Source organism: uncultured Serinicoccus sp. (genome assembly GCF_947487915.1).
Taxonomy (GTDB): domain Bacteria; phylum Actinomycetota; class Actinomycetes; order Actinomycetales; family Dermatophilaceae; genus Ornithinicoccus.
Window position 1 is genome coordinate 1 of sequence record NZ_CANKYH010000010.1, and the last position, 112,269, is coordinate 112,269.

A 112,269-nucleotide genomic window follows, 5' to 3' on the forward strand; every position below is an offset into this window, starting at 1 on the left:
GCGCACGATTGGAAATCGTGTTGGGATAAAACCCTCGGGGGTTCAAATCCCCCATCCTCCGCCAGCCGGGCAGGCCCGGGCGACCGGGCCGTCTTGGTCAGGTCCGGCCCAGCACCTAGACTGGTCGGCGGACCCCTCGTGCGGTGGTACCTCGGTGAACTCCCCCAGGGCAGGAATGCAGCAAGGGCAATCGAGCTCTTCCAGGTGCGCGAGGGGTTCTTCATGCCCTGCTGCCGTCGCGCCCGCGCCGTCCCTCTCCCGTGGCAGGATGTCCGCACCCCTGCGAAAGGACACGCCATGCCGTTCCACGTCGGATCCGAGGTCGGCCGCCTGCGTCAGGTCATCGTGCACCGGCCCGGGCTGGAGATGCACCGGCTGACCCCCGACAACAAGGAGCGCTACCTCTTCGACGAGATCCTGTGGGTGGAGAAGGCGCAGGAGGAGCACGACTACTTCGTGCAGGTCATGCGCGAGCGCGGGGTCACGGTGCACCACTTCGACACCCTGCTGCGCGAGACGCTGGCCGTCCCCGAGGCCCGCGCCCACGTCCTCGCCCACTCGCTGGACGAGCGGCACGTCGGCCCCCAGGCGGCCGAGGACCTGCGCGCGATGTTCGACGGGATGGACGACGCCGAGCTCACCACCCACCTCATCGGCGGTATCACCAAGGCCGAGGTGCTCGAGCGCATCGGCAGCCCGAGCTCGGTGGTCATCGACCAGTTCGGCCTGCACGACTCGGTGCTCGCGCCGCTGCCGAACCACCTCTTCACCCGGGACACCTCCGCGTGGGCCTACGGCGGGGTGGCCGTCAACTCGATGCACAAGAAGGCCCGTCGCCGGGAGACCGTGCACTACGACGCGATCTACCGCTACCACCCGATGTTCGCCGAGGCCGGTATGCAGTGGTGGAGCCACGGCGTCGACGACGGCCCCGCGACGGCGGAGGGCGGGGACATCCTCGTGCCGGGCAACGGGATGGTCCTCGTCGGGCTCTCCGAGCGCACCACGGCGACCGGGGTCGAGCGCCTGGCCCGCGGGCTGCTCGCCTCCGGCCAGGCCGAGCGGGTCGTCGCGCTGGACATGCCCAAGGCGCGCGCGGTCATGCACCTCGACACGGTGATGACGATGCTCGACGAGCAGACCTTCACCCGCTACCTCGGGCTGCCCGACCTCACGTCCTGGACCATCACGGCCGGGGACCAGGACGCCTCGACCGGCGAGCTGCGGCTGGCGATCGAACGGCACGAGCCGGAGCAGATGATGCAGGTCATCGCGCGCGGCCTCGGGCTGGACTCGGTGCGGGTGCTCGCCGCCGAGCAGGACCCGCGCGCGGCGGCCCGCGAGCAGTGGGACGACGGCTGCAACGTGCTCGCGCTCGAGCCCGGGGTCGTCGTGGGCTACCAGCGCAACACGGTGACCAACGCCTACCTGCGCGAGCAGGGCGTGGAGGTGCTGGAGATCGCCGGCTCCGAGCTGGGGCGGGGGCGGGGCGGCCCGCGGTGCATGTCCTGCCCGATCGAGCGGGACCCGATCACCTGATGCCCGCCCGCCGCCGGGTCGACCCGGCTGCCGGCGAGCAGGCGCTCGCGGCCTGGGAGGCCGGGCAGGCCGGTGGCTCGGGCGGCGCCCCGGAGGTCTCCCGCAGCCAGCTGGCCACCGCTGTCCGCTACCTGCTCGAGGACCTCGTCGAGCGCGCCCCCGGGAGGTCGGTCGAGGTGCGGATCCCGCCGTATGCCGCCGCCCAGGTCGTCGAGGGCCCGCGGCACACGCGCGGGACACCGACCAACGTGGTCGAGACCGACCCGCAGACGTGGCTCGCGCTGGCGACCGGACGGACCACCTGGGCCGAGGCGACGGCGAGCGGCGCGGTGCGCGCGTCGGGGCAACGGGCCGACCTCACGGCATACCTGCCGCTGCGCTGAGCCGGGCTCAGGCCCCGGTGGGCTCCTCCGGCGGCAGCGGGAAGAGCAGCTGGTAGAGCTTGACCCGTCGGGCGCCCTCCTCGCCGTGCTCGGCCCGCGCGGCCTTCGCCCGCTCCAGGTGCTCGGTCATCGTGGCGGCGATCGCGTCGCCGAGGGCGTCGGCCTCCTCGACGGTGAGCATGGCCGTGGCCTCGTTGGAGGTGGCGATGCCGGCCCACGCCTCGTCCTCGGACTCCATCCGGGTGATCCACTCCTGCACCCGCGCGTTGCGCATCTCCATCTGGTGGAGCATGACCGTCTGCGCAGCGGTGCGCGCGGCGTCGTCCTGCGCGACCGCGTCCAGGCCGAAGGAGAAGCCGACGCTGGTCCACCACCGCTCCCGCGCCGAGCCCCGCGCGGTGTCCTCCTCGACCAGCCCGTGCCGCTCCAGCTGGCGCAGGTGGTAGCTGGTCTGCCCGGTGTTCTCGCCCATGGCCCGCGCCAGCATCGAGGCGGTCGCCGCGCCGTGGTCCTTGAGGTAGTCGTACATCCGCAGCCGCAGCGGGTGGGCGAACGCCTTGAGCGTGGCGGCGTCGACGGCACGGGCGATGTGGGGGGAGGGGTTGCGCTTCGGCATAGTCCAGAGATACCTTTGCAGAGGTTAGTTTGCACAACATCTTCTGCACCCAGGATAGGGGACCGGCCATGACGGCATCCACCACCAGGTCCGCGGCGACCCAGCCCGGCGCCGCCACCACGCCCCTGGGGCGACCCTTCGGTGCCCACCTCGGTGCCGTCGGTCTGGCGAACCTCGCCGACGGGGTCGTCCAGATCGGGGTTCCCCTGCTGGCCGTGACCCTGACCCGCTCACCCCTGCTCATGGGGGTGCTGACGGCTGCGGTGTGGCTGCCGTGGCTGGTCTGCGGCATCCCCGCCGGCGTGCTGGTGGACCGGTGGGACCGGCGACGCACGATGGTGGTCGCCCTCGGCGTCCGGGCCGCCCTCCTGGGCGCGGCCGGGGTCCTCGCGCTGTCCGACCGGCTGACCATCTGGGTGCTGGTCGGGCTGGCGCTGGGCTACGGCGTCACCGAGGTCTTCGCCGACCTCGCCGCCGCGGCACAGGTGCCGGCCCTGGTCGGGCGCACGGCCGGCCCGCTGCGCCGGGCGAACTCCCGCCTCCTCGCCGTGGAGCAGGTGTGCAACGGCTTCGTCGGCCCGCCGCTCGCCGGGGTGCTGGTCGCGCTCGGCGCGGCGTGGCTCGTGGGCTCCTCCGCGCTGGTGGTGGTGGGCGCCGTCCTGGTCCTCGCCCTCGGGCTGCGCGGGAGGTATGCCCCGGTGGTCCCGGAGGTCGAGAGCGTGGGCTCGCGGTGGTCCGAGCTGACCTCCGGGATGCGCACCCTGTGGACCCACCCCGTGCTGCGCCCCCTGGCCATCGCCGCGGGGCTGTGGAACTTCGCCTCGACCGCCCTCAGCGCGGTCCTCATCCTCTGGCTCGTCGGACCGGAGTCGGAGGGCGGCCTGTCACCCCAGCTCTTCTCCCTCGCCATGGTGGCGCTCCCCGTCGGCGCCCTGCTGGGCAGCGTGGTGGCCAGCCGGGTCATCGAGCGCTTCTCGGAGATGTCCGTCCTCGTCGCGTGCTGGGGCCTGAACGCCGTCTTCAACCTGGCCCTGCTCATCTGGCCCTCGGCGTGGGGCCTGGCCCTGTTCCTCCTGGCGGCCGGGCCGCTGGGGGTGATCGGCAACGTCGTCTCCGGCTCCATCCGGCCCCGCCTCGTGTCCGGGGACCAGCTGGGACGGGTCGGGGGTGCCTCCCGGGTGCTGGTCTTCGGGGCGATGCCCCTCGGCGCCCTGGTGGGCGGGCAGGTCGCGGCGCTCTTCGGCATACCGGCGGTGCTGCTCGGCGTCCCCGTGGTGATGCTCCTGGCCACCGCCATGGTCGCCGTCGGTGTCCCGCAGGCGCTGGTGGACGCGCACGAGCTGGCCCCCGACCCGGAGCCGGTCGGCTGAGGGCGGCCGGCGCGCGTTAGCGTCCTGCCCATGAGGATCGGTGTCTGCATCCTGCCCGAGCACCCCTGGCGGGAGGCCGAGCCGCTGTGGCGGCAGGTGGAGGAGTGGGGGTTCGAGCACGCCTGGACCTACGACCACCTCGTCTGGGCCGGGCTGCCGCAGGCCCCCTGGCACTCCACGGTCGCGACCCTCGCGGCGGCCGCCGTCGTGACCGACCGGGTCCGGCTCGGCACCTTCGTCGCCTCCCCGAACTTCCGGCACCCGGCGCTGCTGGCCAAGGACGTCACCACCCTGGACGACCTCAGTGCGGGGCGCGTCCTCCTCGGCCTCGGGGCCGGCGGCGACCTGGACAGCCGGCTGCTCGGCGACCGGCACACCCGCGGGGAGCGCACCGCGCGGTTCGAGGAGTTCGTGCCTCTGCTGGACCGGTTGCTGACCGAGGACGACGTCGAGGTCGAGGGCGAGTTCTTCACGGTGGCCGGGGCGGGCGCCCGCCCGCGCTGCGTCCAGCAGCCCCGGACCCCCTTCGTGGTCGCCGCCAACGGTCCGCGCGCCATGCGGCTGGCGGTGTCACACGGCGCCGGCTGGCTCACCACGGGCCCTCCCGGCGCCGCCGACGACGGGCTGGACGACTGGTGGCGCGGCGTGCGCGAGCTCGGCGCGCGCGTGGACGCGCTGGAGGCCGAGGCAGGTCGGGCCCGGCCGCTGGACCGCTACCTGTCCCTGGACGCGGGGTCGCCCGCCCTGGGCAGCCTGGAGGAGGTCCAGGACCGCATCGGCCGCGCCGCGGAGGCCGGGTTCACCGACGTCGTGGTGCACTGGCCGCGTGCGGAGGCGCCCTACCGCGCCGACGTGCGCGTCCTGGAGGCGCTCGCGGCCTCCCGTTCCTGACCGAGGGGCGGCGCTGCACACCTGACCGAGGGGCGGCGCCGCACACCGCCGATGTATCCCGGCGGGGCAGGGGTGCTCTGAGCCCCCGACGCCCCGGCGGAGGCGAGGGGCCTCCTGGCGTCACCGGCCCGTGACGGCCGGCTCCCGAAGGAGACCCGCATGACCCCCACCACCAGACCCCTGCGCAGGGCAGGGCTCGCGACAGGGACGGCGCTGGCGCTCGGCACCACGGTCCTCGCCGGCGCCGTCCCGGCCCTCGCCGCCACGCTCGGCGACTACGAGATTAGCGGGGTGCAGTTCGTCAACGACGACTGCAGCCGCAACGAGTACGCCATCTCGGCCAGCATCACCGGCACCACCGACGACATCGGCGGCTTCGACCGCGTCCAGTTCGAGGTCTGGGACGACGGCACGCTCAAGGACAGCCGCATCCTCGAGGTCGGGGTCGGGACGACCCGCGAGGTCAACGCGTTCCTCTCCTTCGTCGGGCTCTACGGCACCGGGGCGCCCGGGGTCGGCATCGTCATCAGCGACGTGGACGCCGGCGGCGACGTCGTCGGCACCCTCGAGACCGTCGACCCGTTCTTCCCCGACGACGTCGACGGCCCGTGCACCTTCGACGTCGAGCGGATCGGCGGGCCGACCCGGATCGAGACCGCCGCCATGCTCTCGGAGCAGAAGTTCGTCATGGCCGACACGGTGGTCATCGCGACCTCGCGGACCTACCCGGACGCCCTCGCTGCGGCTCCGTGGGCCGCACAGCTCGGTGCCCCGCTCCTGCTCACCACCCCGGGCGGACTGTCCCCGGCGACCCTCGACGAGCTGCTGCGGCTCGTGCCCGACGACGTCTACGTCGTCGGTGGCCCGGCAGCGGTGGGCGGCCAGGTCCTCACCGACGTGCAGGCGGCCCTCCCGGGGGCCGACGTCGAGCGGGTGTCCGGGCCCGACCGCTACGGGACCGCCGGCGAGATCGCGCAGCGCGTGGTCCAGGACAGCTCGGCCGAGCTCTTCGTCGCCTCCGGGCAGGACTTCCCGGACGCCCTGGTGCTCAGCGCCCTGGCCGCCCGCCACCAGGCCCCGCTGGTCCTCACCAAGCAGGCCGAGGTGCCGCCGGAGACCGCGAGCGCCGTGGCCGCGCTGACCTTCGACGACGTCTACGCCGCCGGCGGCACGACCGTGCTCTCCGACGACGTGCTCGACGACGTCTCCCTGGGTATGCCGTGGACCCGCTACAGCGGCCCGGACCGCTACGACACCGCCGAGGCGGTGCTCGAGCAGTTCCCGGCGGAGGGCAAGGTCCTGGTCGCGACGGGGCAGGACTTCCCCGACAGCCTGACCGCGGTGCCCGTCGCCGCGCGGACCGGGGCCGGGGTGGCGCTGACCCGACCGGACGCGGTGCCGGCCGGGGTCCTCGACGAGGTGGAGCGGCTCGTGACCGGCTTCTCGTTCCCGCTCATCACCGTCGTCGGTGGGGAGCTGGCGGTGCACGACACCGTCGAGACGCAGCTGCTCGGTCTCGTCGGCGGCCTGGCCGACCCGGCGGTCCGGTCCACCGGTGGGCTGACCGACCGCAACATCGGGCAGGAGTGAGGCATCCCGCCTCGTCCTCGTGACGGGTCACCGGCGCGGCAGCCACCCGGTTGCCGCGCCGGTCCGCGTCCTGACGGATACTGGACGGGTGCCACCCTCGGACCCTGCGGACCCCACGGACGAACCCACCCGGCTGCCGGTGCGGCGCCGGCCCCGGCTGAGCCGCTTCCTCGTCGTCGGCGCGCTCATCGGCTTCGTCGTCGGAGCCGTGACCTCCCTGCTGGGGCCGGATGCCCCCGGCAGCAGCGCCGGCCAGGAGGTCATCCTCCTGGGCGCCACCGGTGCCGTCTTCGTCGGGCTCGCCGCCGCGATCGTCTACCTCGCCCTCGACCGTCGCGCCGCGCGCGACTGACTGGCCCGCGCCCATGGAGCAGCGTCGCCCCGACCTGGTGCGCTTCCTGGCGACCGGCGCGGTCGTCGGGGCGGTCATCGCGGTGCTCGTGGCGGCCCTCGGTCGGGACGTGCCCTACGTCAACGGCCTGGAGGAGTACCTGCTCTTCATCCTCATCGGTGGCGGTGCGGGCTTCGCCGTCGGAGCCCTGGCCTACCTCATCGCCGACCGCCCGCGGCTGGGCTCCTGAGCTCCCGTCCCGGTCCGGCGGGCGGTGCGCCCGGCGCGTGGACTGTGGGACCATGGGGCCGTGGCTCGCGCTGACGGACGGCTCTCGCACGACCTCCTGCCCGAGGAGCGTCTGCCCCAGGACGCCTGCGGCGTCTTCGGGGTGTGGGCGCCCGGCGAGGAGGTCGCCAAGCTCACCTACTACGGCCTCTACGCCCTGCAGCACCGCGGGCAGGAGGCGGCCGGGATCGCGACCAGCGACGGGCAGCGGCTGGTGGTCTACAAGGACGTCGGCCTCGTCAGCCAGGTCTTCGACGAGTCGGCGCTGGCCTCCCTCCAGGGCCACCTGGCGGTCGGGCACTGCCGCTACTCCACCACCGGGCGCAACTCCTGGCAGAACGCCCAGCCGACGCTCGGCGGCACCGCGGAGGGGACCGTGGCGCTGGCCCACAACGGCAACCTCATCAACACCTCCGAGCTGCGGGACGTGCTGCGCGAGATGCTGGGCGGGGACCTGGCGCGCTCGACCGGGGAGGTCGGGCGCGGCAACACCACGGACACCGCCATCGTCACCGGGATGCTGACCGCCGACCCGGACCTGTCGCTGGAGGAGGCGGCCATGCGGGTGCTGCCGCAGCTGCGCGGCGCCTTCTCCCTGGTCTTCTGCGACGAGGGCACCCTGTATGCCGCCCGCGACCCCCAGGCGGTCCGCCCCCTGGTGCTGGGCCGGCTGGAGCGCGGGTGGGTGGTCGCCTCCGAGACCGCGGGTCTGGACATCGTCGGGGCCTCGGTCGTGCGGGAGGTCGAGCCGGGGGAGCTCATCGCCATCGACCACAACGGTCTGCGCTCGCGCCGGTTCGCCGAGGCGGCGCCCCGACGCTGCGTCTTCGAGTGGGTCTACCTCGCACGGCCCGACACCACGATCGCCGGGCGGGAGGTCTACGACTCCCGGGTCGAGATGGGCCGCCAGCTGGCGCGCGAGCACCCCGTCGAGGCCGACATGGTGATGCCGACCCCCGAGTCGGGGACGCCGGCCGCCATCGGCTACGCGCAGGAGTCGGGCATCCCCTACGGCCAGGGGCTGGTCAAGAACGCCTATGTGGGCCGCACCTTCATCGCCCCCAGCCAGACCATCCGCCAGCTCGGCATCCGGCTCAAGCTGAACCCCCTGCGCGACGTCATCAAGGGCAAGCGGCTCGTCGTGGTGGACGACTCCATCGTGCGCGGCAACACCCAGCGGGCGCTCGTGCGCATGCTCCGGGAGGCCGGGGCCGCCGAGGTGCACGTGCGGATCTCCTCACCGCCGGTGCGCTGGCCCTGCTTCTACGGCATCGACTTCGCCACCCGGGCCGAGCTCATCGCGACCGGGCTGGAGACCGCCGACATCTGTGCCTCGCTGCGCGCGGACTCCCTGGGCTACATCTCCACCGAGGGCATGGTGGCGGCCACCGAGCAGCCCCGTTCCTCCCTGTGCACCGCCTGCTTCACCGGGGACTACCCGATCGAGCTGCCGCGCGAGGACCAGCTCGGCAAGGACGTCCTGGAGCTGCAGTTCCCGGTCGACACCCAGGGGGCTGATCCCACCGACGTCGGCACCCTCGACGTGGACCGCGCCCGTGACGTGCGCGACAGGGACCACGCCCCCGCGGGAGCGCGCGACCTGGACCACGTCCGCGACAGGGACCACGTCCCCGCGGGAGCGCGCGACATGGACAACGTGAGCGTCACGGCCGGCGCCGGCGGTTCGGACGCCGTCCGCCGCCCCTGACCCGCCACACCAGCCCCAGGCATACCTGTGCACGCTGATGCAGCCTGTGCAGAGGTTCTACCGTGTGCACAGGCTGCCTAGGCGTGCACAGGCTGCGTCGGCGCGCGGGAAGGGCACTTCACCGCGCGGGCCGGGGCGAGCGGGTCTAGCGTCCGTGGCGACGGGTCGGCGGGACCCGGGATGCGGAGGCGAGATGAGCGAGCAGGACGACCAGACCATGGCGGAGCCCGACGACGAGCGGGCCACGGCCCACGAGGAACAGGCCGCGGCCGAGCCCCACGACATCGACGACCAGGCGCCTGGCAGCGAGACCGACGCGGACGACGCCGGCGAGACCGACGCGGAGGACGCCACGGCGACCAACGACCAGGCGCCTGGCAGCGAGACCGACGCGGACGACGCCAGCGGTGACCCTCGGGAGGAGTCCGAGGAGGAGACCCGTCGGCGGCAGGAGGAGTTCGCCCGCGAGCACGACCCGGCCGACCACGACGTGGACGCCGGCGAGGAGTTCCGTCAGCCCGGCGACTGGACCGCCGACGAGGACGGCCCGCAGGAGCTCGAGACCGACCGGAGCCTGCTCGCCGCCACGGGGTCGTCGACCACGGCCGAGGGCGGCGCGGTCGAGGGTGGCGCGGACGACGGCAGCTCGGAGGAGGAGATCCGCGACGGTGGCCACGGGTGGGGCTCGGCGGCTCCCCGCGCCGACGGGGCCGCCCCGGAGGGCCACCCGGTCAAGGCCTGGCACGACACCATGACCTTCGTCCTGCCGGACGAGGAGGGCTACGACGCCGAGGCGCACGAGTGCTTCGTGGACGGGGAGACCGCCGAGCGCGCCGGCTTCCGGCACGCGCACGGCTGAGCCCTGGCGTCCCGGAGGCGCACCTGACCAGGATCACCTGACGAGGGACGACGTCGGCGACGGGCGCGGCGTCGACGACGTGCCGTTCGGCATACCCTGGGGGTGCCCACCCGCCGCCACGCCCGAGGGAACCCGCGATGAGCGACCAGCCGATCACCTATGCCAGCGCGGGCGTCGACGTGCACGCCGGCGACCGCGCCGTCGAGCTGATGAAGGAGTCGGTCCGACGGGCCCAGCGCCCGGAGGTCCTCGGTGGGCTGGGAGGCTTCGCGGGGATGTTCGACGCGTCGGCGCTGCAGGGGATGCGGCGCCCCGTCCTGGCGACCTCGACCGACGGGGTCGGCACCAAGGTCGCGGTCGCGCAGGCGATGGACGTCCACGACACCATCGGCCAGGACCTCGTCGGCATGGTCGTCGACGACATCGTCGTGAGCGGTGCCGAGCCGCTGTTCATGACCGACTACATCGCCTGCGGCAGGGTGGTGCCCGAGCGCATCGCCGCGATCGTCTCAGGCATCGCCCGCGGCTGCGAGCTGGCGGGCGTCGCCCTGGTGGGCGGCGAGACGGCCGAGCACCCCGGTCTGCTCGACCCGCACGAGTATGACGTCGCCGGGGCCGCGACGGGTGTCGTCGAGCACGACGCGGTGCTGGGTCCGCAGCGGGTCGCCGCGGGGGACGTGGTACTGGCGCTGGCGAGCTCGGGCCTGCACAGCAACGGCTACTCCCTGGTGCGCCGCGTCGTCGCCGCCGCAGGGTGGGGCTGGGACCGGGACGTGCCCGAGCTCGGGCGGACCCTGGGGGAGGAGTGTCTGGAGCCGACCCGCATCTACACCCGGCCGCTGCTCGAGCTGGTCGGCGCGCTGGGGCCGGACCTGCACGTCCTGTCGCACGTCACCGGTGGCGGGCTGGCTGCCAACCTGGCGCGGGTGCTGCCGCCGGGGATGCTGGCGACGGTGGAACGGGCGTGGCAGCTGTCGCCGATCTTCACGCTGGTGCAAGAGCTGGGGCGGGTGCCGCTGGCCGACCTGGAGCAGACGCTGAACATGGGGGTGGGGTTCGTGGCCGTGGTGGCTCCCTCGGAGGCCGACCGGGCGGTCGCGCTGCTGGGGGAGAACGGCATACCGACCTGGCCGGTGGGGACCGTCGAGGTGGCGGGGGAGGACGCGGCCGGTCCGGACGTGGTGCAAGGAGCCAAGGGGGTCGACGGCGGCGCGGTGCGGGTCGTGGGGGACTACCGGCGCTGAGCCCGGTGAACTTCCGCGCGTCCGGTGTGCTCCTGACGCGCGTCCCGCGCGGGCTCAGGGGGCGGCGGGAGTGATGAGGACCCAGTACTCCGTGGGACCACGTCCGCCGATGAAGCCGCCCCACCGGATGTCGGCCGCGTCGGGAGTGAGCTCGGTGCGCAGCCGCTCGGTGGTCGGCTCCGCGATGACGATGCTCTCCGCCGGGTCCTCGAGGCGGATCTGCACGCTGTGCTCGGGGGAGTTGACCGCCCAGCCGTCCCAGGCGAGCACCGCACCCTCGGTCCGGTCCGGCTCGACGGGCTCCTCGCCGCGCATGAGCACCACCGAGGGCAGGGCGGACGTGTCGACGGGGTCGCACGCCGCTGCCTGCACCTCACTCCAGGAGGCGTCCTCGGTGAGCGGCTCCTGGCACTGGCGCACCTCGTAGGTCACCGTGTCGACACCGTTGTAGATCCGCCAGGCGACGAAGAGGACGAGCGCCAGCCCGGCCAGCAGGGCGGGCAGGACCCACCACTGGTTGCGGGGCAGCCGACCACTCGCCGTCGCTCGCTCGTCGGTCCAGCGGGCCTCGTGCCGGCTGCGGGTGCTCATCGGCTGGCCCGTCGCCCGCCACCGGCCTCACGGACCGGATGCGGGCCCGGGCGGGTGGTCACCGCTCTCCGCCGGCCGCCCAGGAGCCGTACTCGCCGTCCTCGTCGTCCTCCGCGTAGGAGGCGTAGGGGTCGTCGTCGTCCTCGGGCTCGTCGTCGTCCTCGTCGTCCGACGGCGGGGAGTAGTCGAACTCGCCTCGCGAGGAGTGCAGCTCCCGCTCGAGTGCCGAAAGGTCGGTGTCCGGAGCTGAGTACTTCAGCTTCCGTGCCACCTTGATCTGCTTTGCCTTGGCCCGGCCGCGCCCCATGGCGTGACCCCCTTGTGTCGAGTCTGCCGGGGCGGCATCGCTGGCTGATCGCTCAGGTGCGGAGCCGGCCCGGGGATGTGTATTCCGTGCGGCCTACGGTACATCAGGACGGCCACGGCGCCCGCATCGGCTCAGGCGCTCAGCGGCGTCCGCGCGCCCAGGTGGCGGCCATGAGGGCGAGCACCGCCACGCCACCAGCGGCGAGGAGCACCCACGCCCACACGGGCAGCCCGGAGGAGGAGTCGGCGCTCGCGGAGTCCGCGGTCGCCGTCTCCTCGGAGTCGGTCGCCTGCTCCTGCTCCGGCGTCGTCTCCTCGGCCTCCGGCTCGGTCGAGGACTCCTCGGGCTGGGCCTCCTGGGAGGTCTCCTGCGACGGCTCCTCGGTGGGGGTGGGGGCCGGTGACGCCTCCTCGGTGACCTCCTCGGCGCCGGTCACGGTGAAGGCGAACTCGCCGGAGATGGGGTGCCCGTCCTCGCTGGTCACCCGCCACGCGACGGCGTAGTCGCCGTCCGCGAGGTCATCCACCAGGTCCTGGGTCATCTCGCTGCCCTCGACCTCCGGCTCTCCCTCCAGCGCGGACCCGCCGTCGGGGTCGGTCACGGTGACGGCGGCACCGACCTCGGCGATGTCGCCGCTGAAGGTCAGGGTCAGCTCCTCGAGCTCGCCCGCCTCGACCGTCGCGCCGCCCTCCGGCTCGGTACCGGTGAGCTCGTCGTGGGCCTGGGCCGGCAGCGGCAGGGCGACCAGGGCCAGGGCCGCGAGCAGGGCGGTGGTACGGCGCGTCGCAGACATGCGGTCGAGTCTAGGTGGCGCACCTGCACGGCATACCCTGCCCGGGTGGAGCCGACGACCTGCCGCACCCTCGCCGCGCCCGTCACCGCGCGCACCGAGGAGCGGCGCTCGGTCTTCGAGTGCTGGCTGCGCCGGGTCGACGACGAGGACGCGGCACGCGCCGTGGTCGAGGAGGCCCGCTCCACCCTGTGGGACGCCGGGCACCACTGCTCGGCCTTCGTCCTCGGCCCGGACGGGGCGACGGTGCGCAGCAACGACGACGGCGAGCCGGCAGGCACCGCCGGTATGCCGATGCTCGAGACGCTCACCCACGCGGGGGTGACCGACGTGGTCGCCGTCGTCTCGCGCTGGTTCGGCGGCACCAGGCTCGGCACCGGCGGGCTGGTGCGCGCCTACTCCGGTGCGGTCCGTCTCGCCCTGGACGAGGCTCGGCTGCTCACCCGGGCCCGGGTGAGCGAGGTGGACGTGCGGGTGGGGCACGAGGTGGCGGGGCGCCTGGAGCACGACCTGCGTGCCCGCGGCGTGCACATCGCGGACACCCGCTACGGCCCGCAGGTGACGCTGCGGCTGCAGGTGCCGGTCGACCGGGCCGACACCGTGCCCGACCTGCTGGCCGAGCTCACGGGAGGGGCGGCCGAGCCGGTCCCCGGCACGGCCGGGGAAGGTTGGGTCGACCTGGTCTGACCAGGCCCCGGCGCTCGCGCGGGGCGTTCCTCCTCGCCCCGCGCCGGGGGCACGGCTACGGTGGGCCGACGCCACCGATGTCGACCCCGGGGAGATGCCCATGGAACCGATGGATCCCGTCTACGGAGCGGGCACGCTCCTCACCATCGCGGCCGTCGCCGTCGCGGTCCTGCTCTTCCTCATCATCAAGCTGCGGATGCACGCCTTCGTGGCGCTCATCACCGTCAGCTTCCTCACCGGGCTGGCCGCGGGCATCCCGTTCCGCGAGCTGGCCGGGGTCGCGACCAGCTTCTTCGGCAGCACCCTGGGCGCGGTGGCCCTCCTCGTCGGGCTCGGCGCCATGATCGGCCGGCTGCTCGAGGTCACCGGCGGCGCCCAGGTGCTCGCCGACACCCTCATCGGCGGCTTCGGCGAGAAGCGGGCGCCGTTCGCGCTGGGCGTCGCGGCCCTGCTCTTCGGCATACCGATCTTCTTCGACGCCGGACTCGTGGTCTTCCTGCCCATCATCTTCTCGGTGGCGCGGCGCTTCGGCGGCTCGGTGCTGCTCTACGCCCTCCCCGCCGCGGGGGCGTTCGCGGCCATGCACGCGATCGTGCCGCCGCACCCCGGCCCGGTGACCGCCGCGACCGAGCTGGGCGGGTCGATCGGTCTGAGCATGCTCATCGGCATCCCCGTCGCGTTCGTCGCGTGGTACGTCGGCGTCTACCTCTTCACCACGGCCTACGCCGGCAAGATCATGGTCCCCATCAACGACTCCATGCTCCGCGGCACCGTCTCGGGCGAGCCGTCGGACCTCGACGACGGCGACGACGACGCGCGCGCCGAGCGCATCGCCCGCGGCGAGGAGGAGGTGACCCCGCCCTCCTTCGGGCTGGTGCTCGGACTCCTGCTCCTGCCCTTCGTCCTCATCGCGCTCAACACCGGGATCGCGACGCTGCGCTCGGCGGAGGTGCTGGGCGACAGCGTGGCGCTGGACGCCCTCGTCTTCATCGGTCAGACGCCGGTGGCGCTGCTCATCACGCTGCTCGTGACGACCTACGTCCTCGGCACCCGGGGCCGCTCGCTCGCGACCGTCGAGACCCTGCTCAACGACGCGCTCGGCCCCATCTGCGCGATCATCCTCATCACCGGCGCAGGCGGGATGTTCGGCGGGGTGCTGCGCTACTCCGGCATCGGAGCGGCCCTCTCGGAAAGCCTGGCCGACCTGGGCCTGCCCCTCATCGTCTCGGCCTTCCTCATCGCCACCCTGCTGCGGGTGGCTCAGGGCTCGGCCACCGTCGCGCTGACGACCACCGCCGGGCTCATCTCCGCCGCCGTCGTCGCGGAGGGGCTCTCCGACCTCAAGATCGCCTGCCTGGTGCTGGCGATCGCCGCCGGCGCCACGGTGCTCTCGCACGTCAACGACTCCGGTTTCTGGCTGGTCAGCCGCTTCTTCGGGATGGACGTCAAGACGACGCTGCGGACCTGGACGGTGATGGAGACCACGCTGGGCCTCGCGATCTTCGTCCTCGCCGCCGGGCTGTGGGTGGTCGTGCCATGAGCCCCACGCCCGACCCCGCCGGACAGCCCCTCCACCTCGTCATCATGGGGGTCTCCGGCACCGGCAAGTCGACCATCGGTCTGGCCCTGCACGAGCGGCTGGGGTGGGAGTTCGCCGAGGGTGACGACTTCCACCCGCAGGCCAACGTCGACAAGATGACCAGCGGGCGGCCGCTCATGGACGAGGACCGCTGGCCGTGGCTGAAGGCGCTCGCGGCGTGGACCGCCGAGCGCGACGCCGCCGGCACCCCCACGTTGCTCACCTGCTCGGCCCTGCGCCGGTCCTACCGCGAGGTCCTCAGCGAGGGCGGCGCGGGCACGTGGTTCGTCCACCTCTCCGGTGACAAGGGCCTGCTCCTGGACCGGATGAGCACCCGCGACCACTTCATGCCGCCGTCCCTGCTGGAGTCCCAGCTGGACACCCTGGAGCCGCTCGAGGCCGACGAGCGGGGGGCGGTCTACGACGTCGCCAACCCACCGGAGCGGATCGCCCGGATGGTCCTCGCCCAGCTCGACCAGGACTGAGACCCCCGCCCTAGAGTGGGCGGTATGCCGCTCCCGCTCGACGAGCCCCTCCCGCGCGACTGGTGGGCCTCCGCCGTCGTCTACCAGATCTACCCCCGCAGCTTCGCCGACAGTGACGGTGACGGCATCGGTGACCTGCAGGGCATCCTGGGCCGGCTCGACCACCTCGAGCACCTCGGGGTCGACGTGGTCTGGCTCAGCCCGGTCTACCGCAGCCCCCAGGACGACAACGGCTACGACATCAGCGACTACCAGGACCTCGACCCCACCTTCGGCACGCTCGCCGACCTCGACGAGCTCATCGCGCAGCTGCACGCGCGCGGCATACGCCTCGTCATGGACCTCGTGGTCAACCACACCAGCGACGAGCACCCGTGGTTCGAGCAGAGCCGTTCCTCCCCGGAGGCGCAGCGGCGGGACTGGTACTGGTGGCGTCCGGCGCGTCCCGGGCACACCGGGGGAGAGCCGGGTGCCGAGCCCAACGACTGGCGCTCCTTCTTCTCCGGCCCGGCGTGGGAGTGGGACGCGGCGAGCGGGGAGTACTACCTGCACCTCTTCAGCCGCAAGCAGCCCGACCTCAACTGGGAGAACCCGCAGGTCAGGGATGCCGTCTACGCGATGATGCGCTGGTGGCTCGAGCGCGGGGTCGACGGCTTCCGGATGGACGTCATCAACCTCATCTCCAAGCCGCTGGACCTGCCGGACGGCGACGCCTTCGCGCTGGTCGCCGACGGCCCCCGGATGCACGAGTTCCTGGCGCAGATGCGCGAGCGCGTCTTCGCCGACCACCCCCGGGCCTTCCTCACCGTGGGCGAGATGCCGGGCGTCACCGCCGAGGAGGCGCGCCTCTACACCGACGCCGACCGGGGGGAGGTGGACATGGTCTTCCAGTTCGAGCACGTCGACCTGGGGATCGGCCCGGGCGGGAAGTTCGACCGGCTGCCCATCACCATGCCGCTGCTGCGGGCGAGCCTCATGGGCTGGCAGACCGCCCTCGCGGACACCGGCTGGAACTCGCTCTACTGGGACAACCACGACCAGCCGCGGGCGGTCAGCCGCTTCGGCGACGACGACCCCGACTGGCGCGAGCGCTCCGCCAAGACCCTGGCGACGGTGCTGCACACGCTGCGCGGGACGCCGTTCGTCTACCAGGGGGAGGAGCTCGGTATGACGAACCTCCCGTTCACGTCGCTCGCCGAGCTGCGCGACATCGAGGCGCTCAACTACGTCGCGGAGCAGGAAGCGGCGGGCAGGCCGGTCGAGGACCTGCTGGAGGGCATCCGCGCGGTGGGGCGGGACAACGCCCGCACGCCCGTCCAGTGGACCGACGCACCCGGCGCGGGCTTCACCAGCGGGGAGCCGTGGATCGATATCAACCCCAACGCCGCGCAGATCAACGCGGCCGCGCAGACGGGGACGGCCGGGTCGGTGCTGGAGCACCACCGCGCGCTGGTCGCCCTGCGCCACGACGAGGAGGTGATCGCCCGCGGGACGGTGCGCCCGCTGGCGATGGACCACCCCGACCTGTGGGCCTTCGAGCGCGAGCTCGACGGCGTCTCGATGCTCACCCTCGCCTCCTTCACCCGACAGCCCGTCGTCGTCCCGCCCGAGCTGCTGCAGGGGTGGGGCGCGGCCGAGGTGGTGCTCGCCACCTCGGTGGGGGCAGCCGGCGTGCTGGGCGACCGGACCCTGCCGGGCTGGGAGTCGGTGGTCCTGCGCCGTCGGTGAGGCGGCTGGGCCCAGACCCCTGCTGGGCCGGGCCGGCGTCCCCTCATAGACCCGGGGGCAGGGGTCAGGTCAGGGTGAGCCCGTCGGCGACGACCCGCCCGCGGTGCAGGACGGTGCGGTCCTCCGGCCGGTCCATCACCGCCGAGGTCGGGGTCTCCCCGGCCACCAGCACCAGGTCGGCCCGGTCGCCCGGGGCCAGGCCCGGCCGGTCGGCGGTGCCCGCCAGCCGGGGCAGGTCGCGGTCCATGATGCTGGCGCCCCCGCGGGTGGCCACCGCCAGCGCGTGCTCGACCAGCTCGTCGGCCCGGAAGCCGTGGGTGAAGGCGAGCTGCCAGGTGCGGTCGAGCATGTCGCCGTTGCCGTAGGGCGACCAGTAGTCACGCTGGCCGTCCTGGCCGAGCCCGACCCGGACGCCGGCACTGGCGAGCTGGGCGAGCGGCAGCGTCTGCCGCCCGCCCGGCGCGACCGTGGCCGTGGCGATGTCGAGCTCGGCCAGACGCTCGATGAGGCCCTGCGTCTGCGACTCGGTGCCGTCCCAGAGACCGTAGCCGTGCGAGATGAGCACGTCCCCCTGCATCCCCAGGGCCTGCGTGCGCTCGCAGATCAGGTCGGCGGAGAACCGGCCCAGGTCGCCGGGCTCGTGCAGGTGGATGTCGACGGGCACGGCATACCGCTGGGCCAGGTCGAAGACGAGGTCGAGGTGCCGGACCGGGTCGCGGTCCAGGCTGCACGGGTCGATGCCGCCGACGACGTCGGCGCCCGCGCGCAGGGCGTCCTCGAGCACCCGGGCCGACCCCTCCTCACGCAGCAGCCCGGCCTGCGGGAAGGCGATGACCTGCACCTCGGCACGGTCGCGGTGGGTCTCGCGAGCCGCGAGGACCGCCTCCAGCCGCTCCAGCCCGCAGTCCACGTCGACCTGCGCGAACGACCGCACCCGGGTGGCCCCGCGGGCGACCATGAGGCCCAGCGTGTGCGCCGCCCGCTCGGTGACGCCGACCTCGGCGTCCCGCCAGTGCGCCCGGTCGTTGAGCATCATCGTCCACACCCCGGGGCCACCGGTGTGCGGCCGGAAGGGCAGCCCGAGCCGGGTCGAGTCGAGGTGCACGTGGACGTCGGAGAAGGCGGGCAGCAGCAGCCGGCCCCGGCCCTCGAGCTCCTCCTCGCCCGGGGTCCCGGGGGACCCGGCACCCGCGTGCTGGCCGACCTCCTCGGTCCGGCGAGGAGCGACCTCGGCGACCAGCTCGCCCTCCAGTCGGACGTCACTGGCCGGGCCGCCCCAGGGGCGCACGTCGCGGATCCACATGGTGGACACACTACGAGCGGGGCACGACACCGTGGTGTCGCGCCCCGCTCGTGCGGTTCCTCAGGCGGCGGGCGTCAGCTCTGGTCGTCCCTCTTCCAGGGCTGGCCCTCGCCCTCGGGGCGGTCCCACGGCTGGGCGTCACGCTCGTGCGGCGCGTCGGCCGGGGCCTGCTCCGGTGCGGCGTCGGCCTGCTGGCCCAGGTCGGGCGCGACCTGCTCGGGCTGCTGCAGCTCCTCGAGCTGGCCCTGCTCCTCGGACCGGTCGGTGTCCCCACCCGGCGCCGCCGCGCGCCGGGCCTTGTCGGCGGCCTCGGCGATGGCGGCGTCCGCGTCCTGCTTGGAGCGCTTGCGGGTCGAGAGCTCCGCGTCGCGGGTCGCGCCCTCGGCCTCCTCGCGGGCGCGGCGAAGCGCCTCGCGGGGGTCCTCCAGCATCGGGGCGTCCACCCCGAGGTCGATGTCACCGACCTCGGAGCTGATCCCGCTCGACGGGGCGTCCAGGCCCGCGGTGTCCGGGCCCTTGCCGCCGCCGAGCGCGTTGCCGATCCCCGAGAGGGCGGCGGTGAGCTCGGTCGGGACGACCCACATCTGGTTGGAGTCGCCCTTGGCGATCTCGGGCAGCATCTGGAGGTACTGGTAGGCCAGCAGCTTGCTGTCCGGGTTGCCCTTGTGGATGGCGTCGAAGACCTGCAGGATCGCCCGGGCCTCACCCTGGGACTCCAGGATCGCCGACTGGGCCGCACCCTCGGCCCGCAGGATCTGGGCCTGCTTCTCGCCCTCGGCGGTGAGGATCTGGCTGCCCTTGACGCCCTCGGCGTTGAGGATCGCCGCGCGCCGGTCACGCTCGGCGCGCATCTGCTTCTCCATCGAGTCCTGCACGCTGGCGGGCGGGTCGATCGCCTTGAGCTCGACCCGGTTGACCCGGATGCCCCAGCGTCCGGTGGCCTCGTCGAGCACCCCGCGCAGCTGGCCGTTGATCATGTCGCGGCTGGTCAGCGTCTGCTCCAGGTCGAGGGAGCCGATGACGTTGCGCAGCGTGGTCACGGTGAGCTGCTCGATGCCCTGGATGTAGTTGGCGATCTCGTAGGTCGCGGCCTTGGGGTCGGTCGGCTGGAAGTAGATGACCGTGTCGATCGAGACGACGAGGTTGTCGCTGGTGATGACCGGCTGCGGCGGGAAGCTCACGACCTGCTCGCGCAGGTCGACGACCGAGCGGGGCCGGTCGACGAAGGGCACGAGGAAGTGCAGGCCGGCGTCGAGGGTCCGGTCGTACTTGCCGAGCCGCTCCACGATGACGCTCGTCGCCTGCGGCACGATCCTGATCGCCCTGGCCACGGCCACGACGACGAACAGCGCGAGCAGGAGGACGACGGCCCAGACGATGACGTTGATGGGGTCCATCAGGGTTCTCCTTGGTTGGGTGCTGCTGAGGTATGGGGTGCCGCGCGGCGGTCAGTCGCGGGGCGGCTCGAGGTCGAAGGGCTTGTCTTCCGGGGCCGCGGCGGTGACCACCGCGGTCGCCCCGTCGATGCGGACCACCGTGACGAGGTCACCCTCGGCGAAGGTCTGCCCCTCCAGCTCGGCGCGGGCCGTCCAGTTCTCGCCGCGCAGCTTGACCAGGCCGTCCCGGTCAGAGACCGGCTCGAGCACGGTGGCGGTCTGCCCGATGTTGCCCTCCATGAGGATCTTGCCGCCCTTGCCCTCCAGGCGCAGGTGGCGCAGGGCGACCGGGCGCAGGGCGAAGACGAAGAGGCCGGAGGCCACGGCGAAGATCAGCACCTGCCAGATGAGGCCGATGCCGAAGGTCCCGGCGACGACGGCCGCCGCGAGGGCGCCGAGCGCCAGCATGAGGAAGAGCAGGTCGAGGGTGGTCATCTCGACGATGCCGAACGCCAGGGCGGCGCCGATCCACCAGAGCCACTGCGGAGAGTCGCGTAGCCAGTCGGGCATGTCGGGCTCCTTTCCCCTGTGACCGTTGATCCTATGACGTGGACGTCAACGACGCACGGCCGGTTCCCTCGACCTGCGACCGGTCACCTCTCCCGCCCCCTCTGTCACCCCGGACGCGCGGTCGTGCCGCCCCGGACGCCCGGACGCGCGGTCGTGCCGCACCGGACGCGCGGTCGTGCCGCACCGGACGCTCGATCGTGCCGCGCCCGGTGCGCCCCGCCCCTCACCAGAGGCCGGTACCGACCAGTCGCGGCAGCTCCGACCGCGTGGCGGTCGCGGTCGGAGCCGCCGGCTCCCCACCTCTGAGCGCCCGTCCGATGATCCCGAAGACCTGCTCGGTCTCCACCAGGAAGGCGTCGTGGCCGTAGGGGCTGTCGATGACGGCCAGCTCCCGGCAGGTCGGCGCGGACGCGACGACCTGCCCGTCGGCCGGGGTGAAGAGTCGGTCGCTGCTCACCACTCCGACGGTGAGCTCCGCGGTGATCCGCTGCAGGGCGGCTGCGACGCCGCCGCGCCCACGCCCGATGTCGTGGCTGTTCATCGCCTCGGTGAGGACGAGGTAGGCGTTGGCGTCGAACCGGCGCACGAGCTTCTTGCCGTGGTGCTCGAGATAGGACTGCACGGCATACCGGCCGCCGCGCAGCGCGTCCTCACCGTCCTGCGCCCCGCAGCCGAAGCGCAGCGCCAGCTCCGCCGCCGAGCGGTATGTCGTGTGCGCGATCTGGCGGGCGATCTCCAGCCCGGCGCGGGGCCCGGGTCCGGGGTAGTAGTCGCCGCCGTGGAAGGCCGGGTCGAGGCGGATGGCGTGCAGCTGCGGCACCGACCAGGCGATCTGGTCGGCGCTCGCCACGGCGCTGGCGGCGAGGACGACGCACCGTCGCACCCGGTCCGGGAAGGTGGTCGCCCACTCCAGCGAGCGCATGCCTCCCACGGAGCCGCCGACGACCAGCGCGAAGCTCTCGATGCCCAGCCGGTCGGCCAGCAGGGCCTCCGCGTGCACCTGGTCGCGCACGGTGACCCGGGGGAAGGAGCTGCCGTAGGGCCGGCCGTCCGGCGCGGCCGAGGACGGCCCGGTGCTGCCGCCGCAGCCGCCCAGGACGGAGGGCGCGACGACGAACCACTCGTCGGTGTCGATGGGGCAGCCCGGACCGATGAGGCCCGGCCACCAGCCCGGCGTGGGCTGCCCCGGCCCCTGCTCGCCCACGACGTGGCTGTCGCCGGTGAGTGCGTGCAGCACGAGGACGGCGTTGCCGCCGTCGGCGTCGAGGCGGCCCCAGGTCTGGTAGGTGACCCGGACGTCCTCGAGGATCTCCCCGGACTCCAGTGCCAGGGGGCCGACCGGCTGGGTCCGCCGCCGCGTGCGGGGCGGTGGCTCCTCCAGGGGCACGGTGGCCACGTCAGGCTGCCTCGGTGCCGCGGGCCACGGCCGCCGCGGCGGCGAAACCCCGGTCGAGGTCGGCGAGGATGTCCTCGATGCCCTCGATCCCCACCGAGAGCCGCACCAGCCCGGGGGTGACCCCCGCGGCCCGCTGCGCCTCCGGGGTAAGCTGGGAGTGGGTGGTGCTGGCGGGGTGGATGACCAGCGAGCGGACGTCGCCGATATTGGCGACGTGGCTGTGCAGCTCCAGCCCCGAGACGAAGGCGCGTCCGGCGGCGGCGCCACCCTCGATCTCGAAGGCGAGGACGGCCCCCGCGCCACCGGGCAGGTAGGTCTGCGCCCGCTCGTAGGAGGGGTGGCCGGGCAGCCCGGCGTAGGCCACGGAGGTCACCTGGTCGTGAGCCTCCAGCCACTGCGCCACCCGCTGCGCGTTGGCCACGTGCCGGTCCATGCGCAACGACAGGGTCTCCACGCCCTGGGCGATGAGGAAGGCGTTGAACGGCGAGACCGCCGGCCCGAGGTCGCGCAGCAGCTGGACCCGCGCCTTGATGATGTAGGAGACGTTGGCGCCGAGCAGGCCGCCCTCGCCCAGCGCCTCGGCATACACCAGACCCTGGTAGGACGGGTCGGGCTCGGTGAAGCCGGGGAACCGTCCACCGCGGCCGTAGTCGAAGCGGCCGGCGTCGACGATGGCGCCGGCGATCGAGGTGCCGTGACCGCCGAGGTACTTCGTCGCCGAGTGCACCACGACGTCGGCGCCGTGCTCGATGGGGCGGCAGAGGTAGGGCGTGGCGACCGTGTTGTCCACGATGAGGGGCACGCCCACCTCGTGCGCGACGTCGGCCACCGCGCGCAGGTCCAGCACGTCGCTGCTGGGGTTGGCGATGGTCTCGCCGAAGAACGCCTTGGTCTCCGGGCGGGCGGCGGCGCGCCACGCCTCGGGGTCGGTCGGGTCCTCGACGAAGGTCACCTCGATCCCCAGGCGGGGCAGGGTGTGCGCGAAGAGGTTCTGGGTGCCGCCGTAGAGGCTGGGGGAGGACACGACGTGGTCGCCCGCACCGGCGACGTTGAGCAGCGCCAGGGTGACCGCCGAGGATCCGGAGGCGACGAGCAGCGCACCGACGCCGCCCTCCAGGTCGGCGATCCGGTTCTCGACCGTCTCGGTGGTGGGGTTGGTGATGCGGGTGTAGATCGGCCCGAGCTCGGCGAGCGCGAACCGGTCGGCAGCCTGGTCGGCGTCGTCGAAGACGTAGGAGGTGGTCTGGTAGATCGGCAGGGCGCGCGCCCCGGTCTGGGAGTCGGGGGTCTGGCCGGCGTGGATCTGCCGGGTGGCGAAGTCGCGGTAGGTGCTCATCGAAGGTCTCGTCTCTCGCTGGGGGGTGGCAGGGTGCTGGTCACTCTGCTGAGCCCGCCTCAGCAGCGGGAGGGACGGGGCCGGGGTCGTCCGCGGCGCGTCGGCTGCGAGGGGTGGGCTCAGCAGCGGCGCATTCGGCGGGAGCGGCTCGTCATGCGTCCTGTTCTACAGGCGGCCAGTCTCGAAGTCAATGCGAGGTCACGGGCTGCTAGCGGCCTGTTTCTGCAGGATCTGCAGAAGACCAGGCTCATGAAGCAGGTCGTGCGGTATGCCGCCTGCTCAGGTGCAGAGCACGGTCACCTCATCGCTCACCACGGAACCCGGGGTGGTGCAGAAATGGTGGTGCACACTGGTCGCCAGGGCGACCGGTCCGCAGCACCGTTCCTGCACCACCATGCTCAGCCCCGCCGCTCGAGCACCCGTACGTCCGGCATCGGCGACGCAGGGCCCAGCGCGATGAGCTCGTCCACCCTGGCGAGGAAGCTCTGGGGGCGGGCGTGCAAGGTCCACGGGGTCACGCCGAGCACCCGCGCGCCGACGGCCACCAGGACCGAGTCCTTCTCGACGGTCGCGGCCCACCGGTCGCCGCCCCGGTCGTCGATCCCCTGGTGGTACTGCCGCGAGTGCACCTGAAGGGCCGCTCCCACGGTGGGCATCCAGCCGTCCGGGCAGGCGAGGAAGCGGCCGGTCCGCGCGTGCACGAGCCGGCAGTTGGTCAGCAGCACAGGAAGGTCCGGCCGCTGGTCCCACAAGCGGCGCAGCACCGCCTCCGGACGGGACCACGCGCCACCGGTGAAGGCCTCGAGCCCGGCGCGCACCCGCTGCACCTGCACCCCCGGGCGTTGCCACAGCTCGCCGTCCAACCCCGGCGGGGTGGCGAGCCCGCGCTGCAGGATCGCGATGGCCAACGCCTCCTGCTCGGGCGGCGGCACCCGCTCCAGGCACACCCCGTCCACCAGCGCCCGCGCGGCCGGTGCCACAGCCAGCGGCCCCTCATGCCTCGCGGGGTCGGGGAGCCGGGTGGTCCGGACGACCCTCGCCCCGTCGTGCTGGCGGGCCCGGGCCGTGGCCGGCACGAGGAACGTCGCGACCTGCGGCGGCGGCGTCCGGACCCCGTGCTCGCCGAGGGCGACCAGCCCGGTGAGCACCGCGTCCTCGCCGGCCCACAGCGCCGTGGCCGTGAGGAGCGCGTCGGGACTCAGCGGCCCACGGTGGGGTGACACGACGCGCGGGTAGGGCATGCGCCACACCGTCGAGCGTCGGTGCCGGATCTGCGCCGGCGTCCACCCCGCGCCCCGCAGCTGTGCGACGGTCGCGAGCCCGCGCTGGCCGGCGATGTCGGGGAAGGGTGGGTGCTGCGGTGCCATGCGACCCATGCTGCCCGGGCGGGCCAGGCCCGCGCAGACAGCAGCCCCTGGCCTGTGGACAAGCGTAGTGGTGCAGGAACGGTGCTGCAGGGTGGTCGCCAGGACCACCGGTGCGCAGCACCGTTCCTGCACCAGCATGCTCAGAGGTCGACGGTGCCCAGCGGCTCGAGCGTGGCGAGGTCGGCCACGTGCAGCGTGCTCTCACCCAGGATCCAGAGGTGGTCGTCGATGACGAGGGTGCGGCGGGCGTGGTCCCAGTTCGGTGCCCTGTCACCGCCCAGCTGGAGTCGTGGACCCTGGGCCAGGCCCTGGGAGTCGACGTCGACACCGGCCGAGACGACGCCGGTCCACTGCGAGGTCTCGGTCCACGCCTCGGCGGGCAGGAAGAGCTGCCCGGTCCGCGGCCACCACGTGAAGGCCCGGTGGTCGTGCTCCGCGCCGGACCGGTGGTCGGCCCAGGTCTGCTTCGCGACCTGGGTCGGGGCGTCCGGGTCGGAGATGTCGAACAGCGAGACCTGCAGCCCGGTGGTCCGGCCGCGGTCGGTCGCGTCCTGGCCGACGCCCAGCAGGAGGTCCTCACCCACCGGATGGAGGTATGCCGAGTAGCCGGGGATCTTGAGCTCGCCGGTGACCCGGGGCTCGGTGGGGTCGGAGGTGTCGAGCAGGTAGAGCGGGTCGGTCTGCCGGAAGGTCACCACCGCCGCGGTGTCGGCGGACAGGTAGCGCACGGCGTAGATCTGCTCGGTCTCGCCGAGGCCGTCGACGCGCCCCTGCTCGACCAGCCGGTCGCCCTCCTCGGCGAGCACCACGAGCGAGCTGCTGGAGGGGGTGCTGCCCGACCCGTCCGTGGTCGTGGCGACCCGGATCGTCCCCTGGTCCTCGTCCAGGCTGAACTGGTTGAGCAGCCGGCCCGACACGCTCCCCGAGGCGACGTGGTCGGTGGAGGCCGGGTCGGTGAGGTCGAAGGTGTGCAGGGCGGTGGTGGCGGCGCCGCCGGCGCCCCGCGGCAGCGCGGCGTCCGAGGCGTCGGAGGCATCGGCGACGGACCACGCCTCCCACGGGCTGGTGGCGACGACGAGGCGGTCGGTCGAGGCATACACCGTGGAGCCGGAGGCGACCAGCCCGCCGGCGGAGGTGACCTCGAGCTCGTCCTGCGCGAGGTCGAAGGTGAGCACCGACATGGTGGTGAGCCCGGAGAACTCCGGCGGCCGGGCCACGTCCTCGCAGGGCACGGCGAGCCGGGTGCCGTCGGAGCGGGTGCCCTGGACGGTCTGGACGTGCGGCAGCCAGTCGTCCAGCGTCGAGGCCTCGATGATCTCGCGGTTGACCTGCTCGGCCTCCTCCTCGGCGACCAGGCTTCCGGTACGCGGCCGGACGAACGCCAGCCCGGGCGGCGCGGTGACCATGACGACCCGGGCGGTGCCGTCCTGCATCCGGGCGGACCGGTAGTCGCCCTCCAGCCGCAGCGTCCCACCGGCGGTCGGGTTCGCCGGGTCGGACACGTCGACGAGGGTGACGACGGTGCGGGTGGCCTCGAACGCGGGGAAGGAGGTCAGCCCGTCCGCGGCGTCGGGGGTCGGCCTCGGCACGCCCTGCCGCGGCCACTCCCGGGTGAGGACCAGCACCTCTCCGGAGCTGCGGTCCAGCAGGAGCTCCGCATCGGACCCGAGGTCGCGCCCCGGCAGCCGCAGCGTCCCGACCTCGGCCCGCGTGGCGACGTCGACGACGACCAGCCGGCCACCCCGGGTCGTCACGAGGATGTCGCCATCGGTCTGGACGACGTCGGGCTCCTCCACCCCCTGCTCCTGGTTGTTGGTGCCGGAGAAGTCCCGGCCCTCCACGGCGGCCCCCGCGCCGTCGCCGCCGCCCACCGAGCTGTCGGCGGCGCCGGAGTCCTCCATCGCCAGGTCCGGTCCAAACCACCCCGAGCCGGTGCCGAGCCCCCACGGCCCGACCCGCTCGAGCGCGTGCTCCCGGAAGTAGTCGAGGAGCTCCTCGCAGGAGCCGAAGTCGGTGAGCTCGGCGGCCCCGGCGCGCGGCGGGGCGACGACGTCGGCCGGCGTGCAGGCCCCGAGGGCCAGCGGCAGCGCGAGCAGGGAGGCGACGAGGGCGGTGCGGCGGCCAGACGACGGTGTCATGGCGACTCGATTCCTGGGAGGGGGCTGCGGTGCGGGAGCCCGGAGGGTGCGTCGGTCAGGCGTATGACGTGACGTCACCCTCGCCGGTTCCGTCCCTGCCGCGCGTCCGGGGCGGGACGCGGAACGGCCGCCCGTCCTGCGAGCAGGACGGGCGGCCGGTGAGGGGTGCGGTCGGCGTCGACGGGCGGGTCAGCGGTCGGCGTCGGCGTCGACGAGCGGGTCAGCGGTCGTCGTCGAGGTGGTGCTCCTCGGCGTACTCGCTGAGGTGGCCCTCCGCGTGGGCGGCCACCAGCTCCGAGCGGCCGGGGTAGCGGACGTCCTCCACCACCTTCTGCATGAGCTCGCTGGGCTCCTTGGTGAACTGCGAGACGACGATGATGGTGATGAGGTTGAGGATCATGCCGATCGTCCCGATGCCGGTCGCGGGGATGTCCAGGATCGGCTCGTTGCCGAAGAAGGTCGGCAACGTCCACAGCTGGTACAGCAACGTCACGCTCAACCCGACCGCCATCCCGGTCGCGGCGGCTGCCGCGGTCGCCTTCTTCCAGAAGATCCCGAGGAAGAGGATCGGGAAGAAGGAGGCGGCGGCCAGGCCGAACGCCAGGGCGACCACCTCGGCCACGAACCCGGGCGGGTTGATGCCGAGGTAGCCGGCCACCAGGATGGCGGCGGCCATGGCGATCCGGCCGACGCGCAGCTGCTGGGCGTCGGTGGCCCGGGGGTTGATCCGCTTCCAGTAGATGTCGTTGGCCACCGAGCTGGAGATGACCAGGAGCAGACCGGAGGCGGTGGAGAGCGCCGCCGCCAGACCGCCCGCCGCGACCAGGCCGACGATGGGGGCCGGCAGGCCGGCGATCTCCGGGGCGGCGAGCACGACGATGTCGTTGTTGATCGCCAGCTCGGTGCCCTCGCCGATGGCCCCGGCGACGTCGATGATGCCGTTGCCGTTGAGGTCGTCGACCGTGATGAGACCCACGTCGCGCCAGGTGTTGAACCAGGTGGGGGTGTCGTCGACCGCGCTGCCCGGGATCTGGGTCAGCACGTTGTACTTGCTGAACGCACCGACGGCCGGCGCGATCGTGTAGAGCAGCGAGATGAAGAACAACGCCCACAGCGCCGAGTAGCGCGCCGCCCGCACCGACTTCGCGGTGTAGAACCGGACGATGACGTGCGGCAGACCCGCGGTCCCGAACATCAGGGCGGCGGTGATGAGGACCATGTTGACCATGGAGGTCTGGGTGAAGGCCTCGGTGTAGGCCGCCAGCCCGAGGTCCCGCTGCAGGCCGTCCAGCTCGTCGAGGATCTGCCCGAAGCCGATCTGCGGGAACGGGTTGCCGGACAGCTGCAGCGAGATCGCCACCGCGGGGATGATGTAGGCCACGATGAGGACGGAGTACTGCGCGACCTGGGTCCAGGTGATGCCCTTCATGCCACCGAGCACGGCGTAGAGGAAGACGATGGCCATCCCGATGACGACGCCCCACGTGCGGTCGACGCCGAGGAAGCGCTGGAAGACGACGCCCACCCCGGCCATCTGCCCGGCCACGTAGACGAACGACACCACCAGCGCGCAGACCACCGAGACCAGGCGGGCGGTCTCGTTGTAGCGGTCGCCGACGAAGTCGGGCACGGTGTACTTGCCGAACTTGCGCAGGTAGGGGGCCAGCAGGAGGGCCAGCAGCACGTACCCGCCGGTCCACCCCATGAGGAAGACCGAGCCGGCGTAGCCGTTCTGGCTGAAGGCGACGAGCCCGGCCATCGAGATGAACGACGCGGCGCTCATCCAGTCGGCGGCGACCGCCGCGCCGTTGGCCGGCGCGGGGATGCCGCCACCGGCGACGTAGAACCCGGCCGTGTCGGAGACCCGGCTGCGGTAGGCGATGTAGATGTAGAAGCCGAACGTGAGGACGACGAAGACGAGCGTCCAGGCCTGGATGGGGCTCACTGGTGATGCACCTCCTGCTCGTACTCGGTGATGCCGAACTCGGCGTCGAGCTTGTCCATCCGCCACACGTAGAAGGCGATGAGCAGGACGAAGACGATGATGGAACCCTGCTGGGCGAACCAGAACCCGAGCGGTATGCCGAAGATGCTCACGGCGTTGAGCACGTCGACGAAGAGGATGCCGGCGCCGAAGGACACCAGGGCCCAGATCACCAGTAGGACCGACATCAGGCGGACGTTGCGCCGCCAGTACTCACGTCGTTGGTCGACGTCAAGCATGGAGCCTCCTTGCTCTGCGGGACGGATGTGGCCAGCAGGCCTACCGAACACGAGGCCGTGACGCGGCGGCAAGGAGCGCGCGGCGGTGGTGCGCCGAACGGTGCCGGCGGTGCGCCGAGCGGCGAGGCGTCGACGACGAGTGGTGCCGCCCACCCCGTGGCCGGTCGCGGGCCCGCTCACCGGGTCGGTGCGCAGGTCACCCCGCCGGGGGGGGACGTGGCATACAGTGCCGCTCATGCGCTCCCGACGCGCCCCGGGCCAGGGCCGGCTGCTCCTCGCCGCGGGCATGATGGTCCTCGGCGGTTTCCTGCCCTGGGTCTACACGTATGCCGGTCCGGTGAGCGGAGCCGTCGGTGCCGGGCTGTGGGTGTTCTACGCCGGGCTGCTCGCCCTCGCCGGCGGGATGGTGCCCGCCGTCCGGCTGCGCGGACTCATCGTCGCCCAGTCGGTGGTGTGCGCGGTCGTGGCCCTGGGGCTCCCGCTCTGGCAGGTGGTCCACCTGCTGCGCCTGGTGGGTCTCGAGGGGTGGATGCCCGGGCCGGGCCTGGTGCTCAGCGCCTTCGGCGGGGTGCTCTGCCTGCTCGCCGCCCGGCAGCTCTCGCAGGTCCGGCCGGTCCAGGCCTGAGCCGTGGACGCCGAGCAGCTGCGCGAGCGGGTGCTGGAGCTGGAGGACCTCCGCGCCCGCTCCCGACGCCTGCGGCTCTCCCGGGAGCGGTTGCAGCCCCGGCTCGACCGGGACCGGGCGCTGCTGGCCGAGCGCACCCGGCTGCGCGACGCCCACCAGGGCGACGTCGACCGGCTCGACCGGCAGGGCCCGCGGCGGTGGGTCGCCTCCCTCGACGGTTCGCTCGACGAGCGGCGGCAGCAGGAGCTGGCCGAGGCGCAGGAGGCGGCCGCGCGGGTGGAGGAGGTCCGCGCCCGCCTCGCCACCCTCGCCGTGGAGGCCGACCAGCTCGACGGCGACATCGCGGCGCTGGGTGACACGGAGACGCCCTACCAGGAGGCGCTCGCCGACCTCGTGCTCGCGGTCCGGGCCGGGACGCCCCGCCCCGGGGTCCGGGGGAGGGTCGAGCCGCCCCCGGAGGAGCAGATCGTCACCTGGGCCGAACGCCGCCAGCAGGCCATCACCCGGCGCGCCGACGTCGAGGTGCTGCTGCCGCAGGCCCGGGCGCTGGTCCCCCTGATGCGACGGATCGCCGCCCGGATCCCCGTCGTCGCGGCCGGGATGGAGGCCTCGGCAATGGTCACCGACGCTCGTGGTGCCGCCTTCTGGTCCGACGGTCTGGGCGAGCTGCGCCGCCAGGTCGCCGCGGCGGACGAGGCCGTCCAGCGGCTGCGCGAGGAGGTCGAGAGCTCCCAGCTGCCCGACCTGCCGCTGCCCGACCTGACCGGGTTCCCGGCGCCGTCACCGGGCTGGCTGCGGATGGTCGACTACGCGGAGGTCGAAGCCCGGATGGGCGAGGCGCAGCAGTGGGGCGAACGGGTCCTCGCCGAGGCGGAGGCCCTGGTGGCGCAACTGCTGCGGCTGCGCGAGGAGCTGGCCGACGCCTGAGCGCCGTGCCGGGTGCGCACGAGCGCGCCGGCCGGGCCCCGAGGGGCCAGGCCGGCGCGGCCACCGCTGCTGGCGGGGAGTCCCTGCCCCGTCAGCGGGTGGCGTCCTCGCGCGGCTGGCGCCGGTGCGCCCGGGTCCACGCCCAGTAGCCCAGGGCGGCCAGCGCGGCGACCCCGACGAGCTCGGGCAGGATCGCGGCGAGGAAGGACAGGCCGCCGCCGAGCACACCCAGCGCGGCGAGCGCCCCGAGGGCGAGGACGAGCAGCGACCGGCCCCGTCCGTCGCGCAGGCCGCCCTCGAGGTGGGTGCGCCCGGCGGGGTCGGGAAGGAGCGTCCAGGCGATGAGGTAGATCCCGACGCCGACCCCACCCAGGAGGGCGACGACGACGGCGGCGGCGCGGACGGCGACCGGCGCGACGCCGAGGCGGTCGGCCACGGTGGCGCACACGCCGCCCAGCACCGCGTCGTCCGTGCGACGGGCGGGGAGGCGGCGCAGCGCGGCATACACGCCGTCGAGCGCGGAGGAGCGGTGCTCCTGCTCCGGCTGCGGACGCGGCTGCGGGAGGATGGGTGGGAGGCCGGTGGCGGGGGTGGAGGCGGTGTTCTCGTTCATGGGTTAAGCCTGCCGGGGGACCGGCGACGAGGCGACGGGGCAGGCTCCCGGATCCGGGAGGGGGATATCCCCCCTCGTGCGGCGGCGGCGATTCTCCCCCCGATGGGGGCGGCGGGCGCATAGGGTCTGCGCATGTCCACCGCCGGGAGCCCTGTAGCCTCGGTGCTCATCCTCGCGCACACCCGCGACCGTGGCGCCGTGACCGCCGCGCGGGCGCTGCACCGCGCGGGCTGGCAGGTCGGCGTGGGCTCCTCGCGCCCCGGCGCCGGTCTGGTGGGCGCCTCGCGAGCCGTCACCCGCACCCACCTGGTGCCCCGGCCCACGGGGGGCCCCGCGGCCTTCGTCGCCGGGGTGCGGCGCGCGACCCGCGAGGGAGGGTATGCCGTCGTCGTCGGCTCCGGCGACGACTGGATGGCAGCCTTGACGCACCACCGCGACCTCCTCGACACCCCGGTGGCCCATCCCGCGGCGTCGGTCGTCGGTGCGGCGACGGACAAGCTCGTCCTCGCCGAGCTGGCGACCGAGGTCGGGCTGGGCACGCCGGCGACCTCGACCCTGCAGCCCGGGGCGACGGCCGACGTGGCCCTGCCGGTCGTGGTCAAGAACCGCTGGCACTGGTCGCCGCAGCAGAGCCGCACCCACCGCATCGAGACGCGGGTGTGCTCGAGCCGGGAGCAGCTCGTCGAGCACCTGCGCGCCTTCGAGGGCTCGCAGGACCAGCCGATCCTGCAGGAGCCGGTCGAGGGCCACCTGGCGGCGGTCATCGGCGTCATGCACCAGGGGCGCCTGCTCGGCAGGGTGCAGCAGGTCTCCCCACGGCTGTTCCCCACACCGTCGGGGGCGTCCGCGCGGGCGCGGACCGTCCCGGTCGACCCCGTCCTCGCGGACCGCTGCGAAGAGCTGCTGCGCCGCCTGGGGTGGACCGGGCTGGTGGAGCTGCAGTTCCTCGTGGGTGCCGACGGCGGGCACCGGCTCATCGACCTCAACGGCCGGTTCTTCGGCTCGCTGGCCCTCAGCGAGCGGGCGCGTCCGGGCCTGGTGGACGCCGGCCTGCGGGCCGCGACGGGCGGGTCCGTGCCCCGGCTCGGCGAGGGCCGCCCCGGGGTGCGTTACCAGTGGCTGGCCGGTGATCTGCGGCGCGCTCGCCAGGAGCGGCGCGGGGGAGTGGCGGCGGACCTGACGGCCACCCTGTGGTGGGCGACCCGGGCCCGGCACAGCGTGGCGGCGCTCACCGACCCCGGGCCCGCGCTGCACCTGATGGCCGGCAGAGTCGGCGCCGGCGCCGATTCCGCCGCTCCCGCGGCGGCCGCCGGCCCGACCGCCGCTCGGTCAGCGGCGGCGCAGCTGCCGCACCACCTGGAGGGCGACGTGGCGCTCCGGGGCACGGAGCAGGGCCAGGGCGAGCTGGAAGGTCACGGCCGCGACGACCAGCGCCAGCCCGGCGCCCGCCCAGGCCTGCTCGAGGCCGGACAGCCGCACGGCATACCACGTGGTCAGGGCCGCACCCAGGCCCGCGACCGCGGTGCGGCCTAGCAGCGGCAGCGTGCTCCGGGCGGGGACCAGGCCGTGCCGGCGGGCCGCCAGCCAGCCGGTGAGTCCCGCGGCCACCAGCAGCGACGCCGACGTCGCCACGACGATCCCGGCCACGCCGAGGACCGGGGCGAGGGTCAGGTCCCCGACGACGTTGACGACCATCGCCAGCACGCCCACGGCCACCGGCCCGCGGGTGTCGCCGACGGCGTAGCACGCGCTGACGAGCACCTGTCGGCAGGCCAGCGCCAGCAACCCGGGCAGGAAGCACACGACCGCGACCGCGGTGACCTGCACCGCCCGCTCGTCGAAGGCGCCCCGGCCGAAGGCGAGGGTGACCACCTGCTGCGGGGCGGCCAGCAGGGCCACGGTCACGGGCACGAGGAGGGTCAGCGAGACGGCGAGCCCCCGGTGCACCAGCGCTCGCAGCCGCTCCCGGTCGCCAGCCCCCGCCGCCGCCGCCATCGCGGGGTAGAGCGGGGCGACGAGCGCCGCCACGACGAGCATCTCCGGCAGGTTGACCAACCGCCAGCCGAGGAAGACGGCCGTCACCGCCCCCTCACCCACCGTGGAGGCCACGGCGCGGTCGACGATGGTGTTGACGTTGAGCATGGCCTGGCCGACGAGCAGCGGGGGCAGCAGCCAGCCGATCTCGCGCACGCCCGGCGACCGCGGGTCGAGACGTGGTCGGACCGGCCAGCGGTGCCGGGCGAGCGGGACCAGCTGCAGCGCCAGCCGGGCGAGCGACCCGACCACGAAGCCGATCGCGAGGGCGACGACCCCGATGCGCGGCCCCAGCAGCCCGGCGGCGGCGATCATGACGAGGTTGAACGGCACGCCCTGCAGGGCACCCCAGCGGAAGACGCCGTGCGCCTGGGCCAGGGCCACGAGCAGGTCGGTCGCGGCGACGAGCACGGTCGTCACGAGGACGATCCGGGTGAGGAGCACGAGCAGGTCGGCGGCCTCGCCGTCCAGTCCCGGGGCCAGCACCCGGGACACGGGGGCGGCGGCGAGCCCCAGGGCGACGCTGAGGGCGCCGATGCCCACCACGGCGAGGGTGAGGACGACGTCGAAGGTCCGGTGCCCCGGGCACTCCTGCTCGCCGTCCGCCTCGCGCGCGAGCACCGGGGTGGAGGCCCGGGTGAGGGACGTGCCGAGCAGCCCCAGGACGATGTTGGCCAGCCCGAGCGCGACGAAGTAGGCGTCCAGCTGCGGCCCGGCGCCGTAGACGGCCGCGATGACGGCGTCCCGGACGAAGCCGAGCAGGGTCGACACGCCGGTCAGGCCGGCGACGAGCACGGCGGCGCGGCCGATGCTCCAGCGGGCAGCCACCGCGCCGCCTCGTGCGCGTCTAGAGGTTGATCATGTGGCCGGCGATGCCGTGCACGGCCTCCTTGACGGCCTCGCCCAGGGTCGGGTGCGCGAAGACGGTGCGCGACATCTCGTCGGCGGTGAGGTCCCAGGTCTGCGCGAGGTTGAGGATCGGCAGCAGCTCGGTGACGTCGGGGCCGATGAGGTGGGCGCCGAGGATCTCGTTGTACTTCGCGTCGGCGACGACCTTGACGAAGCCGACACCGTCGCCCAGCCCCATGGCCTTGCCGTTGGCGGAGAACGGGAACTGCGCCGTCTTGACCTCGTGACCGGCGTCCTTGGCCGCCTGCTCGGTGAGGCCCATCGAGGCGATCTGCGGGTGGCAGTAGGTCGCCCGCGGGATGAAGGTGTAGTCCAGCGGCATGGTCTCGGCGCCCGCGAGGGTCTCGGCGGCCACGATGCCCTGCGACTCGGCGGTGTGCGCCAGCATGAGCTTGGCGGTCACGTCGCCGATGGCGTAGACGCCGTCGACGTTGGTCCGCATGTAGTCGTCGATGGCGATGGCGCCGCGCTCGGTGAGCTCGACCCCGGTGCTCTCCAGCCCGAAGCCCTCGACCCGGGGGGCGAAGCCGATGGCGGAGAGCAGCTTGTCGGCCTCCAGCGTCTGCGAGTCGCCGCCGTCGGCCGGGGTCACGGTGACCTTGACGCCGTCACCGGTGTCCTCGACGTTCTCGACCTTGGTGCTGGTCATGAGCTTCACGCCGAGCTTCTTGTACTCCTTGGCCAGCGCCTTGGAGATCTCCGGCTCCTCGAGCGGGACGATCCGGTCGAGGAACTCGACGATGGTGACGTCGACACCGAAGTTGGCCATGACGTAGGCGAACTCCACGCCGATGGCGCCGGAGCCGGCGATGACGATCGAGCCCGGCAGCTCCTCGTCGAGGATCTGCTCCTCGTAGGTCACGACGTTCTTGCTGACCTCCACCCCGGGCAGCATCTTGGTGACGGACCCGGTCGCCAGGATGAGGTGGTCGAAGGTGAGCTGGCTGGTGTTGCCGTCGTCGTCCTTCACGTCCATCGAGGTGGCCGAGGTGAGCGTCCCCCACCCGTCCACCTCGGTGATCTTGTTCTTCTTCATGAGGTAGTGCACGCCCTTGACGATGCCGCTGCTGACCGAGCGGGAGCGCTGGAACGTCGCCCCGTAGGACATGGTGGCGTCACCCTCGATGCCGTACTTCTTCTTGTCGTGCTGCAGCAGGTGCGCGATCTCGGCGTTGCGGATCAGCGCCTTGCTCGGGATGCACCCGACGTTGAGGCAGACACCGCCCCAGTACTTCTTCTCGACGACGGCCACCTTCTTGCCCAGCTGGGACGCGCGGATCGCCGCGACATACCCGCCGGGACCGGCGCCCAGGACAACAACGTCATAGTGATCGGCCATAAGGCCACACTATGCCGTCCCCCGGGGGGCTGGCGCCCCCCGGGTTCCCCCACCGGGCACGGCACGGGGCTCGCTGCGCTCGCTCGCCCACTCACCTCCGGGCAACCAGGCTCGCTGCGCTCACGGTTGCCCGGTCAGTCCTCGACGATCTCGCCCTCGGCGATCTCCTCGGCGATCTCCTCCTCGGCCCGCTCCTCGTCGAACTCGTCCCGGGCCACCTCGGCCTCGGCGAGCATGCGGTAGAGGTCGCGACGGGTGCGGTCCAGCAGCTCGGCCGCCTGCTGGTTGAGCTCGTCCTGGCCGGACTGCCCGACGGCCTGGGTCGCCATGGCGACGCTCCCGAGGGCCTTCCACAGGGTTCCCGCGCTCCCGCGGCGCCCGCTCCCGGGTCCGCCGGAGAAGTGGTGGCGGCGGTCCCGGGAGCCCCCGTGGCCGGGACCACGGCCCCGGCCGGAGGCGCGGTCCTGCCCCCACGGGTCCTCCGGCTCCTCGCCAGCGGCCCATCCCTGGGGCGGGAGGTCCTCGGCGGCCGCGCGACCCGCCTCGGTGAGCTCGTAGGCACGGCGACCGTCGACCTCCGTCTGGCTGACGAGCCCCTCGTCCTCGAGCAGCGCCAGCGCGGGATAGATCGCCCCGGAGCTGGGCCGCCAGGCGCCGCCGGAGCTCTGCTCGATCTCCTGCATGAGCTGGTAGCCGTTCATCGGCTCGCGCTGCAGCAGGTGCAGCACCGCGTTGCGGACGTCGCCGCGACGCGCGCGGCGCGGGCCCGGACCCGCCGGTCCGCCCTGAGGGCCGAAGAAGCCGCCCTTGCGCCCGAAGCCCTGCGGGCCGCCACCCGGGCCGAACGGGCCGCCCTGCGGCCCGAAGACCTGACCGAGGAGCCCGCCCGGGCCGAAGATCTGGTCCTCGAAGGAGCCGAAGCCGCCGGAGCCGTGTCGAGATGTCATGAGTGCCCTCCTGGGGTGTGGTGTGCGTGTCGTTGCTGACAGAATAACGCGACCTGTCTCGATACGTCAACGATATATCGAGAAATGTCGCAGCCCGGGTGCGGGCGCCGCATCGGCGGGGTGGGGTTGACGCGGCGGCATGCGGCGGGGTTGTATGTCCTCATGCAGTTCTTCGCTCTCGTACTTATTACCTAGGGACGCGCCGCCGGCCGATCCTCGCCATCGACGCGTCCTCCCCTCGCCAGCCCGACCGGGCCGAGGGGTTTTTTGTTGCCACCGCCCCACCCTCCCGGACGTCAGGAAGACCCGCACATGACCGCGACCCACATCTCCGACGGTGCGACCGCCACCGCCCCCGGTGACACCGGTGGACGGTCCACCGGCACCACCCGACGCACCGGCGCCGAGGCCCTCGTCGCGACCCTCGAGCGGCTGGGTGTCGAGCATGTCTTCGGGCTGCCCGGGGGAGCGGTGCTGCCGCTCTACGACGCGCTCTACGGCGCCAAGGTGCGGCACATCCTGGTGCGGCACGAGCAGGGCGCCGGTCACGCCGCCCAGGGGTATGCCGCCGCCACCGGCAGGGTGGGCGTGTGCCTGGCCACGTCCGGCCCGGGCGCGACCAACCTCGTCACGTCCTTGGCCGACGCCAACATGGACTCGGTGCCGATGGTCGCCATCACCGGCAACGTCGCGAGCACCGCGATGGGCTCGGACGCCTTCCAGGAGGCCGACATCCGGTCGATCTCCATGCCGGTGACCAAGCACTCCTTCCTCGTGACCAACCCCGACGAGATCGCCGCCACCGTCGCCTCGGCCTTCCACATCGCCTCCACGGGGCGCCCCGGCCCGGTGCTGGTGGACGTCACCAAGGACGCCCTGGTCGCGCTCGCCGACGAGACCCTGCTGCAGCTGCCGATGCCGGGCTACCGGACGCCGACCAGCCCCGCGCCCGAGGCGGTCCGGGACGCCGTCGAGCTCATGCTCACCCACCGGCGCCCGGTGCTCTACGTCGGTGGCGGGTGCCTGCGGGCCAACGCCGCGGAGCAGGTCCTGCAGCTCGCCGAGATCACCGGCTTCCCCGTCGTCACCACGCTCATGGCCCGGGGCGTCTTCCCCGACAGCCACCCCCAGCACATGGGGATGCCCGGGATGCACGGCAGCGTCTCCGGCGTCGCGACGTTGCAGAAGTCCGACCTCATCATCAGCCTGGGCGCGCGCTTCGACGACCGGGTCACCGGCGCCAAGCACACGTTCGCCCCGGACGCGACGATCGTGCACGCCGACATCGACGCGGCGGAGATCGGCAAGAACTTCCCGACGGCGGTCGGCCTCGTCGGCGACGCGCGCGGGACCATCGGCCAGCTGCTCACGGAGTGGACCCGGCGCACCGCCGCCGGGGCGGCCCCGCAGCACGAGGCCTGGGTCCGGCGGTGCCGCTCGTGGAAGGAGCGCTACCCGCTCGGCTACGACACCCCCTCCGACGGGGCGCTCGCCCCGCAGCTGGTCATCGAGCGACTCGGCGCCCTCTCCGGCCCGGACACGGTCTTCGCCGCCGGCGTCGGCCAGCACCAGATGTGGGCCAGCCAGTTCATCACCTACGACCAGCCCCGCCGCTGGCTGAACTCCGGCGGGCTCGGGACCATGGGGTATGCCGTGCCCGCCGCCATGGGAGCCAAGGTCGGCAGGCCCGAGGCCACCGTCTGGGCGATCGACGGGGACGGCTGCTTCCAGATGACCAACCAGGAGCTCGCGACCTGCTCGGTCGAGGGCATCCCCATCAAGGTGGCCATCATCAACAACGCCGCCCTCGGCATGGTCAAGCAGTGGCAGGCGCTGTTCTACTCCGAGCGCTTCAGCCACTCCCAGCTGCCCTCGATGCAGGTCCCGGACTTCGCCACGCTGGCCACGGCCTACGGGTGCGTCGGGCTGCGCTGCGACCGGGCCGAGGACGTGGACGCCACCATCGAGCGGGCGATGGAGGTCGACGACCAGCCGGTGGTCGTGGACTTCCGGGTCAGCCAGGACGCCATGGTCTGGCCCATGGTCGCCGCCGGCACCAGCAACGACGACGTCCAGCACGCGCGTGACGTGCGACCCGACTTCGGGGAGGACGAGTGACGCTGCTGTCCGACTACCCTCCTCGTGACCCGGGGCTCCCCACCCCGGCCCCCGCCTACCGACCGCCCACCCCCCAGCAGCCCCCCACGAAAGGCACCACCATGAGCGACGCAGCTCGCACCCGCCACGCCCTGTCCGTCCTGGTCGAGAACAACCCCGGCGTCCTGGCCCGGGTCTCGGTCCTCTTCGCCCGGCGCAACTTCAACATCGACCACCTGGTCGTCGGCCCGACCGAGGACAACAAGGTCAGCCGGATGACGATCGTCGTCAACGTCAACGCCGAGCAGCTGCACAAGGTCACCAGCCAGCTGGACAAGCTGGTCGAGGTGATCCACATCGAGGAGCTCGAGGACGCCGACGCCATCCGCAGCAAGCTGTGGCAGATCAACGACAACGGCCCGCGCCCCGTCGGCGCCATGGCCGCCGCCGCCTTCTAGTCGTGCGGGGGCTTCGCCCCCTGCATGCCCCCAACGGCGAGGCGCTCGCTTCGCTCGCACACCCCATCTGTTCCGGTGAACCAGGCTCGCTGCGCTCGCGGTTCACCGGGGCTCCGCCCCCACTCACCCACCACCTCCAGGAGACACCTACCCCATGGCCACGATGTACTACGACGACGACGCCGACCTCTCGCTGATCCAGTCCCGCAAGGTGGCCGTGCTCGGCTACGGCAGCCAGGGGCACGCCCACGCGCTCTCGCTGCGCGACTCGGGGGTCGACGTCCGCGTCGGGCTGGCCGAGGGCAGCTCGAGCCGGGCCAAGGCGGAGGCCGAGGGCCTGCGGGTCCTCACCTCGGCGCAGGCCTGCGCCGAGGCCGACCTCGTCATGGTGCTCGTGCCCGACCACGTGCAGCGCCTCGTCTACCGCGACGCGATCGAGCCGAACCTCAAGGACGGCGACGCGCTGTTCTTCAGCCACGGCTTCAACATCCGGTTCGGCTACATCGAGCCCCCGGCCGGCGTGGACGTGTGCATGGTCGCGCCCAAGGGCCCGGGGCACCTCGTCCGCCGTGAGTACGTCGACGGGCGCGGCGTGCCGGTGCTCGTCGCCGTCGAGCAGGACGCCTCGGGCGAGGCCAAGGCGCTCGCGCTGTCGTACGCCTCGGCGATCGGCGGCCTGCGCGCCGGCGGCATCGAGACGACCTTCACCGAGGAGACCGAGACCGACCTCTTCGGTGAGCAGGCCGTGCTCTGCGGGGGCATGAGCCAGCTGGTGCAGTACGGCTTCGAGACCCTCACCGAGGCCGGCTACCAGCCCGAGGTGGCCTACTTCGAGTGCCTCCACGAGCTCAAGCTCATCGTCGACCTCATGTACGAGGGCGGCATCGCCAAGCAGCGCTGGTCGGTCTCGGACACCGCGGAGTACGGCGACTACGTCTCCGGCCCGCGCGTCCTCGACCCCCGGGTCAAGGAGAACATGCAGGCGGTCCTCGAGGACGTGCGCAACGGCGCCTTCGCCCAGCGCTTCATCGACGACCAGGACAACGGTCGGCCGGAGTTCGAGCGGCTGCGCGCCAAGGGCGCCGAGCACCCGATCGAGGACGTGGGCCGCGAGCTGCGCGGGATGATGGCCTGGGTCAAGGGTCACGAGGCGGACAGCGACTACGTCGAGGGGTCGGCCGCCCGTGGCTGAGGTCGACGTCAAGCCCCGCTCACGGGACGTCACCGACGGTCTGGAGAAGACCGCGGCGCGCGGCATGCTCCGGGCCGTCGGGATGGGCGACGAGGACTGGGTGAAGCCGCAGATCGGCGTCGCCAGCAGCTGGAACGAGATCACCCCGTGCAACCTCTCGCTCGAGCGGCTCGCCAAGGCGGTCAAGGACGGCGTCCACGCCGCCGCCGGCTACCCGCTGGAGTTCGGCACGATCTCGGTCTCGGACGGCATCTCCATGGGGCACGAGGGCATGCACTACTCCCTCGTCTCCCGGGAGGTCATCGCGGACTCGGTCGAGACGGTGATGTCGGCCGAGCGGCTGGACGGCTCGGTGCTGCTCGCGGGCTGCGACAAGTCGCTGCCCGGCATGCTCATGGCCGCCGCGCGTCTCGACCTGGCGTCGGTCTTCGTGTATGCCGGGTCGATCCTGCCCGGTCGGGCCCGCCTCTCCGACGGCTCGGAGAAGGAGGTCACGATCATCGACGCCTTCGAGGCGGTCGGGGCGTGCTCGCGCGGGCTCATGTCGCGCGAGGACGTCGACGCCATCGAGCGGGCGATCTGCCCGGGCGAGGGCGCCTGCGGCGGGATGTACACCGCCAACACCATGGCGGCCGCGGCCGAGGCGCTCGGGATGTCGCTGCCCGGCTCCGCGGCGCCGCCGGCGACCGACCGGCGCCGGGACGGCTTCGCCCGGCGCAGCGGCGAGGCCGTCGTGGGGATGCTGCGCCAGGGCATCACCGCCCGGCAGATCCTCACCCGGGAGGCCTTCGAGAACGCCATCGCGGTGACGATGGCCTTCGGGGGCTCGACCAACGCGGTGCTGCACCTGCTCGCCATCGCCAACGAGGCGGAGGTCGAGCTGAGCCTGGACGACTTCCGCCGGATCGGGGCGAAGGTTCCCCACCTGGCCGACGTCAAGCCCTTCGGGCAGCACGTCATGGTCGACGTCGACCGGATCGGCGGCATACCCGTCGTGATGCAGGCGTTGCTCGACGCCGGGCTGCTGCACGGCGACGTGCTGACGGTGACCGGGCGGACCATGGCGGAGAACCTCGCCGACCTCGGCGCGCCGCCCCTGGACGGGACCGTGCTGCGGGCGATGGACAACCCCATCCACGCCACCGGCGGCCTGACCATCCTCGACGGGACGCTGGCGCCCGGTGGGGCCGTGGTGAAGTCCGCCGGCTTCGACTCCGACGTCTTCGAGGGCACGGCCCGCGTCTTCGACGGTGAGCGGGCCGCCATGGATGCCCTCGAGGACGGCACGATCGGGGCGGGCGACGTCGTGGTCATCCGCTACGAGGGTCCCCGGGGTGGACCGGGGATGCGCGAGATGCTCGCGATCACCGGAGCGATCAAGGGTGCTGGGCTCGGCAAGGACGTGCTGCTCGTCACCGACGGGCGGTTCTCCGGCGGCACCACCGGGCTGTGCGTCGGGCACATCGCCCCCGAGGCGACCGAGGGGGGCCCGATCGCCCTGGTCCAGGACGGCGACCCCATCACCCTCGACGTGGCGAACGGCCACCTCGACCTGGGGGTCGAGGTGGCCGAGCTGGAGCGACGGCGTGCCGCGTGGTCGGCTCCCGAGCCGCCCCAGCGTGCCCGTCGCGGCGTGCTGTCGAAGTACGTCGCGCTCGTCCGGTCGGCCTCCGAGGGGGCCGTGACCCACTGACCGGGTGCGAGGCACCGGCGGCCGGCCCGACGCACCAGGGGACGGCCACCGGTGCTCGCCGGTCCCGCTCGGCCGGGCTCAGCCGCGCTCGGGGTCGTGCAGCTCACCGATCACCCGGCGCAGCTCCTCCTCGACCTCCGGGTCGGCCTCACGCTCGGCCAGGTCCTTCTCCAGGAGCGCGTCGACCAGCTCGGACACCCGGGCCTCGATCTCCTCGAAGGCGACATCGAGGTCCGAGCGCCCCTCGAGCGAGGTGAGGTCGTCCCAGTCGACCTGGTGCAGCCCGTGGGTGGGCATCTGCACCTTCTCCTCCTCGCTGAGCCCCATCGTGACGACGAGGTCGGAGGTGAGCACGAGCTTGCCGGTCATCGGGGTCACGGTGAACTCGTCCGGGTCGAACCCCTGGTCTCGGAGCAGGTCCTGGATCTCGGGCCGGATCTGCTCGCCGGGGACGACGCCCCCGGACCGCGCCCGGATCAAGCCCTCGCCGCGGCCGTTGGCGATGACGGCGGCGACGTGGCTGCGACCGGTGTTGGCGTCGTCGACGAAGAGCACCTGGGTGACGTGGGCGAGGTCGATGCCGCGCTCTCGTGCCCGCTCGGCGAGCAGCTCCTCGGCCCGGCGCTGGACGAAGACGGTGAGGAACTCATCGATGCGGGCCTCCCGCTCCAGCTCTCCGCGGGCCCGGTCGATCGCCTCGCCGATGTCCTGCGAGGACAGGGTGCCGTCGTACTTGCCCACGAGGGCACGGTGGAGCATGTCGATCTCGTGCGGGTCTGCGTGCGCCATGGGGCCAGCCAAGCACTGCTGCGGGGGCCGGGGTATGACGTCCGGGTGACGCGCGGGCGGACGCTGGCCGTCGAACGGGTGACGCGGCTCAGCGCAGCCCCCGGTAGTGCGCCATCTGGGTCAGCCGGTCCCGGGCGTCCTTGCGCAGCAGGGCGGTGAGGAAGTGCGGGGTGCGGGAGTGCGACTGCAGGTCCTGCCAGCTGTCCTCGACCACGAAGGCGACCTCCGCCCTGGTGAAGACCCCCTCGAACACCGTCACGAGCTCGTCGACGACGGCCGACACGGCGGCGGGCGCGGTCACGGACATACCGCGAGCCTGGCAGCCGCAGGTGTCGACCAGGTGTCGGCCCGGTGACGGGCCGACGGATGCTCCGGGACGACCCGAGGTCAGGCGGTGTCCGCCTGCATGGCGCGCACCCAGTCCGCCTTGACCGAGCGCCACTCCTCGTCCGTGGAGCCTCGGCGCCAGTAGGGCGAGCAGGAGAGCAGCGCCGGGTCGACGAGCGAGCGCTCGAGCAGGTGACGTCGCACCGCCCGGATCGACTCGGCCTCGCCGTGGACGAAGGCGCTGAGCCGCCCCGGGGGGAGGGGGGTGGCGGCGAGGGCGTCGACGAGCAACCCGGTGGGAACCGGGTGCCCGTCGCGGTGGAGGTAGACGACGCGGAGGTCACCCGGGGAGTCCAGGGCCAGCTCGTCGTCGGGTCCGTCGACCTCGAGGAGGGCCAGCGCGGGGCGGCCGGCGGGGACGGCCTCGAGGCAGGCGGCGACCGCCGGCAGCGCGCTCTCGTCACCGACCAGGAGGTATGCCTCGGCCGAGGTCGGCGGCGAGAAGTCGCCCGCCGGTCCGCGCAGCTGGACCCGGTCTCCCGGGGCGGCGTGCCGGGCCCAGCGACCGGCATACCCCACCTCGCCGTGCACCGCGATGTCCACGGCGAGCTCGCGCCGGCGGGGCTCCCAGGAGCGGACACTGATGCGCCGCGGGTAGGGGCGCCGGTGCCGGGGCAGGTCGCGGACCGTCTCGGTGTCGAACGGCGGTTGGTAGCCGGCCTCCGGGGGGAGGAAGAACATGTTGACGTAGGAGTCCGCGAAGGTGGGTTCGGCGAAGTCGTCGAGCCCCTCGCCGCCGAGGACGACGCGGACCAGGTGGGGGGTGAGCTGCTCGGTGCGCACGACCGTGCCGTACATGGATCTCCTTCAGACGCGTATTAGGCAAGGGTACCCTCACCAAATTGCCGGGTCGGTCGGCGGGTGGCCCTCAAGCCCTCCGCCACGGCGCCGCCCGCCTCGCGGTGCATGACAGACTTCCGCCCATGCCCTCACGCCTGCTGGACGAGATCCTGGCCGACCCCTCCGGGCAGGCGTGGGCGATCCTGTGGCGCGAGGGGCAGGACGAGGTCGACGTGCTGGTCGGGGAGGTGACCGACCTCGAGCTGCTCAGCCAGATCCCCCGCCCGCGCGGGGGCGTGCCCGTGCTGGCCATGGTGCCCTTCCGGCAGATCGCCGAGCGGGGTTTCGACGCCCGTCAGGACGACACGCCGCTGCGCGTGCTGCAGCCGACCCGCACCGCGCGCGTCGGCCTGCAGGAGCTGGTGGCGGCCTTGCCCGAGCGCCCGGTGCCGCTGACCGGGGAGCACTTCAGCGTCGAGGACGCCGACTACGCCCGGACCGTCGGGCGGGTCGTCGAGGAGGAGATCGGCGAGGGCGAGGGAGCCAACTTCGTCATCCGCCGCGACGTCCTCGCCCACTGCGAGGGCGACCACGCCGTCGCCGCCCTCACCTGGCTGCGCTCGCTGCTCGTCGACGAGCGCGGCGCCTACTGGACCTTCGCGGTGCACACCCCCGGGCACACCCTGGTCGGCGCGACGCCGGAGCGGCACGTCAGCGTCAAGGACGGCCGGGTCTGGATGAACCCCATCTCCGGCACCTTCCGGCACCCCGTCGACGAGGCGGAGGTGGAGCCTGAGTTCCGCGCCTTCGTCAAGGACACCAAGGAGACCGAGGAGCTCTTCATGGTGGTCGACGAGGAGATGAAGATGATGGCCCAGATCTGCTCCGACGGCGGGCGGATCACCGGGCCCTACCTCAAGCAGATGGCCCACCTCACGCACACCGAGTACCTCCTGGACGGGCGCAGCGACCGGGACGTCCGGGACGTGCTCCGCACGACGATGTTCGCCCCCACCGTCACCGGCTCGCCGATGGAGAACGCCTGCACCGTCATCGCCCGGCACGAACCGACCGGCCGCGGCTACTACTCCGGGGTGCTCGCCCTGCTGGAGGAGGACGACGAGGGCGGGGAGACGCTGGACGCGCCCATCCTCATCCGCACGGCGCACGTGCGCGGCGACGGCACCGTGTCGGTCAGCGCGGGCGCGACGCTGGTGCGGCACAGCGACCCGGTGTCCGAGTGCGCCGAGACCTCGGCGAAGGCGCGCGGGGTCCTCGCCGCGCTCGGGCTGCGGCCGCGCCGCCACCTCGGGTATGCCGTGGACCTCGGCTCGCTCCCCGGTGTCGCCGAGGACCTGGCCGCCCGCAACGACACCCTCGCGCCCTTCTGGCTCAGCCCCCAGGGGGCACGCCCCGACCCCGACCTGCTGGGGCGCCGCGTGCTCGTCGTCGACGCCGAGGACACCTGGACGCAGATGCTCGCCCACATGGTGCGCCACCTGGGCATGGTGCCCGAGGTGCGGCGCTGGGAGGACGTCACCCGGGCCGACGTCACCGGCCGGCGGGATGCCGGTGGGGCCCAGGGGGTCGACCTGGTGCTCTACGGCCCCGGTCCGGGTGACCCGACGGACGCCGCGGACCCGCGGATCGTGCGGCTGCGCCAGCTCATCGCGGACCGGGTCGAGGCGGAGCTGCCGGTGCTGGCGGTCTGTCTGTCGCACCAGGTGCTCGCCGCGATGGCGGGCCTGCAGATCACCAAGCTGCGCTCCCCGAACCAGGGGGTCCAGCTCCCGGTCGACCTGTGGGGAGAGGTGCACCGGATCGGTTTCTACAACACCTTCGTCGCCCGGCCGGGCCCGGCGAGCCTCCTGGGGCGGTCGCTCGAGGTGGCGGTGCACGTGCCGGACGACGCGGTCGTCGGTCTGCGCGGGGACGGGGTGGCCACGATCCAGGGCCACGCCGAGTCGGTCCTGTCCCGGGACGGCCTGCGGGCGCTGCACGCCCTCGTCCGGCACGCCCTGGGTCACCCCGTCGCACCGGACGCGCGGTAGGTCCGGCGTCAGGTCCGGCGGACGTAGAGCTGCTTGCGCACGCGGGCCAGCACTGTGCCGTCGTCGGCCACGACGTCGGTGGCGAACCAGCGCCGGGCCGGCGCCCCGTCGGCTGTCGCCGTCCGCAGCTCCTCCAGCACCTGTTCCTCGAGCGTGAAGCTCGCGCTCGCGGCGCCGCGTCCGGGGGCGACGAAGGTGATCTCCGCGGCCTGGTCCCACACGACATATCCCGGACCCAGTCCCCGCAGCACCATGATCATCCAGAACGGGTCGGTCATCGCGAAGAGCGAGCCGCCGAAGAGGGTCCCCACGTAGTTGCTGGTGAGCGGGGTGTGCCGGAGGCGCACCCGCACGTGCCGCAGGTCCTCGTCCATCCGCTCGATCCGGATGCCGGCGCAGAGGAACGGGGGCCACAGGTTCATGCCGAGCCGGAGCGTGCGGGGGGAGGTGGCCAGCGCCTTGAGCCGGCCGACCCGCTGCGTCGAGCGGGTCGCCCGAGGGGTACCGCTCATTGCGTCGGGGCGGGTGCGGGTCCGGGCAGGCCTCCGGGGACGGCACGGCACGCCCCCTGGACGCGCAGGCCCACGCGGGTGCCCACGGCCGGCGGGTGGGCGCCGCTGCGCGAGTGCACGAGGGTGCCGTCGTCGAGGGCGAGGGTGACTAGCGCGTCGTGACCGTGGAAGTCGACGGTCCGGACCTGGGCGGGTATGCCGTGCCCGCCCAGCACGACCTGCTCGGGGCGGACGAGGACGTGCGTGGCGTCGTCGACGCCGCCGGTGACCTCGACCCGGCCCAGCGGGGTCTCGACGAGGCCCTCGGCGCCCGCGTCGGGCACGGGGAAGAGGTCGGCCTCCCCGACGAAGGAGGCGACCCAGGCGTCGACCGGGGCGGCGTAGACGTCCTCGGGGGTGGCCACCTGATGGACCCTCCCCTCGCGCATCACCGCGACCTGGTCGGCCATCGACAGCGCCTCGCCCTGGTCGTGGGTGACGAGGATCGCCGTCGCGCCGTCGGCGTGCAGGGCGTCGCGGACGTCGCGGCGCAGCTCCACCCGCAGCGAGGCGTCGAGGGCGCTGAAGGGCTCGTCCAGCAGTACCAGCGGTGGACGCGGTGCCAGCGCCCGGGCGAGGGCGACCCGCTGCTGCTGGCCGCCGGAGAGCTCGTGCGGCATGCGCCGGCCGAGCCCGGTCAGCCCGACGAGCTCGAGGCACTCCTCGACGCGCCGGGACCGCTGCGTCCGGGGGGAACGCCGGGGCAGGCCGAAGCCGACGTTGTCGGCGACCGAGAGGTGCGGGAAGAGGGCACCCTCCTGCGGCACGACGGCGACCTGTCGGCGGTGCGGGGGTAGGTGGATGCCGGGCAGCGCCACCGCGCGACCGTGCACGGCGAGGCGACCCTCGTCGATCCGCTCGAAGCCGGCCAGACACCGCAGCAGGGTGGTCTTGCCGCACCCGGACGGCCCGAGGACGGCGAGGAACTCCCCGTCGTCGAGGTGCAGGTCGACGTGGTCGAGCGCGCGGACCGGGCCGAAGGACTTGCCGACGCCGATCACCTCGACGGCGTGCGTGCCGGCCGAGGTGCGGGAGGCCCGCGGGGCGTCGGCGGTCACGGGCATCGACGGTCCTTCCTGGTCGGCTGCGGGCGCGCGGGGGGTCTGGGTCATGGTGACACGGCCGGTTCGGTGGGAGCCGGGTCGGCCGGGCGGGGGACCCCCCGCGCGGGGCGGGGACCGGTGGCGTCGGCCGGCACGATGCCGGTCCGGCGCACCACCACCCAGGTGGGGAGGGCGGCCAGCGCGACGAGGAGCAGTGCGTAGGGTGCGGCCTCGGCGTACCGGCCGATGCCGGTCGCGCTCCACAGCCGGGTGGCCAGCGTCTCCATCCCCGTGGGGCGCAGCAGCAGCGTGGCCGGCAGCTCCTTCATCGCGGTGAGGAAGACGAGCGCGGCGCCCGCCCCGATCCCGGGCAGGGTGAGCGGAAGGGTGACCCGGGTGAAGACGCGGGCGGGAGAGGTGCCGAGGGACTGCGCCGCCTCCTCCAGCGACGGGGGCGCCTGCGCGGCGGCCGAGGCCACGGCGGCGACGGCGAGCGGGAGGAAGAGGGAGGCGTAGGCCAGCGCGAGCAGCCACGTGGTCTGGTAGAGCGGCAGCGCCACGGTCACGCCGAAGAAGACGAGGGAGAGCCCGACGACGACCCCGGGCAGGGCGTGGGCGAGGTATGCCGCCCGCTCCAGCAGCGCGCTCAGGCGCCCGGGGTGGCGGGCGGCCAGGAGGCCCACCGGCAGCGCGAGGGCGACGGTGAGCAGCGCCCCGAGCAGCGAGGCGCTGAGCGAGCCCCACGCGGCGCCGCCGATCCGGTCCCACGCCTGGCCCGCGGACGAGCCGGCGGCGATCCAGCGGGCGAGCGAGAGGGCCGGGACGCCGAGGGCGGTGATGACGACCAGGGTCAGGACGCCGGTGCCGACGAAGCGCCAGGGTCCGAGGTCCAGGGCAGGCGCGGGGCGGCTGACCGCGGCCGTGGAGAAGCGGGCGCCGGCCCGCCGGGTGCGGCCCTCGCCCCCGAGGATGGCCAGGGTCAGCAGCACCAGGACGGTGGCCAGGGTCAGCGCCATGGAGCGGTTGAAGCCCGAGCTGAGCGCGGTGAAGATGGCGCGGGTGAAGGTGTCAAGGCGCAGGATCGAGACGGCCCCGAAGTCGGCCAGGACGTAGAGCGCGGCGAGCAGGCCACCGCCGGCGATCGCGGGGCGGACCTGGGGGAGGGTGACGGTGGTCAGGGTGCGCCAGGGACCGCAGCCCAGCGACCGTGCCACCTCCTCCTGGCTGGCGTCGACCCGGGCCAGCGCGGCGGCGACGGGGAGGTAGACGTAGGGGTAGGTGTAGAGGGTGAGCACCAGGGCTGCAGCGCCGAACCCCTCGAACCGGGCGCCGGGGTCGCCGGACCACAGGTCGGAGACCGACACCCAGGTGAAGGCGGCGACATAGCTGGGCACGGCCAGGGGCAGCGCCAGCAGCACCGCCAGCGGCGCGCGGCCGGGGGTGTCGGACCGGGTGACGAGCCAGGCGCTGCCGACGCCGATGACCAGGCAGGCCAGCGTGACGACCAGGGCGAGCAGCAGTGAGGTGGTGGCGAGCCGGGCCACCCGCTCGGTGGCGACCGTCTCCCACCAGGCGGGCAGGCCGCCCTCCGCCGTGCGCAGGAGCAGGTAGCCCAGCGGGAGCAGCGCCACCGCCGTGGCCGCGAGGGCCACGGCGGTGAGCGCCGGGTGGGCTCGGCGGCCGGTCAGAGCAGGCCCGCCTCGGTGATCATCCCGATCGTCGTCTGGAGGTCCTCGAGGTCGTTGAGGTCGATGTCCGGGGTCTCGAGCTCCTCGAGCGCCGGGAGGCCGGCCGGGCCCTCGAGGCCCTCGATCATGGGGTACTCCGAGGTCTGCTCGACGAAGTAGGTCTGCCCGGCGTCGGAGAGCAGGTAGTCGACGAGCGTCTGCGCGTCGGTGTCCGGCTGCTCGCCCACGAGGCCGAGGCCGGAGATGTTGACCAGGGCGCCGGTGTCGCCGTCGGGGAAGAAGTGCAGGGCGACGTCCAGCTCCTCGGGAGCCACGCCCTGCTCTTCGGCCAGCTCGTAGACGTAGTAGTGGTTGACCAGGCCGACGTCGATCGCGCCGGAGTCGACGTCGGCGACGATCTCGCCGTTGCGCTCCCGGATCTGCGGGTCGTTGGCGGCGAGGCCCTCGAGCCAGGTGGCCGCGGCGTCCTCCCCCTCGAGCACCCGCATCGCGGTGACGAAGGACTGGAAGCTGGCGTTGGTGGGGGCCACGCCCACGCGGCCGGTCCACTCCGGGCCGGTCAGCTCCTGGACCGAGGCGGGCAGCTCGTCCTCGGGGACGGCCCCGGTGTTGTAGGCCAGGACCCGGGAGCGTCCGGTGAGCCCGACCCACGTGCCGTCCGCCGACTGGTAGGTGTCCGCCACCAGGTCGAGGGTCTCCGGCGGGAGCTCCTCGAGCAGTCCCTCCGCGGAGACGGCGCCCAGGGCCCCGGCGTCCTGGGCCAGGAAGGCGTCGGCGGGGGAGTTCTCTCCCTCCTCCAGGAGCTGGGCCGCCATCGCGGCGGTGTCGGCATACCGGACCTCCACCTCGATGCCGGTCTCGCTGGTGAAGTCATCCAGCACCGGCTGGACGAGCTCCTCGTTGCGGCCGGAGTAGAGGGTGAGGGTGCCGTCGCTCTCGGGGGCGGCCTCGTCGGCGCTGTCGTCCGCGGCGTCGGTGGCCTCGGTGGCCGTGTCCTCGGAGGCGGGAGCCTGCTCCTCCGTCGGGCTGCAGGCGGCGAGGGTCATCGGGAGCAGGGCGCCGACGAGGGCGAGGCGGGTCACTCGGATCATGGGGGTCGTCTCCTCCAGGAGCGGTCCAACTTAGGTGGACCTAACTTCACCACAGGCATGATCGTCTGCACAAATTCCCCGACCCCCGGAAACGCGAAAGCCGCGGGTGTCGTCAGGGCAGACCCGCGGCTTGTCGCGTGGCCAGGGGCGGGGTCGAACCGCCGACCTTTCGATTTTCAGTCGAACGCTCGTACCAACTGAGCTACCTGGCCGGAAGTAGTGAGCCGGCGTGGTCCCCGGATCTCTCCGGTGACCACGCCGCTCCTACTCTGCGACCCCGACGGGACTCGAACCCGCGACCTCCGCCGTGACAGGGCGGCGCGCTAACCAACTGCGCCACGGGGCCTCGATTTCAGGTCGAGACCTGGTGCATCCCCAACGGGATTCGAACCCGTGTTACCGCCGTGAAAGGGCGGGGTCCTAGGCCACTAGACGATGGGGACCTATCCGTTGAGGACGACGATGAGCATACGTGATGGCGCCGGGATGGACCAAAACGGTCGGTCCCGCCCGCGTGGCCGGGGCTCAGACGGCTGACGCGGGGTCCCGGGCCCATTCCACGAGGCGCTCCAGCGGCCAGGTGTTGACCACCCGGTCGGCCGGCACACCGTGGCGCACCGCCCGCTCGCAGCCGTAGTCGAGGAAGTCGAGCTGGCCGGGGGCGTGCGCGTCGGTCGACACCGCGAAGAGGCAGCCGGTCTCCACCGCGAGGTCGAGCAGCGCGCCCGGCGGGTCCTGGCGCTCGGGCCGGGAGTTGACCTCCACCGCGGTGCCCGTCCGGGCGCACGCCTCGAACACGGCGGTCGCGTCGAAGTCGCTGGGGGGGCGGGCGCGGGAGCCGCTGCGCGAGCCGCGGTCCCCGCGACGCGGCATGACCCGGCGGCCGGTGCAGTGGCCCAGGACGCTGGTGAGCGGGTTCTCGACCGCGGCGACCATGCGCCGGGTCATCGCGGGACGGGCCATGGTGAGCTTGGAGTGCACCGAGGCGACCCGCACGTCGAGCTCGCCCAGCAGGTCCTCGTCCTGGTCGAGGCCGCCGTCGTCGAGGATGTCCACCTCGATGGCCTTGAGGAGGGTGAACCCCGGCGTGGTCTGCGCGTTGACGGCGTCGACGACCTGCAGCTGGCGGCGCAGCCGGTCGGCGGTGAGACCGCGGGCCACGGTGAGCCGGGGGGAGTGGTCGGTGAGCGCGAGGTAGTCGTGGCCCAGCTCCATCGCGCTGGCCACCATCTCCTCGATCGGGCTGCCGCCGTCGGACCAGTCCGAGTGGCTGTGCAGGTCTCCGCGCAGCAGCTCGCGCAGCGGCTCCCCGCCGGTGGCCAGAGGGGTGCCGGCCCGGGACTCCAGGTCGGCCAGCTTGTCGGGTGTCTCGCCTCGCACGACGGCCTCGATGACGGCCGAGGTGGAGGGACCGATGCCGGCCAGGTCCCGCAGCGTGCCGGCCGCGACCCGGTGGCGCACCTCGTCCTCCCCCAGCGGCAGGATGACCGCGGCGGCCTTGCGGTAGGCCTCCACCCGGCGGGTCTCGGCGCGCTCGCGCTCGAGCAGGAAGGCGATCCGCCGCAGCACGTCCACCGGCTCGGGACCCCCCGGTGCGTGGCTCATGCCCCCACTCTAGGCGCCCCCACCCCCGCCCTCCTGGGCACCGGCCACCCCGGCGCGCGGCCCGGGGGCCGGGTCGGTCGACATACCCTGCTGGCATGGGCACCCTCCACGCCGCCAGGTTCGCCGACCTCGACGCCAGGACGCTGCACGACCTGCTCCGGCTGCGGGTGGACGTCTTCGTCGTCGAGCAGCGGTGCCCCTACCCCGAGATCGACGGGCGGGACGTCGAGCCCACGGCCGAGCACCTGTGGATGGACGTCGACGGTCAGGTCGCGGCGACCGTCCGCACCCTGGTCGACCCCGACGGCACGCGGCGGCTGGGGAGGGTGGCCACGCACCGCGACCACCGCGGGCACGGGTATGCCGCCCAGCTCGTCCGCGAGGGGCTGCGCCGGCTCGGCGACGGACCGGTCCAGATCGGCGCCCAGGCGTACCTGGCCGACTGGTACGCCCGGTTCGGGTTCGTCCGCAGCGGCCCGGACTACCTCGAGGACGGCATACCCCACCTGCCGATGACGCGGGGCTGAGCCGGGCCGCCGGACCCGACCGGCCGGTGCCCGCGGCAGGTCAGCGCTTGGGCTGCTTGCGGAAGTCCTCGCCGAGGTACTCCAGGGCCAGCCGGGCGTACACCTGCTGCTCGGTCACCGTGCGCTCGGAGCGGTCACGACCCACGAAGCTCACCGCCCAGTGCAGCAGCGTGGCCAGCTGGCTCTTGAAGCCGATGATGTAGAAAAGGTGCACGGCCAGCCACGCGACCCAGGCCGGGTAGCCGGTGAGTTCGATCCTGCCCCGCTTCATCACCGCGCGGAAGCGGGAGATCGTGGCCATCGAGCCCTTGTCGAAGTACTCGAACGCCTGGCCGGTCTCCTCCCCGCGGAGCCGTCGCAGGATCTGGTCGGCCACGTGCCGGGCCTCCTGGATCGCGCCCTGGGCCACCCCGGGGACCCCGTCGACCGCGGCCAGGTCGCCCACCACGAAGACCTCCGGGTGCCCCGGCAGGGTGAGGTCCGGCTGGACCTTGACGCGTCCGGAGCGGTCGAGCTCGGCGCCCGCCTGCTCGGCGACCTTGCGGCCCAGCGGGTTGCCCTGCACGCCGGCGGCCCACACCTTGGTCTGCGCCTCGATGCGCTCCTGGCTGCCGTCCTCGGTGGACTCCAGGACGACGCCGCCCTCGTCGACGTCGACAACCTTGCGGCCGAGCTTCACCTCGATACCGAGGTCGGTCAGGCTGCGCTCGGTCTTCGCCGCCAGGCTGTCGCCGAAGGGCGCGAGCACCTTGTCCACGGCGTCCACGAGGATGATCCGCGCCTGCGTGGGGTCGATGTGGCGGAACTCCTTGCGCAGCGTGCGCTTGCTCAGCTCGGCCAGCTGGCCGGCCATCTCCACGCCGGTGGGCCCGGCACCCACGACGACGAAGGTGAGCAGCCGGCGCACGTCGTCCTCCCGCCCGGCGGCGGCCGCGAGCTCGGCGAGCTCGAAGGCACCGTAGATGCGCCCGCGCAGCTCCAGGGCGTCGTCGATCGACTTCATCCCGGGGGCGTACTCGGCGAAGTGCGGGCTGCCGAACCACGACTGGTTGGCGCCGGCCGCGAGGATGAGGCTGTCGTAGTCGTAGACCATGTCCTCGCCGGCCGTGACCGCGGTCACCGAGCGCTCGTGGATGTCGATGTTCTTGACGTCGCCCAGCATCACCGTCACGTTGTCCTGGCTGGCGAGCACGTCCCGCGTCGGCGGGGCGATGACGCCCTCGGAGAGGATGCCGGTCGCGACCTGGTAGAGCAGCGGCTGGAAGAGGTGGTGGCCGGTGCGGGCCACCATGAGCACCTGCACAGCCGGGTCGGACAGCGCCTTGGTGGCGAACAACCCGCCGAAGCCGGAGCCGATGATGAGAACGCGGTGGGGGCGGGAGACGGACGGCTGGGGCGCCGGGGCGGACGTCTGGGGAGTGCTCATATGTCTAGTGAACAACAGATCCGCACCGCAGGATTCCGCCGCAGCCACCGCGTGCCCGCGGAGACGACGAGACGTTGCTCACGGTGGGAGGATGGGGCGATGAGCTCGTTGGAGACGCGCCCGGACGAGGTGGCCTGCGGGGACGGACCGGCCCCGGAGGGGTCGGTAACCGTCCTCGCCCCCCGCGAGGTGCCGCTGGGCGGACCCCGGGCCATGCGGGTGCGTCGCACCCTCCCCGCCCGCGGACGGACCATGATCGGGGCCTGGTGCTTCGTCGACCACTACGGTCCCGACGAGGTGGGGCGGTCCGGCGGGATGGTCGTGCCCCCGCACCCGCACACCGCCCTGCAGACGGTCTCCTGGCTGTTCAGCGGGGAGATCGAGCACCGCGACTCCACGGGGGCGCACGCCGTCGTCCGCCCGGGGGAGCTCAACCTCATGACGGCCGGCCGGGGGGTCTGCCACTCCGAGGTGTCCGTCACCGGTGACGAACCCCACCTGCAGGTGCTCCACGGCGCCCAGCTGTGGGTCGCGCTGCCGGCCGCCGACGCCGGGGTGGACCCGGGGTTCCAGCACCATGCGCCGCAGCCGCGGGCCGTCCGCGGCGGGCGCGTGAGCGTCTTCCTGGGGGCCCTCGGGGTCGACGGGGAGCAGACCCGCTCGCCGGTGCCGACGTATACCCCGCTGCTGGGCGCGGAGATCGTCCTGGACCCCGGAGCGCGGCTCCGGCTCACGGTCGACGCCGAGCACGAGCACGGGGTGCTCGTCGACCACGGCCGGGTGGGGGTCGGGGAGACGGAGCTCGAGCGCGCCGAGCTGGGCTACCTCGCGCCGGGTCGCGCGGAGCTCGAGCTCGCCGCGGGTGCCGACGGCGCCCGGGTGCTGCTGCTCGGGGGGCCGCCGTTCGGCGAGCAGATCGTCATGTGGTGGAACTTCATCGGCCGCTCCCACGAGGAGGTCGTCCAGGCGCGCGAGCAGTGGCAGGCCGAGCTCGGGCACGACCCCGAGGGCCGGTTCGGGGCCTTCCCCTACCCCGGCGGGGACTCCCTCCCGGCCCCCGAGCTGCCGCAGGTGCGGCTGCGCCCCCGGGGCTGAGGCGTGGCGGGCGAGGTCCTGCTGATCGACCACCTCGACAGCTTCACCTACAACCTGGCCGACCTGCTGCACCGCGTCCTGGGGCGGGCCCCCGTGCTGTGGCGGCACGACCACCCGGCCACGGCCCAGGATCTGCGGCGGTTCGCCGCGGTGGTCATCGGGCCCGGGCCGGGACGGCCTCAGGTCGACAGCGACCTGGGCCTGTCGGCGCTGGCGCTCCGCCAGCGGGAGGTCCCGGTGCTGGGGGTGTGCCTGGGCCACCAGGGCCTCGCCCACGTGGCGGGGGAGACGGTGGCGGAGATGAGCCTGACCCGGCACGGGATCGTCAGCCCGGTGGAGCACGACGGGCAGGGTCTCTTCGAGGGCGTGCCGTCGCCGCTGCAGGTCGTGCGGTACCACTCCCTCGAGGTGGTCGAGCCGCTGCGCTCGGCGCTGCAGGTCACCGCCCGGGCCGTCGACGACGGCTGCGTCATGGCGCTGGCGGACCCCGACCGGCCGTTCTGGGGCGTGCAGTTCCACCCCGAGTCGGTCCTGTCCGAGCACGGGGAGCGCGTCGTGGCGAACTTCCTGGCGCTGGCCGGCGTCCGGGCGGCGGCGGACGCGAGCGGGGCCGTGGTCGCCGTCGGCGACACGTTGCGGCCGCAGGAGCACCGCCGCGGGGGACGCCCGGTGCGGTTGCGGGCCCGGCTGCTGCGCGAGGACGCGGACCGGGTGCCCGCCCCCGACCTGCACGAGCGCCTCGTCGGCCGGTCGTCGAGCTCGGTCTGGCTGGACTCCTCGGACGGCAGCGGCTGGTCGCTGCTCGCCGACGGGCGCGGACCGCTGTCCCGGGAGCTGACCCACCGGGTGGGCGAGGGGGCGCCGCTGCTGGACCGGGTGGACGCCGAGCTGGACGCGTGGGCGCTGGAGGTCACGGACGAGCGGCCGGGGGAGGTGCCGTGGCGGCCCGGGCTCGTCGGCTGGATCGGCTACGAGGTCAAGGCCGAGACCGGCGCCGACCCGGCCGGGCGGCACCGCTCGCCGTGGCCGGACGCCTGGCTGCTCCTCGTCGACCGCGGGGTGGTGCTCGACCACCGCACCGACCGGGTGTGGGCGGTGTGGATCGAGGACGCGTCGACCGCCGGCGAGCAGGGGCGGTGGGCCGACGAGGTGGGTTCGGTCCTGGAGGCGGCCATCGAGCCGCCGGCGGCACCCGAGCCGCTGGCGGCGCCACCCGAGCCGCCGGTGTCACCCTCCGTCGACCGGGTGGGCAGGCATCCCGCACCCGCCACCCCGGCCTGGACCCCGGAGGACGACGAGGCCGGCTACCTCGCCAAGGTGCGCCTCGCCCAGGCCCAGATCGCGCGCGGCGAGTCCTACGAGATCTGTCTCACCACGGCATACCGGACGAGCGCGCCGGACCTCGACGAGGGCGAGCTCTACCGGGCGCTGCGGGAGGTGTCGCCGGTGCCGCACGGGGCCTGGCTGCGCGCGCCCGGCCTCAGCGTGCTGAGCGGCTCGCCCGAGCGCTTCGTGTCGGTCGACGCCGGCACCGGGACCGTCGAGGCGCGGCCGATCAAGGGCACCCGCCCCCGCGGGGGCAGCGCCGAGCAGGACGCCGCGCTCGCCGCCGAACTCGCGACCGCGGTCAAGGACCGGGCCGAGAACCTCATGATCGTGGACCTCCTGCGCAACGACCTGCACCGCGTGTGCCGCTCGGGCAGCGTGCACGTCCCGCAGCTGTGCGCGGTCGAGACCTACGCGACCGTGCACCAGCTCGTCTCGACGGTCCGCGGCGCGCTGGCCCCGCGCATGGGGCCGACGGACGTGCTGCGGGCCTGCTTCCCCGGCGGGTCGATGACCGGGGCACCCAAGGTGCGCACGATGGAGATCCTCGACGACCTCGAGGGACGGGCTCGCGGGGTCTACGCGGGGACGATCGGGTGGATCGGGCTGGACGGGTCGATGGACACCTCGATCGTCATCCGGACACTCACCCGGGGGCCGGACGGGGAGCTCGCCTTCGGCGTGGGCGGTGCGGTCACCGCGCTCTCGGACCCGCGGGAGGAGTATGCCGAGACACGCGCCAAGGCGCAGGCGATGCTGCGGGCGGTCGACCGGGCAGCGGCCGCGGCGAGGACGGGGCGGACGGGGGAGCGGCCGGGAGCGGTCAGTCCGGCTGGTCGGGCCCGATGAGCCAGATGCGGATCGGCTCCCTCCCGGGCACTCCTGCCAGGGTGAGGAGGAGGCCGTCCTCGCGCTGCTCCCAGCCGGAGACGGTCACGGCGTGGCGGTCGTGCAGGGCGCGCATCACGCGACTGAGGTCGCCCGGGGCGGCGCCGCCGACGAGGAAGGTGGTGGAGTCGGCCAGCCGCAGCCGACCGACGCCCTGGATGGGCCCCGGCGTGATCCCGCGGACCGGCACGCGGCGCGCGACGAGCCCCGGCAGCTGCAGCTGCAGGTGCCGGCTCAGGCGCAGCTGGGCCGCCGCCTCGTCCCGGCGGTCCCATCGCTCCCGCTCGGGGTCGCTGGGCAGGTCGTCCCATGCCATGCCCCCAGTGTGCCCGACGTATCGTGGGATGCATGACGAGTCAGCCAACGATCACCCTCAGCCCCGACGTCACCATCCCCCAGCTGGGGTTCGGCACCTTCCAGGTGGACGAGAAGGAGACCCAGCGGGTCGTGGAGGCTGCGCTGGAGGCGGGCTACCGGCACATCGACACCGCTGCGGGTTACTACAACGAGGCCGGCGTCGGCGCGGCCCTGCGGGCCAGCGGGCTGGCCCGGGACGAGGTCTTCCTCACCACCAAGCTGCGCAACGGCGACCAGGGGCGCGAGCGGACGAGGGCGGCCTTCGAGAACTCGCGCGAGGCGCTCGGGGTGGACGCCGTGGACCTCTACCTCATCCATTGGCCGGTGCCCAGCAAGGGGCTCGCGTCGCAGACCTGGGAGGTCTTCGAGGAGCTGCAGGCGGAGGGCGCGGTCCGAGCGATCGGCGTGTCCAACTTCCTCCCCGACCACCTCGCCGAGCTGTTGAAGGACGCATCGGTGACGCCCGCGGTCAACCAGATCGAGGTCCACCCCTCCTTCCAGCAGCCGCACACCCAGCGTGCCTCCCGCGAGGCCGGGCTGGCGGTCGAGGCCTACGCGCCCATCGGCCAGGGCGCCGACCTCGAGCTCGCGCCGGTGGCGGACGCAGCGCAGGCGCACGGCGTGAGCCCGGCCCAGGTGGTCATCCGCTGGCACCTCCAGGAGGGCCGCATCGTCATCCCCAAGTCCGCGACCCCGGAGCGCATCGTCTCCAACGCCGACGTCTTCGGCTTCGAGCTCGACGAGGCGCAGATGAGCGCGATCAGCGGTCTCGACACGGACGAGCGGATGTTCCCGGACCCGCAGACCGCGGACTTCACGCAGTTCCGCAGCTGAGCGCGCGGCTGGTGTGGTCCTGCGCGTCCGGTGTGGTCCGTTCGCGCGTCCGGGGTGCTCGTGGGCCGGGGTATGCCGTCCCCGGACATGACGACGGCCCCGCCGGGTCACAGGTCCAGCGGGGCCGCGCTCACCCCGGACCGGTTGCAGGCACGGTCCGGGGGAGTGTGGGGGAGATCAGACGGACTTGATGGCCGAGATCTCGAACTCCAGGGTAACCTTCTCGGCGACCAGGACACCACCGGTCTCCAGCGCGGCGTTCCAGGTGAGGCCGAAGTCCTTGCGGTTGACGACGGTGGAGCCCTCGAAGCCGATGCGCTGGTTGCCGAACGGGTCGGTCGCGGCCCCAGCGTACTCGAAGTCGACGGTGACGGGGCGGGTGACGTCCTTGATGGTCAGGTCGCCCGTGACGCGCAGCGTGTCGTCGTCCACCGCGGTGACCTCGGTCGAGGTGAAGGTCATCGTGGGGTAGTTCTCGACGTCGAAGAAGTCCGGCGAGCGCAGGTGGCCGTCACGGTCCGCGGAGCGGGTGTCGACGGAGGCGACCTGCATGGTCAGCCGCACGGAGGCGTCCTGGAGGCCCGGGCCGGTGATGGCGCTGCCCTCGATGTCGTTGAAGGCGCCCCGGACCTTGGTCACCATGGCGTGCCGGGTCGAGAAGCCGACGCGGCTGTGCGAGGCGTCGATGGCGTAGCTGCCGTCGAGGTCGTGCAGGGACGTGGAGGTGGGGGTGACGTCGGTCATGAGGGGGTCCTTCTCGAGTAGTTGATCGGTCAACTGTCACTGTAGATGTTGGTGACGTGTCACGCAACTGCTAGTCTTGGGGGCATGCCCACCACTTCGACCGCCCCCTGGCTCGACGAGGACGAGATGCGCCTGTGGCGCGCCTGGCTGCGCGTGCAGACCGAGCTGCCGGCGGCCATGGGCCGGGCGCTGCACGAGGACAGCGACCTGTCGTTGCAGGACTTCGAGACCCTGGTGCGGCTCTCGGAGTCGGGGGAGGGTCGGCTGCGGGTGTCGGCGCTGGCCGACGAGATGCACTGGGAGCGCTCGAGGCTCTCGCACCACCTGCGCAGGATGGGTGCCCGCGGGCTGGTGGAGAAGGTCGAGTGCCCGGAGGACGGCCGCGGGTCGTTCGTGGTGCTGACCCCGGCCGGTCGGGAGGCCCTGGAGGGCGCGGCTCCGGACCACGTGCGCACGGTCCGTCAGGTCTTCCTCGACGGGATGAGCGCCCAGGAGCGTGAGGCTCTCCTGCGCGTGCTCACCCGCGTGCTGGACCGGGTGGGCCCGGCCTGAGCTCACGGTCCGGGGCCGGCTCGATGGTCAGGCGCCGGATGACCCCGTAGTCGGTCAGGAACGTCTGGCGGAGGGTGGCGGTGCCGCCGGGGGAGCCTGCGTCGATGCGGACGAGGACCTCCACGGTCTGGTCGTCGCCGACCGCGTGACCGAGGAGCGTCGTGGTGTGCTCGACGGCCGTGGCCGACTCGACGACCCAGTCGGTGATCGCGTCGATGCCGGTGTGCGTCCTGCCGTCGTCGACCACCACCGCGTCCGGGGCGAAGAGCGCGGCGGCGTCGGCATACCGGCCGGCGTCGCGGGCGGCGAGGTAGGAGCGCACCAGTCCGGGGAGCTGGCGTTCCTGCTCGGGGTCGAGGGTGGGTGTCACGAGATCTCCTTCGTCGCTCGGGTCCCTCCCAGTATGGGCCGCCGGACCGACCAGGCCGGTGGTCGCTTGCGTTCGCTCAGTACCTAGTCTTACTATGTACCAGGTAGTAAGCAACACTGAGTAGATGGGAGCGACGGTGGGCAGGCAGTCGACGGAGATGCTCAAAGGCATCCTCGAGGGCATCGTCCTGGCCCTGCTGTCCACGCGTCCCGCCTACGGCTACGAGATCACCGCGCGCCTGCGCGACCAGGGGTTCACCGACCTCGCCGAGGGGACGGTGTACGCGTTGCTGATCCGCATCGAGCAGCGCGGCCTGGTCGACGTGGAGAAGGTGCCCTCGGAGAAGGGGCCGCCGCGCAAGGTCTTCACCCTCAACGCCCGCGGGCGCGAGGACCTCGTCGAGTTCTGGAGGACCTGGAGCTTCCTCACCGAACGACTGGACCAGCTCCGAGAGGATGGTGCGTGAGCATGGCGGCACGCTGGATCGAGACGGTGACCGGGCCGTGGTTGCAGAAGCGGCGGTACTGGCGGTACAAGGCCCGACGCCGGGACCTCCCGGCCCAGCACCGCACGGCGGTCGAGGGGCTGGACCGGTATGTCGTGGTGACGGGCGGCATCGCCCACGGCGACGTGCTGGTGCAGATGCTGGAGGACCTCGTCGAGCTGTTCGAGCAGAGCGCGGCCGACGGTCTGTCGGTCACCGACGTCGTGGGGGCGGACCCGGTCGAGTTCGCCGAGACCTTCCTCGGCAACTACGACGACGCGCGGTGGGTCACCCACGAGAGGCGGCGGCTGGGCGAGACCATCGCCCGCGCCACCTCCCTCGAGCACGGAGCGCGGGGATGACGACCACCACCGCCGGACCCACGATCGAGGTGCACGGCCTGAGGAAGTCCTTCGGCGGCGTCGACGTGCTCCGTGGCGTCGACCTCAGGGTAGACCGGGGCAGCATCTGCGCGCTCCTGGGGGCGAACGGCGCCGGCAAGACCACCCTGGTGCGCATCCTGTCGACGCTGCTGCCCCCGGACGCCGGCACCGCCACGGTCTGCGACCTCGACGTGGTGACCCGGCCGGCCGACGTCCGCGGCTCGATCAGCCTCACCGGCCAGTCCGCCGCCGTCGACGAGGTCCTCAGCGGCCGCGAGAACCTGGTGCTCATGGCCCAGCTCTGGCACCTGCCGGACCCGCGTGCCCGCGCAGAGGAGCTGCTCGAGCAGTTCTCCCTGGTCGAGGCGGGCGACCGACGGGTGGCGACCTACTCGGGAGGCATGCGGCGACGCCTCGACATCGCCATGAGCCTGACGGGCCAGCCACCGGTGATCTTCCTCGACGAGCCGACGACCGGCCTCGACCCGCAGGGGCGTCTCGACGTGTGGGACGCGGTGCGCACCCTGGCCGCCGCAGGCACGACGGTGCTGCTGACGACGCAGTACCTCGAGGAGGCGGAGACACTCGCGGACCGCATCGCGATCCTGCACCACGGCCGGGTCCTGGTCGAGGGCACCCTCGCCGAGCTGCGCGCCCTGCTGCCCCCCACCACGGTGGAGTACGTCGAGAAGCAGCCGACCCTGGAGGAGATCTTCCTGGCGCTCGTCGGGGACGACCCCGCCGACGCCGACGAGCACGCGGAGGACGGACGATGAGGACCCACGCACTGCACGAGACCCTGGCGCTGACCCGCCGCTCGCTGCGGCACGTCCTGCGCAGCCCCGACACGATCATCACGACGGCGCTCATGCCCATCGCCTTCCTGCTGCTCTTCGTCTACGTCTTCGGCGGCGCGATCGAGGTCGGTGCCGGGTCCGCGACGTCGGGGTCGGCGGGAGGAATGTCCTACGTCGACTACCTGCTGCCCGGCATCCTGCTCATCACGATCGCCACCGGCCTCGCCTACACGGCATACCGGCTGTTCATGGACCTGCAGGGAGGGATCGTCGAGCGGCTGCGCTCGATGCCCATCTCCCGCGCACCGGTGCTGTGGGCGCACGTGCTGACGTCGCTGGCGGCGACCCTGGCCTCGCTCGCCGTCGTGGTGGGCGTCGCCGTGCTCATGGGCTTCCGCAGCGACGCCGGCCTGCTCGCCTGGCTCGCCGTGACCGGGATCCTGGGCCTGGTGGCCCTGGCGCTCACCTGGCTCGCGGTGATCGCCGGGCTGTCGGCCAGGTCGCTGGACGGGGCCACCGCCTTCTCCTACCCGCTGATCTTCCTGCCCTTCCTCAGCTCCGCCTTCGTGCCGACCGCCACGATGCCCGGGCCGGTCGCGTGGTTCGCCGAGCACCAACCGGTGACCTCCGTCGTGGACAGCCTGCGGGCGCTGCTGGCCGGACAACCGGTGGGCGGACAGATCTGGGTGGCGCTCGCCTGGTGCGTCGGGGTGCTCGTGCTGGGGTATGCGGTGGCCATGGTGCTGTTCCGACGCCGGGTGGGGTAGCCCGGCCGTCCACCGTCGGTCCGGGAGGGTGCCGTCCGGGTGCCCGCCTATGCGCCCGCGGTCAGGTCGAAGACGAGGCGCGCGGGGACGCGGCCCGAGAGCACCTCCTCGAAGCAGTCGTTGACGTCCTCGAGGCGCCGCGGCTCGGCGACGACGCGGGTGCGTCCCCGGGCGTGCAGGGCGAAGCAGTCGGCGAGGTCGTTGCGGGTGCCGACGAGCGAGCCGATCACCGAGATCCCCTTGAGGACGGTCTCGAACACCGGCAGCTCCAACTTGTTGTCCGCCGGCAGCCCGACCAGCACGAGCCGGCCGCCCGGGTTGAGCGAGGCGTGGGCTGCGCGCATCGCGGCGGGGGAGGGCACGGTCACCAGCGCCACGTCCACCCCGCCCAGCGCGGCCAGCTCCTCTTCCTGGCGACCGGACCTGGCGTCGACCGTGTGGTCGGCCCCCAGCTCGCTGGCGAGCCGCAGCTTGTCGTCCTCGACGTCGACCGCCACCGTCCGGGCGCCGAACACCGAGGCGTACTGCAGGCCGAGATGTCCCAGCCCCCCGACCCCGACCACCATGACGGTCTCGTCCGGCTGCGGGTGAGCGACCTTGAGCGCCTTGTAGGTGGTGACACCGGCGCACGTCAGCGGCGCCGCGTCGAAGGAGGTGACGCCGTCGGGGACCGCGACCACGTGCGAGGCGTAGGCGAGCACGTACTCGGCATACCCGCCGTCCACGGTGTAGCCGGTGTACTGCGGGGTGAGGCAGTAGGTCTCCCAGCCGCCCACGCAGTAGCGGCAGTGGCCGCAGGCGTGACCCAGCCACGGGACCGCCACCCGGTCGCCCTCCTGCACGGGGGAGTCACCGTCCCCGCGGGCGACCACCGTGCCGACCCCCTCGTGGCCCGGGATGAGCGGCATCTTTGGCCGGACCGGCCACTCGCCGCGGGCGGCGTGGATGTCGGTGTGGCACAGCCCGGAGGCCTCGACCCGGACGAGGACCTGGCCGGGGCCCGGCTCGGGGACGGGGACCTCGCGGATCTCCAGGGGGGCTCCGAGCGAGGGGACGACGGCGGCTCTCATCTTCGATCCTTTCGACCGAGGGGACCTGCAGCAGGGGAGGGTGCTATCGGCACACTACGCCATGTAGTAGGCGGGCGCCAGTGCCGTGCGTGAGACCTACGGCAGGACGATCTCGAAGGCAGGGTCGGGGTCGTCCAGGAGCGTGAAGAGGTGGTGCACGCGGCTGAGGTCGCCGGAGTGGCTGAGCCGGCCGGCCTCGGCGAGGTCGGCCGGGTCGGCGAGGCCGGTGAGCACGAGGCGCAACGCGTCGGTGTCGGTGGTGAGCTCGAGCTGCAGGTCCTGCCCTGCTCGCGGGGTGGTGTGGTGGGTGAGCACGCCGTTGGCGAGGACGATGCGGAGGCGGCGGGAGGTATCGGTCAGGACCCACTCGATGCGGATGGCCTCGTCCCAGCAGCGGGGGCCGTCGACGCGGATGGCCAGGGAGTCCAGCAGCTGCTCCACGCTCAGCGCCTGGAGGAAGTCGGGGGAGGCGGTGCTGGTCGGTGTACCGACGTTGCCGTGCCTCAGCTCGTGGGCACCGGTGAGGAAGAAGTTGCGCCAGACGCCGTTCTCCGCTCCGTAGGCCAGCTGTTCAAAGGTGGAGGCCTGCAGGTCGCGGGCCGCCGTGTTGCCGGGGTCGGCGAAGATGATGTGGTTGAGGACGGTCGCGGCCCAGCGGAAGTCTCCGGCGGTGTGGGCGTCCTGCGCCTGCCGCAGGGCCGACTGCGGGCCGCCCATGGCCGCGACGTACCTCGTGGCCTGCTCGACCGGGGGGTGCTCCCACAGGTGGGCGGGGTTGCCGTCGAACCACCCCAGGTACCGCTGGTAGATGGCCTTGACGTTGTGGCTCACCGAGCCGTAGTAACCCCGCGTGTGCCAGGCCCGCTCCACGGCTGGCGGCAGCGTGATCATCTCGGCGATCTCGGCGCCGACGTAACCCTGATTGAGCAGCCGGAGGGTCTGGTCGTGCAGGTAGGCGTACAGGTCGCGCTGGAGGCTGAGGTACTCCACGATGCGCTCGTGGCCCCAGGTCGGCCAGTGGTGCGAGGCGAACGCGACCTCGATGTCATCGCTCAGCAGGGTGATGCTCTCGGTGAGGTACCTGGCCCACACGTGGGCGTCCCGGACCACCGCGCCGCGCAGTGTCAGCAGGTTGTGCAAGGTGTGCGAGGCGTTCTCCGCCAGGCAGACCGCGCGGTGGTCGGGAAAGGTGAAGTTCATCTCTGCCGGTGCCTCGGTGCCGGGAGTCAGCTGGAAGACGACCCTGACTCCGTCGACCACCTCCTCCTGCCCCGTGCGGGTGATCTCGAGCGTGGGCGCGATCATGCTCACCGAGCCGGTGCTGGTGGTCGCCCCCAGGCCGGCGCCGACCTGGCCCTCGGGCCCCCTGGGCAGCGCCGCGCCGTACATGTAGCCCGCTCTCCGAGCCATGGCGCCACCGGCGAAGACATTCTCCGCGACGGCCTCCTCGAGAAAACCTGCTGGCGCGATGACGACGCACTCGCCCGCGTCGACCCTCTCCTGCGAGGTCACCCCCTTGACCCCACCGAAGTGGTCGGCATGGGAGTGGGTGTAGACGACCGCGCGGACGGGGCGGTCACCGCGGTGGTCCCGGTACAGGTCCAGGGCCGCCGCGGCGGTCTCGGTCGAGATCAACGGATCGATCACGATCACCCCGGACTCGCCCTCGACTAACGTGACGTTGGACAGGTCCAGGCCGCGGACCTGGTAGATGCCCTCCACCACCTCGTACAGGCCGTGCCTCGCCACGAGCCCGCTCTGCCGCCAGAGGCTCGGGTTGACGCACGCGGGCGTGGGCGCGTCCAGGAACGCGTAGGCCTCGTTGTCCCACACCACCCGACCGCTGTCGGTACGCACGACCGCCGGGTCCAGCCCGCCGAGCCACCCCCTCCGGGCGTCCTCGACGTCCCGGTCGTCCCCCATCGGCAACGTGCTGGCCAGGTCGGCGTTCTGCCGGGCGATCGCCTCGCTCACCTCAGACATCGGGCACTCCGGTCGTTGCAGTGGTTCCTGTCCTGGGTTCCAGCCAAGCAGTGCTGCCGAGCGTCGCGCAACCCCCCGCAGTGCACAGTCCGCGACGGTGCACCGACGATCGCCACGCGACAACGGTGGGCCCCGTGGGGCTCGAACCCACAACCTACGGATTAAAAGTCCGCAGCTCTGCCAATTGAGCTAGAGGCCCGGAACCGGTGGTCGCGGACCGGCTCCGACGTCCCAGGCTAGCCGCAGCTGCCTGCCCCTGAGGCCGGCCGCCGTCACCGGTGCCTCAGAACAGCTTGCGCCACCACTTGGGCTCCTTCTCGCCCGGGTCCAGGGAGACGATCTCCACGCTGCTGAAGGCGCCCTGGTGGGCTATGGTGAGCCGCCAGCGACCGGGGTCCGAGACCCCCTCGTAGTCGCCGCTGAGGCTGCTGAAGAGCGCGCTCCCACCCTGCACGTCGACCCCCACGCCCCGCGGGACGATGACCTTGCAGCTGGAGAAGATGTCGTTGAGGCGCAGCTCCACGACACCGGAGGTGACGACCGCCTCACGCAGGTCGAGCACCGTCTCCGAGAAGCCACCAGACACGGTGAGGACCTCGGGGACCTGCCAGCGCCCGATGCGGTGGGTGGAGCTGAAGAAGCTCGTGATGCGAGCCGGGGCGGGGGTCGGCGGGGCGGCGGGGCGCCGTGCCAGCTCGGCCTGCTCGGACGTGAGGCCCGGTCGCCAGTCGGGGGAGTCCTCGGCGGCCGGGCCGCCGACGATCGTGACCGGGCGGTCGACGTCGTCCCCGGGTCCCCCGACCGGCGGACCCGGCAGGGGCGGCACCTGCTCGTCCCCCGTGCTGTGGTGCGGGTCCCTGGCCCCTCGCCCGTCTGCGCCGTCCGTCATGCCCCCACCGTAACCGGCCCGCTCAGCGGCGGTGCGGCAACCGGACGTCGGTCCAGACCAGGCGGTGGTCGCTGGTGGGGAAGGGGAAGGTGCCGACGAGGTCGAAGAGCGGGTCCTCGCTCGTGGGCCAGAAGACGCCGGCGTCCCGCACCGGGAGGGACCTGCTGGGCAGGACGTAGTCGACACGCAGGTTGCCCGGCTCCGGGTCGTCGTTGAAGTCAGCGGTGTCGTAGGCCGGGTCGCCGACGTGGGAGTCGTTGGCCCCACCCTGCACCTCGGCCGCCTCGACCGCCCCGTCGCTGTCCGGCACCAGCTGGGTGCTCACACGAGGGTGGTCGAGCAGCTGGTTGATCGCGCCGTCTCGGGAGTCCCCGTCGACGGGGTCGGCGTTGTAGTCGCCCGCGATGACGAAGCGCTCGCCCGGACGCAGTCCACCGGTGCGACCGCGGTCGTCGTAGATGTAGCGCGAGTGCTGCGGGCCCGCCACGTAGTCGGCCCAGAAGCGGATCTCGTCGTGGTTGCGGCGTCCGTTGCGGTCCTCCGGGCCGTCGAACGTCGGGGGAGTCGGGTGCGCGGCGAGCAGGTGGACGGTCTTGTTGCCGACCCGGATCGGCACGTCCCAGTGCGACTTGCTCGACAGACGCAGCGCCCGACGCTCCTGCTGGTCGTAGAACCCGCTCGGGATGAGGTTGCCCGGCATGTCGGTCCAGCGGAAGCGCTGGAAGGTGCGGACGGCGTCCGTCTCGATCGGGAAGCGGGAGTAGACGACCATGCCGTACTGCCCGGGGAACTCCCCGAAGCCGTAGGCGTCGTCCGGCCCACCGACCTCGCCGTCGTTGTTGAGGTCGAACCCGCTGGGGACCCCGGTGTTGGAGGGGGCGATGTAGGCGTACGGGTAGTCGATCGGCTCCGCGCCGTCCTGGCCGACCGCGAGGTAGTGGTCCCGGAAGAGGTCGACGTTGTCCCGGGCGTAGTCGAACTCGTTGACCAGCACCACGTCCGGGGCGGCGCGCTGGATCGTCTCGGCCACGTTGCGGGCCTGCTGGTCCTCGCCGGTGGAGAGGTCGGCGGTGAGCTGCCCCTCGCTCGCCCGGTTGAGGGAGGCGTTGAAGGTGGCGAAGCGCACGTCGAGCTCGACCGGCCGGTCCGGCCCGCGGGAGGGCGCCGCGACCGCGGGCGTCGTCAGGGCGGCTCCGACCAGGGCGGCCGCCACCAGGGCGGAGAGGGAGGCCGTGCGCTTCGTCATACCCCTCACGGTAGGGGGTGGCACCGACACACCGCCAGCCCACCGCTGTGGGACAGTAGGCCCATGAGCCAGACCCCCCCGGCAGCGGCGCCGCGGCTCAGCGAGACCGAGCGGCGCCTGGTCGAGACCAACGGCATCGAGATCATCGCGGAGGCCGAGCGGACCGCCAGCCCGCACGACCTCTTCTGGCCCTGGTTCGCCGCCAACATCTCGGTCTTCGGGATCAGCTACGCGAGCTACGTCTTCGGTTTCGGCATCAGCTTCGCCCAGGCGGTCCTCGTGACCGTCGTGGGGGTCGTCGCCTCCTTCCTGGCCTGCGGCATCATCGCCATCGCCGGCAAGCGCGGCTCGGCCCCGACGATGGTCCTCTCGCGGGCCGCCTTCGGCGTCAACGGGCAGAAGGTGCCCGGCGTCTTCTCCTGGCTGATCTCGATGGGCTGGGAGACGTTCCTGGCCATCATGGCCGTGCTGGCGACCGCCACCGTCTTCACCCAGCTGGGGTGGGGCGGGGGCACCCTCACCTCGGTGCTCGCCTGCGCGGTGATCGCCGCGCTCATCGTCGGTGCCTCCGTCGCGGGCTACCACACGATCATGCGGATGCAGTCGGTCCTGACCTGGTTGACCGGCGCCGCCACGATCGCCTACATCCTCATGACGCTGGACCGCATCGACCTCGCCGCCGTCACCTCCCGCGAGGCCGGTCCGACCGAGGCGGTCATCGGGGCGCTGGTCCTGCTGATGACGGGGTTCGGTCTGGGCTGGATCAACATCGCCGCCGACTGGTCGCGGTATCAGCGTCGGGACGCCAGCGGGGGCGCCATCGTGCTGTGGAACACCGTGGGCGGTGCCCTGGCCCCCACCCTGCTCGTCCTCTACGGGCTGCTGCTCATCGGGTCGCAGCCCGAGCTCGAGGAGGGCATCGTCAACGACCCGATCGGCACCCTGGCGACGATCCTGCCGATCTGGTTCCTCGTCCCCTTCCTGCTGGCCGCCGTCCTCGCCCTCGTCAGCGGCGCGGTCCTCGGCATCTACTCCTCCGGCCTGACCCTGCTCTCCCTCGGCATCGACATCCCTCGACCCGCCGCCGCGCTCATCGACGGGACCATCCTCACCCTCGGCACCATCTGGGTCGTCTTCTTCGCGCAGAGCTTCCTCGCCCCCTTCCAGAGCTTCCTCATCACCCTGGGCGTCCCGATCGCCGCCTGGGCAGGGATCCTCATGGCCGACGTCGCACTCCGGCGGCGGGACTACGACGAGCAGGCGCTGTTCGACCCCCGCGGCCGCTACGGCGACTGGAACTGGACCGCCGTCGGGATCATGGGCGTCGCCGCCGTCGTCGGCTGGGGCCTGGTCATCAACACCTTCGCCGACGCCGCCGCGTGGAACAACTGGCAGGGCTACCTGCTCGGTCCGCTCGGGCTGGGCGGCAAGGAGGGCACCTGGGCGTGGGCCAACCTCGGCGTGCTGGTGGCGCTCGCCATCGGCTTCGTCGGCTGGTTGGTCCTCGGCCGTCGCATCGTGCGGCGCCAAGAGCTCGAGGAGCAGGTATGACGTCGCAGCCCTGGTTGGTCGTCGTCGACGCCCAACGGATCTTCGCCGACCCGGCCTCGGAGTGGTGCGCCCCCCGGTTCGCCGAGACGCTCGGGCCCATCCGGACGCTGGTGGACGAGCACGCCGGCCGGGTCGTCCAGACCCGCTGGGTGCCTCCGCACGTCCGCCACGGCTCCTGGGTCGCCTACCTCGAGCGCTTCCCCTTCGCCGACCGCGAGCAGCACGACCCGATCTTCGACCTGGTCGACGAGATCGCCGACCTGCGGCTCCCGCACACGGTCACCGAGCCGACCTTCGGCAAGTGGGGCGAGCGGCTGCACGACGTCGTCGGTGCGGACGCCCACCTCGTGCTGGCCGGGGTCGCCACCGACTGCTGCGTGCTCTCGACCGCCCTGGCCGCCGCCGACGCCGGCTGCACCGTCGAGGTCGCGGCGGCCGCCTGCGCCGGGTCCAGCGACGAGGCGCACGAGCGGGCGCTCGCCGCGATGGAGCTCTACGCCCCGCAGGTCACCATCCGCCGCTGAGCCTCAGTGGCGGGTGCGGAGCACCGCCAGGGTGGCGAGCCCGTAGGCCTCCTCGGCGTCCCGGTGGGCGAAGGTCGTGGGCGAGCCCTCGACCAGCGCGACCACGGCATACTCGATCCCCCCGTGGTCGTCGTTGCCCTCGTCGTCGCTGCGGCGCAGCCCCAGCCCGACGAAGTCGTGACCCAGCACCGCCCGCAGCTGGTCCTCCCGGGGGAGCCAGGTGGTGTCGTCCAGCGCCACCGAGTCCAGGGCCCACTCGGCGACCCCGTTGAAGCCGATCACCGAGCCGCCCACGAACTCGTGCACCTCCACGGTCATGTCGGCGAGGTAGAAGACGTCGTGCGTCATCCCGGAGCGGTCCACGACGAAGCGGTCCCCGGCGAGGGGCGACCAGATGAGGCCGGCCTCGTGCAGCCGGCGGGCGAGATCGACGCTGAGCATCTGCCCATCGTGCCCCACGCCACCGGGGCGACGCGCGGCGAGGCGGGCCCTCGGGCGCCCATCACCGACAATGGAGGAGATGGCCACCGACCAGACCCTGACCGACCGGCTCCCGTCCACGGGAGAGGGTGGCGGCACCCCCGACGCCGACACGATCTTCGACACCTTCGCCGCCTGGGCGGCCGACCGCGGCACGACGCTCTACCCCCACCAGGAGGAGGCGCTGCTGCACCTGCTCGAGGGCAGCAACGTCGTCCTCGCCACACCGACCGGCAGCGGCAAGTCGCTCGTCGCGACGGCGGCCTGCTTCCTCGCGCTGGCCCGCGACGAGGTCGCCTTCCTCACCGCGCCGATCAAGGCCCTGGTCAGCGAGAAGTTCTTCGACGCCTGCCGGACCTTCGGCGCGGAGAACGTCGGCATGCTCACCGGCGACGCAGCCGTCAACGCCGACGCCCCGATCGTCGTCTGCACCGCCGAGGTGCTGGCCAACATCGCCCTGCGCGAGGGGGAGGGCGCCGACATCGGGGTCGTCGTCATGGACGAGTTCCACTACTACGGCGACGGCCAGCGCGGCTGGGCCTGGCAGGTGCCGCTGCTCACGCTGCCGCAGGCGCAGTTCGTCCTCATGTCGGCCACGTTGGGCGACACGAGCCGGTTCAGCGAGGACCTCACCCGGCGCACCGGACGGCATACCGCCCTCGTCGCCGGCGCCGAGCGGCCGGTCCCGCTGCACTTCGCGGAGTCCCTCGCCATGACCCCGCTGCCGGACACGATCACCGAGCTGCTGGAGGAGCGCCAGGCGCCGATCTACGTCGTCCACTTCACCCAGCGGGAGGCGTTGGAGCGCGCGCAGTCGCTGCTGTCGGTGCCCAAGCTCGTCGACGCGGCCGAGAAGGAGGCGATCCGCACCCGGATCGGCGCGTTCCGGTTCACCGCGGGCTTCGGACGCACCCTGTCCCAGCTCGTCCGGCACGGCATCGGGGTGCACCACGCCGGGATGCTGCCGCGCTACCGCCGGCTCGTGGAGCAGCTCGCCCAGGACGGGCTGCTCAAGGTCATCTGCGGCACCGACACCCTCGGGGTCGGCATCAACGTGCCCATCCGCACCGTCCTCTTCACCGGGCTCGCCAAGTTCGACGGCTCCCGGCAGCGGGTCCTGCGTGTCCGGGAGTTCCACCAGATCGCCGGTCGAGCCGGGCGCCCCGGTTTCGACACCTCGGGGTATGTCGTGGTGCAGGCCCCCGAGCACACGATCGAGAACGCGCGCGCGCTGACCAAGGCCGGGGACGACCCGAAGAAGCAGAGACGCGTGCAGCGCAAGAAGCCGCCCGAGGGCTTCGTCTCCTGGAGCGAGCAGACCTACGCCAAGCTCGTCGGCGCCGAGCCGGAGTCGTTGCAGTCGAAACTGAGGGTCGACCACGCGGTCATCCTCAACACGGTCGCCCGCCGCGGAGACCCGGTCACCCACCTGACCCGGCTCCTGCGGGACAACCACGAGACCCCGGCGGCACAGAACCGGCTGGCCCGGCAGGCGGTGAGCCTGGGACGCTCCCTGCTGGACACGGAGGTGCTGGTGCGCCTGGACCCCCCGGGCGACGGGGGCCGCACCATCGACCTCGGGCCGGGCGTGGCGGAGAACTTCGCCCTCAACCAGCCGCTCGCGCCGTTCGCGCTGGCCGCGCTGGACCTCTTCGACCCGGAGGCCCCCACCTACCCGCTCGACGTGGTCTCGGTCGTCGAGGCGGTGCTCGACGACCCCATGCCCGTCCTGCTCGCCCAGCGCTACCGGGCCCGCGGGGAGGCGGTGGCGCGGATGAAGGCCGACGGGGTGGACTACGACGAGCGGATGGCCCAGCTGGAGGAGGTCAGCTGGCCGCAGCCGCTGGCCGAGCTGCTGCAGGCCACGCTGTCGACCTACCGACAGTCCCACCCCTGGGTGCGCGAGGACGCGCTGTCGCCCAAGGCGGTGGTCCGGGACATGTGGGAGCGGGCGATGAGCTTCACCGAGTTCGTCGGCTACTACCAGCTCGCCCGCTCCGAGGGCGTGGTGCTGCGCTACCTGACCGATGCCTACCGCACGCTGCGCCAGACGGTCCCGGAGTCGGCCTACACCGAGCAGCTGCACGACCTCGTCCACTGGCTCGGTGAGACGATCCGGCAGACCGACTCCTCGCTGCTGGAGGAGTGGGAGGCGCTGACCGACCCGGACCGGGTCGCGGAGGCGGCCCGGCAGGCCGCCGCCGGGGCGCCGCCGCCCCCGGCGCGGCCCATCACCGGCAACGAGCGCGCCTTCCGGGTCATGGTGCGCAACGCCATGTGGCGTCGGGTGGAGCTGGTCGCCGACGACGCCTGGGAGGCGCTGGGCGACCTCGAGGCCCAGGTGGCGGCCCTGCCCGAGCCGGCGATCGAGCCGCTCCTCACGCGGCAGGACTGGGACGAAGGGGTCGGGGCGTTCTACGACGAGCACGACCAGGTGGTCCTCGACGCCGACGCCCGCGGCCCCCAGCACCTGCGGGTCGAGCCGGTGCCACCGGCCCAGGCGCGGATCGGCGACGGCACCGCCCAGCGGGTCTGGCGGGTGACCCAGACCGTCACCGACCCCGACGGCGACCTGGACTGGGTGATCGAGGCCGAGTGCGACCTGGACGCCAGCGATGCCGTCGGCGAGCCGGTCCTGCTGGCGACGAGCTTCCGCCGGCTCTGAGGAGCGCGCCGAACTCGCCGGCGTCGCCCGCGCCGCGGGAGGCGGCTCAACGTGACGGGCGGCTCAACGTGACGGGTCGCGCAACCCGACGGATGGCTCAGTGCGACGGCCGGCCGACCGTCGCCGCCAGGGCGGTGAGCGCACCGATCCAGCCGTCGCGCATGGAGGTGTCCGCGTCGGCCTGGGCGATCTCGTGGGTCAGCACGACGAGGGTGCCGTGCGAGTGCCCGGTGAGCGTGATCGTCACCAGGTCGTCCTCGGCCTGACCCTCCCCGGTCTCCCACCGCCACGCCAGCTGGACCAGCGAGGGCGGCTCCAGCCGGGTGAAGTGCCCCGCGGCACCGAGCGAGGCGACCTGCGAGCTGACCGCGAAGCGACCGCCCTCGGTCGCGTCCACGGTGTGCCGGGTGTCCGGCAGACCGGGCCACCACCAGGTGGCGAGGACCTGCGGGTCCGTCCACGCGGCATACAGGGTCTGCGGGTCGGCGTCGACGTCCTGCGCGACGACGATCCTGGGGCCGGGGTAGCTGCGCGGCTGCGTCATCGGTCGTCTCCTCGGTCACCGGTCAGGTCCTGGTCGGTGCCGGGCTCCGGCTCCAGGCCCAGGACGGCCCGGATCGTCGGCACGCACTCCACCGTAGTGGCCCGGCGCCGGCCGTCACCCGGCAGCGGGTCCCAGTAGCGCAGGTGGTCGTGCAGCGGCAGCAGGCGGTGCCACCAGGGGTGGTGCCGACCCGTGTGGTGCACCGCCACGTCGCGGATGCCGGTGCCCAGGACCCCGCGCAGCGGCCCGCCCACCGGGTCGCCGAACGCGAGCCACCGCGCCGGGAAGTAGAGGTTGGTCCACCGGGTCGGCCCGAAGGGGGCGCCGTGGTTGCCGACGAGGACCGTCCGCTCGAGGTCGCCCCGACGCAGCACCGCGGGGTAGAAGGACGCCGAGCGCTCGTCGGCGTCCGCGGACGGGGCCAGCGAGGGCATCGGCGGGCACATGGGCAGCTCGAGGTCGTCCTGCCGGCGCTGCAGCGAGGAGGCCCGGGTGTCGAGCAGGAGGCGGCCGTGCGCCAGCGGCGACCCCAGGGTGAGGAAGTCGGTGACGAGCCAGGGCACGCCGCGCTCCCGGCACTCCCGCCAGAGCCGGCGCTGCACGTGCTGGAACACCTCGACCTCCCCGGCCTCCAGGCCCAGCGGGTCGCTGTAGTCGTGCACCAGGCGCTCGGCCTCCGGCTGCGGGCCGGCCTTCTCGAAGGTGGGGTGACGTGCCTCGTCCCAGAAGAGCCGCAGGATGTCGTAGCCGATGACCGAGCCGAGGGAGTGGCCCACCACGGCGATCTCGTCGTAGACGCCGGAGGTGTGCAGCCGCCGCATGAGCTCCAGCCCCTCGGTGCGGATGTCGGTGCGGGCGGCGACCCCCGACGGGTCGGGCGTGAGGTAGCGCTCGGCGTCCGCCAGGCGCCGGGTGAGCAACGGACGCACCGCCGCCTGCGCCCCGGCCAGCCCGGCGGCCACCCAGAAGGGCGGCTGGGTGAGCCAGGCCCGCACCCCCTCGCGGGAGACCATGACGACGGCGATGAGCGCCGCCACCGCGACCGTGAGCAGCAGCCCGAGGGTCAGCACGTTGAGAGCGGGGGCGGCGGGGCCGCCGGCCCACCCGGACCGTCGGCGCAGCAGCCGGCCCAGCCAGGCCAGGACCTGAGGCGCGCTCGACGTCGGCGCGTGGTGGGCCCAGTAGAGCTCGTAGAGGTCGGTCGGGGCGCGGCGGGAGGAGCGCCCGTAGAGGGCCATGCGGCGCAGCTCGAGGTTGTCGCTGAGCCGGTCCGGCTTGCTCCAGGCCGCGCGGCCCACGCCCAGACCGTCGAGGAAACCCCGCAGGGTGCCCGTCGGCTCCTGCTCGCCGATCCCGTGGATGAGGACGACCGCGCGGCGGACCCTCCCGTCGCCCTCCCCGGCGACCGGCCGGGTGGGCTCCCCGAGCCGGGCGTCGGCGGCGAGCGGGTCACCGGAGCGTGTCCCCCACCTCGTCGTCATCCGGGCACTCTCGCAGCGGGGTACGACAGACCCGGGCCGCCGCAGGTCAGGCCTCGTCCAGGACACCGCCGAGGTAGTCCAGCAGCGGGGCGCGCACCGGCATGAGGTAGGCGTGGTGGCCGCGGTCGCGGGCGAAGTCGACGACGCGCCGGGCGAAGTCGCGCTGCCAGCCGATCGAGGTGTCGAAGCCACGGGGGAAGACCACCCGGTTGCGGCGGCGCCAGTAGCCCATCGCCCCGTCCGTCGTCACCGACGTCGCGCCCCACCACACGGGCAGGTCGGAGGGAAGGACCGAGGCCCACGCCGCCATGAGGTGCACGTCGAAGAACGGCTGGGTGAAGATGCCGCTGGCGCCGGCCGCGAGCTTGCGGTCGAGGTAGCGCATCTCGGTGGTCATCGCCTGCCGGTAGGGGTCCAGGCCGGCGTAGATCGTCACCCCGGGCAGCTCGCTGCGCAGCCGCCGGATGACGTCGACGGCGTCCACCGGGTAGGTCGCGGAGTGGAAGTAGTCGGCGTCGTCGCCGGACACCACGAGCAGCTCACCGGTGCGCCGCGCCTCCTGCGCCATGGGGAGCTCGGCGTCGGGGTCCACGTCCGCGGCCCGGATGTGCGGGATCGTCCGGTATGCCGTGCCGTCGCCCCGGGTGGTCGACTCCCGGGCGACCTGGGTTGCCGCCCAGCTGCGCAGGTCGAACTTCACCAGGTCGGGGATGTTGACCGTGTCCACGGTCGTGAGGTGCTCACGGACCTGCAGCATCTCGCCGCGGACCGACTCGGCGCTGCGCGGGACGAGCTCGACGGAGATGCGGGACGTGGTGGACATGGTGGCCCAGTCTTCCAAGCGGTCGTGCGGGTCGGGAAATCGCCGCCGACGCCGCACCACCTACGGCGGCCGGGGATCAGCTCCGCAGGATGTCCAGCACCTCGTCGATCTTGGTCTCGACCCCGGTCAGCCGTGTCTCCACGGCATCCATGGTGGTCTCGACCCCGGTCAGGCGTGTCTGCACGGCATCCATCTTGGTACCGAGGTCGGCGATGTCGGTCCCGAGCTCGTCGAGGCGGTGGGTGTGCCGCTTCTGCGTGCCCTGGATGTCGAAGAGCATGGTGTAGATCTCGGAGACGTCGTTGTCGAGCTGGCGCACCTTGCGTTCGATGTTCATCGCCGTCATGACCGCCACCCTACGCCGTGCCGCGAGGCGCGGACAGGCTGAGCATCCATCTGTGGACGACGCCTTCTCGACAGACCGAGGGCCCCGCGGCAGGTGCGCCGCGGGGCCCTCGGATCGTGCGGTGGGGCTCAGCCCTCTTCGGTGACCATGGTGTCGAAGGCGTCGGGGTACTCCTCCAGGAAGGCGTCGATGGCCTCGGTCTCCTGGCCCTCGCCGTACTCGTTGACGACCATGTCCTCGAGCGCGCCGTACTCCTCGTCGTCCAGCTGGATGCCGGCGATGAGCTCGGCGGCCTCCGGGAACTCCTCGGCGAAGCCCTGCGTGCCGAGGAAGTGCAGCGCCTCGGCCTCGCCGAGCGCCCCCTCCGGGTCCTCGAGGGTCTTGATGTCGAAGGCGCTGTTGGCCCAGAAGGGCTGCCACAGCGTGACGACGATGTCCTCCTCGGCGTCGATGGCGCTCTCCAGCTCGGTGAGCATGGCGGAGGTCGAGGAGGTGACCAGCTCGTAGTCGCCCTCCAGCTCGTAGGTCGGCATGACCGAGTCCTGCGTGGCGGCGGTGAGACCCGCGCCCGGCTCGATCCCGATGATCTGCCCGTTGAACATGTCGGCATTGCCGGTGAGCTCGGAGATGGACTCGATCTCGGTGTAGGTCGGCACCGCGAAGGTCAGCTTCGCGTTGTCGTAGTAGGCGCCGAGGTCCTCGATGCGGTCGCCGTACTCCTCCATGTACTGGGCGTGGGTCACCTCGGGCCACGCCGAGGGGTACATGTCGACGTCGCCCTCGGCCAGCCCGGTGTAGAGCAGGGCGGCCTCGGTGAGCTCCTCCATCTCGACCTCGTAGCCGAGCTTGGTGAGCTGGTCCTCCAGGAGGTAGGCGGTGGACAGCCCGTCCGTCCAGGACGGGATGAAGCCCATGGTGATGGTGCCCTCGGCACCACCGGCCGCCGGCTCACCCGAGTCACCGTCACCGGTGTCGCCGCCGGAGTCCCCACCGCCGCAGGCGGCGAGGGTCAGGCTGGTGGCCAGGGCGGCCCCGGCCAGGGTCATCGTGCGGTTGCGTCGAAGCATCATTTCTGGTGGTTTCCCTTCGTATGGTGCGAGCGCCCGTCAGGCGCTCCGTTCGGTTCGGTCGATGTCACGGCCCGACCTGAGCGAGTCCGCGACCCTTGTCGGCGCCGCCCTCGACCCGCTCGTCGGCCTCGTCCTGCGCCGTGTCGCTGTCCGAGGCGTCGCCGCCGCCGTTGGACCGGCGGCGGAGCATGCTCAGCCCCGAGTGCGGGTAGTCGCCGGGTCGGCCCAGCGCGGCGGTCACCCGGTCGAGGTAGATGGCGATGATGACCACGGACAGGCCCGCCTCGATGCCCTGCGGCCCGTTGAGCGTCGAGATGGAGGCCACGACCTCCTTGCCCAGCCCGTCGGCTCCGGCGATGCCGGCGATGACGGCCATGGACAGCGACAGCATGATGACCTGGTTGACGCCGGCCATGATGGTCGGCGTGGCCAGGGGAAGCTGGATCCCGCGCAGGATCTGGCCCGGGGTGGCGCCGAAGGCCTGGCCCGCCTCGACGGTCTCCGAGTCCACCCCGCGGATGCCGAGCTCGGTGAGCCGGACCCCCGGAGGGAGGGCGAAGATGACCGTGGCGAAGATGCCGGGCACCACGCCGATGCCGAAGAACACCACGGCCGGGATGAGGTAGACGAAGGCCGGCATCGTCTGCATGAAGTCCAGCACCGGCCGGACGACGGCGCTGACCTGGTCGTTGCGCGCGGCGAGGATGCCGATCGGGACGGCGATGAGGATCGCCACCAACGTGGCGATGAGGACAAGCGCGAGGGTCTGCATCGCGGTCACCCACTGGTCCATCGCGATGACGAGCAGGAAGGTGATGACCGTGCCGAGGGCCAGCTCCCACGAACGGACCAGCATCCCGAGCAGGGCGAACACCACGACCAGGATCAGGGCCGGCACGGTCACCAGGGCGTCGGTCAGCGTGGTGACCAGGAAGTCCAGGACGGTCGACACGAAGTCGAGCAGCCACTCGAAGTTGTCGTTGATCCACTCGAGCACACTGTCCCCCCACTCGCCGACGGGGATCCGGGGGACGATCGAGTCGTTCTCGTTCATGCGACACCTCCGGTCGGCTGCAGCTGGGCGTCGGGGGTCGTGGCCGGCTGGCCGCCGTCCTCGTCCGCCGCGGGCGGGCTGGAGCGCAGCGCGGCGAGCAGGGTGACGCGAGGGATGACGCCCGCGACCTTGTCCTGCTCGTCCAGCACGATCAGGAGGGCGTGCTCGGTGGCGTGCCCGAAGAGGTCGACCAGGTGGTCCCCGGCACGGACGACGCCGACCTGCTCGGCAGGCACCACCCGCAACTCCCCGCCGTCCCGGACGGCGGTCGCCACGTCGCGTTCGCGGACGAGGCCCGCCAGCGTGCGGTCCCGGCGGACCACGGGAAGGATCGTGGTCTGGTGCTCGCGCATGAGCTTGTGCGCGGTCTGCGGACCCTGCTCGGTCCCGAGGACGGCCACCGGCGGCTCCATGATGTTGGCGGCCGTGAGCACCCGGGTGCGGTCGACGTCCTGGACGAACTCCGCGACGTAGTTGTTCACCGGGTTGTTGAGGATCTCCTCGGCGCTGCCGATCTGCTCGATGCGTCCGTCACGCATCATCGCGATCCGGTCGCCGAGACGCATGGCCTCGTTGAGGTCGTGGGTGATGAACAGGATCGTCTTGCCCAGCTCGTGCTGCAGCTCGATGAGCTGGTCCTGCATGTCCCGCCGGATGAGCGGGTCCAGGGCGCTGAAGGCCTCGTCCATGAGCATGATGTCGGTGCCGGAGGCCAGCGCCCGGGCCAGCCCGACGCGCTGGCGCATCCCGCCGGAGAGCTCGCCGGGCAGCGACCCGCCCCAGCCGCCGAGGCCGACCATGTCCAGCGCCCGGTCGGCCTTCTTCTCGCGCTCGGACCGGCTGACCCCGCTGATCTCCAGGGCGTAGGCGGCGTTCTCCCCGACCGTGCGGTGGGGCAGCAGCGCGAAGTGCTGGAAGACCATGCTGACCTTGTCGCGGCGGACCCGGCGCAGCTTCTCGCCGGTGAGCCGGGTGATGTCGTCGCCGTCGATCGACACCGTGCCAGCGGTCGGCTCGAGCAGCCCGTTGACCATGCGGATGAGGGTGGACTTGCCCGAGCCGGACAGGCCCATGACGACGAAGATCTCCCCCTCCTTGACGTCGAAGGAGGCGTCGATGACGGCAGGGGTCAACCCCTGCTGACGCAGGTCGGCGCGGGTGGCGCCGCTCTCGAGGGCGTCGACGCCGCGTTGCGGGCGGCGGCCGAAGACCTTGTAGAGCTTCTCGGCGGAGATGGAGGCCACGGGACTCCTGTGATCGGGGGCACACGGGTCCCAAGAAAGTAGCAACGTCAGATCCTCCACCGCAGGTCCAGAGGGGGTTCAGCGCCGCTTCGTGACAGGAACGTTACGTAGACAACGGTCAGGTCACGATGCGCGCGGAGCGGGAATGAGGTACAAGGCGCCGCCGTGAACAGCCTGTCCGACCGCTCAGTGGAGCAGCGGTCCCAGCCAGCGCTCCGCGGTGACGACGTCCCAGCCCTTGCGCCGTGCGTAGTCCTCGACCTGGTCGCTGCCGATCCGCCCGACGGAGAAGTAGCGCGACTCCGGGTGGCCCACGATGAGCCCGGAGACCGCGCTGTTCGGGCTCATCGCCCCGTGCTCGGTCAGCGTCATCCCGGCCTGCTCTTGCGCGTCCAGCAGCGACCACAGGGTGAACTTCTCGGTGTGGTCCGGCTGGGCGGGGTAGCCCGGTGCGGGGCGGATGCCGTCGTAGCGCTCCTTGATGAGGTCGTGCGGCGCGAGGTCCTCGTCGGGTGCGTAGCCCCACAGCTCGGTGCGCACCTCCCGGTGCACCCACTCGGCGAACGCCTCGGCGAGCCGGTCGGCCAGGACCTGCACCATGATCGCGCCGTAGTCGTCGTGCTCCTGCTCGCGCAGCCGCGCCGCGAGCGTGTCCGCCCCGTGGATCGACACCGCGAACGCCCCCACGTGGTCGCCCACGGGCGCCACGAAGTCGGCGAGCGCGGCATACCCGCCCTGGCGCCGCTCCTTCTGCTGCCGGAGGGTATGCAGCACCACCGTCGAGCTCCCCGCCGCGCCTGGTCCTGTGTCGAGCACGATGTCGTCGCCGTCGGCGGACCGCCGGGCGGGCCACAGACCGACGACGCCCCGGGGGGTGAACAGGCCCTCGTCGAGGACCCGGTCCAGCCAGCGCTGCCCGTCCTCCCAGGTCGCCCGGGCCTGCGCGCCGACCTTGGGGTCCTCGAGGATGCGGGGGTAGGACCCGCGCAGCTCCCAGGCGGTGAAGAACGGCGTCCAGTCCACGATCTCCACCAGCTCGGCCAGCGTCGGCTCGACCACCCGGGTGCCGAGCAGCCGAGGGGCCACCGGCACCGGGTCGGCCACCGCCCGGGTGCTGGCCCGGGCCTCCTCCAGCGGCACCAGCCGCACGTCCTTGGCGCCGTGCCGCTCGCGCAGCTCGGCGTAGGACCCGGCCACCCGGTCGCGCAGCTTCTCCTCGTGGTGGATGGCGTCCGCGACGACCCCCACCGCCCGGGAGGCGTCGACGACGTGCACGACCGTCCCCTCGTAGGCCGGGTCGATCTTCACCGCGGTGTGGGCGGGGGAGGTCGTGGCCCCCCCGATGAGCAACGGGGTGGTGAGGCCGCGGCGCTGCATCTCGGTGGCCAGCGAGACCATCTCGTCCAGGCTGGGCGTGATGAGCCCGGAGACCCCGATGACCTCGGCGCCGAGCTCGTCGGCGGTGGCCAGGATCTTCTCCGCGGGGACCATGACCCCGAGGTCGGTGACCTCGTAGCCGTTGCACCCCAGCACCACGCCGACGATGTTCTTGCCGATGTCGTGCACGTCGCCCTTGACCGTGGCCATGACGACCCGGCCCTTGCTGTGCCCACCGGTCTCCGCGGCCGCCGCCTCGAGGTAGGGGGTGAGGTGGGCCACCGCCTTCTTCATCACCCGGGCCGACTTCACCACCTGCGGGAGGAACATCTTGCCGGCGCCGAAGAGGTCGCCGACGACGTCCATCCCGGCCATGAGCGGGCCCTCGATGACCGCGAGCGCGCTGCCGAGCTCTTGGTAGGCCTCCTCGGCGTCCTCCACGGCATACGTGTCGACGCCCTGCACGAGCGCGTGCCGCAGTCGCTCGGCGACCGGCGCGTCGCGCCACGCCAGCTTGGCCGCGGCGGCGGCCGAGCGCTCACCCGGCGCGGCCCCCTCGCTCTCGGCCTTGATCCGCTCGGCCAGCTCGATGAGCCGCTCGGTGGCGTCCTCGCGGCGGGCGAGGACGACATCCTCCACCACGTCCCGCAGCTCGGGGTCGAGGTCGGCGTAGACCCCCAGCATCCCGGCGTTGACGATGCCCATGTCGAGCCCGGCCCCGATGGCGTGGAAGAGGAAGACCGAGTGCATGGCCTCGCGGACGACGTTGTTGCCCCGGAAGGAGAACGACACGTTGGAGACGCCCCCGGAGACCAGGGCGCCGGGCAGGTTCTCCTTGATCCACCGGGTCGCCTCGATGAAGTCCAGGGCGTAGCGGTCGTGCTCGCTCATGCCGGTGGCGACGGTGAGGATGTTGGGGTCGAAGATGACGTCGTGCGCCGGGAAGGGGTCGGCCAGCGCCGCGCTGGGTGTCGTCAGCAGGTCGTAGGCGCGGCGGCAGACCTCGATGCGGCGCTGGTAGGTGTCGGCCTGACCGGTCTCGTCGAAGGCCATGACGACGACGGCCGCGCCGTAGCGCCGCACCACGGCCGCCCGGCGCAGGAACTCGGCCTCGCCGTCCTTGAGCGAGAGGCTGTTGACGACGCCCTTGCCCTGGATGCACCGCAGCCCGGCCTCCAGCACCTCCCAGCGCGAGGAGTCGATCATCACCGGCACCCGGGCGACGTCCGGCTCCCCGGCCAGCAGGTTGAGGAAGTGGGTCATCGTCTCCGGCCCGTCGAGCATGCCCTCGTCGACGTTGACGTCGACGATCTGGGCGCCGGCCTCGACCTGCTGCCGGGCGATGGCGACGGCGGCGTCCCAGTCGCCCTCCCGGACGGCCCTCGCGAACTTCGGGCTGCCGGTGAGGTTGGTCCGCTCGCCGACGTTGACGAAGTTCACGTCCGGGGTGAGGGTGAACGCCTCCAGCCCGGAGGTCCGCAGGTATGCCGTGGGCTCGGGCGCGCGGCGCGGCTCGACCCCGTCGACCGCCTCGGCGATGGCCCGGATGTGCTCGGGCGTGGTGCCGCAGCAGCCGCCGACGATGTTGACCAGGCCCTCCCGGGCCATGTCGCCGAGGACCTCGGCCATCTCCTGCGGGGTGTCGTCGTAGCCCCCGAAGGCGTTCGGCAGCCCGGCGTTGGGGTGCACCGAGGTCAGGGCCACGCTCGCGCCCCCGAGCTCGCGCAGGTGCGGGCGCATCTCCTCCGCGCCGAGAGCGCAGTTGAGGCCGACCGAGGCCAGGTCGACGTGCTCGGTGGAGACCGCGAAGGCCTCCGGGGTCTGGCCGGACAGGGTGCGCCCGGAGGCGTCGGTGATGGTGCCGGACAGCATGACCGGGACCCGGGCGTGACCCACCGACTCCCGGGCGTCGAGCACGTCACCCACCGCGTGCAGGGCCGCCTTGGCGTTGAGGGTGTCGAAGACCGTCTCGACCATGAGCACGTCCGCGCCGCCCTCGAGCAACCCGTCGACCTGCTCGGCGTAGGCCTCGCGCAGCTGGTCGTACGTGATCGCCCGGAACTCGGGGCGTTCCACGTCGGGGGACAGGGAGGCGGTCCGGTTGGTCGGGCCGAGCGTCCCGACCACCCACCGGGGCTGGCCGGTCTCGGCCTCCACCTCGTCGGCGACCGCGCGGGCGACCCGGGCGGAGGCGACGTTCATCGCGTGCGCGAGGTGGCCCGCGTCGTAGTCGGCCTGCGCGATGGTGGTCGAGGTGAAGGTGTTGGTCGTCAGCAGGTCGGCACCCGCCTCGAGGTAGGACCGGTGCACCTGGGCGAGGACGTCGGGCCGGGTCAGCGCCAGCAGGTCGAAGTTGCCCCGGAGGGTGACCTCGCGCAGCGGCTCCCACGCGGGGTCCTGCGCCGGCCCGTGGAAGTCCTCCTCCTCCAGGCCCTGCTGCTGCAGCAGCGTGCCGTAGCCACCGTCCAGCACGAGGATGCGCTCGCGCGCGAGGGCGCGCAGGTCGGGGCGGGGGAGGGCAGACACCCTGAAGATTCTACGGTCGGGCCCTCCGGCTCACCCATTCCCGGCGTACGGACCCCCGCTCGCCGACGGCGACCACCCGGCGCCGCAGGACGTGCGGGCCGACCGACGACGCACCGCATACCGTGCGGTGCCCGCACGAGCGGTCACCCGCGCGGCCGGGTGAGACACTGAGGACGTCATGACAGCTTCCACGTCGCGTCCCCTGACCGCCACCTACCGCCTCCAGCTGCACGCCGGCTTCACCTGCGCCGACGCCCGGCAGGTGCTGCCCTACCTGCACGCGCTGGGGGTCAGCCACGTCTACCTCTCCCCGGTGCTCACGGCCGTCCCGGGCTCCGAGCACGGGTATGACGTGCTGGACCACACCGAGGTCAACCCCGAGATCGGTGGTCGGCCCGGTCTCGAGGCGCTCGCCGACGCCGCGCACGACCTGGGCCTGGGGGTGGTCGTGGACGTCGTCCCCAACCACATGGCGCTGGTCGCCCCGCTGTGGCGCAACCTTCCGGTCTGGGAGGTGCTGCGCGACGGGCCGACCGCCGCGCGGGCCGCCTGGTTCGACGTCGACTGGGACCACCTCGGTGGCCGGTTCGGCCTTCCCGTCCTCGGCGAGGACCTCGACGCGGTGCTCGCCCGCGGCGAGATCACCCTGGACACCGGTCGTGACGACGAGGGCCCGGCCGCCGGCCAGCCGGTCGCCCGCTACTTCGAGCACGTGCTGCCGCTCGCGCCGGGCACCGAGCAGCTGGCGCACGAGCACCCCGAGGGCCCGGGCTCCGCAGCCGCGGTGCGCTCCGTGCTGGACGCCCAGCGCTGGCTGCTCTCGTCCTGGCTCGACGCCGCCGACGTGCTGAACTACCGCCGCTTCTTCGAGGTCGACGGGCTCATCGGCGTCCGGGTCGAGCAGCCCGACGTCTTCGCCGACACCCACGAGCTGCTCCTCGACCTGCACCGCCGCGGCGTCGTCGACGGCTTCCGCATCGACCACCCGGACGGGCTGGCCGACCCCACGTCATACCTGCGGATGCTCAACGACGCCGTCCAGGAGGGCACGCCGATCTGGGTCGAGAAGATCCTCGAGGGGGACGAGCGGCTGCCGGAGGTGTGGGCCTGCGCGGGCACGACCGGCTACGACGCCAACGCGGCGCTGTCCGCCGCCCTCGTCGACCCCACGACCACCGACGTCGTCAGCGCCACGTGGGCGCAGACCGGGGGTGAGCCCGACCTGCACGTGGAGGTCGAGCGCTGCAAGCGGCTCGCTGCCACCGAGCTGCTGCGCCCCGAGGTCGCCCGGCTCATGCGGCGGGCGGTGCAGGCACTGCCGCGGCACGACGAGGACCGGCTGCGCGACGCGCTGGTCGAGCTGCTGGTCTCGGTGCACGTCTACCGCGCCTACGTCCGGCCCGGGGCCGCCCCGACCGAGGCCGACGAGGCGCTGGTCCAGCCCCTGCTGGACGGTCAGGAGCGCGCCCGCGCGGCCCGGCCCGAGCTAAGCGCGGAGATCGACGCGCTCACCGACGTCCTCGCCGACCCGCAGGGGTGCGCCACCGACCCCGCGGCCGCGGCCGACCTGTGCGTGCGCTTCCAGCAGACCACCGGCCCGGTCATGGCCAAGGGCATCGAGGACACCGCGTTCTACCGCTGGCACCGCCTCGTCGCGCTCAACGAGGTGGGCGCCGACCCGGCCGTCGGTCTCGACCCCGCGCACGGCGTGGCCACCCTGCACGCCTGGGCCCGCCACCAGGCCGGGCACTGGCCCGCCGGCATGACCACCCTGTCCACCCACGACACCAAGCGCAGCGAGGACGTCCGCGCCCGGATCCTGGCCGTCTCCGGCGACGGCGAGTCGTGGCAGGCCGTCTCCCGGCTCGCGCTCGAGGCCGCGGCCCGCCACGGGGTGGACGGGGAGACCGCACACCTGATCTGGCAGACCCTGGTGGGGGCCGGCCGGGTCGACACCGAGCGGCTGGACGCCTACCTCACCAAGGCGGTGCGCGAGGCCAAGGTGCGCTCGACGTGGACCGAGCCGGACGAGGACTACGAGGGCCGGGTGCTCGCGCTCGCCCACGAGATGCTCGGCGAGGGGGAGGGCGAGGGCAAGGGCGAGGTCTCCGAGGCGATCGCGGCCGCCGTCCGCGACAACGCGCCGACGATCCGCACCCTGACGCTGGCGCAGAAGATCCTGCAGCTCACCCTCCCCGGGATCCCGGACACCTACCAGGGCTCCGGCGTGGTGGACCTGTCCCTCGTCGACCCCGACAACCGACGGCCGGTCGACTACGACGAGCGCATCGACCGGCTGCAGCGCCTGGACGCCACGGGGTGGACGGGCGACCTGTCCGACGAGGTGCTCTGGGTGACCTCGCGGGTGCTGCGCCTGCGGTCCTGGCTCCCGCAGGCCTACGGCCCCGGGGCCGACTACGCCCCCGTCGACGCGGGCGAGCACGTGCTCGGCTTCCTGCGTGGCGGGGTGGCGGCGACCCTCACCATCCGGGCGCCCCGCGCGCTGGGTGCGGCCGGCGGTCTCGGGGGACAGCGCATACCCCTGCCGCCAGACCTCTGGGTCGACGCGCTCACCGGCGCGGAGCACCCGGTCGGCGAGGACGCGGACGGCCCGCTCGCGGCCGACGTCTTCGCCCAGGGCCCGGTCGCGCTGCTGGTGCGGGCCGCCGACCTGCGGGAGGGTGGCCGATGAGCGCGGAGCAGGTGCGCCTGTGGGCGCCCGACGCCGAGCAGGTCGAGCTGGTGCTCGGTGCCGACGGGGGCACGCGGGTGCCCATGGCGGCGTCCGGGTCGAGTGGTGGTGCCGGCACCGCGTCGGGAGACGGCTGGTGGTCGGTCACCGCCGACGTCGCCGCGCACGGTGGGCGCTACGCCTTCGCCGTCGACGACGGCGACCCGGTGCCCGACCCCCGCTCCCGGCACCAGCCGGACGGGGTCCACGCCGCCAGCGCGCTCGTCGACACCGGCGCCTTCCCCTGGACCGACCAGGGCTGGGGCGGGGTGCCCATGGAGCGCGCGGCCGTCTACGAGCTGCACGTGGGGACCTTCACCGAGGCGGGCACCTTCGACGCCGCCGCCGAGCGGCTCGGCCACCTCGTCGAGCTGGGGGTGAGCGTCGTGGAGCTCATGCCCGTGGCCGCCTTCCCCGGTCGGCACGGGTGGGGCTACGACGGCGTCGCGCTGTATGCCGTGCACGACGCCTACGGCGGGCCGCAGGGGCTGGCCCGTTTCGTCGACGCCGCCCACGCCGCCGGGCTCGCCGTGTGGCTGGACGTCGTCTACAACCACCTGGGCCCCAGCGGCAACTACCTGCGGCAGACCGGGCCCTACTTCACCGACCGGCACCACACCCCCTGGGGCGAGGCGGTCAACCTCGACGGGCCGGGCAGCGACGGGGTCAGGGCCTACCTGCTGGACAACGCCCGGATGTGGCTGGAGGACTACCACCTCGACGGGCTCCGGCTCGACGCCGTGCACGCGCTGCACGACGAGCGGGCCGTGCACCTCCTGGAGGAGCTCGCCGAGCTGGCCGACGCCCTCACCGCGCGCACCGGGGTGCCGCGCTCGCTGGTCGCCGAGTCCGACCGCAACGACCCCGCGACCGTCTCGCGACGCGGGCCGGGTGGTGCCGGAGGTCTCGGGCTGCACGGGCAGTGGGCCGACGACGTGCACCACGCGCTGCACGTCCTCCTCTCGGGGGAGTCCCAGGGCTACTACGGCGACTTCGCCGACCCGGGGGCCGTCCCCCAGGTGCTGGGTCGCACGCCCTTCTTCCACGACGGCACCCTCTCGACCTTCCGGGGGCGGGTGCACGGGCGCCCGGTCGACCTCGAGGTCACCGAACCCTGGCGCTTCGTCGCCTCGCTGCAGACCCACGACCAGGTCGGCAACCGGGCGGTCGGGGACCGGCTGCACCACGGCATACCGGCCGGTCGGCACGCGGTCGGGGCGGCACTGCTGCTCACCGCGCCCTGGACGCCGATGCTCTTCATGGGCGAGGAGTGGGGCGCCTCGACGCCGTGGCAGTACTTCACCGACCACGAGGAGGAGTGGCTCGCGCAGTCGATCCGGGAGGGCCGGCAGGCGGAGTTCGCCGAGCACGGCTGGGCCGGGGAGGTGCCCGACCCGCAGGACACCGGGACGGTGGCGGCCTCGACCCTGCGCTGGTCCGAGGTGGGTGAGGGGGAGCACGCCGAGGTGCTGGCGTTCTACCGCGCCCTGCTGCACTGGCGGCGGGACACCGCGCCGCAGGTGCGCGGGACCGTCGGCGAGGTGGCCCGGCAGCCGGACGGCACCGGTGGGGAGGTCCTCACGGTCGTGCGTCCCGGGGTCGCGGTCGTGGCCCGGCTGGGCGGTGAGGGCGAGATCCCCGTGCCGCTGCCGGCCGGTGACGACGGCGCACCGGTGAGGGCCGACCTCGTCGCGGCCTTCCCGGCCGAGGTCGGCGAACGGCTGCGGGGGGTCGTGGGCGGCCCGGACGGTGGTCGGGGCGGCACGCAGGACGACGAGGAGGCTGCCGGAGAGCTCCGGCTCGGCCCGGACAGCGTGGTGGTGGTGCGGCGATGAGCGAGGACGCGCCGCGTCGCCGGTTCCACCGGCCCACGCTGCGGCCGCCGGACCGGCTCGAGGACGCCTCCGAGCAGGTCGACCCGCTCGAGGTCGCCGAGGCGGCCCACCGCAGCGCCGAGCTGGTGGTCGGCCGGGGCCGCGCCGAGTCGGCCCGGGACAGCGAGCTGACCTCCCGACTGGTGGGGCTGGTCGGTGAGGTGGGGCTGGCCACGGTCGCCCAGCTGTGGTCGGACCGGCCGGCCCGCAGCCTGCCCGGGGCCCTGTGGCGGATCTACCTGCTGCACGAGTGGGTGCTGCGCCAGCCCGAGGAGGTCGGGCGCCGGTTCGTCGCCGGGTCCGGGCACACGGAGGTCTACCACGCGATCGCCGGGGTCGCCGAGCCCCCCGACCCGGACGCGCTGCGCCGCCTCACCGAGCAGATCCTCGGGGGCGTCTTCACCGGCGACCTCGCGATCGCCCTCGAGCGCGCCAGCGCCTTCTGCCACGTCATGGCGGTGGGGCTCGCCGACCCGGGGGACGACGGCATACCGTCCGAGCAGGTGACCCGGGCCGCGCGCCTGCGCGACACCGCCGACGACCTCGCCGCCTGCGCCGGCCTCTGGCGCCTGGGCGACCTGCACTGACCGCGAGGATTCCGCGCGCAGTCCCCGGCCCGCAAGGGCGCGACTGCACCGGGTATGTCGTGGAATCGCCCCGGGCGGCGACCTATCCGCTGCAGTCGCGCACCACCGGACGCGGGATCGGGCACGAGACGTCGTGACGAACCCGAGGGGCGTCCTCCGCACCTCCCGGTGCAGGTTTGGGGGAACCTCGGGCAGAGGCGTACCGTGGTCTGCGCGTGCCGGGCCGCGGCAGCCCCGGGCTCCAACACACGCCGCTTCGAGCGGCCACGCGCCGAGAGGCGCTCCCGGCCCGGCACGCACACCCTCTCCCGTCGGTATGCCGGCAGCTCGGCGCCCCGGCACGGCGCCACTGCCACTGCCACGACCGCGGGTCGCCGGCAGCTCAGCGGGGCCGGTACCTCGTCGCCGAGAGGACCTGGGCCGCCGCCCCGGAGCCGGTCATCGTGCAGGCCAGGACCTCGCCCTTGTCCATCGTCACCTCCGTGAGGCGCCGCAGCACCCGCACCCCCGACCGCTCCATGCCCGGGGCGGTCCGCTCGAGCAACGCGCCCACGAGGTCGGGCAGCAGCGGCCCGTGGGTGCACAGCGCGGTCGAGACGCCCGCCTCGAGCACCCGCCCGAGGTGCTTCCGGAGCTTGCGGGGGTCGCTCTCGAAGCCCTCCTCGGAGAGCCCTTTCCTCGTCGTGACGCTCAGCCCGGCCGACCGCGCGAACGGCGCGAGGGTGTCGGAGCAGCGCACCGAGGTGCTGCTGAGCAGCTGCTCCGGCCCGTATGCCGCCAGCAGGTCCGCGAGCCGGTGCGCCGAGCGGCGCCGCCCGGGTCCGGTGAGGGGCCGGAGCGGGTCCGGGCCGGACCAGTCGCCGCGGGCGATCGCCAGGGCGTGGCGCACCACGAGGAAGGTCCACGTCGGGAGCCGCTCGGCACCGTACAGGTCCACCACGGCCGCCAGCTGCTCACGGTCCCGGTCATAGCTCAGCCGGCGACCGGCCAGCGTCGGCGAGAGCCAGCACACCTCGTCGACCTCGTGCTCCAGCGCCCCCTGGCCGCCGACGACCTCTCCGGCCCAGTAGTGCACGACCTTGTCGGAGCCGCTGGCCAACCGGTAGCGCGAGACCGGCAACGGAGCCCCCAGCCGCACCCGCAGCCCGGTCTCCTCCCACGTCTCGCGCACGGCCGCGACCGGGTAGTCCTCGCCGCGCTCCAGCTTGCCCTTGGGCCAGGACCAGTCGTCGTAGCGCGGCCGGTGCACGAGGGCGACCTGCAGCGCCCCCTGGCGGACACGCACCGGCAGCACCCCGCCGGCGCGCACCACCGGCGGACCGGCGCTGCTCATGCCTCCGGGTCCCCCGCGGCATACATGACGTCGACCGCGGAGCGCTCGAAGCCGAGGCGCTGGTAGGTCGCGATCGCCGGCGCGTTGTCCCCGTCGACGTAGAGCGTGGCCTCCTGCACGCCGCAGGCGCGCAGGTGCTGCAGACCGAGCAGCGTCACCGCGGTCCCGAGTCCGCGGCCCTGGTAGTCGGGGTCGACCCCGACGACGTAGACCTCACCCGTCTCCGGGTGGTCGGTCTCGACCTTGGTCCAGTGGAAGGCCGCCATCCGCGCACGCCCGTCGGGGTCGACCTCCGTGGTGTCCTCGACGACGAGGAAGCCCGAGGGGTCGAACCACGGCTCGTGCTGGCGGTCCTGCAGGTCCGCCAGGCTCGTGCGGCCCTGCTCGGCGTGGTCGGCGAAGGCCCGCGCGTTGACCGCCAGCCAGGCCTCGTCGTCGGCGCCGACGCGGTAGGCCCGCACGGCGAAGCCCTCGGGCAGCTCCACCTGGTCGGGCAGGTCGGCCCACTCGCCGGCCAGCGGCCGGGCCATCTGCCAGAGCTCGCGGACGACCCGCAGCCCGCGCGAGGCGTAGAGGGTGCGCGCGTCCTGCAGGTCCCCGTGGCTCCACAGCCGCACCTGCGGCCAGCGCCGCAGCACGTGGTCGAGGAGGGCCCCGCCCACCCCGCGGCGCCGCTGCTCGGGATCGACGACGAGCTCGGCGGACGGTGCCTGCGGGTCGCTGGTGTCGACGTGGCCGTAGCCGATGACCGGCCCCTGCGCGCCGTCCCGCACCACGAGGTGCACCCCGGTCTCGTGGCTGGCGCTGCTCTCCGGCAGCCGGCGGGCCTGCAGCACGGTCTGCTCGGACAGCGGTCTGACGCCGTCGTGGCCCGCGGCCCGCACGGCCAGGGCCAGCACGTCGCCGGACACGCGGCCGGGCAGTGCGGGGAGCTCGTCGATGTCGGGCTGGGGGCGATCTCCAGGCATGGGGGTCAGTCTGGCACGCAGATCAGCGCTCGGTGCTGCGTGCCCCGGTGAAGCGGTAGCCGACGCCGCGGATGGTCCCGATGAGCGACTCCCGCTCCGGCCCGAGCTTGGCGCGCAGGCGGCGGATGTGGACGTCGACGGTCCGCGTGCCGCCGTAGTAGTCGCCGCCCCAGACCTGCTGGAGCAGGATGTCGCGGGTGACGACCCGCCCCGGGTGCTGGACGAGGTAGCGCAGCAGCTCGAACTCCTTGAACGTCAGGTCCAGCGCCCGGCCCCCGGCCCGCACCGTCCAGCTGGCCTCGTCCACGACGACGTCGGCGACCCGGATGGTCTCCGGCTCCTCCACGCCCCCGGCCCCGTCGACCGGGCCGGGCGCCGGGACCGCCGCCCGCGGGCCGCGCCCCAGGGCCAGCCGCAGCCGCGCGGACAGCTCGGCCGGGCTCGCGGTGGCGGTGACCAGGTCGTCCATCGGCCACTGGTCGTCGAGGACCGCGAGCGCGCCCTCGCCGACGACGGCCAGCACCGGCACCCCCAGACCGAGGGCGGACAGGGAGCGCAGCACCCCGCGCGCCTGCACCAGGTCGGCGGTCGCGTCCACGAGCACGAGGTCCGGGTCGCCCCGGCTCACGAGGGTGCCCACGTCCATGCCGAGGACCGAGACCCGGTGCGGCAGCAGGGCCAGGCCGGGCAGCACGAGCGCCGCCGAGGTGTCCTCGGCGGGGCGCGGGGTGAGCAGGACCAGGTCGGCCACGGACCCAGGATAAGGAGTCGGCCCGCCTGCGGCCTCCACCAGGACGGGTGCGGCAAGATGGAGGTATGCCGCACCCCACCTCCAGCGCGCGGGTCGCCGATGCCCCCACGCCAGGACTGGTGGGGGCGCTGGCGGTGGTGGCGTGCGCCGTGGCCGGGCTGCTGGCCGTGTCGGCGGTCGCCGCGCCCTGGCTGCTCGCGGTGACCCTCGGGGCGTGCGCCGTGGTGGTCGCCTGGGGCTGGTCGGGCACCCTGGGCCTGCCCTCGCCGCGCGGCACCGCCGCGGTGCTCCTCATCGGGGGCCTCGCGCTGGTGGTCTCGGTGGGCGTCCGTCAGGAGGAGCCCTGGCTGGAGTGGGTCCCGGCGGCCCTGGCGCTGGCGATGATCACCGCCTTCCTGCACCAGATCCTGCGCCGGGACGGCCGGCCCCGGGTGGTGCAGTCGGTCAGCGCGGTGGTGCTCGGGCTGGCCCTGGTGGGCTGCGGCATCCTCATGGTCCCGGCGAGCCACACCGCCGGGGGCATCGGGCTGCTCCTCGGCGCCCTGGCCGCGTCGGCCGCGTCGTCCGTGACGGACCTGGCCGTCCGCTGGCGGGCGGTGGGCGGGTGGCTGCTGGCGCTGGCCATGGCCGGGGGGGCTGCCGCCTCGCTCGGCGTCGCGCTCTCGCTCGGGGCGCCGTGGGAGACCTGGGTGCTGCTCGGCGTGGCGGCCGGGGCGGTGAGCCACGCCCTGCGGGCCGTGCTGGTCGGGTTGCCGACGCTGGCGCACTCGCGGCCCCGCCTGGTGACGGGCACCCTGTCGGTGCTCGTCGTGGGCGTCACGCCCTACCTCGTCGGCCTCGCGTTCCTGCCCTCTTCCTTCCCCGGCTGAGGCGTCCTCAGACCCGCCGGAGCTCGGCCGACATGTAGGACTGCATCTCGTGCCCGTGCGCGGCCATGTCCATGACCCACATGAGGTTGCTGTTGACGTAGCCGTAGAGCCGCTGGGCCGCGGCATACTCCGGAGAGCTGGGGCTGCGCACGATGCTGTCGGTGGCGACCTCGACCTTGGCCTGGCCGCTCTTGCCGTAGTACATCTCGACGACGCCGGTCGGGTGGGCGAGGAGCAGCTCGACGTCGCCGTCCGGCTGCGGGCGCCAGTAGCCGCTCTCGACGGCGAAGATCTCCTCCTTCTCGCCCTGCTCGTCGAGCAGCCAGGTGCGGGAGGTCCAGTGCAGGAACGGGCGACCGTCGTGGGTCACCTCGACCTCCTGACCGAAGTTGCGGGACGTCATCGTCGGGTAGCCGACGACGCCCGCGCCGGCCCAGGTGCCGAGCAGCCAGGCGAGGGGGGCGTTGTCCGGGTGCATGGTCGGGTCGAGTTCGATGGGCACCCGCCCATGGTAGGGACTATCCGCCGAAACCGGTGCGCGGGGACACCGGGTCGGTGTAGTCCTCCATGGTGTCGTTCTTCAGGTGCTCGGACAGGACCTGCATCTGCTCGTCGGCCATGACGACGATGGATCCGGCGACCGGGTGGTCGGCGATGCCGCTCCACGGTGCGGTCTCGAAGAAGATGTCGTCGCCGCGCACGCCGCGCATGGCGAATCCCAGGTCGCGCATGTCGCTCACCTGCAGGTCGGCGTCGACGGTGAGGTTGGTCGTCGCCGCGTCGACGAAGCGGGAGAGCCGCGCCGGGTTGGTCAGCGTCTCCCGGGAGAGCGCCTCGGTCATGATCGCCTGGATGAAGGCCTGCTGGCGCTGCCCGCGGGAGATGTCGCCCTGGGACAGGGCATACCGCTCCCGCACGAACTCCAGCCCGGTCGCGCCGTCCATGTGCATGACGCCCTCGGGGAAGCCGGGGGAGGCCTCGGCGACGTTGACGTCGACCCCGCCGATGGCATCGGTCATCGCGCGGAAGCTCTCGAAGTTGACGATGACGACGTGGTCGATCGGCACGTCGATGAGCGGCTGCAGGGTCTGGACGAGCAGCGGGGCCCCGCCGTAGGAGTAGGACGCGTTGATCTTCGAGGAGCCACCGGTGCCGGCGATCGGCACGAAGAGGTCGCGCGGGAAGTGGATGAGGTCGACCCGGTCGCGCTCGTCGTTGATGTGCATAAGCACGATGACGTCCGAGCGGCCGCGCTCCACGGACAGGTCGCGGCTGTCCGAGCCGATGATGAGGAAGTTCATCGCCTCCCCGGCCTCGGCCGGCCGCTCCGGGCTGGTGGCGACGAACTCGCTCTCCGGCACCTCGATCTGCTCGCCGTCGTCACCGACGAGCGGGGCGGTGCCGTCGTCCTGCTCGAGCTGCTCCTCGCCGGTCTCGCCGTCCGGTTCGACGGTCCCGTCCAGGTCGACCGACCCGTCGTCCTCGGCGGCGGCCTCGTCGTCACCGGGCTGGGTGGAGCCGAAGCGGTCCGGGGAGATGGTCACGACCGAGTTGTCGTCGGCGTTGAGGTCCTCCCGCTCGATGTTGCCCTCGACGGTCCGCTGGAGGAAGAACGCGTAACCGCCCAGGGCGAGCACCCCCACGAGCGCCAGCAGGCCCACCCCGACGACGAGGGCGCGCACCGGGTGGCGCGGTCCGCGGTCGCGGGTGGGCGGGTCCTCGCGGTGGCGGGAGGCGTCGTGAGCCGGCATGGGGCGGATTGTATGCCTGCCGCCTGCATGTTCTCCGTGACGACGGGCGCGTACCGTGGTGCTGGTGACCGGCCCGGACGGCAGGAGGAGGAGACGATGAGCGTGCTGCTGGAGCGGCCCGGTGCCGTGGACGGCACCGGGGTCGACGCGGGCGTCGCGGCGCACTACGGCAACCCGCACCGCGAGCAACGGCTCCTCGCGGAGGGGCTGGCGGTCGTCGACCTCTCCCACCGCGGCGTGGTCACGGTCACCGGCGCGGACCGGCTGAGCTGGCTGCACTCGCTGACCACCCAGCAGCTGGTCGACCTGCCCGCCCGACGCTCGGCCGAGACGCTCGTGCTCTCGCCCAAGGGGCATGTCGAGCACGCGCTGCACGTCGTCGACGACGGCACGACCACCTGGATCACCACCGAGCCGGGCGCGGCCGCAGCGGTGGCCGAGTGGCTGGACTCGATGCGGTTCATGCTGCGGGTCGAGGTCGCCGACGTCAGCGAGGCCTATGCCGTGCTCGGCGAGCCGGTCGCCCGCGAGTCGGTGCCGGGCGAGCCGGTCGCCTGGGTGGACCCCTGGCCGGGGCCGGTCGGCGACACGTTCTGCTACGGCCCCGAGGGGGAGGAGCACCCGGGCCACGGCCGCGCCTGGCGCGAGCTCCTCGTGCCCCGCGCCGAGCTCGCGGCGGCGGTGGGTGACCGGCCGCTCGCCGGCACCTGGGCGGCGGAGGCGCTGCGGGTGGCCGCCTGGCGGCCCCGGGCCGGCGTGGACACCGACCACCGCACCATCCCGCACGAGCTGGACTGGCTGCGCACCGCCGTCCACCTGCACAAGGGCTGCTACCGGGGCCAGGAGACGGTCGCCCGGGTCAAGAACCTCGGACGCCCGCCCCGGAGGGTCGTGTTCCTGCACCTCGACGGCTCGGGGCACGTCATCCCCGAGGCGGGGACCGAGCTGACCCCGCTGGAGGGGGGCCGCGCGGTCGGCCGGCTCACCACGGTGGCGCGGCACGCCGAGGACGGCCCGATCGCGCTGGCGCTGGTCAAGCGCAACCTCGATCCCGGTATGACGCTGCTCGCCGACGGCGCCGCCGCCGCCCAGACGGTGGTCGTCGCCGGCTGAGCGAGGGCCTACCCGGGCGTCCCGGGGTGCCGGGGCCTCGGGTGCGGCTGGCAGGATCGGGCGCATGGCACCCGATCTCCCGCAGGCCTCCGACTCACCGCTGGCGTCCGCGCCGGTCGTCGCCGAGGTGGTGCGCAACGGCTTCGTCGAGTCGGTGCACCACGGCGTGGTCGCGCTGACCGCCCCGGACGGCTCACCGGAGCTGGCGCTCGGGCCGGTCGAGGCACCCATCCTGCCGCGGTCCTCGCTCAAGCCCCTGCAGGCGGTCGCCATGCTGCGGGCGGGCGCCGCGCTGGACGGCGAGCTGCTCGCGCTCGCCTGCGCCAGCCACTCGGGCGAGAGGCGCCACCTCGACGGCGCGCGACGCATCCTCGCCTCGGTGGGGCTGGACGAGTCCGCGCTGCGCAACACCCCCGACCTGCCGTTCGACGAGGACGAGCGCCGGCGCTGGGTGCGGGAGGGGAACCCCGCGACCTCGCTGGCCCAGAACTGCTCGGGCAAGCACAGCGGCATGCTGGCGGCCTGCGTGGCGGCGGGCTGGGACACCGGCGCCTACCTCGACCCCGAGCACCCGCTGCAGCGGCTCGTCGTCGAGGTGGTGGAGGAGCTCACCGGCGAGCCGGTCGCGGTCTCGACCGTGGACGGGTGCGGGGCCCCCGCGCTCGGCGTGTCCTCCACCGGGCTGGCCCGCGCCTTCGGGCGGATCGCCGCGGCGGACCCCTCGACCGAGGAGGGGCGGGTCGCCGAGGCGATCCGACGCCACCCCGAGTTCCTCGGCGGCACCGGTCGCGACGTGAGCGAGCTCATCGGGGCGGTGCCCGGCCTCATCGCCAAGGACGGCGCGGAGTCGGTCTACGCGGTGGGCCTCGCGGACGGCCGTGGCCTGTCCGTCAAGATCACCGACGGCGGGGAGCGGGCGCGGGTGGTCGTCGCGACCGCTGCCCTCCGCCGGGCGGGGGCGCACGAGCTCGGCCCCGACGCGGCGGACGTGATGGACGCCCTCGACGCGCGGGCGGTGGTGCGCGGGCACGGCGAGCGGGTCGGCGCGGTGCGCGCCGTCCTGCCCGAGGTGGGCTGATGCTGTCGCGGGCCGTGCCGCACGGGGCCGGCCGGCCGGGGGCGGGCTAGTGCGGGCGGTGCTGCAGCGGGCCACCCGGGCGGCGGTGCGCGTCGAGGGCGAGGTGGTGGGGCAGATCACCCGGCCGGGTCTCGTGGCGCTGGTCGCCGCCACCCACGACGACGGCCCGGCCGACGTCGAGGCGATGGCCCGCAAGATCGCCGAGCTGCGGATCCTGCGCGAGGAGCGGTCGGTGCTCGAGACCGGGGCGCCGGTGCTGGTGGTCAGCCAGTTCACGCTCTACGGCAGCACCCGCAAGGGCCGACGCCCCTCCTGGGGCGACGCGGCGCCGGGGCCGGTGGCCGAGCCCCTGGTGGAGGCGGTCGTCGCGGCGCTGCAGGAGCGTGGCGTCGAGGTCGCCACCGGGCGCTTCGGCGCCATGATGGAGGTCGAGCTCGTCAACGACGGCCCGTTCACGCTCCTCGTCGACACCTGACCCCGCACCAGGGTGAGGCGCGTGGGGGTCACCAGGGGCCGTAGGGGCCCATGTGGCTGGACGACCCGCCGTGCCCCTGCACCGCCTTGACGGCCGGGCGGACGTCCGCGAGGTAGACCGCGGCCGCGACCACGGCGATGACGTTGAAGATCGAGAAGGGGCTGAACATGAAGATGAAGCCGATCAGCGCCGCGCCACCGGTGAGGAGCAGCCAGAACTGCTTGGTGCGCTTGCCCGCGGCGGCGAACGCGTCGGACCGGGTGCGGGCGCAGTCGATCAGGGCCCACAGCATCATCCCGAAGACCGCGACGCCCACGACGACCTGCAGCAGGTTCTGTGCCTCGTAGATGGCTGGCATGACTCCAGGGTAGAGGCACAGGCTGGGACTGGCCTGTCGGTGGGCTGTGCGGGCTCGTCCGGTGCGGTCCTACCGCGCGTCCGGTGCAGAGGTCGGGGCGACGGCGGACCAGGCGACGGTGAGCTCGCCGAGGCGCCAGCGGGCGACACCGCCACGCACCGGCCAGCCGTCCTCGCGCAGGGTGCGGGCGGTGGCCACGAACCGCTGGCGGGCGCCGTAGCTCGCCATCGGCGCCGACCTCGCCCACGCGGACTCCAGCGCCGTCAGGAAGGAGTGCACCGGCTCGCCCGGCACGTTGCGGTGGATGAGGGCCTTGGGCAGCCGCTCGGCGACGACCGAGGGCGACCCGAGGCCGGCGAGCCTCAGGGAGAGCGTCAGGGACACCGGCTCCGGCCCACCGTCCGGACCACGGCGCACGTCGACCCAGCTCGCCAGCCTGCCGAGCTCGTCGCAGGTGCCCTCCACGAGCGCCCCGCCCGGGGCCAGCCGCTGCGTCACCTGGGCCCACGCCGGCGCGACCTCGGCCTCGGCGTACTGGCGCAGCACGTTGAGCGCCCGCACCACCATCGGTCGCGCCTCTGCGCCGAGCGCCGTGGGCAGCGGCACCTCGAAGCCCCCGAGCGCGAAGTCCACCCCCGGCGGGTCCGCCAGCAGGCGACCCCGCTCGACCCGTTCCGGGTCGATCTCCACCCCGACCAGCCGGACGTCCGGACGCACCTGGCGCAGCCGGGCGGCCAGCTCCAGCACCGTGACGGGCGAGGCGCCGAAGCCCAGGTCGACGACGACGGGCGGCTCCGGTGCCGCGCGCAGGAGGCCCCCCAGGGCATACCCCATCCACCGGTCGATCTTGCGCAGCCGGTTGGGGTTGGTGGTGCCGCGGGTCACGGTGCCGACGGGTCGGCGGGCGGGGCGGGCGGGCACCGACCCAGACTAGGTCGCCCCTCGGCACCGCGTGCCACACTGCTCGCGTGACGACGACCGCCGCCGACCTGCCGGTCCGCCGGGTCGCGATGGTCTCGCTGCACACCTCGCCGCTGCAGCGCCCGGGCACCGGAGACGCGGGCGGCCTCAACGTCTACGTCGTCGAGACCGCCACCCGGCTCGCCCGCCGCGGCGTCGAGGTCGACATCTTCACCCGCGCCGGCCCCGGCGGGGACGGGAGCGTGGAGCTCGAGCCGGGCCTGGACGTGACCGTGCACCACGTCCCGGCCGGGCCCCGCGAGGGGGTGCCCAAGGACGAGCTCCCGGGGCACCTGTGCGCCTTCGCCGACGACCTGTCGCGGCACGTGGCCGGCCTGGCCGAGGGGCACTACGACGTGATCCACGCCCACTACTGGCTCTCCGGCCAGGCCGGCGGCCTCACGGCCCGGCGCTTCGACGTGCCGCTGGTGCAGACCATGCACACCATGGCGCGGGTCAAGAACGCCGCGCTCGCGGCCGGCGACGCCCCCGAGCCGCAGGCGCGGGTCGCGGGCGAGCAGGAGCTCGTCGACCGGGCGGACGCCTTGGTCGCCAACACCCCGGCCGAGGCCCGCGACCTCGTGGAGCTCTACTCCGCCGACCCCGCGCGCGTGCACGTCGTCCCGCCCGGGGTCGCCCTGGAGACCTTCCGGCCCGGGGACCGTGCCGCCGACCGCCGCGCCCTCGGGCTGGCGCCGCAGGACCGGGTGCTGCTCTTCGTCGGCCGCATCCAGCCGCTGAAGGCCCCCGACGTGCTGGTGCGCGCGGCCGGCGAGCTGGTCCGGCGCGACCCGGCGCTGCGCGACCGGCTGGTCGTCTCGGTGCTGGGCGGGCTCTCCGGCTCCGGCACGGCCAGCCCGGGGGCACTGCAGCGGCTGGCCGTCGCCGAGGGCGTCGAGGGGTTGGTGCACATCGCCCCACCGGTGACCCGCGAGGAGCTGGCGCGCCGGATGCGGGCCGCCGACCTCGTGGTCGTCCCCTCCCACAACGAGTCCTTCGGGCTGGTCGCCATCGAGGCCCTGGCCTGCGGCACGCCGGTCCTGGCCGCGCGCGTCGGCGGCCTGCCGCTCGCGGTGGGGGAGGCCGGCGTCCTGGTCGACGGGCACGACCCGGGCACCTGGGCGGACGCCCTGCAGCACGCGCTGCGGCGCCTCGAGGACGCGCAGGAGCGGGCGGCGTGGTCGGCGCAGGGGGTGGCGCACGCGCAGGGCTACTCGTGGGAGCGCACGGTCGACGCCCTCATGTCGGCCTATGCTGCCGCGAAGGACACCCACGCACGTCGGCGAGGAGGACCCCATGGATGAGTCCGCGCAGACCCGGCTCCGCGAGCAGCTCGACGCCCTCGGTGTCGCCTGGGAGGTCGGCACCCGTCCGGGGGAGACCGCGGTCGCCCTGCCGGGGGAGCGCAAGCTGCGGACCGTCCTGTCCCTCGTCGTGGGGGAGCGCGCGCTGGAGCTGCGCGCCTTCGTCATCCGCAAGCCGGACGAGAACCACGAGGCGTTCTACCGCTACCTCCTGCGGCGCGCGTTGCGACTGCCCGGCGTGGGGTATGCCGTGGACGCCAGCGGCGACGTCTATCTCACCGGCCGCGTCCCGCTGGCCGGGCTGGAGGACGAGTCGGTGCTCGACGAGCTGCTCGGCGCCGTCCTCGCGGCCTGCGACGAGCCCTTCAACGAGCTGCTGCGGCTGGGCTTCTGGACCTCGATCCGGCGCGAGTGGGCCTGGCGGGTCGACCGCGGCGAGTCCACCGCCAACCTCGAGGCCTTCCGGGCCGAGCTGGAGTCCTCGACCGAGGGGCAGGCCGGTCGGCCCTGATCGGTAGGGTGGGCGGCATGAGCGAGGCCGCATACACCCTGATCCTGCTGCGCCACGGCGAGAGCCGGTGGAACGAGAAGAACCTCTTCACCGGGTGGGTCGACGTCGACCTGACGCCGACCGGCCACGAGGAGGCGCGTCGGGCCGGCGAGCTGCTGCGCGAGGAGGACCTGCTGCCGGACGTCCTGCACACCTCCCTGCTGCGCCGCGCGATCACCACCGCCAACACCACGCTGGACGTCGCCGACCGCCACTGGATCCCGGTGCACCGGCACTGGCGGCTGAACGAGCGTCACTACGGGGCGCTGCAGGGCCTGGACAAGGCGCAGACGCGGGAGAAGTACGGCGAGGAGCAGTTCATGGCCTGGCGGCGCGGCTTCGACACCCCGCCGCCGCCCATCGAGGACGACGCCGAGTACTCCCAGGCCGGGGACCCCCGCTACGCCGACCTCGGCGAGGACCTGCCCCGCACCGAGTGCCTCAAGGACGTCGTCGCGCGGATGCTGCCCTACTGGGACGACGCGATCGTCCCCGACCTGCGCAGCGGCCGGACGGTGCTGGTCGCCGCCCACGGCAACAGCCTGCGGGCCCTGGTCAAGCACCTCGACGGCATCAGCGACGAGGACATCGCCGGGCTCAACATCCCCACCGGCATCCCGCTGCTCTACGAGCTGGACGCCGACCTCGCCCCGACCACCCCGGGCGGGCGCTACCTCGACCCGGCGGCCGCCGCCGACGCGATCCAGGCCGTCGCCAACCAGGGCAAGAAGTAGACCTCCGGGGGGCTGCGCCCCCCGGACTCCCCCCCAAAAAGCCTCACCTCCGGGGGGCTGCGCCCCCCGGACACCCCCCCAAGAAAGCCTCACCTCCGGGGGGCTGCGGCCCCCCGGACTCCCCCCACCGGCGCCCCCACCGGTGCCCCACGCCCGACCGGTCCCCGCCGGCGTGCGGTCGGCTCAGGTGGTCTCGAACTTGTAGCCCAGCCCCCGGACGGTGACGATGTGCTGCGGGTGCGACGGGTCGGGCTCGATCTTGGCCCGGAGCCGCTTGACGTGCACGTCCAGGGTCTTGGTGTCCCCGACGTAGTCGCTGCCCCAGACCCGGTCGATGAGCTGGCCCCGGGTCAGCACCCGCCCGGCGTTGCGCAGCAGCATCTCGAGCAGCTCGAACTCCTTGAGCGGCAGCGACACGGACTTCCCGTCCACCGACACCGTGTGCCGCTCCACGTCCATGCGGACCGGGCCGGACTCGACGGTGGAGGGCATGAGCTCCTCGGGCTCGGTCTGCCGGCGCAGCACCGCCTTGATCCGGGCGAGCAGCTCGCGGCCGGAGTAGGGCTTGGTGACGTAGTCGTCGGCGCCCAGCTCCAGGCCGACCACCTTGTCGACCTCCGAGTCCTTGGCGGTGAGCATGATGACCGGCACGCTGGAGCGCTGGCGCAGGGCCCGGCAGACGTCAACGCCGGACATGCCCGGCAGCATGAGGTCCAGGAGGACGAGGTCGGCGCCGTTGCGCTCGAACTCCGACAGCCCGTCGGTCCCCGTCTCGGTGACGGTGACGTCATACCCCTCCTTCTCGAGCAGGTAGGCCAGCGGGTCGGAGAAGGACTCCTCGTCCTCCACCACCAGGATCCGGGTCATCGGGTCACCTTTCCTCGGTCGGGTCGGTCCGCCTTCGGGGCGGGTGGCGGGGCGTCGCCGTGGGCGGGGTCGAACACCTGGACGGGACGCCCCTGCTGGTAGGGCGCGGGGGTGCCGACGGCGCGCGTCTCACCGACGGCGGCGGGGAAGCGTAGGGTGAAGGTCGAGCCCTGACCCTCCTCGCTCCAGACCGAGACGCTGCCGCCGTGCCCGGCGCTGATGTGCTTGACGATCGACAGCCCCAGGCCGGTGCCGCCGGTGCGGCGGGAACGGGCCGGGTCGACGCGGTAGAAGCGCTCGAAGATGCGCTCCTGGTCCTGGGCGGAGATGCCGCGGCCCTGGTCCGACACAGACACCTCGACCAGGTCGTCGACCCGACGGGTGACCACCCCGACGCGGGTCTTGTCGTCGGAGTAGGCGATCGCGTTGGTGACGAGGTTGCGGATGGCGGTCGTGACGAGGTCGTGGTCGCCGTAGATGCGCAGGTTCTCGGGCCGGCCCGCGGGGGCCGCCACCACGGTGCGCGCCCCGGCGACGACCCTGGCCTGGTCCACCGCCTCCTCGGCGCAGGCCGCGACGTCGACGACCACCATGTCGGCCAGCAGGTCCCCGGCCTGCAGCCGGGACAGGTCGACGATCTCGGCCACCAGCCGAGTGAGCCGCTCGGTCTCGACCTTCATCCGGCCGGCGAAGCGGCTGACGGCGTCCGGGTCGTCCGCTGCCCCGGCGATCGCCTCGGCGAGCAGGGCCAGCCCCCCGACCGGCGTCTTGAGCTCGTGGCTGACGTTGACCACGAAGTCGCGGCGCACCTCCTCCACCCGCCGGGCCTGCGTACGGTCGTCGACGAGGATGAGCGCCAGGCCGTCGCCGAACGGCGCCACCCGCACGGCGAGCAGCACCCTGCCCGAGGACAGCGGGCCACGGACGTACTCCAGCTCGTCCTCGGTGACCTGACCGTGCGTGAGCACCTCGGCCACGAGCTCGCGCAGGCGGGTGTTGACGAGGTCGTTCCCCCGGACCAGCCCGAAGGCCAGGGCGGCCCCCGTGGCGACGTGCACCTGCGCCGAACGGTCGGCGACGATGGCGCCCGAGCGCAGCACCGACAGCACCTGCGTGGCGCCCTCGGGGACGACTCCGACGGGCCGGGTGCCCTCGGGGTCGTCGGCGGGGCGCCCGGTGGATCGCACGAGCGACCACACCAGCGCTGCCAGCAGCAGCCCCAGGAGGAGCCCCAGGAGCCCGGCGGTAAGGGGGTTCACGATGACCAGCCTAGGGTCTGCGGGTGACCACCCCGTGCACGTCGGGTGCCTGGGGGGTGCCCTGTCCGGCGAGAGTTCATCCGGGGGTCGTGCGGCGTTCACGTGGGTCTGCCACGGTTCCACGCTGGTGGCACCTGCCCAGGTGTCCGACAATGGGGCGACGGGCCCGTCCCCCCACCCCGGCCCCGAGGAGGCAGGCATGCGCAGCGCGTTCACCGAGGAGCTCGACCTCATCAGCGGGCAGCTGGTGCAGATGAGCCGCTTGTCGGCCACGGCGCTCCAGCGAGCCACCGCGTCCCTCATGGAGACCGACCTCGCCCTGGCCCAGGAGGTCATCTCCGACGACCAGCTCATCGACGCCCTGCGCCGCGAACTGGACAACCGCGCCATCGACGTGCTCGCCCGGCAGCAGCCGGTGGCGACCGACCTGCGCCAGATGGTCACCGCGCTGCGGATGAGCTCGGACCTCGAGCGCAGCGGGGACCTGGCCCGGCACGTCGCCAAGCTGACCCGGCTGCGCTACCCCGCGCCCGCCCTCCCCGACGAGCTGCGCCCGATCTTCGCGGAGATGGCCACCACGGCTGAGGCCATGATCCTGCGGGCCGGCGACATCATCGACAGCAAGGACGCCGACGGCGCCAGCGAGCTGATCCGGGCCGACGACACCATGGACCGCCTCCACCGTGAGGTCTTCCGCGTGCTGCTCGAGCCCGCCTCCTCGCAGACCGCGCAGGTGACGGTCGATGCGACGCTCCTCTCCCGCTACTACGAGCGGTACGCCGATCACGCGGTCTCGATCGCGCTGCGCGTGGTCTACCTCGTGACCGGGGTGTGGCACGACGAGCAGCTGCCTGGGGACGACGACCGCTACCCGGGGAGCGTGCCGCGCGAGAGCTGAGCACCTCAGGGCGCTCGGGCGCTCGGGCCGATGACCGGCGGCGCCACCCGGCGCCGCACGACGACGGCCCCGGACCGCTCGGTCCAGGGCCGTCGTCGGTGGCTCAGCGCCTGCTCAGTGGTCGCCCTCGCTGTGCTCCTCGGGGGCCTCGACCGGGCCGCCGGCGTCGTCGGCGAAGACCGCGTAGGGGCCCTGCGGGAGGAGCACCGGGGCGGTGGAGGACAGCGTCTCCTCGTCGCCGCTGATGCGGACCTCGACATGCTGGCCGGAGGGTCCCTCCAGCGCAGGCACGATGACCCGCTCGCCCTCGGTGCCGCTGGCGGAGAGGCCCCCGTCCAGCCGGGCCGAGGAGTGCGGGTCGACGGTCACCTCGGGGCTCAGGCTCTCCCCGGCCACGCTCACCGTCACGGTGACCGGCTCGGAGGTCTGGTTGATGACGGCACCGGAGACCACGGCGGGCGCCCCGTCGCCCTGGGAGACCAGGAGCAGGTCACGCACGTCGAACGCCTCGCCGTTCATCTGCACGCCGTCCGCGGGGGCGTAGACGAAGGTGGTCGCCTGGGGGGAGTTGACCGAGCATCCGGTGAGGGCCAGCGCGGCGAGCGCGCCGGTCACCAGGGCAGCCGGGCGGCGGGTGCGGGAGGTGCGTGCAGTCGTCACGAGGACAGCCTAGCGTCCGGCCCGCGCCCCCCGCCCGTCGTCCCCTCCCGACCTGGTCGACATGCAGACCGTCCGCCCCTCCCGACCCGGTCGACGCTCCGACCGTCGCCCGCTCCCGACCCTGCCGGCGCTCCTGCAGGGGTGGTGCCCGACCCGCGCCGACCTGCCCCTCTACCTGCGCCGACGTGGCCCCCGAACCGTCCACCGGACCCGCCCCAGGGGCCGGCGGAGAGTCCTGCGGAAGGGGGTGGGACGGCATACCCCGGGGGCTATCGAGACCCGTCGCGGAGCACATCGTCTGGTGCTTGTCAACCCTTTGACCTGCGGAAACATCGTTCTCGGGATTACGTGACCTGCGCCACGCGTGGTATCCTGGGAGTCCGCCGAAAGGGGCTTTACCACGATGACGTTCAAGGTCGGAGAGACGGTTGTCTACCCCCATCATGGGGCCGCTCTCATTGAAGAGATGAAGACGCGAACCATCAAGGGCGAGGAGAAGCTCTATCTGAAGCTCAAGGTCGCCCAGGGCGATCTGACGATCGAGGTGCCGGCAGACAACTGCGACCTGGTCGGCGTCCGTGACGTCGTCGGCAAGGACGGCCTGGACAAGGTCTTCGCCGTGCTGCGCGCCGAGCACACCGAGGAGCCGACCAACTGGTCGCGCCGATACAAGGCCAACCTCGAGAAGCTCGCCTCGGGTGACGTCATCAAGGTCGCCGAGGTCGTGCGCGACCTGTGGCGCCGGGACAAGGACCGTGGCCTGTCCACGGGCGAGAAGCGGCTCCTCTCCAAGGCCCGCCAGATCCTCGTCAGCGAGCTCGCGCTCGCCGAGAAGACCAACGAGGACACCGCTGAGGCCACCCTCGACGAGGTCCTCGCCTCCTGACGATGGAGGCGGACGTCGCCCCGGGTGGCGTCGGCATCATCCTCGTCGCCGCCGGGCGCGGCACCCGTCTCGGGGCGGGCCGGCCCAAGGCGCTGGTTCCTGTCGGTACCGGCACCCGCTCGCGGTCCCTGGTCCTGCACGCGCTGACCCGCGCGCTCGGGACCCAGGGGCTGCGGCAGGTCGTGGTCGTGGCGCCGTCGGACCCCACCGGTCTGCAGCAGATGGTCGACGAGGTGACCGGCCAGGGCACGACGTCCCTGCTCGGTGACGCCGACGCTGGTGACGCCGACGCTGGGGACGTTGACCCCGCGGCGGCCGGTGCCTCCACTGCCACAGCGCCGGTCCTCGGGGAGCACCCGCAGCCGGCGGTGATCGTCGTCCCCGGCGGAGCCGAGCGCGCGGACTCCGTGAGAGCGGGCCTGGCCGCGCTGTCGGCCGACCTCGACGTCGTGCTGGTGCACGACGCCGCTCGCGCCTTCACGCCGACCCCGGTCTTCGACCGCGTCGTCGCTGCCGTGCACGCCGGGCACGATGCCGTGGTGCCGGCGCTGGCCGTCACCGACACCGTCAAGCAGGTCGCTGCCGACGGGGCGGTCGAGACCGTCACCGCCACCCCCGACCGTGCCGGCCTGCGGGCGGTGCAGACCCCGCAGGGGTTCCGGCGCGCGACCCTGGAGCGGGCGCACGAGCAGGCGCGGGGCGAGGCACGGCATACCGACGACGCGGGGATGGTCGAGGCCACCGGCGGGCGCGTGGCTGTGGTGCCCGGCGATCCCCGGGCGCTCAAGGTCACCACGCCCGGTGACCTCGAGCTCGCCGCGCGCTGGGTCGACGCAGAGCACGCCGAGGCCCGGCCCCTCCTGGTCGTCCTCGCCGGGTTGCCGGGGGTCGGCAAGACGACGCTCGCGCGGACCCTGTGCCGACGTCTCGCCGCGGCCCACGTGCGGGTCGACACCGTCGAGCAGGCGCTGGTCCGCGCGGGGATGCCCGGCACTGAGGTCGGGGCGCGGGGGTATGCCGTCGCGCTCGCCGTCGCCGCCGACCAGGTCGCCGTGCGTCGTCCCGTCGTGGCCGACCTGGTCAACGCGGCGCCCGAGGCACGGGCGGCGTGGGAGGGCCTCGCGCTGGACGTCGGTGCCCGTCTCGTCCGGGTGGAGCTCGTGTGCTCGGATGCCCACGCTCACCGCAGCCGGGTCGAGGGTCGGGTCGCCGACATCGACGGGCACCGGGTCCCCACCTGGGAGGAGGTCCGCCCGCAGGACTGGACCGCCTGGACGGGCGCCGAGCTGAGGATCGACACCGCGACGACCGGCGTCGAGGACGCCGCCGCCCTCATCGAGGAGATCTGCCGATGACGACGACCCTGCCGCGCACCGGGATCGGGGTGGACATCCACGGGTATGCCGACGACGCCCGCACCCTCTGGCTCGCCTGCCTGGAGTGGCCGGGGGAGCGGGGTATCGAGGGGCACTCCGACGGCGACGTGGCGGCGCACGCCGCGTGCGACGCGCTGCTGTCCGCCGCGGGGCTCGGGGACCTGGGCTCGGTCTTCGGCACCGGCCGGCCGGAGATGGCCGGGGCCAGCGGCCGACAGATGCTCGCCCATGTGCACGAGATGCTGGTGGCGGCCGGCTGGCAGGTGGGAAATGTCGCCGTGCAGGTCGTCGGCAACCGGCCGAAGGTGGGGCCGCGCCGCACGGAGGCCGCCGCCGCCATGTCGGCCGCCCTGGGCGGGGCCGCGGTGTCGGTGAGCGCCACCACGACCGACGGGCTCGGGCTCACCGGCCGCGGTGAGGGCGTCGCCTGCATCGCCACCGCCCTGGTCGTCCCGGCCTGATCGACCGGCGGCCTCACGCACCACCGACCTGTCCCTCTGCCAGCCGCGTCGTCCACTGACAGCCGCGTCGTCCACTGACAGCCGCGTCGTCCACTGACAGCCGCGTCGTCCACTGACAGCCTCGAGGTCATCTGACAGCCCCCTCGAACAGGCTGATGGTTGACGTACCGGCTCTCAGATGACGTACCGGCTGCCAGTGGCGCCGCGAGGTCGAGGATCGACAGCGTGACCGCGCGGGGATGGTGCGGCTGCGCGCGCGTACCGGGTGGGGGCTGCGCGGGGAGGGTGCGGCTGCGCGCGGGGAGGGTGCGGCCGCGCGTGCGGGCCGGGGACGGCATACCGTGGGCGGAGCACGTCGACCGCCGCCAGAGAGGACCGCAGCATGCCGCAGACCGTCAAGGGTGTCATCGCCCGCAGCAAGGGGGCCGACGTCGAGGTGGTCGACGTCGTCGTCCCCGACCCGGGGCCGGGCGAGGCCGTCGTCAAGGTCGACGCCTGCGGGGTGTGCCACACCGACCTGCACTACCGCGAGGGCGGGGTCAACGACGAGTTCCCCTTCCTGCTCGGGCACGAGGCGGCCGGCACGGTCGAGGCGGTCGGTGAAGGGGTCACCGACGTCGAGCCGGGGGACTTCGTCATCCTCAACTGGCGCGCGGTCTGCGGTCAGTGCCGGGCCTGCGCGAAGGGCAAGCCGTGGTACTGCTTCGCCACCCACAACGCCAGCCAGAAGATGACCCTCGCCGAGGGTGACGAGATGGCCGGCACCGAGCTCTCCCCGGCCCTGGGCATCGGGGCGTTCATCGAGAAGACGCTGGTGCACGCCGGTCAGTGCACCAAGGTCGACCGGGAGGCCTCGGCCGTGGCGGCCGGGCTCCTGGGCTGCGGCGTCATGGCCGGTTTCGGCGCGGCCGTCAACACCGGCGCCGTGACCCGGGGCGACTCGGTCGCGGTCATCGGCTGTGGCGGGGTCGGGGACGCCGCGATCGCCGGCGCCTCGCTCGCTGGGGCCACGAAGGTGATCGCCGTCGACGTCGACGACCGCAAGCTGGAGACGGCCAAGAGGTTCGGCGCGACGCATACCGTCAACAGCAAGGAGACCGACCCGGTCGAGGCGATCCAGGCCCTCACCGACGGCAACGGCGCCGACGTCGTGGTCGAGGCGGTCGGCCGGCCCGAGACCTACCGGCAGGCGTTCTACGCCCGCGACCTCGCCGGCACCGTGGTGCTCGTCGGCGTCCCCACCCCGGAGATGGAGGTCACGCTGCCGCTCATCGACGTCTTCGGCCGCGGCGGGGCGCTGAAGTCGAGCTGGTACGGCGACTGCCTGCCCAGCCGGGACTTCCCGATGCTCATCGACCTCTACCGCCAGGGCCGGTTCGACCTCGACGGCTTCGTCACCGAGACCATCGGCATCGGGGACGTCGAGTCCGCGTTCGACAAGATGCACGGCGGCGACGTCCTCCGCTCGGTCGTGGTCCTCGACGAGGCCGCCGCCACGGGCGCGGAGGTGGGAGCATGAGCGCGCGCATCGACCACGCGACGACCAGCGGCACCTTCGAGCTGGACGGTGGCTCCTGGGACGTCGACAACAACGTCTGGGTGCTCGGCGACGACACCGAGTGCGTCGTCATCGACGCTCCGCACGACGCCGACGCGATCGCCGAGGTGGTCGGGGACCGGCAGGTGCGCGCCATCCTGCTCACGCACGCCCACAGCGACCACGTCGACGCCGCCCTCGACCTCAAGGAGCGCACCGGCGCACCGCTGCTCCTGCACCCGGGCGAGGCCCCGGTATGGAAGCTCACCCACCCCGAGGCGCGCTGGGACCAGGACCTCACCGACGGGCAGCGCATGCAGGTCGCGGGGGTGACGATCGAGGTGCTGCACACGCCTGGTCACGCGCCGGGGGCCTGCTGCTTCTACGTCGCCGACCTCGGTGTCGTCTTCTCCGGCGACACGCTCTTCCAGGGCGGTCCGGGCGCGACCGGCCGGTCGTTCAGCGACTTCGACGTCATCGTCGAGTCGATCACCGACCGGCTCCTCACGCTGCCGGAGGACACGGTCGTCCACACCGGCCACGGCGACACCACGACGATCGGTGCGGAGAAGCCGCACCGGCAGGAGTGGATCGACCGGGGGGAGTGAGCAGCACCGGAGTAGGCTGCGTGCCATGACCTCCCGCGGCGACCGGCTGCCCCTCATCGGGGTGCTGCTGCCGCTGCTCGCGGTCGTCCTGCTGCTCTCCGCCGCCGCGACGCCCGACCACCTGCTGGTCGCGCTCGCCGCCGCCGCCGTGGTCGCGCTGGCGGCCGACCGGGGAGCGCTCCCGCTGCGGGCTCAGGTCGTCTCCGTGCAGCACCACAGCGAGGTATGCCGCGGCGCCGGCGTGCGCTCCAGCGACCCGGACCGCTCCGGCTGGGTCCGGCCGCGGGCACCCGGGCGGGGCTGACCCGGCTCCGCGACCCCGTCAGGACCTGACCGTCGGCAGGAGCCGGGCTGACCACCAGCCCCCTGCCCACGGCATACCCCAGCGGTGTGCCCGCGCCCTCCGGAGACCCGCGTGTTCGCCTTCCTCGACCCTCTGCTCATCCACGTCCACGACCTGCTCGCCTCGCTCGACGCCTGGGTGCCGCCCGCCCTCGTCATCATCGCGCTCACCCTCGCGGTGCGGCTCGCGCTGCACCCCATGAACCGTGGCCTCGCCCACGGCACCGTCCGCCGCCGCGACCTGCAGCCGCGCATCACGGCGCTGCGGGCCGAGCACGGGGAGGACCCCCGTGCCCTGCAGCAGGCGATCCTCGACCTGCACCGGGAGGAAGGCGTCTCGCCGCTCCCGGGGTGCCTGCCCATCCTCGTCCAGATCCCGGTCTTCTCGATGATCTACCGGCTGTTCACCGCCCCCGAGATCCACGGCGAGCACAACCAGCTGCTCGACCAGACGTTCCTCGGTGTCGGGCTGTCCGAGCACCTGCTGACCGCCGGCGCCGGGGACCGCTGGGTCTTCCTCGTGCTCATCGGTCTCACCCTCGTCGTCGCGGCCTTCGCGGCCCGCCAGCTGCGGCGGCACCTGGCGCAGGACCAGGAGCGCTCGGCCGCCCTCGACCCCGGTGCGCGCGCCCGGCTCACCGACGCCCAGCGGGCGATGCAGGACTCGATGGAGCAGATGACCAAGGTCCTGCCGCTGATGTCCTTCCTCACCGTGCTGGCGGTGGTGTCGCTGCCGCTGGCGGCGGGTCTCTACCTCGTCACCAGCGCGATATGGGGTCTCCTCGAGCGGGCGAGCCTGCGCCGGATCAGCGCGGTGCCACCACCGGCGCCCTCCTAACCCGCCGTGACGATCTCGGTGAGCGCGCCGACGAGGGCGTAGTCGAGCCGGGCCGAGCGCAGCTCGTCGGCGACCCGGGCGGGGCCGCCGCCGCCCTCGGCGAGCCCGCGGCGGAGCACCGCCCAGGCCCGCTCCTTGGCCGCGTGCTCGACCTGCGCCGCGTCGAGCAGCGCGAAGCACTCGCCGAGCACGTCGGGCGCGCCGGGGTCGGGCAGGTCCACCGACACCTGCTCACCCACCGGCACGTCGCGCAGCGTGTGCACCTCGGCCGACCCGGCGAGGCGCACGCTCCAGGTGCGGGTGGCGGGCAGCACGTCGAGGTCGCCCTCGGCCGGCCCGACGTGCAGCCGACGACCGGCGTCGTCCCAGCGCAGCGGGGTGCGGGCGAGCAGCCGCGTGGCCTCGGGCCCGTCGTCGTCCTCGACGAGCAGGTGCCCGCCGTCCGCGCCCGGGAAGACGACGAGCTCCAGGTGCTCGGGCAGGTCGACCCCGTTGACCGGCTCGCCGCCGGCCAGCGGCAGCACCGTGCCCGCCTGCGCGAAGACCGCCGTGCTGCCCAGGTCGCGGTATGCCGTGAGGTCCCGACCGTGCGCGCCCGCGTCGTAGCGGCGACCCGTCTCGAGGTCGAACCACTGGCCGGGCGGCAGCCAGACCGGGGTCGCCGACAGGCCGACGCCGGGCAGGCGCGGGGTCACCGTGGGGGCGCAGAGGAGGTCCTCGCCGAAGAAGAAGGTGGCGCGGTGGGCATACGCCTCCGGGCGCCCGGGGTGGCGGTGGTAGACCGGCTCGACCAGCGAGATCCCCTCGACCGCGGCCCGCTCGGCCATCGTCGCGAGGTAGGGGAGCAGCCGGTGCCGCAGCCGCAGCGCCTCGCCCATGAGCCGCTCGCCCTCGGGGCCGAAGCGCCACGGCTCCTTGCCCTGGAACGGGCTGGCGCTCGCGTGCAGCCGGTTGACCGGGGACCACGCACCGAGCTGCACCCAGCGCACCGCGAGCTCGACGTCCTTGGAGCCGGCCCAGTGCCCCCCGATGTCGTGGCTCCACCAGCCGTAGCCGATGTTGGCCGCGCTGGCGGTGAACTCGGGCTGGAAGGCCAGCGACTCCCAGCTGATGAGCGAGTCGCCGGAGAAGCCGATGGGCGTGCGGTGCGAGCCGGGCCCGGCATACCGCGAGAAGACCAGCGGCCGCAGCCCGTCGGCCTCCTGCTGGGCGAAGTGCCGCTCGTTGAGCAGCCACAGCGGGTCCAGCCCGGGCAGCGCGGTGTGCGTGCCCTGCTGCCAGTCGATCCACCAGAAGTCGACGCCCTGCTCCGCGAGCGGGCCCGCGACGTGGGTGAAGAACGCCTGCCAGAAGCGCTCGGAGGTGGGGTCGAACTCGACCGGCTCCCCGCTCGCCGGATCGATACCCATCGCCCGCGCCATCGCCGGGTAGGCGTCCTCGTGCCGCCGGACCCCGTCCGCCGGGTGGTCGTTGAGGGTGACCTTGAGGCCGCGCCGGTGCAGGTCGTCGAGGAAGGCCTGCGGGTCGGGGAAGAGGTCGCGGTTCCAGGTGTAGCCCGTCCACCCGCTGCCGATCTGCGGGTCGACGTCGACGAGGTGCCAGTCCATGTCGATGACCGCCACCGAGAAGGGCAGCCGGTCGGCGGCGAACCGGTCGAGCAGCGCGGCGTACTCGTCGGCGGAGTAGGGGTGGTAGCGGCTCCACCAGTTGCCCAGCACGAAGCGCGGCACGCGTGGCACCGGCCCGGTCAGCGCGTGGAAGTCGCGCAGCGCGCCGCGGAAGTCGAGCCCGTGGGTGAAGACGTAGAGGTCGATCGCGCCGGGCTCCCGCGGGGTCAGGTCGGTGAGCTCGGGGCCGGTGCGGACCAGCGAGCGGGAGTCGTCGAGCACGCCGAGGCCGCTGCGGGACAGGATCGAGGGCTCCAGCGGCACCGGCCCGTCGGCGTCGTCGAGGGTGCGCGTGGTGCCCGGCAGCGGCGCGTCGACGGGCTCCCCGAAGCGCCAGGTGGAGTGGTATGACGTGAGCCCGCCGCGCGCCTGCACGCTCAGCCCCGCGGCGGAGGGGTCGGCGCCGTCGTAGCGGATCTCGAAGCCGTCGCTCAGCGCCCGGACGCCGCCGCGCCACGGCTCGACCTGCAGGGGCAGCTCCCCGCGGTCGGCGGCCC

At 73.4% G+C, this 112,269-nt stretch carries 104 protein-coding genes, 4 tRNA genes and 1 other RNA gene (1 of these 109 only partly in view); 52 read left to right on the forward strand and 57 right to left on the reverse strand.

Going from position 1 to position 112,269, the window contains the following annotated elements; all coding sequences use genetic code 11:
- The first annotated feature begins 126 nt into the window (after positions 1-126).
- The 3 genes from ffs (at position 127) to Q0795_RS14020 (ending at position 1,922) form a co-directional block, all read left to right on the forward strand.
- Positions 127-225: signal recognition particle sRNA small type (gene ffs, locus Q0795_RS14010), an RNA gene on the forward strand.
- Between the two features lie 72 nt (positions 226-297).
- Positions 298-1,539, forward strand: a complete 1,242-nt coding sequence (locus tag Q0795_RS14015; protein WP_298890622.1) for an arginine deiminase — start codon at positions 298-300, stop codon at positions 1,537-1,539.
- Complete coding sequence (locus tag Q0795_RS14020) at positions 1,539-1,922, forward strand: sterol carrier family protein (RefSeq protein WP_298890624.1); 384 nt, start codon at positions 1,539-1,541, stop codon at positions 1,920-1,922. The genes Q0795_RS14015 and Q0795_RS14020 overlap by 1 nt, the downstream gene beginning before the upstream one ends.
- Positions 1,923-1,929: 7 nt before the next feature.
- Here Q0795_RS14020 and Q0795_RS14025 read toward each other — a convergent pair whose 3' ends face one another.
- Positions 1,930-2,538 (reverse strand): helix-turn-helix domain-containing protein, encoded by a 609-nt coding sequence (locus tag Q0795_RS14025; protein ID WP_298890625.1) that lies wholly within the window; start codon positions 2,536-2,538, stop codon positions 1,930-1,932.
- Between the two features lie 68 nt (positions 2,539-2,606).
- On the opposite strand from Q0795_RS14025, the gene Q0795_RS14030 reads away from it, so the two are divergent.
- The 8 genes from Q0795_RS14030 to purM all read left to right on the forward strand — a co-directional run bounded on the left by Q0795_RS14030 (position 2,607) and on the right by purM (position 10,819).
- Positions 2,607-3,908: an MFS transporter gene (locus tag Q0795_RS14030; protein ID WP_298890626.1), complete on the forward strand. Its 1,302-nt coding sequence runs from the start codon at positions 2,607-2,609 to the stop codon at positions 3,906-3,908.
- 30 nt (positions 3,909-3,938) lie between these two features.
- The gene (locus Q0795_RS14035; RefSeq protein WP_298890627.1) at positions 3,939-4,799 is read left to right on the forward strand and encodes an LLM class flavin-dependent oxidoreductase; all 861 of its coding nucleotides are present in this window, start codon (positions 3,939-3,941) and stop codon (positions 4,797-4,799) included.
- Positions 4,800-4,958: 159 nt separating this feature from the next.
- Positions 4,959-6,389 carry a cell wall-binding repeat-containing protein gene (locus Q0795_RS14040; protein ID WP_298890629.1) on the forward strand — a complete coding sequence of 477 codons (1,431 nt, stop codon included), beginning with the start codon at positions 4,959-4,961 and terminating at the stop codon, positions 6,387-6,389.
- A gap of 88 nt (positions 6,390-6,477) precedes the next feature.
- Positions 6,478-6,741, forward strand: coding sequence for a hypothetical protein (locus Q0795_RS14045; RefSeq protein ID WP_298890630.1), 264 nt, complete (start codon positions 6,478-6,480; stop codon positions 6,739-6,741).
- 13 nt (positions 6,742-6,754) lie between these two features.
- The gene (locus Q0795_RS14050; RefSeq protein WP_298890631.1) at positions 6,755-6,970 is read left to right on the forward strand and encodes a hypothetical protein; all 216 of its coding nucleotides are present in this window, start codon (positions 6,755-6,757) and stop codon (positions 6,968-6,970) included.
- A gap of 60 nt (positions 6,971-7,030) precedes the next feature.
- Positions 7,031-8,716, forward strand: a complete 1,686-nt coding sequence (purF, locus tag Q0795_RS14055; RefSeq protein WP_298890632.1) for an amidophosphoribosyltransferase — start codon at positions 7,031-7,033, stop codon at positions 8,714-8,716.
- 193 nt (positions 8,717-8,909) lie between these two features.
- Positions 8,910-9,575 carry a hypothetical protein gene (locus tag Q0795_RS14060; RefSeq protein WP_298890634.1) on the forward strand — a complete coding sequence of 222 codons (666 nt, stop codon included), beginning with the start codon at positions 8,910-8,912 and terminating at the stop codon, positions 9,573-9,575.
- A gap of 137 nt (positions 9,576-9,712) precedes the next feature.
- A complete protein-coding gene (gene purM / locus Q0795_RS14065) occupies positions 9,713-10,819 on the forward strand; it encodes a phosphoribosylformylglycinamidine cyclo-ligase (RefSeq protein WP_298890635.1) in 1,107 nt (368 codons plus the stop codon).
- Between the two features lie 54 nt (positions 10,820-10,873).
- Here purM and Q0795_RS14070 read toward each other — a convergent pair whose 3' ends face one another.
- From Q0795_RS14070 to Q0795_RS14080, 3 genes are all read right to left on the reverse strand, one after another.
- Positions 10,874-11,410: a hypothetical protein gene (locus Q0795_RS14070; protein ID WP_298890637.1), complete on the reverse strand. Its 537-nt coding sequence runs from the start codon at positions 11,408-11,410 to the stop codon at positions 10,874-10,876.
- Positions 11,411-11,468: 58 nt separating this feature from the next.
- Complete coding sequence (locus Q0795_RS14075) at positions 11,469-11,717, reverse strand: DUF3073 domain-containing protein (RefSeq protein ID WP_298890638.1); 249 nt, start codon at positions 11,715-11,717, stop codon at positions 11,469-11,471.
- 139 nt (positions 11,718-11,856) lie between these two features.
- Positions 11,857-12,510 (reverse strand): copper resistance CopC family protein, encoded by a 654-nt coding sequence (locus Q0795_RS14080; RefSeq protein ID WP_298890640.1) that lies wholly within the window; start codon positions 12,508-12,510, stop codon positions 11,857-11,859.
- Between the two features lie 45 nt (positions 12,511-12,555).
- Between Q0795_RS14080 and Q0795_RS14085 the strand changes: the two genes are divergently transcribed.
- The 4 genes from Q0795_RS14085 (at position 12,556) to Q0795_RS14100 (ending at position 16,986) form a co-directional block, all read left to right on the forward strand.
- Positions 12,556-13,194, forward strand: a complete 639-nt coding sequence (locus Q0795_RS14085; protein ID WP_298890643.1) for a YigZ family protein — start codon at positions 12,556-12,558, stop codon at positions 13,192-13,194.
- A 100-nt stretch (positions 13,195-13,294) separates the two neighbouring features.
- A complete protein-coding gene (locus Q0795_RS14090; protein ID WP_298890645.1) occupies positions 13,295-14,734 on the forward strand; it encodes a gluconate:H+ symporter in 1,440 nt (479 codons plus the stop codon).
- Positions 14,731-15,258 carry a gluconokinase gene (locus Q0795_RS14095; protein ID WP_298890647.1) on the forward strand — a complete coding sequence of 176 codons (528 nt, stop codon included), beginning with the start codon at positions 14,731-14,733 and terminating at the stop codon, positions 15,256-15,258. Before Q0795_RS14090 ends, Q0795_RS14095 begins: the two co-directional genes overlap by 4 nt.
- A 24-nt stretch (positions 15,259-15,282) precedes the next feature.
- A complete protein-coding gene (locus Q0795_RS14100) occupies positions 15,283-16,986 on the forward strand; it encodes an alpha-glucosidase (protein ID WP_298890650.1) in 1,704 nt (567 codons plus the stop codon).
- Positions 16,987-17,050: 64 nt separating this feature from the next.
- Here Q0795_RS14100 and Q0795_RS14105 read toward each other — a convergent pair whose 3' ends face one another.
- The 9 genes from Q0795_RS14105 to Q0795_RS14145 all read right to left on the reverse strand — a co-directional run bounded on the left by Q0795_RS14105 (position 17,051) and on the right by Q0795_RS14145 (position 28,695).
- Positions 17,051-18,289, reverse strand: coding sequence for an amidohydrolase family protein (locus Q0795_RS14105; RefSeq protein ID WP_298890652.1), 1,239 nt, complete (start codon positions 18,287-18,289; stop codon positions 17,051-17,053).
- Between the two features lie 74 nt (positions 18,290-18,363).
- Positions 18,364-19,686: an SPFH domain-containing protein gene (locus tag Q0795_RS14110; RefSeq protein ID WP_298890654.1), complete on the reverse strand. Its 1,323-nt coding sequence runs from the start codon at positions 19,684-19,686 to the stop codon at positions 18,364-18,366.
- A 51-nt stretch (positions 19,687-19,737) separates the two neighbouring features.
- Complete coding sequence (locus Q0795_RS14115; protein ID WP_298890656.1) at positions 19,738-20,235, reverse strand: NfeD family protein; 498 nt, start codon at positions 20,233-20,235, stop codon at positions 19,738-19,740.
- 223 nt (positions 20,236-20,458) lie between these two features.
- Entirely contained in the window at positions 20,459-21,631 is a 1,173-nt protein-coding gene (locus Q0795_RS14120) for a homoserine O-acetyltransferase (RefSeq protein WP_298890658.1), read from the reverse strand.
- A 1-nt stretch (position 21,632) separates the two neighbouring features.
- The gene (locus tag Q0795_RS14125) at positions 21,633-22,967 is read right to left on the reverse strand and encodes a bifunctional o-acetylhomoserine/o-acetylserine sulfhydrylase (protein WP_298890660.1); all 1,335 of its coding nucleotides are present in this window, start codon (positions 22,965-22,967) and stop codon (positions 21,633-21,635) included.
- Between the two features lie 398 nt (positions 22,968-23,365).
- Positions 23,366-24,334: a hypothetical protein gene (locus Q0795_RS14130; RefSeq protein WP_298890662.1), complete on the reverse strand. Its 969-nt coding sequence runs from the start codon at positions 24,332-24,334 to the stop codon at positions 23,366-23,368.
- 140 nt (positions 24,335-24,474) lie between these two features.
- Positions 24,475-26,472: a beta-propeller domain-containing protein gene (locus Q0795_RS14135; RefSeq protein ID WP_298890664.1), complete on the reverse strand. Its 1,998-nt coding sequence runs from the start codon at positions 26,470-26,472 to the stop codon at positions 24,475-24,477.
- Between the two features lie 220 nt (positions 26,473-26,692).
- Positions 26,693-28,417, reverse strand: a complete 1,725-nt coding sequence (locus Q0795_RS14140; protein WP_298890666.1) for a sodium:solute symporter family protein — start codon at positions 28,415-28,417, stop codon at positions 26,693-26,695.
- Positions 28,414-28,695, reverse strand: a complete 282-nt coding sequence (locus tag Q0795_RS14145) for a DUF4212 domain-containing protein (protein ID WP_298890668.1) — start codon at positions 28,693-28,695, stop codon at positions 28,414-28,416. The genes Q0795_RS14140 and Q0795_RS14145 overlap by 4 nt, the downstream gene beginning before the upstream one ends.
- A gap of 235 nt (positions 28,696-28,930) precedes the next feature.
- Between Q0795_RS14145 and Q0795_RS14150 the strand changes: the two genes are divergently transcribed.
- The gene (locus Q0795_RS14150; RefSeq protein WP_298890670.1) at positions 28,931-29,320 is read left to right on the forward strand and encodes a hypothetical protein; all 390 of its coding nucleotides are present in this window, start codon (positions 28,931-28,933) and stop codon (positions 29,318-29,320) included.
- A 3-nt stretch (positions 29,321-29,323) separates the two neighbouring features.
- Positions 29,324-30,247, forward strand: a complete 924-nt coding sequence (locus tag Q0795_RS14155; protein WP_298890672.1) for a hypothetical protein — start codon at positions 29,324-29,326, stop codon at positions 30,245-30,247.
- Positions 30,248-30,338: 91 nt separating this feature from the next.
- Here Q0795_RS14155 and Q0795_RS14160 read toward each other — a convergent pair whose 3' ends face one another.
- From Q0795_RS14160 to Q0795_RS14175, 4 genes are all read right to left on the reverse strand, one after another.
- Positions 30,339-30,860 (reverse strand): PspC domain-containing protein, encoded by a 522-nt coding sequence (locus Q0795_RS14160; protein WP_298890673.1) that lies wholly within the window; start codon positions 30,858-30,860, stop codon positions 30,339-30,341.
- 1,329 nt (positions 30,861-32,189) lie between these two features.
- The gene (gene murJ / locus Q0795_RS14165; RefSeq protein ID WP_298890674.1) at positions 32,190-33,722 is read right to left on the reverse strand and encodes a murein biosynthesis integral membrane protein MurJ; all 1,533 of its coding nucleotides are present in this window, start codon (positions 33,720-33,722) and stop codon (positions 32,190-32,192) included.
- A 19-nt stretch (positions 33,723-33,741) separates the two neighbouring features.
- Positions 33,742-35,142 (reverse strand): dihydrolipoyl dehydrogenase, encoded by a 1,401-nt coding sequence (gene lpdA, locus Q0795_RS14170; RefSeq protein WP_298890675.1) that lies wholly within the window; start codon positions 35,140-35,142, stop codon positions 33,742-33,744.
- A 134-nt stretch (positions 35,143-35,276) separates the two neighbouring features.
- Complete coding sequence (locus Q0795_RS14175; RefSeq protein ID WP_298890676.1) at positions 35,277-36,089, reverse strand: PadR family transcriptional regulator; 813 nt, start codon at positions 36,087-36,089, stop codon at positions 35,277-35,279.
- 312 nt (positions 36,090-36,401) lie between these two features.
- On the opposite strand from Q0795_RS14175, the gene Q0795_RS14180 reads away from it, so the two are divergent.
- From Q0795_RS14180 to ilvD, 4 genes are all read left to right on the forward strand, one after another.
- Entirely contained in the window at positions 36,402-38,207 is a 1,806-nt protein-coding gene (locus tag Q0795_RS14180) for an acetolactate synthase large subunit (protein WP_298890677.1), read from the forward strand.
- A gap of 101 nt (positions 38,208-38,308) precedes the next feature.
- Positions 38,309-38,644 carry an acetolactate synthase small subunit gene (ilvN, locus tag Q0795_RS14185; RefSeq protein WP_081480635.1) on the forward strand — a complete coding sequence of 112 codons (336 nt, stop codon included), beginning with the start codon at positions 38,309-38,311 and terminating at the stop codon, positions 38,642-38,644.
- A 154-nt stretch (positions 38,645-38,798) separates the two neighbouring features.
- Entirely contained in the window at positions 38,799-39,836 is a 1,038-nt protein-coding gene (gene ilvC, locus Q0795_RS14190; RefSeq protein ID WP_298890678.1) for a ketol-acid reductoisomerase, read from the forward strand.
- The gene (gene ilvD, locus Q0795_RS14195; protein ID WP_298890679.1) at positions 39,829-41,529 is read left to right on the forward strand and encodes a dihydroxy-acid dehydratase; all 1,701 of its coding nucleotides are present in this window, start codon (positions 39,829-39,831) and stop codon (positions 41,527-41,529) included. The genes ilvC and ilvD overlap by 8 nt, the downstream gene beginning before the upstream one ends.
- A gap of 78 nt (positions 41,530-41,607) precedes the next feature.
- On the opposite strand, the gene Q0795_RS14200 is transcribed toward ilvD, so the two are convergent.
- The 3 genes from Q0795_RS14200 to Q0795_RS14210 all read right to left on the reverse strand — a co-directional run bounded on the left by Q0795_RS14200 (position 41,608) and on the right by Q0795_RS14210 (position 43,503).
- Positions 41,608-42,318 carry a three-helix bundle dimerization domain-containing protein gene (locus Q0795_RS14200; protein ID WP_298890680.1) on the reverse strand — a complete coding sequence of 237 codons (711 nt, stop codon included), beginning with the start codon at positions 42,316-42,318 and terminating at the stop codon, positions 41,608-41,610.
- Positions 42,319-42,406: 88 nt separating this feature from the next.
- Positions 42,407-42,625, reverse strand: a complete 219-nt coding sequence (locus Q0795_RS14205) for a three-helix bundle dimerization domain-containing protein (RefSeq protein ID WP_298890682.1) — start codon at positions 42,623-42,625, stop codon at positions 42,407-42,409.
- Between the two features lie 80 nt (positions 42,626-42,705).
- Positions 42,706-43,503, reverse strand: coding sequence for a siderophore-interacting protein (locus Q0795_RS14210; RefSeq protein WP_298890684.1), 798 nt, complete (start codon positions 43,501-43,503; stop codon positions 42,706-42,708).
- A gap of 125 nt (positions 43,504-43,628) precedes the next feature.
- Between Q0795_RS14210 and Q0795_RS14215 the strand changes: the two genes are divergently transcribed.
- Positions 43,629-45,536 (forward strand): chorismate-binding protein, encoded by a 1,908-nt coding sequence (locus Q0795_RS14215; protein WP_298890686.1) that lies wholly within the window; start codon positions 43,629-43,631, stop codon positions 45,534-45,536.
- Between the two features lie 8 nt (positions 45,537-45,544).
- Here Q0795_RS14215 and Q0795_RS14220 read toward each other — a convergent pair whose 3' ends face one another.
- The 8 genes from Q0795_RS14220 to Q0795_RS14255 all read right to left on the reverse strand — a co-directional run bounded on the left by Q0795_RS14220 (position 45,545) and on the right by Q0795_RS14255 (position 51,514).
- Positions 45,545-46,048, reverse strand: a complete 504-nt coding sequence (locus Q0795_RS14220; protein WP_298890688.1) for a DUF4442 domain-containing protein — start codon at positions 46,046-46,048, stop codon at positions 45,545-45,547.
- Entirely contained in the window at positions 46,045-47,151 is a 1,107-nt protein-coding gene (locus tag Q0795_RS14225; protein ID WP_298890690.1) for an ABC transporter ATP-binding protein, read from the reverse strand. The genes Q0795_RS14220 and Q0795_RS14225 overlap by 4 nt, the downstream gene beginning before the upstream one ends.
- A 44-nt stretch (positions 47,152-47,195) precedes the next feature.
- Positions 47,196-48,782: an iron ABC transporter permease gene (locus tag Q0795_RS14230; RefSeq protein ID WP_298890692.1), complete on the reverse strand. Its 1,587-nt coding sequence runs from the start codon at positions 48,780-48,782 to the stop codon at positions 47,196-47,198.
- A 32-nt stretch (positions 48,783-48,814) separates the two neighbouring features.
- Positions 48,815-49,909 carry an iron ABC transporter substrate-binding protein gene (locus tag Q0795_RS14235; RefSeq protein ID WP_298890694.1) on the reverse strand — a complete coding sequence of 365 codons (1,095 nt, stop codon included), beginning with the start codon at positions 49,907-49,909 and terminating at the stop codon, positions 48,815-48,817.
- A 138-nt stretch (positions 49,910-50,047) separates the two neighbouring features.
- Positions 50,048-50,121 (reverse strand) — tRNA-Phe (locus Q0795_RS14240).
- A 60-nt stretch (positions 50,122-50,181) separates the two neighbouring features.
- A tRNA-Asp gene (locus Q0795_RS14245) sits at positions 50,182-50,255 on the reverse strand.
- Between the two features lie 24 nt (positions 50,256-50,279).
- Positions 50,280-50,352 (reverse strand) — tRNA-Glu (locus Q0795_RS14250).
- Between the two features lie 82 nt (positions 50,353-50,434).
- Positions 50,435-51,514: a PHP domain-containing protein gene (locus tag Q0795_RS14255; RefSeq protein ID WP_298890695.1), complete on the reverse strand. Its 1,080-nt coding sequence runs from the start codon at positions 51,512-51,514 to the stop codon at positions 50,435-50,437.
- A 95-nt stretch (positions 51,515-51,609) separates the two neighbouring features.
- Here Q0795_RS14255 and Q0795_RS14260 point away from each other — a divergent pair, with 95 nt between their 5' ends.
- Positions 51,610-52,041, forward strand: coding sequence for a GNAT family N-acetyltransferase (locus Q0795_RS14260; protein WP_298890696.1), 432 nt, complete (start codon positions 51,610-51,612; stop codon positions 52,039-52,041).
- Between the two features lie 40 nt (positions 52,042-52,081).
- On the opposite strand, the gene Q0795_RS14265 is transcribed toward Q0795_RS14260, so the two are convergent.
- Positions 52,082-53,467: an NAD(P)/FAD-dependent oxidoreductase gene (locus Q0795_RS14265; RefSeq protein ID WP_298890698.1), complete on the reverse strand. Its 1,386-nt coding sequence runs from the start codon at positions 53,465-53,467 to the stop codon at positions 52,082-52,084.
- A 99-nt stretch (positions 53,468-53,566) separates the two neighbouring features.
- On the opposite strand from Q0795_RS14265, the gene Q0795_RS14270 reads away from it, so the two are divergent.
- Complete coding sequence (locus tag Q0795_RS14270; RefSeq protein WP_298890700.1) at positions 53,567-54,562, forward strand: pirin family protein; 996 nt, start codon at positions 53,567-53,569, stop codon at positions 54,560-54,562.
- Between the two features lie 3 nt (positions 54,563-54,565).
- Positions 54,566-56,737: a chorismate-binding protein gene (locus Q0795_RS14275; protein ID WP_298890702.1), complete on the forward strand. Its 2,172-nt coding sequence runs from the start codon at positions 54,566-54,568 to the stop codon at positions 56,735-56,737.
- On the opposite strand, the gene Q0795_RS14280 is transcribed toward Q0795_RS14275, so the two are convergent.
- Positions 56,712-57,092 carry a hypothetical protein gene (locus Q0795_RS14280; RefSeq protein ID WP_298890704.1) on the reverse strand — a complete coding sequence of 127 codons (381 nt, stop codon included), beginning with the start codon at positions 57,090-57,092 and terminating at the stop codon, positions 56,712-56,714. The genes Q0795_RS14275 and Q0795_RS14280 overlap by 26 nt on opposite strands.
- A gap of 32 nt (positions 57,093-57,124) precedes the next feature.
- Here Q0795_RS14280 and Q0795_RS14285 point away from each other — a divergent pair, with 32 nt between their 5' ends.
- The gene (locus tag Q0795_RS14285; RefSeq protein ID WP_298890706.1) at positions 57,125-57,967 is read left to right on the forward strand and encodes an aldo/keto reductase; all 843 of its coding nucleotides are present in this window, start codon (positions 57,125-57,127) and stop codon (positions 57,965-57,967) included.
- 177 nt (positions 57,968-58,144) lie between these two features.
- Here Q0795_RS14285 and Q0795_RS14290 read toward each other — a convergent pair whose 3' ends face one another.
- Positions 58,145-58,711 (reverse strand): YceI family protein, encoded by a 567-nt coding sequence (locus Q0795_RS14290; RefSeq protein WP_298890708.1) that lies wholly within the window; start codon positions 58,709-58,711, stop codon positions 58,145-58,147.
- An 84-nt stretch (positions 58,712-58,795) separates the two neighbouring features.
- Between Q0795_RS14290 and Q0795_RS14295 the strand changes: the two genes are divergently transcribed.
- Positions 58,796-59,263 (forward strand): MarR family transcriptional regulator, encoded by a 468-nt coding sequence (locus Q0795_RS14295; protein WP_298890710.1) that lies wholly within the window; start codon positions 58,796-58,798, stop codon positions 59,261-59,263.
- Here the strand turns inward: Q0795_RS14295 and Q0795_RS14300 are convergent.
- Positions 59,229-59,633: a nuclear transport factor 2 family protein gene (locus Q0795_RS14300; RefSeq protein ID WP_298890711.1), complete on the reverse strand. Its 405-nt coding sequence runs from the start codon at positions 59,631-59,633 to the stop codon at positions 59,229-59,231. The genes Q0795_RS14295 and Q0795_RS14300 overlap by 35 nt on opposite strands.
- Before the next feature lie 136 nt (positions 59,634-59,769).
- Here Q0795_RS14300 and Q0795_RS14305 point away from each other — a divergent pair, with 136 nt between their 5' ends.
- Genes Q0795_RS14305 through Q0795_RS14320 form a run of 4 tightly spaced genes read left to right on the forward strand, consistent with a single transcriptional unit; the run spans position 59,770 to position 62,064 of the window.
- Positions 59,770-60,099: a PadR family transcriptional regulator gene (locus Q0795_RS14305; protein WP_298890855.1), complete on the forward strand. Its 330-nt coding sequence runs from the start codon at positions 59,770-59,772 to the stop codon at positions 60,097-60,099.
- Positions 60,100-60,101: 2 nt separating this feature from the next.
- Entirely contained in the window at positions 60,102-60,479 is a 378-nt protein-coding gene (locus Q0795_RS14310) for a DUF1048 domain-containing protein (RefSeq protein WP_298890857.1), read from the forward strand.
- On the forward strand, positions 60,476-61,276 hold the full coding sequence (locus Q0795_RS14315; protein WP_298890712.1) for an ATP-binding cassette domain-containing protein: 801 nt from the start codon (positions 60,476-60,478) through the stop codon (positions 61,274-61,276). Before Q0795_RS14310 ends, Q0795_RS14315 begins: the two co-directional genes overlap by 4 nt.
- The gene (locus tag Q0795_RS14320) at positions 61,273-62,064 is read left to right on the forward strand and encodes an ABC transporter permease (protein ID WP_298890713.1); all 792 of its coding nucleotides are present in this window, start codon (positions 61,273-61,275) and stop codon (positions 62,062-62,064) included. Before Q0795_RS14315 ends, Q0795_RS14320 begins: the two co-directional genes overlap by 4 nt.
- A gap of 47 nt (positions 62,065-62,111) precedes the next feature.
- Here Q0795_RS14320 and Q0795_RS14325 read toward each other — a convergent pair whose 3' ends face one another.
- The 5 genes from Q0795_RS14325 to Q0795_RS14345 form a co-directional block, all read right to left on the reverse strand.
- Entirely contained in the window at positions 62,112-63,134 is a 1,023-nt protein-coding gene (locus tag Q0795_RS14325) for a zinc-dependent alcohol dehydrogenase (protein ID WP_298890715.1), read from the reverse strand.
- Between the two features lie 96 nt (positions 63,135-63,230).
- Entirely contained in the window at positions 63,231-65,117 is a 1,887-nt protein-coding gene (locus Q0795_RS14330; protein ID WP_298890716.1) for an alkyl sulfatase dimerization domain-containing protein, read from the reverse strand.
- Between the two features lie 126 nt (positions 65,118-65,243).
- A tRNA-Lys gene (locus tag Q0795_RS14335) sits at positions 65,244-65,316 on the reverse strand.
- A gap of 84 nt (positions 65,317-65,400) precedes the next feature.
- Complete coding sequence (locus Q0795_RS14340; RefSeq protein ID WP_298890718.1) at positions 65,401-66,006, reverse strand: LiaF domain-containing protein; 606 nt, start codon at positions 66,004-66,006, stop codon at positions 65,401-65,403.
- A gap of 22 nt (positions 66,007-66,028) precedes the next feature.
- Complete coding sequence (locus Q0795_RS14345; protein WP_298890720.1) at positions 66,029-67,252, reverse strand: endonuclease/exonuclease/phosphatase family protein; 1,224 nt, start codon at positions 67,250-67,252, stop codon at positions 66,029-66,031.
- A gap of 63 nt (positions 67,253-67,315) precedes the next feature.
- On the opposite strand from Q0795_RS14345, the gene Q0795_RS14350 reads away from it, so the two are divergent.
- Entirely contained in the window at positions 67,316-68,803 is a 1,488-nt protein-coding gene (locus tag Q0795_RS14350) for a cytosine permease (protein WP_298890721.1), read from the forward strand.
- A complete protein-coding gene (locus Q0795_RS14355) occupies positions 68,800-69,327 on the forward strand; it encodes an isochorismatase family protein (protein ID WP_298890722.1) in 528 nt (175 codons plus the stop codon). Before Q0795_RS14350 ends, Q0795_RS14355 begins: the two co-directional genes overlap by 4 nt.
- A 3-nt stretch (positions 69,328-69,330) precedes the next feature.
- Here the strand turns inward: Q0795_RS14355 and Q0795_RS14360 are convergent, their stop codons facing one another.
- Positions 69,331-69,768 (reverse strand): pilus assembly protein CpaE, encoded by a 438-nt coding sequence (locus Q0795_RS14360; RefSeq protein ID WP_298890723.1) that lies wholly within the window; start codon positions 69,766-69,768, stop codon positions 69,331-69,333.
- 79 nt (positions 69,769-69,847) lie between these two features.
- Here Q0795_RS14360 and Q0795_RS14365 point away from each other — a divergent pair, with 79 nt between their 5' ends.
- Entirely contained in the window at positions 69,848-72,472 is a 2,625-nt protein-coding gene (locus Q0795_RS14365; protein WP_298890725.1) for an RNA helicase, read from the forward strand.
- A 97-nt stretch (positions 72,473-72,569) separates the two neighbouring features.
- On the opposite strand, the gene Q0795_RS14370 is transcribed toward Q0795_RS14365, so the two are convergent.
- From Q0795_RS14370 to metH, 8 genes are all read right to left on the reverse strand, one after another.
- Positions 72,570-73,016 carry an SRPBCC family protein gene (locus Q0795_RS14370; RefSeq protein WP_298890727.1) on the reverse strand — a complete coding sequence of 149 codons (447 nt, stop codon included), beginning with the start codon at positions 73,014-73,016 and terminating at the stop codon, positions 72,570-72,572.
- Positions 73,013-74,497, reverse strand: a complete 1,485-nt coding sequence (locus Q0795_RS14375; RefSeq protein ID WP_298890729.1) for a hypothetical protein — start codon at positions 74,495-74,497, stop codon at positions 73,013-73,015. Before Q0795_RS14375 ends, Q0795_RS14370 begins: the two co-directional genes overlap by 4 nt.
- Before the next feature lie 46 nt (positions 74,498-74,543).
- Entirely contained in the window at positions 74,544-75,320 is a 777-nt protein-coding gene (locus tag Q0795_RS14380; RefSeq protein WP_298890730.1) for a methylenetetrahydrofolate reductase, read from the reverse strand.
- A 76-nt stretch (positions 75,321-75,396) separates the two neighbouring features.
- Positions 75,397-75,666 (reverse strand): hypothetical protein, encoded by a 270-nt coding sequence (locus Q0795_RS14385; protein ID WP_298890732.1) that lies wholly within the window; start codon positions 75,664-75,666, stop codon positions 75,397-75,399.
- A gap of 128 nt (positions 75,667-75,794) precedes the next feature.
- Positions 75,795-76,733, reverse strand: coding sequence for a glycine betaine ABC transporter substrate-binding protein (locus tag Q0795_RS14390; protein WP_298890859.1), 939 nt, complete (start codon positions 76,731-76,733; stop codon positions 75,795-75,797).
- Positions 76,734-76,800: 67 nt separating this feature from the next.
- The gene (locus Q0795_RS14395; RefSeq protein ID WP_298890734.1) at positions 76,801-77,790 is read right to left on the reverse strand and encodes a proline/glycine betaine ABC transporter permease; all 990 of its coding nucleotides are present in this window, start codon (positions 77,788-77,790) and stop codon (positions 76,801-76,803) included.
- Complete coding sequence (locus tag Q0795_RS14400; protein WP_298890736.1) at positions 77,787-79,034, reverse strand: glycine betaine/L-proline ABC transporter ATP-binding protein; 1,248 nt, start codon at positions 79,032-79,034, stop codon at positions 77,787-77,789. The genes Q0795_RS14395 and Q0795_RS14400 overlap by 4 nt, the downstream gene beginning before the upstream one ends.
- 186 nt (positions 79,035-79,220) lie before the next feature.
- On the reverse strand, positions 79,221-82,937 hold the full coding sequence (metH, locus tag Q0795_RS14405) for a methionine synthase (RefSeq protein WP_298890738.1): 3,717 nt from the start codon (positions 82,935-82,937) through the stop codon (positions 79,221-79,223).
- Positions 82,938-83,115: 178 nt separating this feature from the next.
- Between metH and treY the strand changes: the two genes are divergently transcribed.
- The 3 genes from treY to Q0795_RS14420 are packed head-to-tail and all read left to right on the forward strand — an operon-like array spanning position 83,116 to position 88,129.
- Complete coding sequence (gene treY, locus Q0795_RS14410) at positions 83,116-85,629, forward strand: malto-oligosyltrehalose synthase (protein ID WP_298890740.1); 2,514 nt, start codon at positions 83,116-83,118, stop codon at positions 85,627-85,629.
- A complete protein-coding gene (treZ, locus tag Q0795_RS14415; RefSeq protein ID WP_298890742.1) occupies positions 85,626-87,503 on the forward strand; it encodes a malto-oligosyltrehalose trehalohydrolase in 1,878 nt (625 codons plus the stop codon). The genes treY and treZ overlap by 4 nt, the downstream gene beginning before the upstream one ends.
- Positions 87,500-88,129 carry a hypothetical protein gene (locus Q0795_RS14420; RefSeq protein WP_298890744.1) on the forward strand — a complete coding sequence of 210 codons (630 nt, stop codon included), beginning with the start codon at positions 87,500-87,502 and terminating at the stop codon, positions 88,127-88,129. The genes treZ and Q0795_RS14420 overlap by 4 nt, the downstream gene beginning before the upstream one ends.
- A 382-nt stretch (positions 88,130-88,511) precedes the next feature.
- Here Q0795_RS14420 and Q0795_RS14425 read toward each other — a convergent pair whose 3' ends face one another.
- Genes Q0795_RS14425 through Q0795_RS14435 form a run of 3 tightly spaced genes read right to left on the reverse strand, consistent with a single transcriptional unit; the run spans position 88,512 to position 91,181 of the window.
- Positions 88,512-89,462 (reverse strand): NUDIX domain-containing protein, encoded by a 951-nt coding sequence (locus tag Q0795_RS14425; protein ID WP_298890746.1) that lies wholly within the window; start codon positions 89,460-89,462, stop codon positions 88,512-88,514.
- A complete protein-coding gene (gene mshD / locus Q0795_RS14430; protein WP_298890748.1) occupies positions 89,459-90,430 on the reverse strand; it encodes a mycothiol synthase in 972 nt (323 codons plus the stop codon). Before mshD ends, Q0795_RS14425 begins: the two co-directional genes overlap by 4 nt.
- 22 nt (positions 90,431-90,452) lie before the next feature.
- Positions 90,453-91,181 carry a response regulator transcription factor gene (locus tag Q0795_RS14435; protein WP_298890750.1) on the reverse strand — a complete coding sequence of 243 codons (729 nt, stop codon included), beginning with the start codon at positions 91,179-91,181 and terminating at the stop codon, positions 90,453-90,455.
- 65 nt (positions 91,182-91,246) lie between these two features.
- On the opposite strand from Q0795_RS14435, the gene Q0795_RS14440 reads away from it, so the two are divergent.
- Complete coding sequence (locus Q0795_RS14440; RefSeq protein ID WP_298890752.1) at positions 91,247-92,050, forward strand: hypothetical protein; 804 nt, start codon at positions 91,247-91,249, stop codon at positions 92,048-92,050.
- A gap of 7 nt (positions 92,051-92,057) precedes the next feature.
- On the opposite strand, the gene Q0795_RS14445 is transcribed toward Q0795_RS14440, so the two are convergent.
- Positions 92,058-92,552 carry an FABP family protein gene (locus tag Q0795_RS14445; protein WP_298890754.1) on the reverse strand — a complete coding sequence of 165 codons (495 nt, stop codon included), beginning with the start codon at positions 92,550-92,552 and terminating at the stop codon, positions 92,058-92,060.
- Between the two features lie 16 nt (positions 92,553-92,568).
- A complete protein-coding gene (locus tag Q0795_RS14450) occupies positions 92,569-93,801 on the reverse strand; it encodes an LCP family protein (RefSeq protein WP_298890756.1) in 1,233 nt (410 codons plus the stop codon).
- A 96-nt stretch (positions 93,802-93,897) separates the two neighbouring features.
- Here Q0795_RS14450 and Q0795_RS14455 point away from each other — a divergent pair, with 96 nt between their 5' ends.
- The 3 genes from Q0795_RS14455 to dtd all read left to right on the forward strand — a co-directional run bounded on the left by Q0795_RS14455 (position 93,898) and on the right by dtd (position 96,467).
- Positions 93,898-94,914, forward strand: a complete 1,017-nt coding sequence (locus Q0795_RS14455) for a folate-binding protein (RefSeq protein WP_298890758.1) — start codon at positions 93,898-93,900, stop codon at positions 94,912-94,914.
- Between the two features lie 64 nt (positions 94,915-94,978).
- On the forward strand, positions 94,979-95,992 hold the full coding sequence (locus Q0795_RS14460) for an asparaginase (RefSeq protein WP_298890760.1): 1,014 nt from the start codon (positions 94,979-94,981) through the stop codon (positions 95,990-95,992).
- Positions 95,993-96,041: 49 nt separating this feature from the next.
- Positions 96,042-96,467: a D-aminoacyl-tRNA deacylase gene (dtd, locus tag Q0795_RS14465; protein WP_298890762.1), complete on the forward strand. Its 426-nt coding sequence runs from the start codon at positions 96,042-96,044 to the stop codon at positions 96,465-96,467.
- A gap of 28 nt (positions 96,468-96,495) precedes the next feature.
- On the opposite strand, the gene Q0795_RS14470 is transcribed toward dtd, so the two are convergent.
- Both Q0795_RS14470 and Q0795_RS14475 read right to left on the reverse strand, forming a co-directional pair.
- The gene (locus Q0795_RS14470) at positions 96,496-96,825 is read right to left on the reverse strand and encodes a DUF2516 family protein (protein ID WP_298890764.1); all 330 of its coding nucleotides are present in this window, start codon (positions 96,823-96,825) and stop codon (positions 96,496-96,498) included.
- Positions 96,826-96,894: 69 nt separating this feature from the next.
- Positions 96,895-97,746 (reverse strand): class I SAM-dependent methyltransferase, encoded by an 852-nt coding sequence (locus tag Q0795_RS14475; protein ID WP_298890766.1) that lies wholly within the window; start codon positions 97,744-97,746, stop codon positions 96,895-96,897.
- Between the two features lie 47 nt (positions 97,747-97,793).
- On the opposite strand from Q0795_RS14475, the gene mshA reads away from it, so the two are divergent.
- Genes mshA through Q0795_RS14490 form a run of 3 tightly spaced genes read left to right on the forward strand, consistent with a single transcriptional unit; the run spans position 97,794 to position 100,373 of the window.
- The gene (mshA, locus tag Q0795_RS14480; RefSeq protein WP_298890768.1) at positions 97,794-99,089 is read left to right on the forward strand and encodes a D-inositol-3-phosphate glycosyltransferase; all 1,296 of its coding nucleotides are present in this window, start codon (positions 97,794-97,796) and stop codon (positions 99,087-99,089) included.
- On the forward strand, positions 99,082-99,600 hold the full coding sequence (locus Q0795_RS14485) for a YbjN domain-containing protein (protein ID WP_298890769.1): 519 nt from the start codon (positions 99,082-99,084) through the stop codon (positions 99,598-99,600). Before mshA ends, Q0795_RS14485 begins: the two co-directional genes overlap by 8 nt.
- A 17-nt stretch (positions 99,601-99,617) precedes the next feature.
- Positions 99,618-100,373 carry a phosphoglyceromutase gene (locus Q0795_RS14490; protein ID WP_298890770.1) on the forward strand — a complete coding sequence of 252 codons (756 nt, stop codon included), beginning with the start codon at positions 99,618-99,620 and terminating at the stop codon, positions 100,371-100,373.
- A 183-nt stretch (positions 100,374-100,556) separates the two neighbouring features.
- On the opposite strand, the gene Q0795_RS14495 is transcribed toward Q0795_RS14490, so the two are convergent.
- Positions 100,557-101,240 carry a response regulator transcription factor gene (locus Q0795_RS14495; RefSeq protein ID WP_298890771.1) on the reverse strand — a complete coding sequence of 228 codons (684 nt, stop codon included), beginning with the start codon at positions 101,238-101,240 and terminating at the stop codon, positions 100,557-100,559.
- Positions 101,237-102,499: an ATP-binding protein gene (locus Q0795_RS14500; protein WP_298890773.1), complete on the reverse strand. Its 1,263-nt coding sequence runs from the start codon at positions 102,497-102,499 to the stop codon at positions 101,237-101,239. The genes Q0795_RS14495 and Q0795_RS14500 overlap by 4 nt, the downstream gene beginning before the upstream one ends.
- A 199-nt stretch (positions 102,500-102,698) precedes the next feature.
- Between Q0795_RS14500 and phoU the strand changes: the two genes are divergently transcribed.
- A complete protein-coding gene (phoU, locus tag Q0795_RS14505) occupies positions 102,699-103,397 on the forward strand; it encodes a phosphate signaling complex protein PhoU (protein ID WP_298890775.1) in 699 nt (232 codons plus the stop codon).
- A gap of 114 nt (positions 103,398-103,511) precedes the next feature.
- Here the strand turns inward: phoU and Q0795_RS14510 are convergent, their stop codons facing one another.
- A complete protein-coding gene (locus tag Q0795_RS14510) occupies positions 103,512-104,057 on the reverse strand; it encodes a hypothetical protein (protein WP_298890777.1) in 546 nt (181 codons plus the stop codon).
- Positions 104,058-104,460: 403 nt separating this feature from the next.
- On the opposite strand from Q0795_RS14510, the gene Q0795_RS14515 reads away from it, so the two are divergent.
- The 7 genes from Q0795_RS14515 to Q0795_RS14545 all read left to right on the forward strand — a co-directional run bounded on the left by Q0795_RS14515 (position 104,461) and on the right by Q0795_RS14545 (position 110,105).
- Positions 104,461-104,943, forward strand: a complete 483-nt coding sequence (locus tag Q0795_RS14515; RefSeq protein WP_058889990.1) for a CarD family transcriptional regulator — start codon at positions 104,461-104,463, stop codon at positions 104,941-104,943.
- 2 nt (positions 104,944-104,945) lie between these two features.
- Entirely contained in the window at positions 104,946-106,298 is a 1,353-nt protein-coding gene (locus tag Q0795_RS14520) for a 2-C-methyl-D-erythritol 4-phosphate cytidylyltransferase (RefSeq protein WP_298890779.1), read from the forward strand.
- Positions 106,295-106,780 (forward strand): 2-C-methyl-D-erythritol 2,4-cyclodiphosphate synthase, encoded by a 486-nt coding sequence (gene ispF / locus Q0795_RS14525; RefSeq protein ID WP_298890781.1) that lies wholly within the window; start codon positions 106,295-106,297, stop codon positions 106,778-106,780. The genes Q0795_RS14520 and ispF overlap by 4 nt, the downstream gene beginning before the upstream one ends.
- A 382-nt stretch (positions 106,781-107,162) precedes the next feature.
- Positions 107,163-108,299, forward strand: coding sequence for an S-(hydroxymethyl)mycothiol dehydrogenase (locus Q0795_RS14530; RefSeq protein ID WP_298890783.1), 1,137 nt, complete (start codon positions 107,163-107,165; stop codon positions 108,297-108,299).
- Positions 108,296-108,925, forward strand: a complete 630-nt coding sequence (locus tag Q0795_RS14535; RefSeq protein WP_298890785.1) for an MBL fold metallo-hydrolase — start codon at positions 108,296-108,298, stop codon at positions 108,923-108,925. Before Q0795_RS14530 ends, Q0795_RS14535 begins: the two co-directional genes overlap by 4 nt.
- Before the next feature lie 25 nt (positions 108,926-108,950).
- Positions 108,951-109,229, forward strand: a complete 279-nt coding sequence (locus Q0795_RS14540; protein WP_298890788.1) for a hypothetical protein — start codon at positions 108,951-108,953, stop codon at positions 109,227-109,229.
- Positions 109,230-109,340: 111 nt separating this feature from the next.
- Entirely contained in the window at positions 109,341-110,105 is a 765-nt protein-coding gene (locus Q0795_RS14545; RefSeq protein WP_298890791.1) for a membrane protein insertase YidC, read from the forward strand.
- Here Q0795_RS14545 and Q0795_RS14550 read toward each other — a convergent pair.
- A protein-coding gene (locus Q0795_RS14550) for a TIM-barrel domain-containing protein (protein WP_298890793.1) crosses the window boundary here: on the reverse strand, positions 110,102-112,269 show its 3' portion. Its footprint extends 130 nt past the window's final position; the window shows 2,168 of its 2,298 coding nt (coding positions 131-2,298); the start codon falls outside the window, past its right edge; the stop codon is at positions 110,102-110,104. The two genes, Q0795_RS14545 and Q0795_RS14550, sit on opposite strands and share 4 nt — an antisense overlap.

Coding starts and splice junctions, on each gene's coding strand:
- Q0795_RS14015 (WP_298890622.1), top strand. CDS start 298: ATGCCGTTCCACGTCGGATCCGAGGTCGGCCGCCTGCGTCAGGTCATC.
- Q0795_RS14020 (WP_298890624.1), top strand. CDS start 1,539: ATGCCCGCCCGCCGCCGGGTCGACCCGGCTGCCGGCGAGCAGGCGCTC.
- Q0795_RS14025 (WP_298890625.1), bottom strand. CDS start 2,538: ATGCCGAAGCGCAACCCCTCCCCCCACATCGCCCGTGCCGTCGACGCC.
- Q0795_RS14030 (WP_298890626.1), top strand. CDS start 2,607: ATGACGGCATCCACCACCAGGTCCGCGGCGACCCAGCCCGGCGCCGCC.
- Q0795_RS14035 (WP_298890627.1), top strand. CDS start 3,939: ATGAGGATCGGTGTCTGCATCCTGCCCGAGCACCCCTGGCGGGAGGCC.
- Q0795_RS14040 (WP_298890629.1), top strand. CDS start 4,959: ATGACCCCCACCACCAGACCCCTGCGCAGGGCAGGGCTCGCGACAGGG.
- Q0795_RS14050 (WP_298890631.1), top strand. CDS start 6,755: ATGGAGCAGCGTCGCCCCGACCTGGTGCGCTTCCTGGCGACCGGCGCG.
- Q0795_RS14060 (WP_298890634.1), top strand. CDS start 8,910: ATGAGCGAGCAGGACGACCAGACCATGGCGGAGCCCGACGACGAGCGG.
- purM (WP_298890635.1), top strand. CDS start 9,713: ATGAGCGACCAGCCGATCACCTATGCCAGCGCGGGCGTCGACGTGCAC.
- Q0795_RS14070 (WP_298890637.1), bottom strand. CDS start 11,410: ATGAGCACCCGCAGCCGGCACGAGGCCCGCTGGACCGACGAGCGAGCG.
- Q0795_RS14075 (WP_298890638.1), bottom strand. CDS start 11,717: ATGGGGCGCGGCCGGGCCAAGGCAAAGCAGATCAAGGTGGCACGGAAG.
- Q0795_RS14080 (WP_298890640.1), bottom strand. CDS start 12,510: ATGTCTGCGACGCGCCGTACCACCGCCCTGCTCGCGGCCCTGGCCCTG.
- Q0795_RS14090 (WP_298890645.1), top strand. CDS start 13,295: ATGGAACCGATGGATCCCGTCTACGGAGCGGGCACGCTCCTCACCATC.
- Q0795_RS14095 (WP_298890647.1), top strand. CDS start 14,731: ATGAGCCCCACGCCCGACCCCGCCGGACAGCCCCTCCACCTCGTCATC.
- Q0795_RS14100 (WP_298890650.1), top strand. CDS start 15,283: ATGCCGCTCCCGCTCGACGAGCCCCTCCCGCGCGACTGGTGGGCCTCC.
- Q0795_RS14105 (WP_298890652.1), bottom strand. CDS start 18,289: ATGTGGATCCGCGACGTGCGCCCCTGGGGCGGCCCGGCCAGTGACGTC.
- Q0795_RS14110 (WP_298890654.1), bottom strand. CDS start 19,686: ATGGACCCCATCAACGTCATCGTCTGGGCCGTCGTCCTCCTGCTCGCG.
- Q0795_RS14115 (WP_298890656.1), bottom strand. CDS start 20,235: ATGCCCGACTGGCTACGCGACTCTCCGCAGTGGCTCTGGTGGATCGGC.
- Q0795_RS14125 (WP_298890660.1), bottom strand. CDS start 22,967: ATGAGCACCTACCGCGACTTCGCCACCCGGCAGATCCACGCCGGCCAG.
- Q0795_RS14130 (WP_298890662.1), bottom strand. CDS start 24,334: ATGGCACCGCAGCACCCACCCTTCCCCGACATCGCCGGCCAGCGCGGG.
- Q0795_RS14135 (WP_298890664.1), bottom strand. CDS start 26,472: ATGACACCGTCGTCTGGCCGCCGCACCGCCCTCGTCGCCTCCCTGCTC.
- Q0795_RS14145 (WP_298890668.1), bottom strand. CDS start 28,695: ATGCTTGACGTCGACCAACGACGTGAGTACTGGCGGCGCAACGTCCGC.
- Q0795_RS14150 (WP_298890670.1), top strand. CDS start 28,931: ATGCGCTCCCGACGCGCCCCGGGCCAGGGCCGGCTGCTCCTCGCCGCG.
- Q0795_RS14160 (WP_298890673.1), bottom strand. CDS start 30,860: ATGAACGAGAACACCGCCTCCACCCCCGCCACCGGCCTCCCACCCATC.
- lpdA (WP_298890675.1), bottom strand. CDS start 35,142: ATGGCCGATCACTATGACGTTGTTGTCCTGGGCGCCGGTCCCGGCGGG.
- Q0795_RS14175 (WP_298890676.1), bottom strand. CDS start 36,089: ATGACATCTCGACACGGCTCCGGCGGCTTCGGCTCCTTCGAGGACCAG.
- Q0795_RS14180 (WP_298890677.1), top strand. CDS start 36,402: ATGACCGCGACCCACATCTCCGACGGTGCGACCGCCACCGCCCCCGGT.
- ilvN (WP_081480635.1), top strand. CDS start 38,309: ATGAGCGACGCAGCTCGCACCCGCCACGCCCTGTCCGTCCTGGTCGAG.
- ilvC (WP_298890678.1), top strand. CDS start 38,799: ATGGCCACGATGTACTACGACGACGACGCCGACCTCTCGCTGATCCAG.
- Q0795_RS14200 (WP_298890680.1), bottom strand. CDS start 42,318: ATGGCGCACGCAGACCCGCACGAGATCGACATGCTCCACCGTGCCCTC.
- Q0795_RS14205 (WP_298890682.1), bottom strand. CDS start 42,625: ATGTCCGTGACCGCGCCCGCCGCCGTGTCGGCCGTCGTCGACGAGCTC.
- Q0795_RS14210 (WP_298890684.1), bottom strand. CDS start 43,503: ATGTACGGCACGGTCGTGCGCACCGAGCAGCTCACCCCCCACCTGGTC.
- Q0795_RS14215 (WP_298890686.1), top strand. CDS start 43,629: ATGCCCTCACGCCTGCTGGACGAGATCCTGGCCGACCCCTCCGGGCAG.
- Q0795_RS14220 (WP_298890688.1), bottom strand. CDS start 46,048: ATGAGCGGTACCCCTCGGGCGACCCGCTCGACGCAGCGGGTCGGCCGG.
- Q0795_RS14225 (WP_298890690.1), bottom strand. CDS start 47,151: ATGCCCGTGACCGCCGACGCCCCGCGGGCCTCCCGCACCTCGGCCGGC.
- Q0795_RS14235 (WP_298890694.1), bottom strand. CDS start 49,909: ATGATCCGAGTGACCCGCCTCGCCCTCGTCGGCGCCCTGCTCCCGATG.
- Q0795_RS14255 (WP_298890695.1), bottom strand. CDS start 51,514: ATGAGCCACGCACCGGGGGGTCCCGAGCCGGTGGACGTGCTGCGGCGG.
- Q0795_RS14260 (WP_298890696.1), top strand. CDS start 51,610: ATGGGCACCCTCCACGCCGCCAGGTTCGCCGACCTCGACGCCAGGACG.
- Q0795_RS14265 (WP_298890698.1), bottom strand. CDS start 53,467: ATGAGCACTCCCCAGACGTCCGCCCCGGCGCCCCAGCCGTCCGTCTCC.
- Q0795_RS14270 (WP_298890700.1), top strand. CDS start 53,567: ATGAGCTCGTTGGAGACGCGCCCGGACGAGGTGGCCTGCGGGGACGGA.
- Q0795_RS14280 (WP_298890704.1), bottom strand. CDS start 57,092: ATGGCATGGGACGACCTGCCCAGCGACCCCGAGCGGGAGCGATGGGAC.
- Q0795_RS14285 (WP_298890706.1), top strand. CDS start 57,125: ATGACGAGTCAGCCAACGATCACCCTCAGCCCCGACGTCACCATCCCC.
- Q0795_RS14290 (WP_298890708.1), bottom strand. CDS start 58,711: ATGACCGACGTCACCCCCACCTCCACGTCCCTGCACGACCTCGACGGC.
- Q0795_RS14295 (WP_298890710.1), top strand. CDS start 58,796: ATGCCCACCACTTCGACCGCCCCCTGGCTCGACGAGGACGAGATGCGC.
- Q0795_RS14310 (WP_298890857.1), top strand. CDS start 60,102: ATGGCGGCACGCTGGATCGAGACGGTGACCGGGCCGTGGTTGCAGAAG.
- Q0795_RS14315 (WP_298890712.1), top strand. CDS start 60,476: ATGACGACCACCACCGCCGGACCCACGATCGAGGTGCACGGCCTGAGG.
- Q0795_RS14320 (WP_298890713.1), top strand. CDS start 61,273: ATGAGGACCCACGCACTGCACGAGACCCTGGCGCTGACCCGCCGCTCG.
- Q0795_RS14325 (WP_298890715.1), bottom strand. CDS start 63,134: ATGAGAGCCGCCGTCGTCCCCTCGCTCGGAGCCCCCCTGGAGATCCGC.
- Q0795_RS14330 (WP_298890716.1), bottom strand. CDS start 65,117: ATGTCTGAGGTGAGCGAGGCGATCGCCCGGCAGAACGCCGACCTGGCC.
- Q0795_RS14340 (WP_298890718.1), bottom strand. CDS start 66,006: ATGACGGACGGCGCAGACGGGCGAGGGGCCAGGGACCCGCACCACAGC.
- Q0795_RS14345 (WP_298890720.1), bottom strand. CDS start 67,252: ATGACGAAGCGCACGGCCTCCCTCTCCGCCCTGGTGGCGGCCGCCCTG.
- Q0795_RS14350 (WP_298890721.1), top strand. CDS start 67,316: ATGAGCCAGACCCCCCCGGCAGCGGCGCCGCGGCTCAGCGAGACCGAG.
- Q0795_RS14355 (WP_298890722.1), top strand. CDS start 68,800: ATGACGTCGCAGCCCTGGTTGGTCGTCGTCGACGCCCAACGGATCTTC.
- Q0795_RS14360 (WP_298890723.1), bottom strand. CDS start 69,768: ATGCTCAGCGTCGATCTCGCCCGCCGGCTGCACGAGGCCGGCCTCATC.
- Q0795_RS14365 (WP_298890725.1), top strand. CDS start 69,848: ATGGCCACCGACCAGACCCTGACCGACCGGCTCCCGTCCACGGGAGAG.
- Q0795_RS14370 (WP_298890727.1), bottom strand. CDS start 73,016: ATGACGCAGCCGCGCAGCTACCCCGGCCCCAGGATCGTCGTCGCGCAG.
- Q0795_RS14375 (WP_298890729.1), bottom strand. CDS start 74,497: ATGACGACGAGGTGGGGGACACGCTCCGGTGACCCGCTCGCCGCCGAC.
- Q0795_RS14380 (WP_298890730.1), bottom strand. CDS start 75,320: ATGTCCACCACGTCCCGCATCTCCGTCGAGCTCGTCCCGCGCAGCGCC.
- Q0795_RS14385 (WP_298890732.1), bottom strand. CDS start 75,666: ATGACGGCGATGAACATCGAACGCAAGGTGCGCCAGCTCGACAACGAC.
- Q0795_RS14390 (WP_298890859.1), bottom strand. CDS start 76,733: ATGCTTCGACGCAACCGCACGATGACCCTGGCCGGGGCCGCCCTGGCC.
- Q0795_RS14395 (WP_298890734.1), bottom strand. CDS start 77,790: ATGAACGAGAACGACTCGATCGTCCCCCGGATCCCCGTCGGCGAGTGG.
- treY (WP_298890740.1), top strand. CDS start 83,116: ATGACAGCTTCCACGTCGCGTCCCCTGACCGCCACCTACCGCCTCCAG.
- treZ (WP_298890742.1), top strand. CDS start 85,626: ATGAGCGCGGAGCAGGTGCGCCTGTGGGCGCCCGACGCCGAGCAGGTC.
- Q0795_RS14420 (WP_298890744.1), top strand. CDS start 87,500: ATGAGCGAGGACGCGCCGCGTCGCCGGTTCCACCGGCCCACGCTGCGG.
- Q0795_RS14425 (WP_298890746.1), bottom strand. CDS start 89,462: ATGAGCAGCGCCGGTCCGCCGGTGGTGCGCGCCGGCGGGGTGCTGCCG.
- mshD (WP_298890748.1), bottom strand. CDS start 90,430: ATGCCTGGAGATCGCCCCCAGCCCGACATCGACGAGCTCCCCGCACTG.
- Q0795_RS14440 (WP_298890752.1), top strand. CDS start 91,247: ATGCCGCACCCCACCTCCAGCGCGCGGGTCGCCGATGCCCCCACGCCA.
- Q0795_RS14450 (WP_298890756.1), bottom strand. CDS start 93,801: ATGCCGGCTCACGACGCCTCCCGCCACCGCGAGGACCCGCCCACCCGC.
- Q0795_RS14455 (WP_298890758.1), top strand. CDS start 93,898: ATGAGCGTGCTGCTGGAGCGGCCCGGTGCCGTGGACGGCACCGGGGTC.
- Q0795_RS14460 (WP_298890760.1), top strand. CDS start 94,979: ATGGCACCCGATCTCCCGCAGGCCTCCGACTCACCGCTGGCGTCCGCG.
- Q0795_RS14470 (WP_298890764.1), bottom strand. CDS start 96,825: ATGCCAGCCATCTACGAGGCACAGAACCTGCTGCAGGTCGTCGTGGGC.
- Q0795_RS14485 (WP_298890769.1), top strand. CDS start 99,082: ATGGATGAGTCCGCGCAGACCCGGCTCCGCGAGCAGCTCGACGCCCTC.
- Q0795_RS14490 (WP_298890770.1), top strand. CDS start 99,618: ATGAGCGAGGCCGCATACACCCTGATCCTGCTGCGCCACGGCGAGAGC.
- Q0795_RS14495 (WP_298890771.1), bottom strand. CDS start 101,240: ATGACCCGGATCCTGGTGGTGGAGGACGAGGAGTCCTTCTCCGACCCG.
- phoU (WP_298890775.1), top strand. CDS start 102,699: ATGCGCAGCGCGTTCACCGAGGAGCTCGACCTCATCAGCGGGCAGCTG.
- Q0795_RS14515 (WP_058889990.1), top strand. CDS start 104,461: ATGACGTTCAAGGTCGGAGAGACGGTTGTCTACCCCCATCATGGGGCC.
- Q0795_RS14520 (WP_298890779.1), top strand. CDS start 104,946: ATGGAGGCGGACGTCGCCCCGGGTGGCGTCGGCATCATCCTCGTCGCC.
- ispF (WP_298890781.1), top strand. CDS start 106,295: ATGACGACGACCCTGCCGCGCACCGGGATCGGGGTGGACATCCACGGG.
- Q0795_RS14530 (WP_298890783.1), top strand. CDS start 107,163: ATGCCGCAGACCGTCAAGGGTGTCATCGCCCGCAGCAAGGGGGCCGAC.
- Q0795_RS14535 (WP_298890785.1), top strand. CDS start 108,296: ATGAGCGCGCGCATCGACCACGCGACGACCAGCGGCACCTTCGAGCTG.
- Q0795_RS14540 (WP_298890788.1), top strand. CDS start 108,951: ATGACCTCCCGCGGCGACCGGCTGCCCCTCATCGGGGTGCTGCTGCCG.